This window comes from Xanthocytophaga flava, from assembly GCF_030068545.1.
GTDB classification, from domain to species: Bacteria; Bacteroidota; Bacteroidia; order Cytophagales; family 172606-1; genus Xanthocytophaga; species Xanthocytophaga flava.
In genome coordinates, this window is sequence record NZ_JASJOR010000003.1 from 115,344 (window position 1) to 230,686 (window position 115,343).

General features: G+C 37.9%; 89 protein-coding genes, 1 tRNA gene and 1 riboswitch (2 of these 91 cut by a window edge). Of the genes, 35 read left to right on the forward strand and 55 right to left on the reverse strand.

Features of this window, described 5'->3' with window-relative positions:
• The 4 genes from QNI15_RS05895 to QNI15_RS05910 form a co-directional block, all read left to right on the forward strand.
• Positions 1 to 1,458 carry the 3' portion of a RagB/SusD family nutrient uptake outer membrane protein gene (locus QNI15_RS05895; protein WP_314031011.1) on the forward strand. The gene continues 291 nt to the left of window position 1, outside the view, so only the last 1,458 of its 1,749 coding nucleotides appear in the window; the start codon falls outside the window, past its left edge; its stop codon occupies positions 1,456 to 1,458.
• A gap of 166 nt (positions 1,459 to 1,624) precedes the next feature.
• The gene (locus tag QNI15_RS05900; RefSeq protein ID WP_314031012.1) at positions 1,625 to 5,179 is read left to right on the forward strand and encodes a VCBS repeat-containing protein; all 3,555 of its coding nucleotides are present in this window, start codon (positions 1,625 to 1,627) and stop codon (positions 5,177 to 5,179) included.
• A gap of 265 nt (positions 5,180 to 5,444) precedes the next feature.
• Positions 5,445 to 8,057: a glycoside hydrolase family 31 protein gene (locus QNI15_RS05905; RefSeq protein WP_314031013.1), complete on the forward strand. Its 2,613-nt coding sequence runs from the start codon at positions 5,445 to 5,447 to the stop codon at positions 8,055 to 8,057.
• A gap of 35 nt (positions 8,058 to 8,092) precedes the next feature.
• Entirely contained in the window at positions 8,093 to 8,662 is a 570-nt protein-coding gene (locus QNI15_RS05910) for a pentapeptide repeat-containing protein (RefSeq protein ID WP_313998395.1), read from the forward strand.
• A gap of 37 nt (positions 8,663 to 8,699) precedes the next feature.
• Here QNI15_RS05910 and QNI15_RS05915 read toward each other — a convergent pair whose 3' ends face one another.
• The 5 genes from QNI15_RS05915 to msrB all read right to left on the reverse strand — a co-directional run bounded on the left by QNI15_RS05915 (position 8,700) and on the right by msrB (position 14,265).
• Positions 8,700 to 9,461, reverse strand: a complete 762-nt coding sequence (locus QNI15_RS05915; protein WP_313998397.1) for a sensor histidine kinase — start codon at positions 9,459 to 9,461, stop codon at positions 8,700 to 8,702.
• A 234-nt stretch (positions 9,462 to 9,695) separates the two neighbouring features.
• The gene (locus QNI15_RS05920; protein ID WP_313998399.1) at positions 9,696 to 10,013 is read right to left on the reverse strand and encodes a thioredoxin family protein; all 318 of its coding nucleotides are present in this window, start codon (positions 10,011 to 10,013) and stop codon (positions 9,696 to 9,698) included.
• A gap of 394 nt (positions 10,014 to 10,407) precedes the next feature.
• A complete protein-coding gene (locus tag QNI15_RS05925) occupies positions 10,408 to 12,267 on the reverse strand; it encodes a sigma 54-interacting transcriptional regulator (protein WP_314031014.1) in 1,860 nt (619 codons plus the stop codon).
• Positions 12,268 to 12,402: 135 nt separating this feature from the next.
• A complete protein-coding gene (locus QNI15_RS05930) occupies positions 12,403 to 13,578 on the reverse strand; it encodes an App1 family protein (RefSeq protein WP_313998403.1) in 1,176 nt (391 codons plus the stop codon).
• A 147-nt stretch (positions 13,579 to 13,725) separates the two neighbouring features.
• Positions 13,726 to 14,265, reverse strand: a complete 540-nt coding sequence (msrB, locus tag QNI15_RS05935; protein ID WP_313998405.1) for a peptide-methionine (R)-S-oxide reductase MsrB — start codon at positions 14,263 to 14,265, stop codon at positions 13,726 to 13,728.
• A gap of 187 nt (positions 14,266 to 14,452) precedes the next feature.
• On the opposite strand from msrB, the gene QNI15_RS05940 reads away from it, so the two are divergent.
• The gene (locus QNI15_RS05940; protein WP_313976608.1) at positions 14,453 to 14,884 is read left to right on the forward strand and encodes an energy transducer TonB; all 432 of its coding nucleotides are present in this window, start codon (positions 14,453 to 14,455) and stop codon (positions 14,882 to 14,884) included.
• Between the two features lie 74 nt (positions 14,885 to 14,958).
• Here QNI15_RS05940 and QNI15_RS05945 read toward each other — a convergent pair whose 3' ends face one another.
• The 3 genes from QNI15_RS05945 to QNI15_RS05955 all read right to left on the reverse strand — a co-directional run bounded on the left by QNI15_RS05945 (position 14,959) and on the right by QNI15_RS05955 (position 17,333).
• Positions 14,959 to 15,501, reverse strand: a complete 543-nt coding sequence (locus tag QNI15_RS05945) for an NUDIX hydrolase (protein WP_314031015.1) — start codon at positions 15,499 to 15,501, stop codon at positions 14,959 to 14,961.
• Between the two features lie 81 nt (positions 15,502 to 15,582).
• Positions 15,583 to 16,164, reverse strand: coding sequence for an acyl carrier protein phosphodiesterase (locus QNI15_RS05950; protein WP_314031016.1), 582 nt, complete (start codon positions 16,162 to 16,164; stop codon positions 15,583 to 15,585).
• Between the two features lie 137 nt (positions 16,165 to 16,301).
• Positions 16,302 to 17,333 carry an MBL fold metallo-hydrolase gene (locus QNI15_RS05955; RefSeq protein WP_313998411.1) on the reverse strand — a complete coding sequence of 344 codons (1,032 nt, stop codon included), beginning with the start codon at positions 17,331 to 17,333 and terminating at the stop codon, positions 16,302 to 16,304.
• Between the two features lie 310 nt (positions 17,334 to 17,643).
• Between QNI15_RS05955 and QNI15_RS05960 the strand changes: the two genes are divergently transcribed.
• Positions 17,644 to 18,303: a hypothetical protein gene (locus tag QNI15_RS05960; RefSeq protein ID WP_313998413.1), complete on the forward strand. Its 660-nt coding sequence runs from the start codon at positions 17,644 to 17,646 to the stop codon at positions 18,301 to 18,303.
• Between the two features lie 62 nt (positions 18,304 to 18,365).
• Here QNI15_RS05960 and QNI15_RS05965 read toward each other — a convergent pair whose 3' ends face one another.
• The 4 genes from QNI15_RS05965 to QNI15_RS05980 all read right to left on the reverse strand — a co-directional run bounded on the left by QNI15_RS05965 (position 18,366) and on the right by QNI15_RS05980 (position 24,341).
• A complete protein-coding gene (locus tag QNI15_RS05965) occupies positions 18,366 to 20,405 on the reverse strand; it encodes a glycoside hydrolase family 65 protein (RefSeq protein ID WP_314031017.1) in 2,040 nt (679 codons plus the stop codon).
• 432 nt (positions 20,406 to 20,837) lie between these two features.
• Positions 20,838 to 22,217, reverse strand: a complete 1,380-nt coding sequence (locus QNI15_RS05970) for an APC family permease (RefSeq protein WP_313998417.1) — start codon at positions 22,215 to 22,217, stop codon at positions 20,838 to 20,840.
• 392 nt (positions 22,218 to 22,609) lie between these two features.
• On the reverse strand, positions 22,610 to 23,785 hold the full coding sequence (locus tag QNI15_RS05975) for an NAD(P)/FAD-dependent oxidoreductase (protein ID WP_313998419.1): 1,176 nt from the start codon (positions 23,783 to 23,785) through the stop codon (positions 22,610 to 22,612).
• 184 nt (positions 23,786 to 23,969) lie between these two features.
• A complete protein-coding gene (locus QNI15_RS05980; RefSeq protein WP_313998423.1) occupies positions 23,970 to 24,341 on the reverse strand; it encodes a four-helix bundle copper-binding protein in 372 nt (123 codons plus the stop codon).
• A 410-nt stretch (positions 24,342 to 24,751) separates the two neighbouring features.
• Between QNI15_RS05980 and QNI15_RS05985 the strand changes: the two genes are divergently transcribed.
• Positions 24,752 to 25,984 carry a Gfo/Idh/MocA family protein gene (locus tag QNI15_RS05985; RefSeq protein ID WP_314031018.1) on the forward strand — a complete coding sequence of 411 codons (1,233 nt, stop codon included), beginning with the start codon at positions 24,752 to 24,754 and terminating at the stop codon, positions 25,982 to 25,984.
• Between the two features lie 87 nt (positions 25,985 to 26,071).
• The gene (locus QNI15_RS05990) at positions 26,072 to 27,877 is read left to right on the forward strand and encodes an alpha-amylase family protein (protein WP_314031019.1); all 1,806 of its coding nucleotides are present in this window, start codon (positions 26,072 to 26,074) and stop codon (positions 27,875 to 27,877) included.
• Between the two features lie 142 nt (positions 27,878 to 28,019).
• Here the strand turns inward: QNI15_RS05990 and QNI15_RS05995 are convergent, their stop codons facing one another.
• Positions 28,020 to 28,436, reverse strand: a complete 417-nt coding sequence (locus QNI15_RS05995; protein ID WP_314031020.1) for a hypothetical protein — start codon at positions 28,434 to 28,436, stop codon at positions 28,020 to 28,022.
• A 159-nt stretch (positions 28,437 to 28,595) separates the two neighbouring features.
• On the opposite strand from QNI15_RS05995, the gene QNI15_RS06000 reads away from it, so the two are divergent.
• The gene (locus QNI15_RS06000; RefSeq protein ID WP_313976619.1) at positions 28,596 to 29,414 is read left to right on the forward strand and encodes a DUF7873 family protein; all 819 of its coding nucleotides are present in this window, start codon (positions 28,596 to 28,598) and stop codon (positions 29,412 to 29,414) included.
• Positions 29,415 to 29,723: 309 nt separating this feature from the next.
• Positions 29,724 to 29,822 (forward strand) — tRNA-OTHER (locus tag QNI15_RS06005).
• A 21-nt stretch (positions 29,823 to 29,843) separates the two neighbouring features.
• Here QNI15_RS06005 and xrtN read toward each other — a convergent pair.
• The 14 genes from xrtN to QNI15_RS06075 all read right to left on the reverse strand — a co-directional run bounded on the left by xrtN (position 29,844) and on the right by QNI15_RS06075 (position 46,721).
• Positions 29,844 to 31,247, reverse strand: coding sequence for an exosortase N (gene xrtN / locus QNI15_RS06010; RefSeq protein ID WP_314031021.1), 1,404 nt, complete (start codon positions 31,245 to 31,247; stop codon positions 29,844 to 29,846).
• Between the two features lie 18 nt (positions 31,248 to 31,265).
• Complete coding sequence (locus QNI15_RS06015; RefSeq protein ID WP_314031022.1) at positions 31,266 to 32,351, reverse strand: DUF6688 domain-containing protein; 1,086 nt, start codon at positions 32,349 to 32,351, stop codon at positions 31,266 to 31,268.
• A 41-nt stretch (positions 32,352 to 32,392) separates the two neighbouring features.
• Entirely contained in the window at positions 32,393 to 32,794 is a 402-nt protein-coding gene (locus tag QNI15_RS06020) for a hypothetical protein (protein ID WP_314031023.1), read from the reverse strand.
• A gap of 12 nt (positions 32,795 to 32,806) precedes the next feature.
• A complete protein-coding gene (locus QNI15_RS06025; RefSeq protein WP_314031024.1) occupies positions 32,807 to 35,386 on the reverse strand; it encodes an XrtN system VIT domain-containing protein in 2,580 nt (859 codons plus the stop codon).
• 452 nt (positions 35,387 to 35,838) lie between these two features.
• Complete coding sequence (locus QNI15_RS06030) at positions 35,839 to 37,371, reverse strand: DUF4153 domain-containing protein (RefSeq protein ID WP_314031025.1); 1,533 nt, start codon at positions 37,369 to 37,371, stop codon at positions 35,839 to 35,841.
• A gap of 40 nt (positions 37,372 to 37,411) precedes the next feature.
• Positions 37,412 to 38,950, reverse strand: a complete 1,539-nt coding sequence (locus QNI15_RS06035; protein WP_313998443.1) for a DUF4153 domain-containing protein — start codon at positions 38,948 to 38,950, stop codon at positions 37,412 to 37,414.
• 63 nt (positions 38,951 to 39,013) lie between these two features.
• Entirely contained in the window at positions 39,014 to 39,817 is an 804-nt protein-coding gene (locus tag QNI15_RS06040) for a hypothetical protein (RefSeq protein WP_313998445.1), read from the reverse strand.
• A 7-nt stretch (positions 39,818 to 39,824) separates the two neighbouring features.
• Entirely contained in the window at positions 39,825 to 40,196 is a 372-nt protein-coding gene (locus QNI15_RS06045) for a hypothetical protein (RefSeq protein WP_313998447.1), read from the reverse strand.
• Positions 40,197 to 40,360: 164 nt separating this feature from the next.
• Complete coding sequence (locus QNI15_RS06050; RefSeq protein WP_314031177.1) at positions 40,361 to 40,600, reverse strand: winged helix-turn-helix domain-containing protein; 240 nt, start codon at positions 40,598 to 40,600, stop codon at positions 40,361 to 40,363.
• A 581-nt stretch (positions 40,601 to 41,181) separates the two neighbouring features.
• Entirely contained in the window at positions 41,182 to 41,805 is a 624-nt protein-coding gene (locus QNI15_RS06055) for a hypothetical protein (protein WP_313998449.1), read from the reverse strand.
• Positions 41,806 to 42,414: 609 nt separating this feature from the next.
• Entirely contained in the window at positions 42,415 to 43,128 is a 714-nt protein-coding gene (locus tag QNI15_RS06060; RefSeq protein WP_314004217.1) for a pyridoxine 5'-phosphate synthase, read from the reverse strand.
• A 136-nt stretch (positions 43,129 to 43,264) separates the two neighbouring features.
• Positions 43,265 to 43,540: a UBP-type zinc finger domain-containing protein gene (locus QNI15_RS06065; RefSeq protein WP_314004215.1), complete on the reverse strand. Its 276-nt coding sequence runs from the start codon at positions 43,538 to 43,540 to the stop codon at positions 43,265 to 43,267.
• Between the two features lie 40 nt (positions 43,541 to 43,580).
• Positions 43,581 to 45,242 carry an FAD-dependent oxidoreductase gene (locus QNI15_RS06070; protein WP_314031026.1) on the reverse strand — a complete coding sequence of 554 codons (1,662 nt, stop codon included), beginning with the start codon at positions 45,240 to 45,242 and terminating at the stop codon, positions 43,581 to 43,583.
• A gap of 93 nt (positions 45,243 to 45,335) precedes the next feature.
• Positions 45,336 to 46,721: an ATP-binding protein gene (locus QNI15_RS06075; protein WP_314031027.1), complete on the reverse strand. Its 1,386-nt coding sequence runs from the start codon at positions 46,719 to 46,721 to the stop codon at positions 45,336 to 45,338.
• Positions 46,722 to 47,250: 529 nt separating this feature from the next.
• Here QNI15_RS06075 and QNI15_RS06080 point away from each other — a divergent pair.
• The 7 genes from QNI15_RS06080 (at position 47,251) to QNI15_RS06110 (ending at position 60,537) form a co-directional block, all read left to right on the forward strand.
• Complete coding sequence (locus QNI15_RS06080; protein ID WP_314031028.1) at positions 47,251 to 50,430, forward strand: SusC/RagA family TonB-linked outer membrane protein; 3,180 nt, start codon at positions 47,251 to 47,253, stop codon at positions 50,428 to 50,430.
• A gap of 42 nt (positions 50,431 to 50,472) precedes the next feature.
• On the forward strand, positions 50,473 to 51,987 hold the full coding sequence (locus QNI15_RS06085) for a SusD/RagB family nutrient-binding outer membrane lipoprotein (protein ID WP_314031029.1): 1,515 nt from the start codon (positions 50,473 to 50,475) through the stop codon (positions 51,985 to 51,987).
• Positions 51,988 to 52,018: 31 nt separating this feature from the next.
• Positions 52,019 to 52,879: a BT_3987 domain-containing protein gene (locus QNI15_RS06090; RefSeq protein WP_313976636.1), complete on the forward strand. Its 861-nt coding sequence runs from the start codon at positions 52,019 to 52,021 to the stop codon at positions 52,877 to 52,879.
• Positions 52,880 to 54,044: 1,165 nt separating this feature from the next.
• Complete coding sequence (locus QNI15_RS06095; protein ID WP_314031030.1) at positions 54,045 to 57,236, forward strand: SusC/RagA family TonB-linked outer membrane protein; 3,192 nt, start codon at positions 54,045 to 54,047, stop codon at positions 57,234 to 57,236.
• Positions 57,237 to 57,307: 71 nt separating this feature from the next.
• Entirely contained in the window at positions 57,308 to 58,855 is a 1,548-nt protein-coding gene (locus QNI15_RS06100) for a SusD/RagB family nutrient-binding outer membrane lipoprotein (RefSeq protein ID WP_314031031.1), read from the forward strand.
• Between the two features lie 95 nt (positions 58,856 to 58,950).
• On the forward strand, positions 58,951 to 59,754 hold the full coding sequence (locus QNI15_RS06105) for a BT_3987 domain-containing protein (protein WP_314031032.1): 804 nt from the start codon (positions 58,951 to 58,953) through the stop codon (positions 59,752 to 59,754).
• A 51-nt stretch (positions 59,755 to 59,805) separates the two neighbouring features.
• Positions 59,806 to 60,537, forward strand: coding sequence for a hypothetical protein (locus QNI15_RS06110; protein WP_314031033.1), 732 nt, complete (start codon positions 59,806 to 59,808; stop codon positions 60,535 to 60,537).
• A gap of 66 nt (positions 60,538 to 60,603) precedes the next feature.
• Here QNI15_RS06110 and QNI15_RS06115 read toward each other — a convergent pair whose 3' ends face one another.
• Positions 60,604 to 63,447, reverse strand: coding sequence for a M16 family metallopeptidase (locus tag QNI15_RS06115; RefSeq protein ID WP_314031034.1), 2,844 nt, complete (start codon positions 63,445 to 63,447; stop codon positions 60,604 to 60,606).
• A 415-nt stretch (positions 63,448 to 63,862) separates the two neighbouring features.
• Here QNI15_RS06115 and QNI15_RS06120 point away from each other — a divergent pair, with 415 nt between their 5' ends.
• A complete protein-coding gene (locus QNI15_RS06120; protein ID WP_314031035.1) occupies positions 63,863 to 64,594 on the forward strand; it encodes a hypothetical protein in 732 nt (243 codons plus the stop codon).
• Between the two features lie 357 nt (positions 64,595 to 64,951).
• On the opposite strand, the gene QNI15_RS06125 is transcribed toward QNI15_RS06120, so the two are convergent.
• The 3 genes from QNI15_RS06125 to QNI15_RS06135 all read right to left on the reverse strand — a co-directional run bounded on the left by QNI15_RS06125 (position 64,952) and on the right by QNI15_RS06135 (position 68,097).
• Positions 64,952 to 67,015, reverse strand: a complete 2,064-nt coding sequence (locus QNI15_RS06125; RefSeq protein ID WP_314031036.1) for a thioredoxin domain-containing protein — start codon at positions 67,013 to 67,015, stop codon at positions 64,952 to 64,954.
• A 125-nt stretch (positions 67,016 to 67,140) separates the two neighbouring features.
• Complete coding sequence (locus QNI15_RS06130; protein WP_314031037.1) at positions 67,141 to 67,524, reverse strand: RidA family protein; 384 nt, start codon at positions 67,522 to 67,524, stop codon at positions 67,141 to 67,143.
• A gap of 75 nt (positions 67,525 to 67,599) precedes the next feature.
• On the reverse strand, positions 67,600 to 68,097 hold the full coding sequence (locus QNI15_RS06135; protein WP_314004178.1) for a methylated-DNA--[protein]-cysteine S-methyltransferase: 498 nt from the start codon (positions 68,095 to 68,097) through the stop codon (positions 67,600 to 67,602).
• 180 nt (positions 68,098 to 68,277) lie between these two features.
• On the opposite strand from QNI15_RS06135, the gene QNI15_RS06140 reads away from it, so the two are divergent.
• The 3 genes from QNI15_RS06140 to QNI15_RS06150 all read left to right on the forward strand — a co-directional run bounded on the left by QNI15_RS06140 (position 68,278) and on the right by QNI15_RS06150 (position 73,068).
• The gene (locus QNI15_RS06140) at positions 68,278 to 70,911 is read left to right on the forward strand and encodes a M14 family metallopeptidase (RefSeq protein ID WP_314031038.1); all 2,634 of its coding nucleotides are present in this window, start codon (positions 68,278 to 68,280) and stop codon (positions 70,909 to 70,911) included.
• 480 nt (positions 70,912 to 71,391) lie between these two features.
• Positions 71,392 to 72,780 carry an arginine decarboxylase gene (locus QNI15_RS06145; protein WP_313986248.1) on the forward strand — a complete coding sequence of 463 codons (1,389 nt, stop codon included), beginning with the start codon at positions 71,392 to 71,394 and terminating at the stop codon, positions 72,778 to 72,780.
• 141 nt (positions 72,781 to 72,921) lie between these two features.
• On the forward strand, positions 72,922 to 73,068 hold the full coding sequence (locus QNI15_RS06150; RefSeq protein WP_313985746.1) for a hypothetical protein: 147 nt from the start codon (positions 72,922 to 72,924) through the stop codon (positions 73,066 to 73,068).
• Positions 73,069 to 73,189: 121 nt separating this feature from the next.
• Here the strand turns inward: QNI15_RS06150 and QNI15_RS06155 are convergent, their stop codons facing one another.
• Entirely contained in the window at positions 73,190 to 73,717 is a 528-nt protein-coding gene (locus QNI15_RS06155) for a D-glycero-alpha-D-manno-heptose-1,7-bisphosphate 7-phosphatase (RefSeq protein ID WP_314031039.1), read from the reverse strand.
• 238 nt (positions 73,718 to 73,955) lie between these two features.
• On the opposite strand from QNI15_RS06155, the gene QNI15_RS06160 reads away from it, so the two are divergent.
• Complete coding sequence (locus QNI15_RS06160; protein WP_314031040.1) at positions 73,956 to 74,330, forward strand: DUF423 domain-containing protein; 375 nt, start codon at positions 73,956 to 73,958, stop codon at positions 74,328 to 74,330.
• Positions 74,331 to 74,386: 56 nt separating this feature from the next.
• Here the strand turns inward: QNI15_RS06160 and QNI15_RS06165 are convergent, their stop codons facing one another.
• The 3 genes from QNI15_RS06165 to QNI15_RS06175 form a co-directional block, all read right to left on the reverse strand.
• Positions 74,387 to 75,517 carry a glycoside hydrolase family 18 protein gene (locus tag QNI15_RS06165; protein WP_314031041.1) on the reverse strand — a complete coding sequence of 377 codons (1,131 nt, stop codon included), beginning with the start codon at positions 75,515 to 75,517 and terminating at the stop codon, positions 74,387 to 74,389.
• A 190-nt stretch (positions 75,518 to 75,707) separates the two neighbouring features.
• Positions 75,708 to 76,274 carry a DUF1573 domain-containing protein gene (locus tag QNI15_RS06170; protein WP_314004165.1) on the reverse strand — a complete coding sequence of 189 codons (567 nt, stop codon included), beginning with the start codon at positions 76,272 to 76,274 and terminating at the stop codon, positions 75,708 to 75,710.
• A gap of 68 nt (positions 76,275 to 76,342) precedes the next feature.
• Positions 76,343 to 77,764 carry an ATP-dependent DNA helicase gene (locus QNI15_RS06175; protein WP_314004163.1) on the reverse strand — a complete coding sequence of 474 codons (1,422 nt, stop codon included), beginning with the start codon at positions 77,762 to 77,764 and terminating at the stop codon, positions 76,343 to 76,345.
• Between the two features lie 186 nt (positions 77,765 to 77,950).
• Here QNI15_RS06175 and QNI15_RS06180 point away from each other — a divergent pair, with 186 nt between their 5' ends.
• Complete coding sequence (locus QNI15_RS06180; protein ID WP_314004160.1) at positions 77,951 to 78,433, forward strand: NUDIX hydrolase; 483 nt, start codon at positions 77,951 to 77,953, stop codon at positions 78,431 to 78,433.
• A gap of 67 nt (positions 78,434 to 78,500) precedes the next feature.
• On the opposite strand, the gene QNI15_RS06185 is transcribed toward QNI15_RS06180, so the two are convergent.
• Entirely contained in the window at positions 78,501 to 80,162 is a 1,662-nt protein-coding gene (locus QNI15_RS06185) for a beta-N-acetylhexosaminidase (RefSeq protein WP_314031042.1), read from the reverse strand.
• 136 nt (positions 80,163 to 80,298) lie between these two features.
• On the opposite strand from QNI15_RS06185, the gene QNI15_RS06190 reads away from it, so the two are divergent.
• The gene (locus QNI15_RS06190) at positions 80,299 to 80,880 is read left to right on the forward strand and encodes a hypothetical protein (RefSeq protein ID WP_314004154.1); all 582 of its coding nucleotides are present in this window, start codon (positions 80,299 to 80,301) and stop codon (positions 80,878 to 80,880) included.
• A 2-nt stretch (positions 80,881 to 80,882) separates the two neighbouring features.
• On the opposite strand, the gene QNI15_RS06195 is transcribed toward QNI15_RS06190, so the two are convergent.
• The 14 genes from QNI15_RS06195 to QNI15_RS06260 form a co-directional block, all read right to left on the reverse strand.
• The gene (locus QNI15_RS06195) at positions 80,883 to 81,977 is read right to left on the reverse strand and encodes a GNAT family N-acetyltransferase (protein WP_314004151.1); all 1,095 of its coding nucleotides are present in this window, start codon (positions 81,975 to 81,977) and stop codon (positions 80,883 to 80,885) included.
• A gap of 130 nt (positions 81,978 to 82,107) precedes the next feature.
• Positions 82,108 to 82,749 carry a hypothetical protein gene (locus QNI15_RS06200; RefSeq protein WP_314031043.1) on the reverse strand — a complete coding sequence of 214 codons (642 nt, stop codon included), beginning with the start codon at positions 82,747 to 82,749 and terminating at the stop codon, positions 82,108 to 82,110.
• A gap of 103 nt (positions 82,750 to 82,852) precedes the next feature.
• Entirely contained in the window at positions 82,853 to 83,947 is a 1,095-nt protein-coding gene (locus tag QNI15_RS06205) for a cobalt-precorrin-5B (C(1))-methyltransferase (protein ID WP_314031044.1), read from the reverse strand.
• Positions 83,944 to 84,702, reverse strand: coding sequence for a precorrin-6A reductase (gene cobK / locus QNI15_RS06210; RefSeq protein ID WP_314031045.1), 759 nt, complete (start codon positions 84,700 to 84,702; stop codon positions 83,944 to 83,946). The genes QNI15_RS06205 and cobK overlap by 4 nt, the downstream gene beginning before the upstream one ends.
• A 3-nt stretch (positions 84,703 to 84,705) precedes the next feature.
• Positions 84,706 to 86,541, reverse strand: a complete 1,836-nt coding sequence (gene cobM / locus QNI15_RS06215; RefSeq protein ID WP_314031046.1) for a precorrin-4 C(11)-methyltransferase — start codon at positions 86,539 to 86,541, stop codon at positions 84,706 to 84,708.
• A complete protein-coding gene (gene cbiE / locus QNI15_RS06220; protein WP_314031047.1) occupies positions 86,541 to 87,728 on the reverse strand; it encodes a precorrin-6y C5,15-methyltransferase (decarboxylating) subunit CbiE in 1,188 nt (395 codons plus the stop codon). The genes cobM and cbiE overlap by 1 nt, the downstream gene beginning before the upstream one ends.
• Before the next feature lie 6 nt (positions 87,729 to 87,734).
• Complete coding sequence (bluB, locus tag QNI15_RS06225; protein ID WP_314031048.1) at positions 87,735 to 88,382, reverse strand: 5,6-dimethylbenzimidazole synthase; 648 nt, start codon at positions 88,380 to 88,382, stop codon at positions 87,735 to 87,737.
• Entirely contained in the window at positions 88,379 to 89,755 is a 1,377-nt protein-coding gene (gene cobJ / locus QNI15_RS06230; RefSeq protein ID WP_314031049.1) for a precorrin-3B C(17)-methyltransferase, read from the reverse strand. The genes bluB and cobJ overlap by 4 nt, the downstream gene beginning before the upstream one ends.
• Positions 89,752 to 90,459 carry a precorrin-2 C(20)-methyltransferase gene (gene cobI, locus QNI15_RS06235; RefSeq protein ID WP_314031050.1) on the reverse strand — a complete coding sequence of 236 codons (708 nt, stop codon included), beginning with the start codon at positions 90,457 to 90,459 and terminating at the stop codon, positions 89,752 to 89,754. The genes cobJ and cobI overlap by 4 nt, the downstream gene beginning before the upstream one ends.
• 21 nt (positions 90,460 to 90,480) lie before the next feature.
• Positions 90,481 to 91,458, reverse strand: a complete 978-nt coding sequence (locus tag QNI15_RS06240) for a sirohydrochlorin chelatase (RefSeq protein ID WP_314031051.1) — start codon at positions 91,456 to 91,458, stop codon at positions 90,481 to 90,483.
• Positions 91,433 to 92,275 carry an NAD-dependent epimerase/dehydratase family protein gene (locus QNI15_RS06245; RefSeq protein ID WP_314031052.1) on the reverse strand — a complete coding sequence of 281 codons (843 nt, stop codon included), beginning with the start codon at positions 92,273 to 92,275 and terminating at the stop codon, positions 91,433 to 91,435. Before QNI15_RS06245 ends, QNI15_RS06240 begins: the two co-directional genes overlap by 26 nt.
• 9 nt (positions 92,276 to 92,284) lie before the next feature.
• The gene (locus QNI15_RS06250) at positions 92,285 to 93,094 is read right to left on the reverse strand and encodes a HoxN/HupN/NixA family nickel/cobalt transporter (protein ID WP_314031053.1); all 810 of its coding nucleotides are present in this window, start codon (positions 93,092 to 93,094) and stop codon (positions 92,285 to 92,287) included.
• Between the two features lie 123 nt (positions 93,095 to 93,217).
• A riboswitch (cobalamin riboswitch) is annotated at positions 93,218 to 93,413 on the reverse strand.
• A 19-nt stretch (positions 93,414 to 93,432) separates the two neighbouring features.
• The gene (cbiB, locus tag QNI15_RS06255) at positions 93,433 to 94,404 is read right to left on the reverse strand and encodes an adenosylcobinamide-phosphate synthase CbiB (RefSeq protein WP_314031054.1); all 972 of its coding nucleotides are present in this window, start codon (positions 94,402 to 94,404) and stop codon (positions 93,433 to 93,435) included.
• Between the two features lie 20 nt (positions 94,405 to 94,424).
• Positions 94,425 to 95,750, reverse strand: coding sequence for a cobyrinate a,c-diamide synthase (locus tag QNI15_RS06260; RefSeq protein WP_314031055.1), 1,326 nt, complete (start codon positions 95,748 to 95,750; stop codon positions 94,425 to 94,427).
• Between the two features lie 58 nt (positions 95,751 to 95,808).
• On the opposite strand from QNI15_RS06260, the gene QNI15_RS06265 reads away from it, so the two are divergent.
• The 9 genes from QNI15_RS06265 (at position 95,809) to QNI15_RS06305 (ending at position 108,233) form a co-directional block, all read left to right on the forward strand.
• The gene (locus QNI15_RS06265; protein WP_314031056.1) at positions 95,809 to 96,666 is read left to right on the forward strand and encodes a GHMP family kinase ATP-binding protein; all 858 of its coding nucleotides are present in this window, start codon (positions 95,809 to 95,811) and stop codon (positions 96,664 to 96,666) included.
• Positions 96,663 to 98,138, forward strand: a complete 1,476-nt coding sequence (locus QNI15_RS06270) for a cobyric acid synthase (protein WP_314031057.1) — start codon at positions 96,663 to 96,665, stop codon at positions 98,136 to 98,138. The genes QNI15_RS06265 and QNI15_RS06270 overlap by 4 nt, the downstream gene beginning before the upstream one ends.
• Before the next feature lie 3 nt (positions 98,139 to 98,141).
• The gene (locus tag QNI15_RS06275; RefSeq protein WP_314031058.1) at positions 98,142 to 99,170 is read left to right on the forward strand and encodes a pyridoxal phosphate-dependent aminotransferase; all 1,029 of its coding nucleotides are present in this window, start codon (positions 98,142 to 98,144) and stop codon (positions 99,168 to 99,170) included.
• A gap of 146 nt (positions 99,171 to 99,316) precedes the next feature.
• Positions 99,317 to 99,985 carry a lipoprotein signal peptidase gene (locus QNI15_RS06280; protein WP_313985817.1) on the forward strand — a complete coding sequence of 223 codons (669 nt, stop codon included), beginning with the start codon at positions 99,317 to 99,319 and terminating at the stop codon, positions 99,983 to 99,985.
• 87 nt (positions 99,986 to 100,072) lie between these two features.
• On the forward strand, positions 100,073 to 101,311 hold the full coding sequence (locus QNI15_RS06285) for an adenylate/guanylate cyclase domain-containing protein (protein ID WP_314031059.1): 1,239 nt from the start codon (positions 100,073 to 100,075) through the stop codon (positions 101,309 to 101,311).
• A 40-nt stretch (positions 101,312 to 101,351) separates the two neighbouring features.
• Positions 101,352 to 102,581: a Pycsar system effector family protein gene (locus tag QNI15_RS06290; protein ID WP_314004099.1), complete on the forward strand. Its 1,230-nt coding sequence runs from the start codon at positions 101,352 to 101,354 to the stop codon at positions 102,579 to 102,581.
• Positions 102,582 to 102,735: 154 nt separating this feature from the next.
• Positions 102,736 to 103,611 (forward strand): phosphatase PAP2 family protein, encoded by an 876-nt coding sequence (locus tag QNI15_RS06295; protein ID WP_314031060.1) that lies wholly within the window; start codon positions 102,736 to 102,738, stop codon positions 103,609 to 103,611.
• 32 nt (positions 103,612 to 103,643) lie between these two features.
• Entirely contained in the window at positions 103,644 to 104,528 is an 885-nt protein-coding gene (locus QNI15_RS06300; protein ID WP_314004093.1) for an SdiA-regulated domain-containing protein, read from the forward strand.
• Positions 104,529 to 104,597: 69 nt separating this feature from the next.
• Complete coding sequence (locus QNI15_RS06305; protein ID WP_314031061.1) at positions 104,598 to 108,233, forward strand: metallophosphoesterase; 3,636 nt, start codon at positions 104,598 to 104,600, stop codon at positions 108,231 to 108,233.
• 60 nt (positions 108,234 to 108,293) lie between these two features.
• On the opposite strand, the gene pdxR is transcribed toward QNI15_RS06305, so the two are convergent.
• A complete protein-coding gene (pdxR, locus tag QNI15_RS06310; RefSeq protein ID WP_314004087.1) occupies positions 108,294 to 109,757 on the reverse strand; it encodes a MocR-like pyridoxine biosynthesis transcription factor PdxR in 1,464 nt (487 codons plus the stop codon).
• Between the two features lie 163 nt (positions 109,758 to 109,920).
• Here pdxR and QNI15_RS06315 point away from each other — a divergent pair, with 163 nt between their 5' ends.
• Positions 109,921 to 110,598, forward strand: a complete 678-nt coding sequence (locus tag QNI15_RS06315; RefSeq protein ID WP_314004084.1) for a pyridoxamine 5'-phosphate oxidase family protein — start codon at positions 109,921 to 109,923, stop codon at positions 110,596 to 110,598.
• A 122-nt stretch (positions 110,599 to 110,720) separates the two neighbouring features.
• Entirely contained in the window at positions 110,721 to 111,752 is a 1,032-nt protein-coding gene (locus QNI15_RS06320) for a WD40/YVTN/BNR-like repeat-containing protein (RefSeq protein WP_314031062.1), read from the forward strand.
• An 87-nt stretch (positions 111,753 to 111,839) separates the two neighbouring features.
• Here QNI15_RS06320 and QNI15_RS06325 read toward each other — a convergent pair whose 3' ends face one another.
• From QNI15_RS06325 to QNI15_RS06340, 4 genes are all read right to left on the reverse strand, one after another.
• The gene (locus QNI15_RS06325) at positions 111,840 to 112,622 is read right to left on the reverse strand and encodes a TIGR00266 family protein (RefSeq protein ID WP_314004079.1); all 783 of its coding nucleotides are present in this window, start codon (positions 112,620 to 112,622) and stop codon (positions 111,840 to 111,842) included.
• A 40-nt stretch (positions 112,623 to 112,662) separates the two neighbouring features.
• Complete coding sequence (locus QNI15_RS06330) at positions 112,663 to 112,851, reverse strand: hypothetical protein (RefSeq protein WP_313985841.1); 189 nt, start codon at positions 112,849 to 112,851, stop codon at positions 112,663 to 112,665.
• A gap of 97 nt (positions 112,852 to 112,948) precedes the next feature.
• Positions 112,949 to 114,514, reverse strand: a complete 1,566-nt coding sequence (gltX, locus tag QNI15_RS06335) for a glutamate--tRNA ligase (RefSeq protein ID WP_314004076.1) — start codon at positions 114,512 to 114,514, stop codon at positions 112,949 to 112,951.
• A gap of 151 nt (positions 114,515 to 114,665) precedes the next feature.
• Positions 114,666 to 115,343: the 3' portion of an ATP-grasp domain-containing protein gene (locus QNI15_RS06340; RefSeq protein WP_314031063.1), read on the reverse strand. The gene runs 39 nt beyond the window's last position; only the last 678 of its 717 coding nucleotides appear in the window; its start codon lies beyond the right edge, outside the window; it ends in the stop codon at positions 114,666 to 114,668.

The following is a 115,343-nucleotide window of genomic DNA, read 5'->3' on the forward strand; positions in this document are numbered from 1 at the left end:
AATCCTGTGGAACGTTTTGAGACGGATCCTAATAATACTGAAGTACTTGGGAAATGGAGAGGTTGTTATGAAGGGATTGCACGTGCCAATCAGATATTATACATGATACCTAAAGCTACAGATGTATCTGAAAGTGCTCTTAAACGTATTGCTGCTGAAACGCGTTTCCTGAGAGGACATTACTATTTCGAATTGAAAAAGAACTTTAATATGGTTCCTTGGGTAGACGAAACAACTAATTATCCTTCAGAATTAGCAGATAAAGAAATTGCAGACAAAAAAAGCATTCCAAATAATACAGATATCTGGCCAAATATTCAGGCTGATTTTCAGTTTGCTTTTGACAATTTACCAGAAACCCAGTCACAAGTTGGTAGAGCAAATAAATGGGCAGCAGGTGCCTATTTAGGGAAATGTCTCCTTTTTCAAAAAAAATATGGTGAAGCTAAAACTATCTTCGATCAGGTAATAGCAAACGGACAAACTTCTGATGGAAAGAAATATGCCTTATATCCGAACTTTAATCAATTATTTCGCTTTGCAAACGAGAACTCAGCAGAATCTGTATTTGCTTATCAGGCAACAGGAAAAGCGCAAAACGTAAATAATTCAAATCAGGATATGGCAATGAACTATCCCTACAATGTTCTTCCTGGTAACTGTTGTGGCTTCTTTGCACCTAGTTTTGAGTTAGCTAGTTCTTATCGGACTAACGCTGCCGGGTTACCACTATTAGACGGTTCCTACAGATTGCCTGCCAATGAACTTAAGAATGATCAAGGTTTGAAGAGTGATGCTGCCTTTACCCCTGATGCTGGTCCGGTAGATCCTAGATTGGATATAACAATTGGACGTCGTGGTATTGATTTTCTGGATTGGGGTCCTCATGCCGGGTATTCCTGGATACGTGATCAATCTTATGCAGGTCCTTATACTCCTAAAAAGTATACATATGCAAAGGCGGAAACTTCAACACTTGATGGTAGTGGTTGGACTCCAGGATACCTGGCAGTTAACTTTATGATCATACGTTATGCCGATGTATTATTGATGGCAGCTGAATGTGAAGTAGAAGCAGGAGTACTGGAAAAAGCACGTGAATATGTGAATATGATTCGGGATAGAGCATCTAACCCTTCAGGATTTGTTGGTGCGGGAGTTACCTATAAAATTGAGCCTTATCCAGCTTCAGATTTTGATACTCAAGAAAAAGCACGTGCTCGAGTGCAGTTTGAACGTAAGTTAGAACTTGCTCTTGAAGGACATCGTTTCTATGATCTGGTAAGATGGGGGATTGCTGAGGAAACTCTCAATACATATTTGGAGTATGAAAGTGCGAAGATTCCTTCTCACTTTTTAGGCGCTGCCTTTGCTCCAAAGCATGAAATACTTCCTATTCCACAAAGAGAAATAGATTTGCATGGTAATAATACTTTAAAGCAAAACACTGGTTTTTAATTTATTTCATAAATACGTTAAAAAAGAGATGGTATTTAGCACCATCTCTTTTTTATTAAGATACACTACTTATATATCTTTCTAGCTCTTACTATATTAGTAAACAAAAGGTACTGTTTATTGCTCAGATAAAGTCTTTATTTTAATCTAAGTGCCACTAATTGTTATGAAACTAGTAATTCTTGTATTAGGGATGTTTTTGTTGTTTTTCTCCTGTAAGCAAAATCCTGATACACTTTTCCGGCTTATACCTGCTGATCAGTCAAATATTACCTTTGCCAACACGATTACAGAAAGCGACACCATGAACATTCTGGTGCAGGAATATATCTATAATGGTGGTGGAGTGGGAGCAGGAGACTTTAATGGAGATGGATTAGTGGATTTGTATTTCAGTGGAAATATGGTACCTAATAAACTTTACATTAATAAAGGAAATTTATCTTTTGAAGATGTAACAGATAAAGCAAAGGTTAGTGGAAATGGTAAATGGTGTTCAGGTGTAGTTGTGGTGGATATAAATCAGGATGGACGCCAGGATATTTATGTGGGAGCAACAATAAAAGCGGATTCTGCAAGTCGGGCTAATCTGCTTTATATCAATCAGGGAAATAATGCTGAAGGAGTGCCTACCTTTACAGAGGAGGCTGCCAAATATGGTATTGATGATAAAGGACATACGACTACTGCTGCTTTTTTTGATTATGATAAAGATGGCGATCTGGATTTGTATGTACTCGAAGATGTAATCAATAAAAATATTCCTACCAACTATCGGAAGAAAGTTACGGATGGTACCTTCGCTAATAATGACCAACTGTATCGGAACAATGGCAATGGCACATTTACCAATGTTACTAAACAGGCAGGCATTGTTTATGAAGGCTTTGGACTTGGATTAAATATCTCAGATATAAATTTGGATGGCTGGCCAGATATATATGTAACCAATGATTATATATCCAATGATTTGTTGTACATCAATAATCACGATGGCACATTTACCAATCAGGCTGATAAATATTTGAAACACACCTGTTATTCAGCAATGGGGAATGATGTGGTGGATATCAATAATGATGGACTGGTAGATATTGTAGCGCTGGATATGCTCCCGGAAGACAATCTGCGAAAAAAGCGAATGATTGGGGCAAATAAATATACAGACTACATCAATAATAAAGAATATGGCTATCAACACCAATATGTACGGAATGTATTACAGATTAATAATGGAGTGACTCCTGAAGGGCATCCTACATTCAGTGAAGTTGGCCAACTGGCAGGTATTTATCAAACCGACTGGAGCTGGACGCCCCTGGTAGCTGATTTTGATAATGATGGTAACCGGGATATTATCATTACCAATGGATTTCCCAGAGATGTAACCGACCGCGACTTTGCTATGTATCGTGCTGGTCCTGCAGGAGCCGTGGCAAGTCCGATGATGCTGGTCGATTCTATCCCAATTGCTCGGGTGGCTGATTATGCTTTTCGCAATAATGGCAATCTTCAGTTTGAAGATGTATCAGAGAAATGGGGATTGAAAGTACCTGCTTTCTCTAACGGTGCAGTCTATGCAGATCTGGATAATGATGGCGATCTGGATGTAGTAATTAATAATATCAATGACCCTGCGTTTGTCTACGAGAATCAGTTAAATAAACCCGAAAATAAAGATAAAGCACATTATCTGAGAGTAAAACTGGATGCCGCGCCTGGTCGTACTTCTGGTCTGGCTACAAAGATACGAATACTGTATGGAAAGGGTAAACAACAGTTTTACGAACATTCTCCGTATCGTGGGTATACATCTACAGTGGAAAGTGTAGCTCATTTTGGACTAGGGAATGTTACAACAATAGATTCACTAGAGGTATTCTGGCCAGATGGTAAGTATCAGTTGCTACAAAATGTGCCAGCAGATCAGGTGATTACTGTACACTACAAAGAAGCTGGAAAAGAACTGGCTTTTCAGTCTTACCCAAGTAATAGTACTATGCCTGTAATGAAGGATGTGACAACTGAATCTGGTATCGCATTTATTCATACAGAAAAAGATAAAATAGACTTTAATGTTCAAAGTACACTCCCACATAAATTCTCTCAGGATGGTCCCGGACTTGCAGTCGGAGACATAAACAATGATGGGCTGGATGATATATATATTGGTGGAGCGGCTTCTCAGGAGGGGATTGTATATCAGCAAACTTCGGACGGGAAGTTTAAACAGGTAAGTGCAATAACTGAAAAAGGGAAGCAGTCAGAAGATGAAGGCGCTTTGTTTTTTGATGCAGATCAGGATGGAGATCAGGATTTATATGTCGTAAGTGGTAGCTATGAGTTTGCTGCTGATACATTGTCATTAAGACATCGTTTTTACAGAAATGCAGGCAATGGTAAACTTATATCTGATCCGGAAGCCTTACCTGTCTTTTATTCAGCAGGCTCCTGTGTCAGAGCGGCAGATTATGATCGGGACGGAGACCTGGATTTGTTTGTAGGTGGACGTGTTGTTCCTGGACATTATCCGGTTACTCCTGATAGTTATTTATTGGTAAATGATGGGAAAGGCAAATTTACAGATCAGACAAAGCAAGTGGCTCCCGAATTGAAAAAAGCTGGCTTGATTACAGATGCCATCTGGTCTGATTATGATAATGATGGTTGGGTTGATCTAATTATAGCAGGAGAGTGGATGCCAGTTACATTCTTTAAAACACAGAATGGAAGACTGGTAAAACAGGACCAGACAGGTGTAGAAAAATCAATAGGTTGGTGGAATAGCCTGGCTGCTGCTGATATAGATAATGATGGAGATATGGACTACATAGCAGGTAATCTGGGACTAAACTCTAATTACAAATGTTCGCCCGAACTTCCTTTTAGTATGTATGCCAATGACTTTGATAACAATGGCAAAATGGACCCGATTCTGGTGTGTTATGGAAAAGATGAAACCGGAACAATACATCCATTTCCGATTCACTCCCGTGATGATTTGGTGACACTTCTCCTGCGGGTACGACGTGAGTTTCCTTATTATAATATTTATGGAAAAGCAGATATCAATAAGATTCTGAAAGAAGAAGAACAAAAAAATGCTATTGCTTATCATGCTACTCAGTTTGCTTCCAGTTACCTGGAGAATAAAGGAAATGGAAAGTTTGAGCCTCACGTCTTGCCGATTCAGGCTCAGGTAGCTCCTGTTTTTGGAATACAGGTACAGGATATAGATCAGGACGGAAATGCAGATCTGCTTTTGACTGGAAACAACTATGCAGGAGAAACATTTACGGGTCGGTATGATGCTTTTGTTGGATTATATCTGAAAGGAGATGGCAAAGGTGGATTTAAACCTCTTTCTATTCGTCAAAGTAACTTTTTCGTAGATGGAGATGCGAAAGCTTTGGCGCGAATATATACCAGTAAAGGGGATGAGCTATACCTGGCCTCCCAAAATCTGGATAGTCTGAAAGTATTTACCTCAGTTAGTAAACCAGTTCAACAGATTGTGCGGTTACAAGCAATGGATGCGTGGGCTGAAATGACGTTGAAAGATGGAAGAAAACGAAAGGTTGACTTACCTTATGGTGGCTCGTATCTATCACAATCAGCTCGGGTGCTGACAATTCCGGGAGGTGCATCTGCTGTAAAGATTTATTCCTTTGATGGGACGTCTCGTGAGATCAGTGAATCCAAAATTGCTGCTCGTAAGTAAGTTATAACTACTATCAAGTAAACGCTATCTGTGATCTGTATATCGCAGATAGCGTTTGTTTTTTCAATGGCTATACAATCCAATTAGTTCAAACATTCTGAAGATCCTGTCGTTGAAGGAGTATATTTATTCACTGACACAGACGTATAACTTTAGTTATGTATCTGTTAATGAATAAATACTTACATCCTGAAGTAGGTACATTCTTTGTGTGTATGCAAACAATAGATAACTTTATTCACTTTTGTCTAATTCCTTATCTGATATGATTTCGTCGACTTCTTTTGTTTCTGCTCATACTATAGATCCTGTAGCTAATCCTGATGCAATAATCATTCGTGGTGATGTGCGGTTTACTATACTGACACCACAGATGATTCGTATGGAGTGGGCTCCTGAAGCTACTTTTGAGGATTCTGCCTCTTTTGTCTTTATCAATCGCAATCTTCCAGTATGCCCCTATACAGTAGAAGAGAATGATGACTGGCTGATCATTCGTACAGAAAAGCTGTTATTAAAATATAAAATAGGTTCTGGAGAGTTTAAAGAGGATAATTTGTTTATTGAGTTAGAGTTGAATGGCAGACAGATCAGATGGCAGCCAGGTATGGAGGATACAGGTAATCTGAGAGGAACAAATCGGACATTGGATAGGGCAGAAGGTGCTGTGGAAATTGAGCCTGGCATCTTGTCAAGAGATGGGTGGACAATTGTGGATGATTCGGAACGGCCACTACTGGCTGAAGATGGAGATTGGGCATGGATAAAGGCACGTCCACAACGTAATCGTCAGGATTTATACTTCTTTGGGTATGGACATAATTATCGGCAGGCTTTGTATGATTATACATTGGTAGCTGGAAAGATTCCAATGCCTCCACGGTTTGTTTTTGGCTTCTGGTGGTCACGCTACTGGCCTTATACAGAAGAAGAGATGCGCAATCTGGTAAAGGAGTTTCAGATACATAATGTACCTGTGGATGTACTTGTAGTCGATATGGACTGGCATACTACCTTTTTAAAAGACTGGTGGAAGAAAGAGAAAGATCAGGCAGGAGAACGAAAAGGGTGGACAGGTTTTACCTGGAATAAGACGCTTTTTCCAAGCCCCAAAGCATTTCTGGACTGGACTAGAAAAAAAGATCTGAAAGTGACATTGAATCTGCATCCAGCCTCAGGGATTCAACCACACGAAGAAGCCTATCCGGCAGTAGCAAAAGCTATGGGGATAGATCCGGAGTCACAAAAGTATGTTCCCTTTGATATTGTTGATAAAAAATTTGCTCAAGCCTATCTGGATCTGGTATTACGGCCTCTGGAAGAAGAGGGTGTAGATTTTTGGTGGCTGGACTGGCAACAATGGAGTACTACAAACATACCTGGTATGAGTCCGACTATGTGGCTCAATTATGTGCATTATGCAGATATGGAGCGACAAGGGAAAGTTCGCCCGTTAATTTTCCATCGCTGGGGTGGATTGGGCAACCACAGATATCCGATCGGATTTTCTGGGGATTCAGTTTGTGTATGGAAGTCGCTTGATTTTCAACCCTACTTTACTGCTACTGCCGCCAATGTCGGCTGCGCTTACTGGAGCCATGATATAGGTGGACACATGCCTGGACCTATCTCGCCCGAATTGTTTCTGAGATGGCTGCAGTTTGGAGCATTTAGTCCTGTGTTACGTACCCACACTTCTAAAAATGCCAATGCCGAGCGACGTATCTGGGCTTATCCGCATGAATATTTCCTGATGATGCGTGACGTGATTCTTCTTCGTTATGCACTGATCCCATATATATACACAGAAGCTCGCAAAACGTATGAGACAGGGGTAGCTTTTATGCGTCCTATGTATTATGATTATCCGGAAGCAGAAGAAGCGTATACGTTTACTCAGCAATACATGTTTGGTGACAATATGATTGTGGCACCAGTGACAGAGTCGGTATCAGACTACAATAGGCTCGCCAAACAAAGAATATGGCTTCCGGAGGGAACATGGGTAGAGTGGCATAGCGGACAGTATTTTGTAGGATCAAAGGTGATTGAGCGTCATTTTGATTTGGATGAGATTCCATTATATGTAAAAGCGGGATCTATTCTTCCAATGATGAGTACACAAAAAATAACTCCGGTTGCTGAGAAGCCTTTGGAGCATCTGGTACTTACAGTGTTACCAGCACGTCATGGGGATACCCGTCTATATGAGGATGAATACAATACCAATGGCTATCTGGAAGGGAGATATACCTGGACCTCCATATCTCAGCATATGCCCGATGATGATACATTGATTATACGTATAAACCCAGTTGAAGGTAGATATACTTCCAGTCCTTCCGAAAGGAGTTATCAGATTCACGTACGTGGCATTTTACCTCCAAAGGCCATATATTGCAACCAAAATGAAGTGCCTTATGAATTTATGGAAGAAGATGTAGATTCTGTGGACTTTCATTGGCAGTATGAAGGCAATCAGATTGCTACAATTATTACACTGGATAAACTTTCTGTGCATGAGCCTGTAGAGGTTGTTTTAAAGCTTCAACCTATTGATAATCTGGATTTACTCAATGGGGTGCAAGGTAAGATTTCCCGTCTTAAGAAAGTAATGCATTTGCTTAATAAGCATGCTACCAAAACAAAAGACTGGTCTCCAGACTTTTTGGTAGAAGCTGCACAGGCAGGAAACCGGATGTCATTACGTCCTGAGACAGTCATGCAGGAACTACTAAAGATTGAGGATATTGTGCCTAAAGTAATTCAGGAAATTTATCCGGTAGAAGGAGATAGTGGAGTAGAAAAACTTGCTGTTTTACAACTTAAAACATTACTTAAATACGATTCTGGTCTGTTTGCTCCACGAAAAGGATAGATACCGGAATAAGTTTCATATTAGAACCGACATCCATGGAATTAACGCACCAGAACAAAACTTTTGAGAAAGTAATCTATTCAGGAAAGGATATTCGTAACAGAGAGTTTGAGAAATGTACCTTTCAATCCTGCGATTTTTCTGAAAGTCATTTTAGTTCAAGCCGCTTTAGCGATTGTGTTTTTATAAATTGCAATCTGGCAATGATGAAGCTAACCCGATGTACTATACATAATGCATCCTTTAAAGATTGTAAACTGATTGGGGTAAATTTTAGTACTTGTGAAGATTTTCTTTTTAGTGTTCGGTTTGAAAACTGTGTGCTGGACTATGCTTCATTTGTTCAGAAGAAGATGCCAAAGACGCATTTTGTGAACTCTTCACTCAAACATGTGGCATTTGGAAATACAGACCTGCACCATGCAGTATTTGCCAATACCGATCTGGAAAATGCTGAGTTTGATAAAACCAATCTGAAAGATGCTGATTTGGTAACAGCCTATAATTATATCATTGATCCGGAGAGGAATGTATTAAAAAATGCCCGAATCTCATTATATGGAGCTGCGGGCATTTTGGCAAAATATGGTATTAAGGTCGAGTAGCACTTAGAGACAGTACACTATGCTTTTTCTCCCTATCTTATGAAAAATGGTTAGGTACTGTAATTTTAACTGTAGTACCTTTGCCTGATTCTGATTTTAATGAGATCGTGCCATTCATCTGATGAACTGCCTTCTGTACAAGAAACAGCCCCAGACCAGAACCATTTGATGCATGTGTACCCCGATAAAACATTTCAAATACCTTTAATTGTTGCTCCTGAGGAATACCTATACCATTGTCTTTGATCAGAATCTGAAGATCTTTTGTACTACATTTAGCCTGAACCTTTACAGAAGGCTTTTTATTGATCAGATTGGCATAGTTGATACTATTGGATACAAGGCAATTAATAATAATGCGTAACCGGAACAAATCTGTTTTGATAGGGCAGTCGCCTAAAATCTGAGAAGTGATTTTGAGTTTGTGGTAGTTATTCAAGTCACTGAGTTCAAGGATCTCACGCTGAATAATTGTACTCAGGTCTGCATTTTCAATTACAGATGTCTGATTTTGCATTCGGGAAGAATATACCAGGTCCCGGATAATATCCCTCATACGATTGATGCGTCCACGCATCATATGAAGATATTGGCTGGCTATATCACCATGCTCCAGTTCTATCAGATCTATCAGACCCAGAATAGAGCTAAGAGGCGCATTGAAATCATGGCTTAGGCGATATGTCAGTGTATTCAATTCAAATGTTACTTTTTCCAGTTCTTTAGACAGGGATTCCCAGTTAATAAACTGTTGGTGGTTAGCAAGCTGCATCGCTTCTGGTTGATCTACCTCTTCCATAGCAGTTAAAAAAAAATAGGGTTGGAAAGTTTGGGTTTATAGTTTAGTTAGTACTGAATCCAATCTAGCTGCTCATCTAGGTACTCCTTGTTTAAAGATTGTCTAACACAAATGCGAAAGGCTTCAAAAGCAGATTTTAGTAACGTTCTTTAATTAGGTTATTCACTTACCTATTTTTCGGTTCGTTCTAAAGTCTGCTCTTTTACTTCCTTTATAATTATCTTAGACATCTTCTTAGTTACTCGGCAAAAGAGAGGTAAGTTTAGTTACCAGTGTATCTTTTGTAATCACGTCCTGTAATAGGTCCTGTAATACTCCATTTTCAAAAATCAATACACAGGGAAGAGATATCCCGTAGCGATCACAGAGTATTCCGCAATGCAGCAGATTGATTTTGAAAAAATTAACATCATTGTGGGTTTTGTACAATTCTTCCAGTATCGTGTCGGTGTCGTTTGAATGACTGGAATAAGGATTGTAGAAATGAACAATCTGAAGCCCGTCTGTCTGAATTACCTCATTGGAGAAGTCCAACTCTGATATCTTTTTCATGTCCTGACTGTTTTTAGTTTTGTATAGTTATGTCTTACTATATTATAAAAACCGTGCCATTTGTTGTAAGTCTTTATTGTACAGATAGTTGTGTGTATTGAATTCGGGTCTGGGTAGCTAGAAAATGCTTATGGAAAAGTTTTTGCTTTTATTTAAGCAATATCACTTAAAGAATAACTTCCAGTAGATGTTACAAAAATAAATAAGTAGTATGCTGAAAAAAAAATCCTTAAAAGATCCAGCGTCTATATTTGTTAATTACAATTATAGGTTTTATCTCTGTAAAAAATATTTTACCAGATGAAAGAAAGGCTCTAATCCGAATGGTAAAATATTTTTTTAAATAAAGGTAGAAGAAATAATTGCTTACATTTAAGCAAGATAAGAGAAAATATTATTTAAATTCATTTAAACGATTGATACCCAGCTTTCTCATACGGGATTGAAGTGTTTTGTCATTAATTCCTAATAATTTTCCTGCTCCTCTAGGACCTGTAACCCGTCCTTCTGTACGTTTAAGCGCTTCAAGTATATGCTTTCGTTCATGCTCTTCCAATGTGTCAAACACTATATCAGAAGATATATCTGGTGAAATTGTGTTTGCCGAGTTTTGAAACCATGCATCCATTTCCAGTTTGGTGCTGGTACTTAGAACTATAGCCCGTTCGATTGTATTTTTCAACTCCCTGATATTTCCTGGCCAGTTATAGCTTTCCAGTTGCTGCAATGTCTTTTTGGGAATAACAGTGATCTGTTTTTGTGTTTTGGCATTGTATTTATTTACAAAGTATTTTACCAACAGTGGTATATCTTCTTTTCTTTCACGCAATGGAGGATTAACAATAGGAAAGACATTGAGCCGATAGTAGAGATCTGCACGAAAGCTTCCCCTTTGTACAAGTTCTTCCAGATTACGATTGGTAGCAGCAATAATACGTACATCTACCTTGTGGGTACGATTGCCTCCCAACGGTTCAAATTCGCCTTCCTGTAAAACTCTCAACAGCTTGGCCTGCAGTTCCATTGGCAGATCTCCAATTTCATCAAGAAAAATGGTTCCTTTATCTGCTAGTTCAAATCGTCCGATTTTTTTTGTATAAGCACCTGTAAAGGCTCCCTTTTCATATCCAAACAATTCACTTTCGATCAGATTGGCGGGAAGTGCAGCACAGTTTACTTTTATCAGGGGTTGATTAACGCGTGGACTTAGACGGTGTATAGTGTTTGCTATCAGACTTTTTCCAGTACCAGTTTCACCTAATACCAGAACAGTTGCATCAGTAGGCGCTACCTGTTCTACCTGTCTAAGTACTTTTTTATAGGTATCACTTATTGAAATTATATCTTCATACCGAAAACTTTCCTGCAGCTCTTGTTTGAGTTGAAGGTTTTCTTCTACCAGTGATTCTTTTAGCTCTTCTACTTTAGCCAAAGCTTCCTGAAGATCTTGTTCAGTACGTTTTCGTAATGTGATATCTGATATAATACCTACAATTCTGACTGCTTTGTTCTGTACATCCCATTCAAAAACGTTAGCTTGCAGAAATAGCCAGATATAATTGCCATTTTTTGCTTTGAAACGAAGTTCGGTATAAAAGTCACATTTGGTGTGAAGACAATCTCTTACTTTGTTTTGGACTCTGGTTCGATCTTCCGGATGAATGAACTCCAGCCATTTTTCGTATGTATGGCTAAATTCATCATATGTATATCCCATAATGTCAAAGCATTCCTGGCTATAGTATACCTCATTGGTATGAGCATTCCAGTCCCAGAAGCCTATTTTAGCAGCTTTGGTAACCAAGGATAGTCGTTCCTGGTTAACCTGCATAATCCGCTGGCCTTGCACTTTATCTGTAAGGTCCGTACCAATGCACCAAAGGTGAAGGCCTTCAAGCACAAAATTATTTCGGACATGGTAGTTGACAGACAAATATCTTACAGAACCATCTTTGGCTTTGATTTCCCCTTCCCAGTAACGATAGGGAAGAGTGATATTCGGGTTGTCCCATGCTTCTGTTATACTTTTTAGTATAGGTGTATGGCCAAATAAGTTTTTAGTTAGTATTGTAGTATCCTGAATTTCCTTTGATGAATATCCCAATGTTCGTTCACATTCCTTATTCCAGCATGTAATGGTCTGATTGGGAGAGATCGCAAATACAACCACAGGAAGTTCTTGTATAAGTTCCTGAAGAAAAGTCTGGTTAACAAAAGATAACAAGTTGTTAGTCAATGTGGATGAGGCGCTCATCTGCTAATTGGAACATATTAAGATAGTGTTTAAGTTAGAAAGTTCTGATCAGAAAAACTAGACTTTTTTGGAAAAAGGGCAGGTTTGGCTGCCAGAGCCAAAGAACCAGATGTATGATTTTATAGAAAATTTGTTTTATCCTTCCTCTTCTGTCATATTGCCGGGCTGAAGGAAAGATGGAGATACATCTTTCTTTGTTTCGGATATCTCTTCCTTTACTTCTGCAATCTCCTCTCTGGCAATCCATCCATTAGCTGCTGCATGCTGAGCTGCTGCCTCTGTATCTGGAATCAAAAACATCGGAACACTGGAATTAGCTATACTGGAGATAATGGTTTCTACTTCAAGATCACGTTTGTCTTTACTAACATCCCGAATATAAATAGCCAGGATACGTCCCGGATAGTCCAACACTACCTGTCGATAAATTTCTGGATCATGCTGGCCACTATCTCCTATCAGTATAAATGGCAGATTGGGATACATAGACATGATGAGTTTGATTTGTGCCAGTTTATGGGTGTGGTGTGAGGCGCCACCTACCTGGGTTCTGCTTATGCCAATATCTTTGAGCATTAATGGCCCTTGTGGGATTTTCTGCCAGGTAAAAAACTCTGTCAACATATCAAACAGGTTCCAGGGACTGCTCGAAACATAAAAGATAGGATTAAATACACCTGCTGAAGTCCCTTTCTGCAATGCCTGATAAAAAGAAGCAACGCCTTCAAATGGCAATCGTGTCCGTGCATTGTAAAAAAAAGCTAGTTTGGCCATGCGAAGTTTGTGAGTGGCATTGGATACTAATACTGTATCATCAATGTCCGAGATTACGCCAAATTGTGCTGATGCTGGAGGAATCAGAATATCGGCAGCCGTTATAGCAGGTTCATCTGCTGTTTGTGTGACCAGGCGCAAGTCCAGTTTGCCCCATATCATGACAGAAGAGTTGGATTGGGGAAGATCTTCGAGCTGGAATGTAAAATATCCTTCTTCATCTGTTGTGGCAATATGAATGCTTTTATTCCACCGTAGTTCTACCTGTACGCCTGCCATTTCCTGGGTAGTAAACCGCCTATAGGTGTCTTTCAGGTTACGCCATCTGGATGCTTTATCTCTGGGAACGAAAATAAATGGATTGCGTATCACTCTACCCTTTAAAAAAAGAGAAGTTCCATTGCTGAAACCTTTGTAAGGAACAATCCGGATTCCTTTTATTTTTAATAAAGGTTTTTGAAAACGATTGCGTACTGCATCAAACCCTTCTTCTATTGCACCAAGCAATTTAAAAAAGGCATTTTTTACCGATGACATAGGTTGTTAAGTATATGTTCTGATACTATAAATATACATGTGTTTTTGATTTTGAGTACATTTATTGTGCCAGCCCCAAAAATGTATAAGAAAAATACCTGTCCTATTGGAGAGAACAGGTATAATAAAGCATATCAGATCTATAGGTTATTTCTTCTCCTCAAAGAGTAGAGCCGCAGAATTTATACAATAACGGAGGCCTGTTGGAATAGGGCCATCTTCAAAAACATGGCCGAGATGACCATCGCATCGGCTGCAGACTACCTCAGTTCGGTTCATACCATAACTCTCATCTTTTATTGATTTAACATTGCTCTGTGCAATTACATCATAGAAACTTGGCCATCCCGTGCCTGATTCAAACTTGGTAGCTGAAGAGAATAAGGGTTGATGACAAGCCGCACATAGATAAGTGCCCTCTCTTTTATTTTTGAGCAAAGAACCGCTGAAAGCAAACTCTGTCTTCTTCTCCCGTAAGACAGCGTAGGCTCCTGGTTTGAGTATTTTCTCCCATTGTTCCTCAGATAAATGCACTTTTCCATCTTTTCCAGGCTTGAGCAAAAGGGTATCGACGTAAGAAATCTCACTACCTTCCTGCTGACTATTATCAGATTGGCAATTTGTCAGCAGAATGCTTATAAAACTACAAATAAATAGGAAGAATAGAATAGACAGATGGATTCTCATAATATCTTGTTTATGTGCTATAATGCGTTGATAATAAGGTTTTATGCTAAAAAATGTACGAAGTATGACAGTGTCCGGATTTCATTTATTATGACATTTACTACATAGATAATGTATTGCAGTAAATGCAAAAGCAAGCTGATTTTCTATTTCGGATATTTGTATTGCATTATTATTTACTACAACTATGAAAGCTGATTTTCAGTTTAATGCCTGGGCAAAGATTTATGGCACTATGTGTCTGGCCGGATTAGGTATGGCATTGCCTGCAAACGCACAGACGGCTTCGGCTCCTAAAGCAGATCTTATCTTTGTAGATGAGGAAGCTCATCCAAAAAATGGACTAGATGCTTTTTACAAACATGTACGTGAAAACCTGAAATATCCGGAAGCAGCACTGGCCGCTGGTACACAGGGCAGAGTATTTGTACAGTTTGTGGTATTGGCTAATGGATCGATTGAGGATATAAAAGTGATTCGTGGTATTGGTAACGGATGCGATGAAGAAGCGATCCGCCTGGTAAAATCATCTCCAGAATGGTTACCAGCTAAATATCACGGTAAAGCTATTGCAACAGAGGTCTCTTTGCCCATTCGTTTTTCAACGACAAAAGAATAAAATTTTACTTTTATAGCGAAACCAAAGAAAAACAGAGTCTGAAAGGATTCTGTTTTTCTTTATGAAAATACTTATTATTGGATATTCAGAATGCGAGCTGCCTTCAATAGGCCTGCTATACTCAATGAATCTGTAATTTGATTCTGCATAACCATTTCTACTGCTTCACTCAAATGTACTCTACGTAGAATGAGATCTTCTGTTTCCTCTGGCTGGCTTTCTCCTGCTGTTAACTGCTGTGCCATATAAATAACTCCTTCTTCATTACAAACAGAGTTAGAGGTATGTATACGGCTGATCAATGTCCATTGTGAGGCAGTAAATCCTGTTTCTTCTTTTAATTCTCTCTTTGCGGATTCCAGTGGATCTTCATTTAACGGACCTCCACCTTCAGGAATCTCCCAGGAATATTCATTAAGTGGGTAACGATACTGACCTACCAGCCAGGTGTAACCTTCTTCATCTACTGGCACAATACCGATAGCTTTGTTTTTAAAGTGTACTACACCATAGATTCCATTGCCACCACCAGGGTTTACAACCTGGCTTTCTGTTACCTGTATCCAGGGATTAGTATAGATTTCTTTTGTAGAAAGTGTTTTCCAGGGATTTTCCATTATGGATTAATTTATCATTGCTAGGCCGCAAAGATATAACCATTTTTCTTTGTGCACTATACAATAGAAACACTGTCTGAATCAGGCTGCTTTAAGTCTCTCTACATGTTGTACAAGATCAGGGAAAAATTCACGAAAATTATCCTGATAAAAATCGTAGTCTTTTTGCAGATCTTTGACAGCATGTTCCATCCCTGAAGCAAACTTAGTACGCTTGGCTGTATTGATGAGAGTTCGGTTCATGCCATCCAGTGTACCATAATTGACCAGCCAGTTCTGCCGTTTCATCGCATGTAGTACTGGAAGCATATCTACAGGTAATAACTCTTCTTTCTCTGTGAGAAACTGATAGATTTTTTCGGCAAACTGCTCCAGTGGTTCAGGATGATATTGTTGCCAGTGAGTAGCCAGGAAATGATCATAGAATACATCTGTGATTACACTGGCATAATGCCTGTATACAGGGAAAAGGTGATGTTTAGCTTTTCTGACTACTGGATGAGAATCTGTAAAAGAGTCTATCTCTCTGTGTAATACTATACCTTCTCGTATCTTTTCAGGTATATCTTCCCTGATACGACCTGTAATGAAATCAGCCATCAGATTGCCAATCATTGCCTCATCAAAAGTACCCGATAAATACAAGTGTGCCAGAAAATTCATGCAATCAGATGCCGCAGTTATACTTGAAAAAGGAAAGATATACTTTTTTAGTCTCTTTTATCGAAAATTCTTTAGCAAAAGGCTTCTATATACCTGCGGCACCTTTTAGAGGTTGTCGTACTTTATTGAGTAGCATATTAAAATTGCCACCACATTTGATTTGGATACGCTTCTCCCAAATAAATAGGCTCACCAATTTTAGGAGTTGCCAGTGGCATATTTTCTTCTTTTGCTTTTTGCACTACTCGTTGGATAGGTTCATTCCAGGCATGATTTGCAAGTACAAATTTTCCCCAATGCACAGGTAATAATGTTTTGGCTTTCAGATCCTGTGCTGCTTTCACAGTTTCTTCCGGAAACATATGTATATAAGGCCAGTCTGATCCATATTGTCCTGACTCCAGCATAACCATATCAAACGGACCATACTTATCGCCGATGGCTTTGAAATGTGTATCATAGCCTGAATCACCACCTATATAAATGGTCTTATCATAAAGCTGCAATACAAAAGATGTCCACAATGTTTTATTTCGAACCAGTCCTCGTCCGGAAAAATGCCGGGCTGGGGTGGCTGTAAGGTGAATGCTATCTGAAATTTTCTGATGATCCCACCAGTCAAACTCAACGATTTTGTTAACAGGAATTCCCCAGAATTCCAGATGAGAGCCTACACCCAGTGCTGTATAAAATGATTTTACTTTTGGCGCAAACTGAGTTATGGTTTTATAATCCATGTGATCATAGTGATCATGGGTGATAATTAACATATCAATGTTTCCAAAATCAGAAACAGTATAAATATCTGAGCCTGGAAATGATTTTCCAAAATAGGATACCGGAGATGCATACCCACTAAATACCGGATCTACCAAAATACGAGTGCCCCGATATTGAATCAAATAGGAAGAGTGTCCAAACCAGACAATCGTAGGTTTGTCATCAGATAGTGTATGTAGATCTGTTTTGACTGACGGAATCAGAGTAGAGGGGGCTGTGTCTTTGGGCTTGTTGAAATAGTCCTTCAGCATCTTGGTCATGGATGCATTTTTGAGTGTAACCTCTGTCGGTGATAGATTCTGAAAGATTCCCTCTTTGTAGTTAGGTGATTTTTTGATTTGTTCAAGTCGTTTTCCTTCCGGATTTCTGCCAAATGTTTTTTGTCGCATAAATAGAAACACTGTAATACCTAAAATAGCACACAGAAGAAAGATAACCCTGAGTATTCTTCTGATGATTCGCATAGGAGATGAAATGAAAATTTAATGTGGTTAAGATAATGCAGGTAGACGACTACAGTACACCTAATATTGTATTGAATGAACTGTAGTAATGGTACAGTTAGGAAAAGTATTCTTTTTGATATCTAGATTAGGTATAGGAAAAATAAATAAGTAAATAAAAGGATGTTACTCGGTTATTTGTGAATATGGAAATGAAGTAGTTTTTTTGCAGTAGTTTTCACAAAACCGTCTTTACATGAAAAAAAATCTACACTATTCTCTAATTGCAGTTTTAGCTATTCTGTTTACCAGTTGTGCCTCATCGTATAAGCCTATTAAACCTCCTTCTGTAAGTTATATTAAAACAGTTGAGGATAGTACTATTACTTTCTCATATCAATACAGGGCTTTACGTATAGCAAGAAATGGAAAATATGCCAGAAAGGAAGAGAAAAAAGGGGTAAAGGTTGTTGCCATAAAGATAACCAACCATTCAGATCAGTTTGTTACTTTTAATAAAAATCTTAAGCTATATGCTGGAGGTCAGGAGATTAAGCCTCTAGACCCTCTTTTTGCGTATAAACAACTCAAACAAAAGAGTGCTATCTATCTGTTGTATGCACCCTTAACATTACTTCGACTATATTTTTACTCTACAGATCAATATGGTAATTCAACTGTCACCAATAGCTTTCCTATTGGTTATGCAATCGGTCCAGGCCTTGTGATTCGGAATATGGTAGTTGCGGGCAATGCTAATAAGCGGTTTTTGGAGGAGTTAGGTAAATATAGTCTGATCAATCGTGAGATAAAGCCTGGTGAAACAGTATATGGGTTAGTTTGTATACAGGATTTTAACTATGATCCACTATCCGTTAAGCTTAAACCTTATTCTCCGCTTGGTAATGGGTTTTAACTAATGCCATTTAGAAAGGCTGTTGTAATTTTTCAAAACAGCCTTTCTGCATAGGTGCCTTCTTATCGTACTACAAATGTCCTCTTTTCAATACCAACACCTTTGAGTGTTAGTGATTTCCATTGGGAAGGTATTTTGGTTTTCAGTTGAATGATACCCGCTTTGGTGATATCCAGTCCTCCAAATCCATTAAGAAGTGTCTGAAGGAACCCTCCTGCACCTGTGGCAAAATAAGGATTAGTGCCGCCCGCAGTCTCAGCAATTACTCCAAAGGGAGGTACTTCATTGGGTTTATAAGTTTGGCTAAACAATTGATAGGCTTTTTCTGTATTTCCTAAGCGCGCATTGAGCAGACATAAAATAGCAAAGCTCATTGCAGGACCATTTTTATCCATACGAGTCTCATAATAATCCAGATCTTTTTTGAGTTGAGTTATATCGGTAACTACTTTGAGAGGGTAGGCCAGTAAGTTTACATCTGCCTGTTTGATTGTTTCTCCATTATAGGTCGCATGTTCACGGGTTACCCCATTGTCCAGTTTGGGAATAATCAAGCCTGTTGCTACTTCTGTCCATTTGGGATTGGGTGTCACACCCAGCTCTCTGGCTGCCTCTGCTGCATAACCCAGCACTTCTTTCGCCATACCGTTGGTGAATGCATTGTCATCTACATTCTCAGCGTATTCATCGGCACAGACTACATTAATGATGTGGTATTTTCCATCATTTCCTTTCTCTGCACGGCTTGCCCAGAAGTCAGCAACCTCTTTTAGTAAAGGATATCCACGATCTCTTAACCATATTTTATCTTTTGTAACCTGATAGTATTTCCAGAATGCAAATCCTATATCTCCTGTAATATGGTGTTGGAAAGGGCCAGTAAGTGCCCATACGGGAGTAGATTCCTGTCCTTCATTATCCGATTCCCAGGGAAACATAGCACCTTCATACCCGTGACTGAATGCATTATTTTTCGCTTCTTCAAGTCGTTGGAAACGATACTCCAGAAGAGATTTGGCAATTTCAGGATGTAGTACCAGCAGAGGTGGATACATCCAGAGTTCGGTATCCCAGAATACATGTCCATTGTATCCTAGTCCGGACAAACCCATAGGAGAGAGGCTATAGGCTGTGCCTTCACGAGCAAAAGAGTAAAGATGATACAATGCAAAATGTACATCCCGTTGTACATTGGCATCTCCTTCAATCACTATATCACTTTCCCAAAGTTTGTTCCATGCCTCTGTATGTCGTTTTTTAAGACGTTCGGTACGTTCCAGCGCTGCAAAGATCGTGAGTCGTTCGGCTTCGTTGTGTGGATCTGCTACATGTTCACTGGATGTGGTAGAACCAACTACTGCAAAGCGATAGATTTGCCCTGCTTTTAGCTGAATGGTAAACTTAAGTCGATGTAATCCGTAATCCCATTCTTCATGAATAAGTGCAGGTTCTTTGCCGCGTTCTTCTTCAAAGATAAAACTGTTGGATGCTGCTACTGTATTTTTACCTGTAGGACTTTTGGCTACAGAGGTAATTAGTGGAATCAGAGAATGTGGACGATCGATAAGGTGGTAGAAGTTTTTGACATCCCGAAGCATGTCCGGTGCAGATAAAACGCTGTGAGGAGTGACTGATACATCTTTTTTAGCTGTAATCTCCACTTCCATCAAAGCAGTATGAGGTAAATGCCTCAGTGCAGAAATAGTTTGTTTAACAGAAATTTTATCGGCGTGATCAAATGTTGTAGTTAGGGATGCATGTTGCATATCCAGTGTCTGAGCATAATTCTGAATGCGTTTCCGGTCCAGACGCTGACCATCTACATCCATATCCATATTGGCGAAATCAAATGTCTTCATGATGTTTGATACCCGACCTCGTCCATATGTATCAAAGGCACCATTCAATACAATGTCTTTTACTTTGAGTGGCTCGGCAGACGAAACAATACCAATCATACCATTGGCAACCGTAACACCATAGTAGTTATTAGGGTCTATGTTCTTTGCCTGTACATGCCAGACAGAGTTTGAAACATCCTGAGCTATACCTGTAAGACTCTGTAGGAGAACTACACTCAGGAGAATTATTTTTTGGATCATAAGAAGAAAGAATTGAATGAAATCTGGTGATTAAAAATAGGTAAGAGAAGGAAGAATCCAAAAAGTCTCCAGCAAAAAGAAAGATATTTCTACGTATGCTTCAGGATATTTCCTGGAATTTGATTTGTGTTTGTTGTTTTGTCTGTAAGAGGTAGGGCTTTCAAACTGAACGTTAATATAAAAGGACTATGCATATAGTTTTGCTCATATGGTTGCTTGAGCTAAACTATATGTATGGGTTGTTTGGAGAGTTGGTTTGTGATGTCTCTGGATTAAAACAGTTTTTGCCTGGAGTTCACCGCAAAAATTCTCTCTGAGCGAAATTCAGGTCAATGATAAAAAATACATAGAACTATGTGTACAGAAAAACTATAGCAGGATGATGTAAAATATATCATCCTGCTATAGTTTCACATTCTCAGATTTTTTAATTTATTGTTCCGAAGAAACTTTGCTTCTGATTGGTTCTAACAGAGAGGAAGGCACAAACGGCCATTCCTGGTTGAGTCGGGCTTTGATAAAATATACTATTATACCTATTATTATAGCTGTAAGACCTCCTGCTACCATTTTAAATCCTGTAGATATCAAAATTCCTATCCACATAATAATTGCCAGCACAATAGGAAGTGGGAAGAAAGGCATCTTGTATGGGAATATTGTCTGTTTCTGTTTTCTAAGTAGATACAACCCTACCGCCTGACCTATAAATTGTATTAGTATACGCATAGACAGTATGGCGCTGATTACGTCACTTAGTTTAAAAAGAAGGCTGAATACAAATGCAATAGTTCCTAATACTAGTAACGATACATATGGAAAATGCCCTGTAGGATGTAACCGGGCAAAAACCTTAAAAAATGCTCCATCGGCTGCCGCTGCATACGGAATACGGCTATAACCTAATGTAGCTGAGAAAACAGAGGCAAATGATACCAGTAAAATAAGGCAGGTAATTACTGTAGCTGCCTTGGGACCTGCCAGCTGTTGCATAAACAAACTGATAACAAATTCACTGTCTTTGGCTACTTGCCAGGGAATTACACTGGCTACACTAATATTCATCAACAGGTATAACAAGGCAATACCAGCAATGGAAAGAAACATACTTCTGGGAATGTTTCTGGATGGATTGATAATTTCTCCTCCCAGATGGCATATGTTGTAATAACCCAGATAACTGTATACACTTTTGACAGAGGCAAAGCCTAATGCTGCCACAAAAGTCATATTGAATGTAAGCCCATCATTGATGTGTTTGACCGGTGCCAGAAAGTTCCCATGTGTGATTCCGCCTCCGATAATCCAGAGCATGGTAAAGAGTACGGCTCCCCAAAGCAAAACACTTATTTTGCCGATTGCTTCAATTTTGCGAAAGAGTAGGATGACAATACATATGACTACGCTTCCACTAATCAGTTTGGATTGAAGTGTCGTCAGAGGGACTAAATAAGAAAAATAACCAGCGAAACCGATAGCGGCAGAGGCGATTACCAGTGGAGCTTGAATCATGGTTTGCCAAACAAACAGGAAGCTCATTAACCGACCCATTCCGTTTTTTCCATACGTCTCTTTCAGGAAGTTATAGGAGCCCCCTGCTTTGGGAAAAGCTGTTCCCAATTCACTCCAGATCATTGCATCTACCATGGATAGCGCAGCTCCTGCCAGCCATGCATATAAAAAGTAGGGGCCATTCAGGATATGGATTACCATAGGTAATGTAATGAATGGTCCTATGCCTACCATATCGGTCATATTGATAGCAGTCGCCTGGAGAAGTCCGAGCCGCCTTTCTTCTTTTATTTCAGCCATGAGAATGCTACTGACTTATTTTAGGGTTGTTTGCGCGTTTTATATTGCCATCAACAATAGAAACAAGTAAATAAGTTGCATATAGAGTGGAATCTATCTGCCTCTCTATAGAATCGTTCTTACTGTATCCGGGAAGAAAGTAGGGTACCTGTAACTAATCTGAGTTCTGATTAGCTACAGAGTGATATTTATAGCATCACATGTGTAGACGTGTATAGAGTTTTATCAGAATTTCGATTATCGTGGATTATAATCGAAATTCTGATGAGCACTTCCAACTATCAGAATTTTGATAGGCTATACGAATTATTAGATTTCTGATAGGGAATGAAAACTATCGGAAATCTGATAAACGAATAGTTTAACGTGAATGTTGATTATAGATGTGAGTTTTAGCGAATCTTTCCTCGTAGGGTAATGGGATCTATCTTCTGTTGAGATACAACTAATTCACGAGCTGCCTCTACCTGACCCCATACATTCCATAACAAAACTCCTTTTACTAGATCTTCTTTCAGATAATAAATTACTCCCTGCTGAAATTCTTCTACCCAGTCTTCCACAATGTCCAATGAACTGTTGACATCACCAATCGCTTCATAGCCAAGATCAAACAGGTCAGAATAGAAAAACGGCAGATAGTCATAGGTTTCACTTGCTCCAGCCATATTTCTGCCTGCCAGTTTACCTGTGGCATTGGCATTGTCTTCATGTTCAAAGCGTACATTTCTTTTCAAGGCAGGGCTATAGAAATTAGCTACATCACCTGCTGCATAGATAGATTCATCTTCTGTACGAAGGTTAGGGTCTACAGCGATTCCGTTGTTGACAGTAAGTCCTGCTTCCTGAGCCATCGATGTATTGGGTTCAATACCCAGGCCAGCTATAACAACATCTGCTGTCAACTTTTGTCCTTTCTGAGTCTGAACTACCAAAGTGTCTCCTTCTTTGGTAACGGAGGTAACTGATTGATGAGTGAGTACAGTAACCCCTTTCTCTGCATAATAGCTGTTCAGGAACTGAGATAGATTGGCTGGATAAAGATTCGCACCAATACCTGCAGAGGGAAAAAGCATGGTAACTTTTTTGTTATTTAAAGCGAGGGCCGCAGTAATTTCCCAGGCTATAAATCCTCCTCCAATGACGATAAAGTTTGTTTTTGATTCTGCCAGTGATTTTAAGGTATGGTAATCATTGTAATTACGATAGTATAATATTTCGTCTGATCCTCCTGACAGATGGCGTGGCGTACCACCTGTAGCAAACAGTAGTTTTTCATAACTATACTGTGTGCCTAGCTGGTCTGTAACAATCCGGTTCGCACGATCAATCTTTGTTGCCTGAACTGAATAATGGATAGAAACCTGATAATTTTCTGTATGTCGCCATATTTTTTTCTCATCCTCTCCTTTCCATAGCGCTTTGGTTAATGGAGGCCTATCATAGGGAGAGTGAGTCTCTATGGTGAGTATACCTATACTTCCTGTAGTATCAAGTTCTCTGATTCCCTGAACGGCTGAATCAGCGGTAATACCGCCACCTATAATAAGATAGGTATATTTGTTCATGATGAGTTGTTTGTATGAAATGGTTTGTGATTATGCAATGGAATGTACATGATCTGTAGGAGAGATCAAAGAAATAGTAAAAGCAACTGGTGAAAATGGAGAAATATGTATTTTTGACGATATAACAGAGGTCTTTCAAAGACTAGTAGTCCCCAAAAACCTCTGTCGTATATAATTATTGTTTTTAAGCAGTAAACATCTGCCGACAAGCTTCTTCACATTGGCGACAAGCCTGCGCACATTGTCTGCAATGTTCGTGCATGGATGCATGTTTTTCACATTCTTCAGCACATGCCCGACAAATATCAGCACACAGCAAACAAACCTGATCAGTCCATGGGCGATTTCGGGTCATGTAATCTGCTGCAAGAGAACAAATACGGGAGCAGTCCTGATTCAGTTCAATGCATTCTCGTAGCATTTCCAAATTTTGTTCTCTAAGACATGCACTGCTGCATGCATCACATGCCAGGGCGCAGGTAGAACAAGCCTCAATACATTCCTGATAGGTTTCACCAATCAGTTGGTCTAGTTGGGCAATGGTTTGTAATTGCATAGGAGTAAGGATGTTTAAATGAATAAAAGGTGTATCTACTAAAGAATTATACCTTTGATATAGGTGAGATATGTGGTAGTCTATACAATGCATGATGTAGTGTATGGTCAAAATAAATCTGAGACACTGTACAAAATTCCTCTGAAACCTTCTTTTGTCCTGTCTTCTCTACATACAAAGTCTTGATTTCTACATCACAGGCAATATTTTATCTGTATATTTTTATATAATCCATTGAAAGCATATTTGGAATGATTTTTTATCTATTCTACCAGATACAAACTAAAGTACAAAGTGCTTTCAGTACCGTTTTCCTCTATACAAGCAAGTGTGTCTGATAATCAGAAGCATATTCTGAGGCCATCATTCTTTATTTTTTTCACCAATACAAGCCTAAATTTTTTTTCGGTATGAAAAATATCAATCAGCTATCTCTTCAGAATGAAATGTCTATGTACAATCGTCGGAGATTCTTGAAAAATCTTTCTTTTGGTTTCTGGTCTGGTGCTATGATGCTGCCTTATCTTTCAGCAATGGCAGGCGGTTCCGATTTATTTGATACAGGTGCAATTCCAGGTCCGGCAGATGCCATAACAGATGCCTTACAATCAGGCAAAAAACTGGGTGTTGCACTGGTAGGGTTGGGAAAATATAGTGAAGGTGAGTTGGGACCAGCGTTGGAAAAAACAAAACTCTGCAAACTGGCTGGCATTGTGACAGGTACTCCTGAAAAGGCTAATAAGTGGAAGAAGAAATACAATGTGCCAGACAAAAATGTATATAACTACCAGACTTTTGACCGAATTGCGGATAATCCGGATATAGATATTGTCTACATCGTTTTGCCTAATCCTATGCATGAAGAATATGTGATCCGGGCTGCAAAGGCAGGTAAGCATATAATCTGTGAGAAGCCTATGGCTATGACTGTACAGGAATGTCAGGCTATGATTGATGCCTGCAAAAAAGCTGATCGGAAATTATCCATTGGATATCGTCTGCATTTTGAACCACATCATCAGAATGTCATGCAGATTGGACAGAATAAAATCATAGGTGATATCAAAAAGATTATCTGTGATGATGGGCAAGTTCAAAGTGAAGAAAGTCCATGGCGGTTAGGTCGTGGAGTAGGAGGTGGCGGGCCAGTACGGGATTTGGGCGTATATTGTACTCAGGCTGCTATTTATACCAAAGGAGAGATTCCAGTATCAGTGATTGCTAAATACCATCCTAAAACAGATGTAGAGAAGTTTAAGTTGATTGAAGAAGGAATGAACTTCCAGTTTCAGTTTGCAGATGGTAGTACTGCTGATTGCAAAGTTAGCTTTAATGAAAAGTTCAATAAACTGCGTGCAGAAGGTACTAAGGGATGGTTGGAGCTCGATCCTGCCTATGAGTATAAGGGAATTGAAGGAAAGACAAGTAGTGGTAAAATGGACTTGCCTAATGTGCCTCAGCAAACCCTTCAGATGGATGACTTTGCCAATTGTATTATCAGCAATAAACCCACTCGTGTTCCAGGTGAAATGGGGATGCGTGATGTAGGTATTCTGCAATCCATCTTTGAAGCTGCTGAAACAGGTAATAAGGTGAAAATTAATGTAAACCATGTGATGGACCCTGTAGGGAACAAGAAGTAATCCTGGAACGGATTACTTCTTGTTTTTTATACCTCTATACTATTTTAACTATACTTATTCAGTGTATTCATTATTGCTACTTTGACCATGCAAAACATTCCTTTTCGCCTTGGCTGGCTGGTTCTGCCTTTGGTTTTACTGCAACTATTTTTTTCAGAGCCTCAGACATCTACTCTCTCAGTTAGGGTAACCAGGCCAACATCTGTTTTACATAAAAATTCTAGTCTGAGCCGTGCAGACTCCACTACAAAAACATGGTATAAGAACAGTGTGATTTATACATTGGATGTCGAAGTATTCTATGATTCGGATGGTGATGGGATAGGGGATTTTAGAGGCTTGACGCAAAAGTTAGATTATCTAAAATCACTAGATATTGACGCTATCTGGCTGGCTCCTTTTCAGCCTACTCCCAATAAGGATGATGGATACGATATTTCTGATTTCTATGGTATTGATAAACGGTTTGGTACATTCAATGATTTTTCAGAATTTATTTCAGAAGCTAAAAAGCGGGATATACGGATACTGATGGATCTGGTCATTAATCATACATCTGATGAGTATTCCTGGTTTAAGGCCTCCCGTAAAAGCAAAGATTCTCCTTATCGTGACTGGTATGTCTGGAAGTCAAAACAACCTGCCAATCAAAATAAGGGAATGGTATTTCCTGGTGTACAAAAAGAAATATGGACATTGGATTCTCTCACAAACGAATATTATCTGCATCGGTTCTATAATTTTGAACCAGATCTCAATGCTCAGAATCCTGAAGTAGTGGCAGAAGTAGAAAAAATTATAAAATATTGGCTCAAAAAAGGTGTTGCAGGGTTCCGGTTAGATGCTGTTCCGTTTTATATTGAAGTTCCTCAGACGAAAGGTGAAAATTTTGAGCATGAGTACGACAAACTGGTTCAGATGCGAAATTGGGTGAAGGAAGTACGTCCGGATGGTGTAATATTGGGAGAAGCGAATATAGAGCCAAAAGAAAATATGAACTACTTTGGAGATAAAGGACAGGCTATGAATATGATGTTCAATTTTTATGTCAATCAACATCTGTTTTATGCATTGGCTAGCGGAGAAATAAAATCACTTACAAAGGCACTAGAGGCTACAAAGGATATTCCACAACCGGTACAGTGGGCACAGTTTCTGCGTAATCATGATGAGGTGGATCTGGCTCGTTTGAGTAACAATCAACGGGAAAAGGTGTATAAAGAATTTGGGCCTGATAAGAATATGCAATTGTATGACAGGGGTATTCGTAGACGTATAGCGCCTATGCTTCATAATCAAAAACGATTAGCTTTGGCATACAGCCTTCTATTTTCTCTTCCCAGCACACCTGTAATACGTTATGGTGAAGAGATTGGTATGGGAGATGATCTGACATTGAAGGAAAGGGAGTCTGTACGAACTCCTATGCAATGGATTAATGCACCCAATGCAGGTTTTTCAACTGCATCCAAAACGGTACGGCCTGTAATTTCCCAAGGAGAATATGGGTACTCTCATGTCAATGTCAAATCGCAGGAAAAAGATCCATCCTCTATGCTAAACTGGGTCCGACAATTAATACATCTTCGAAAATCAAATCCGCAGATTAGACAGGGAGATTGGAAGATTCTGGATTCTGGCTCTCCGAATGTATTGGTTATGCAGTATGAATGGAATGGAAGTGGACTTGTACTAATCCATAATCTTGATGAAGAAACACAAAAAGTAGAGCTAAAGGCAAAAGATGCAGGAGGAGATATGCTTTTCGATTTAATCAGTAAAAAAAAGAATGAAGCAAATGAAAAAGGCTTGTATCAACTGACTATGCCTGGATATGGATATGCGTGGTATCGCATAGGAAATGAGTCTGTATTGCCTAATAAACAGGATTAAGTTTTCAAATGATATGCCAGAGGTGAAAGAGAAGGTATTTAAGTAATAGATCAGTATCTGAAAGCAAAAAAGCAAGGAGGCAGTAATAACTGCCTCCTTGCTTTTTTAGGAACATCACTAGTAAACTGTTTGTATAAGAAAGCTATAGAGAGCGCTGTTTCTTCTCCATTTGCTGGATTAGTGCCTCTATCTGGTCTAGCTGTATTTGTATCTGATCTCTGAGAAATTGTTTAGCAAGTAATTTCATTCCTGGTGTATTTTGCTGACGTTTCTGTATTTCTGCCAGTTTTATTTTGGTACGATTCCATTTATTTCGGGCCTGAGCAATTTGTTTCTGTATAGGTCGATCATACATATGTTCAGGGTCTGGATTTTCTGTAATCAGTTGTTCCAACTGTTTAATGTATATTTTCAGAAAGTCCAGATCTGCCAGGCAGAAGTGTTCTTCGTCTTCCAATTCTTTTACACGACCTTGAAGGCGATTAATTTGTAAATCCAGTTGTACAAGTTTATAGCGGAGAGCTAACGATTTTTGTGAGAGTTTATCCAACGTTTTCATAGGCGTAATCTCATAGCATAGTATAGTAAAAGTTAAGCTGCTATGAGGATTATCTATACAACTCCATTTAAGTATAATAAATTCCTGAGAATAACGCTGGGCTAAAATCAATCTTTTTGTAGCTTTGAAACAGTATATTTATTTTTTATTTGTAAGACTATGAGTACAAAAGACAAATCGACAACGAAACTGAATGTTTTATTAGCTAAAACAGACCATCTGCAATCTATTTTTAGAAAGTTGATCGAAGATTATGTGAAATTTTTTAAAACTAAACAGGGCGAGTTTAGAGGAGAACGTAAAACGTATCAGGCATTACCAGACACGGTAGATTTACCTAACGAACGTAAGAACGAACTGGTAGTGACAACTGTGACTGAGAAGTTGGATTGGCTGGTAGATAATTCTAAAGAATACCTGGATGCATTGTTCAGTCAGGAACTAACTAATGCGTATGGCATTGCCAAAGCAACATTGGTAGTAGAAGGGCAGGAGTGGGGGGAGTTTACTTCATTGGAATTGTTGCGTCTGAAGTCTTTTCTGGAAAACGGTACCTTAAAGGAATTATATGAAAATATTCCGGTTCGGAATGATGATGAGATCTGGGAAAACACAACAGAAGAAATGTATATTGGTCGGGATATATTTGAAAGCGCTTTGCTAAAAGGTGACCGTATGACTACTGTAAAGGAGACATACATTCTGGAAGATCCGAATCTGAGTAAAAACCTGGATCTGAAAAACTATACCCCTGTAACTGCTACCCGTGATAAACCTACCCGGCTGGGAGAGTTTACTTTTCAGAAATTTTCTGGTGAATGGTCGCATCGTCAGCGTGCCGAACTGCTACGTCGTCGTAGTGTATTGTTGACTGCCGTTATTGAGGCTCTTAAGGTTTGTAATGAGGTAGAAGTACAGAAAAGTCAGCTTACAGCAGATAAAATCTTCTCCTATCTTCACAAAGGAAAAGTCTCTTAAGACATAAAAATACCAACTTAGCCTTAGCATCAGCCTGAACCTGAGCGTTATAGCCCTCTATCGTTTAGTGTTGTGTTGGTAGCTTCAGGCTTAAGTTTATCGGCAGAAACAGTCAGGTGAATTAAAACAAAGGGTCGTTGGTTCAAATCCAACCTCTCACTCTATCCGGATGTATATTATCAGTGAGAGTAGCTCAGGGGCAGAGCACTTTGTTCAGTAAGCATCATAAACCTGAAAACTGTTTTTGCATAAAAGGCACTAAGGAAAGGAAATAGAACTTAGTGCCTATCTTTTGATTTTCCTTAATATGCCGGGTTTGCCAAACTGGTAAAGGCACTCATCCACAGGGGTGGATGAAGGTTTAGTGGATAGAGGCACTAATGTATGGTTCGAATCCTTCACCCGGCACTTTTGTAAGATGTCTATCTCTCATCTGAATAGTTTTTGTTTAACTATTTGTCTGACTGCATTGGCTAGCTCTTCTTGTTTATTTACATTGACGTTTACCAGACAGAATGCAGGTTCTCCCTGCGCCATACGCCAGCGCCAGTCCATCTGATCTGTTGTACGATATGAACCATTATCAAACCACCAGGCTGTGTAAATGCGATCTTGTCCTTTTTGCAGTATACCTGTATATACAAGAACATTATCGATGGTTTTCATTTCGACACGTTTAAATGTGTAGCCACTTCCCTGCCAGCAGATTAATGGGCTATGTTCTGCTACATAAAATGTTGGAATCGGCTTTATGTATACCAACATGGATGAGTTGGTAAATTGTGTGATATCGTCAGTAGATTGTTGTTTAGAAAATCCTGTCAGATGAGTAGTAACGAGTGCAGATGTGGTAACAGACTTAGGCTTGTTGAAAAATAGCTGGACACTCAATATTGCTAATACTACCAGAGATAAGCTTGCAGATATTAGTGTAGACTTATATGCTTCTCTTGCTTTCTTCTCTTGTAATGGACCTGATACAGACTTACTACGTTTTTTATACAACCATTGAGTAATGAATACCATTGGTAGAATGACATATACCAGCAAACAAACGAGTCCAACTACATCATGCATAGGATTGGATGGTAGTATATGAAATACAATCAATAGCAGAATACGAAACAGGTTGCTTAGGCTGTTGAGAAATAGTGTCACTATGCCTAATCCAATAACCCAAAGGTTGGTAACATAACGTTGTTGAGTACGTTCATTATAGGCTATCAGAAATATTGTCATCAGCAAGGATGTTTCCGTCATTTGCAGACCCATACACGCTACATCTACCAGAAATTCTGTTCCCTCAACCTGAATAGCATTACCGGAAATCGTATTCTCAAAACCTCCGGCAGACAAGATAGCTCCTGCCCATTTGCTCAATTGCAACCGGATAGGAAAACTGAAAATGATACTGGTATACCTGAAGAAAGGTGATAGTATCCCAATCAGTAGAAGTGGAAGCAATGTGGTTTTTCCTACTGTAAATTCAATGATAAATAGTATCCCAATAGTCAATAAACCAAATGGCAGCGTTCGGGCTGGCAACCATATCATACAAACCAGTATTGCCATAAGAAACCAACCATATCGTGAACTATAAATCCCGCTCTGACGAATAATCAAACTATATGGAAACAATACAATTCCTAGCCAGGAAAGAGCATCCAGTGTAAAATAAGTTTGTGAAACCAGGTATCCGAAAAATAATAAATACAATATGACTAAGGCAATGCCTATGCTTCTCCTATAATCCGAACGAATCCACTGTCCAATGCTAAAGTCATTAGATTGGATAGCATATTTTAGAAATGCGATGGCTACTTTGGGATTCATGTTATTACTCCTTAAGATTTAATGCTGATTGAGTTGTCTTCTGTGATCCTGACTTATGTATTGCTGAGCAATGCGGTTTTCAGGTTTGAGATCAAAACTATAGAGTATCACTACAAAGAACCATTCGAGAGGTTTCATCAGAATATAAATCGTATCTGCCACATAGCGATTGTTGAAAATGCCATAGTGCTTATGAACTACATCGCCCACCTTATTGTATCCGCGTCTGATTCGTCTGTGCGTAGCTGGCATTTTCTCCTGAATTAACTCTTCAAAGGCATTGGCAACCAGCAGCTGTCTGTTGCATAAGATGGGAGCATTCTGTCTGATTCCCAATCGCTGAGGTTTTACAACTTCAGGATGTCCTTTGGCTGCAACCGAACACAGAAAGTGTCCCCCACAGGTAACATTGTCACACATATAATCCAGTTGAGAGAATCCATGTTTATAGGTATCTGTGAAAGCTCGAATAAAAGAATCCGGTTTTTGTCCGAACAGTAACAGAATCGCAGAAAGAATAACCAGTAATGGTAGCGCTAAGACAAGTAAAACAGGTACTTTGGAGAGAGGAGGCAGAGAAAGAATCTTCCAGACTATTTTCGCGAAGCCATGTTTTGAATTACTCTCCATCGATTGAGCATAGTTTAGAAATAACTGGTGATTTTTGATGAGCATGTGTATATACAAAAGAATGACAGGCAGATTTCCGATAGGTCCCAACCAAGTTTCATTAATATGAAACAGCAAGAGAATGTTTAATACAATGGCTATGAGGAGTAGAATGTTGACTGTGATTTCCAGTATAGGAGGTGCAATATAAGTGCGATAACTTGAATAGAAATAGGCAATAAGGCATAGGGTAATCAGAAAGTAGATTGACACCCTATGATTTGGTGAGAAAGTTGCACTATCTCCACAACAATCATTTTCCAATTCAAAGTCCAGTACTGACACATACAATAATGGTATACCTATCATAGACAAGATTTCAAGTATCCGGATAAATAATGTTCCCAGAAGCCTTTTCTTCTTTGTCAGATACCATATAAAATCAATTATTAAAAGAAGGCTAGGTAAGCTTAGAAAAATGAAAAATCCAATCATAGAGTGAATAGTGTGGTTAAAAAAGTGATTGAGTGATGAAGTTAGCCACTACTGCCAATAATAGAAAAATTACCTGTTACCAGACTAAACAAATACAGTAGTAGAGTTGGTATCTGACTCAATATTGCGATGGCATATACTATGAAAGCTATCCCTTTATATGTATTCCAGTTCTGATATTTTGCATCATAATCTATGATGTAAATAAAAAGAACAAGTGAAAGAGAGAAATACAGGAGAAATCCATATTTCTCCTGTAGATGGTATTCCCTAAAAATATTCAGTAACCAATATTCCATTTCTTGTATTCCAAATATATCCTTCCAGATGATGAGCATAATCAGGGAGTTGATAGGGATCAGACTCATGCAAAGAAGAATGGCATTGCAGACAATGTATAGTGCCCGATCCCACATCTCAGAAACAGATTTAGTTGATTCCATATGCCATATATATTATATTCGTTGTCTCCAAAATAGATAACCTGCTATGCTAACTGCAGTAAGAATCAGAAGCCATTCGTGTGGCTCTGGTACAGATCCTGCACCATTCAAAGAAGCATTTTTCAAACTGTTTTTTGCTTCTTTAATTCCAAATCGCTCATAGTCCTTTTGTGTTTCTAATACTACCAGGCTGGAGATTGGAGAAACTACATAAGCTCGTTGTGCTTCGGCAATCAGATTATCGGATAAATAGTCTTTTGCAAAATATCGATGTCCTATTTCATGCATTAGATGATTATAGGTAAATAACCGGAGCAGATGGTCTGGAGCTACATTTGTATTTACTGCTTGAGTTGCTTCTTCTCGTAATTGTATCTCTGCCTGTGGAAGTGTAATAGTATGTTCATCCTCCAGATTTTTTACAAATCGCTTTTCTATGAATAATTGCTTCAGATAGGTGGTGCTTCCTCTATCATACTGGATTACTCGTAACTCAGCAAGAGTTTTCAGATAAGGTGATAATTCTGAACTTAATGAAAATAGTTTGACTTTGAGGTTTAGAGTCGCTTTTGATTCCAGATCTTTCGCAAACGGTGTATCTTTCAGATCATTCAGATTTGGAGAAGGATGATCACTTTTGGAAATAATCAGTGATTGTTCCGGGTTATCAATTTTATGAACAGGAAGCAAGCTAAACTGGTTTTTCCATAGCTTCTCATACATAGACAATAAATTGATATTCGTAAGCTGTATCCATTGTTCATCCCATACCCATACCTTTGAAGATTTGGTCATATCATATACATCTTCAAATTCTCGTAAAGTCCAGGCATTATTGAGATCAATATAGACTGATTTTGGTGCAAAGTATTCGTACTGCTTTTGATAAGGAAGTACTGAATAGCTTTTTCCCTGAAAAACAAAGGACTGTTTAGCCAGTGTTGGAGTACGAAACGAAAATGAGAAGTCTGGTTCATAAGATCCTTTTGTATAAAATAGGCTATTGGCTTCAGAAGAAAAGTCTTCCAGTCCCAGAATATCCAATGGTGCTGAGACAAAATCTACACTTGTATTCTCTTTGGTACGGGAATTAGTTGGCCCCTGAAAATAAATGTTGTCATAAAATAGTCGGTCTCCTTCTGCACGAAGTGGTGAGGTAATTCCGATTTTAAACTGCCGATCACCATTGGCAGGGCAAGGAAAGACTCTTACGGTGACTGTATTACCTTCCTGCCAGTGTACGACAGAAGGATCTCGTCTTTCAACTCCTACAATAGTTGTGTAAGCTGAATCAGCCTTGGCTTTAGTTGTCAGGCGTGCTTCTTCTTCAATGCCATTGATCCATAATGATAAAGAAGTAACTACAGAACCCTCAGGCAAATGAAATGTATAAATAGCTTCCTGATCTCTCCAACTCCAGCTGTTATGATTATGAATGGTGATTATCTTCTCTGTATAGGCTAACCGATAATCTGGATATACTTTAATGCTATTCTCAATATGTCGGGTAGCCAGATCATCACCAGACCAGAGACGTCGTTGTGCTTCGTGTCTGGCATCATGTAAGGATTCCAGGATCTGAATTTTTTCATTTCTGGAGAAGTCAGGACGACCCCAAAGTGTTGATGCAATTACCACCAGTGGATCATGCTCCTGTACTTCACTAAAAGATCGGCTTGGAAATATGTCAAAGCCATTTTCCCAAAACATAGGTGTATAAACCAGATCGGTTTTTAAGATTCGTTCAGTAACCCAATCACTACGAAGTTTTTGTGAAATCTGTATCCATTTAGGCAAAGATTTAGTATGTGAAATAACCTGACTCTCTACACGTTGGATTTTATCTAAGTTTGCCTGCCAGTGCCATGCAAAATAGGCTATAAATGCCAGTGGAAATGCCAGGCCGATCAGGATAGGTTTTTTGAATTGGAAAAAAGCTTCACGTAGTACACGAAATAGAATGAAAGAGAATATCAATGGGATGAATACATGTCCACCTATACCGATGGCAATCATACCTACTGCTCCAATCGGATAAATAGGTACGAGATAAATGGCTAGATATACAAATAGTACTACTGATGCTGCAAGAATAATAGAAAGACCTGATTGTAATATAGAAGACATTTGATCCTTCCAGATAAATGCTGTGCAGGCTATACTGCTGGTTACAATGTAAACACATAACCAGGGCGTTGCAGAATCAAAAACAGACATTTCTCTATTAAGAGCATAACAGCTGATTAGGCTCAGTACTAACCAAAGCATTACCTGTGGTGTAAAATCCTCCTGTTTAGATCGTCCGGAGAAGAACTTCCATCCCCACTTTATCAATAAAGAAAATCCATATACAAAAGCTATTACATAATGAATAAAGAAAAGGGTGAAGGTTTCTTTTTTGTTCGTAGCTAACCATTCAAAGCCTACAAACAGAATAGCAGAGAAAATAACAAATATAAGTCCTACTCCAAGGTATGTATCTTTCAGAGGCAGTGATAGCTTTTTCCGAAAAGACAGGCCTGTGATTTTTTCCTGCCCAGGCTTTTCCGATGCAGGTGTAATCTGAGAGGGCGAAGTGAGTTTAGTTTTCATATTGAGATAGGTTTACCAGATATTTAAAGGAAAAAAGGTTCCTAAACTTAGCCATACAAATAAAAAAACAGGGAGTTGCGTAATAAGTGTACATATGTAGAAACAATAAAATGCGCATAGGGACAAGAAGGTTAAATCGTTGTATGTACGTGCTTGCTTTATTGTGTGGTTAAGGCTAATTACTAATAAGACCACTTCTAATGGAAAATGCCATAGCATGCTTAGTAACCCAAGAATACTTATATGTAATATGGTAGTTGGTAACAGGAACTTTTGAAGCCAGACTTCAATGAACATACTAACTTGGTCTGATATGAAATATGCCAGAACAATGCACCAGTGAAGAAATGAGACGAGTATGTATACAAGTGAAAATGTATAGATATGGGTTTTATCAGGGTTGGTCAATGAATATGATTTCATGTTTCTACAGATAAAATAAAAATATCCTACTAATTCCTTGAGTTAAAATACTGATAGGCTTGATAGTCCGCGTAATTCCAAGACAACCATGAGTATCTAGGATATTCTTTCTTAAATTTTTCGATTCGGTAGTAGAGGTATTCATTCATTGAAATTTGATTCCTCTTGCTATCAAGTATTTTTCCTGTGCTAAGTAGGTCCTGAATTTTTGCACGGTTCTTAACAAGGATTGGTAATGCTTTATCTGAACGTGCCAGTTGATATTCCAGATCAATACCCGTTTGAAGCTTTGGATGCTTCAAATTATAGGAAACAATAAGTACATCCCAGTTAATGAGTGTCAATAGAATAAACATTGCGTATGCTGCCCAGCTATTGATTCGTAATAGATAAAAGAAAGATTTTTTCTGGCTTATTTTCTGGTATAAGGTATACAAGCCCACATAAGTAAGTATCAGAAAAATGACAACACCTATGCGTTTATAGGCTAGCCCATGTTCTTGAAAGTAATAATAACAACGTAAAAGAACTGAAAGCCCTAGTATCCCATTCTGAATAATCCATAGATAAGCAGCCTGTTTTAATAGTGTGTTTTTTGTGTAAAAATTAAGGTTCTTACGAAAGTAGAATAACAATATCCCCATTGATAACAGGATGCTTAAGATCAGCATATTTGCTCCTTCGTGGAGGAGAACAGAGAAATCAGCAATTGCTTTTGCATTGAAATTGAACCACAACCAATATATATCAGTACAGTTTTCTACAAACAATAAAGCGTTAACAGAAATAACCAGTATCAAAGCTGTTGTATATTCATTTTTTAAAGCCAGAGTTTTGAAATTAGGCAATGGTTTGTTTTTTATAATTTGTCGATAACGGATCACCCAGTTATGTTGTGTGCTTTCATGCTGTAATAAAGTATCAAAAGGTTTATAGTATAGAATTGAACCTAGCAAATAAAAACCGGAGAGAAAAAACGTAAACCAGGGTACTGAAAAATTGGTGAATAATGACTCCAGAAGAGTATAGAAAGAACGAAATAGTGTATCAGTTAAATCACTGAAAATGGGGTTGGCAGTCTTGAAAATAGCAAAGAATATCCCAAAAAATAGCAATGGGACAAATGAGAATCGCAATTGAGCCAGTGAACGTCCTACTTGAGTATGTGCTACCTTTGACTGAATTAGCCATGCTTGAGTGCCACTGAAATAATTAGGCATTACCTGAAAGAAATTGACTATATAGGCTGCAAATGCATTATAAGTAGTTCGATACCGATATTCATGTAGCAGTCCTGTCATAATCATAAATGAAGTAATAAACGCAAGTTTGCTGGTAAGCGAATTGTGCCATACTACCATAATTGCGGATAGAACTGTGAAAGCAATCGAGATTTTTACTGAAACGGTCTTGATGCTTTCCTGATAGAAATACATCAAGACAGAGATCAGTAGTATCGAAAATAACAATAGGTTTACTCCCAGTTTTTCATTCCAAAAGAAGACATTGAAGAGTAAGCCCAATGTTATCAAGCATAAAGCTTTTACTAAAATAGTTTTCATAGTGTAGGATATAACTTACCTCTTTGAGAGCACAATCTGATTACTTCTGCTTAGTCTTGAAATACTGATATGCCTGATAATCTGCATAATTCCAGGACAGCCATGTGTAGGTAGGATATTCAGTGATAAAATGCTGAATACGATCTTCCAGGTATTGCTTCTTAGTTGAATTATCAAATCGATAGGATTTGTCATCCATACGCTGACTTTCTAGTTCCTTGCTTATGCGATTTTTATATTGATCCAATAAAGGAAGCGTTTTATCTGCTCTGCTTAGCAAAAATTCCAGGTCAATACCCGTTTTAACATTGGGATGCTTCAAATTATAGGAAACAATAAGTACATCCCAGTTAATCAGTGTCAATAGAATAAACATTGCGTATGCTGCCCAGCTATTGATTCGTAATAGATAAAAGAAAGATTTTTTCTGGCTTATTTTCTGGTATAAGGTATACAAGCCCACATAAGTAAGTATCAGAAAAACAACTACTCCAATGCGTTTGTAGGCCAAGCCATACTCATGAATGTAATGATAACAACGCAACAGGACTGAGAACCCTAGAATACAGTTTTGAATAATCCATAGATAGGAGCTTAGGAGGAGCAGCTTATTATTTTTGTAGAAATTAAGACTACGACGAAAATAGAAGAGAAGAATACCCATAGAAAGCAGAATACTTAGAATCAGCATATACGTACCTTCATGAACCAGCTTGGCAAGATTCCCTGCTGTGCTGTAATCAAAGTTAAACCACAGCCAACGAATGTCGATGATATTAACTATTAACAATAAGACATTGACAGATATGATTAAGATCAGTGCAGTAGTGTATTCGTTTTTTAAACCTACAAGACTAAAGTTAATGTGTTGACTTTTTACAAATCGTCTTTGTCGTGTAATTATGTTTGTATGTTTTTGCTCACTTGCAAGAAGTTGTGGATAGTACATGTAGTATAAAAAAGATCCTATCAGGTATAATCCACTTACAATAAATAGAATGCGGACAAAAGAGATATTAGCAAATAATTGGTCAAAGAATGTTGCAATAGCATTAAAGAAACTGTCACTCAGGTCACTGAAAACAGGATTGGCAATTTTGAATATTGAAAAGAATATACTGAAAAATACCAGAGGAATAAGAGAGAATCGCAATTGATACAATGACTTACCTGTTTTCGTAGAACTTAGCTTAGACTGTTCAGACCACTGTTTCCACGCACTGATAAAGTTAGGGATTACTGCAAAGAAATTGAATACATAACTTGCCAGTGCATTGTAGACAGTTCTATATTCTCTGACATGGATAAAACCTGCCATTATCAGAAATGAAGTAATATGGGCTAGTTTACTGGTCAAAGAGTTATGCCAGACTACTATGATAAGAGATAGAATGGTAAATAAGGTAGAGATTCTGACATTAGTAGCTTTCCAGCTTTGTGGATAGAAATAGAATAAAGCTGCAATCAGAAGTGTAGAAAATAATAATAGATTAATCCCTAACTTTTCTTGCCAGAAAACATAATTATAGACCAATGTTAGCAGGCACAAAATGGTGAGTTTAAAAGAAGACGGTTTCATAGTTATGATATAGTTATGTGAGTGCATTGAATTGGTGCAGATGAACCAGATAGCAGGATGGTCTCAAAGACCTTCCCACTCATCAGCAAATGTTTCAGAAACTGAGGATACTCTTTTGTTGTTGAATGGATAGTATTTAGGATAAGGTTTTGAAGTCTGAGCCTGGGCATTAAAGGCGTAAAATTTAGCTATACCCCATAGAAAAAGTGCTTCTCCAATACAAAAGACCCACCAGGGATAATAGGTTGGCACATACACAGCTATCTCTGCAAATAAAGCAGCTTGTTTGCCCGGTGACCACAACGCAGATAATCCATGGTGTTGTTGGACAAATACCAGATAATCATAAATAAAGCTACCAATTACGATTACACAACCTGCTAGCCAAAGCCTAACTGTTTGTCGTGGCATCCGAATACTAAATTGGTTATTGCTTAACCAGACAACTACTCCTGTAAATACTATCATGGTCATAGCTACCAGGCAAGGGGCTAATACAGGGCCTACCCATGTTACCGGAATCAGAAACAATACATCCCAAGTAAAAAGAGATTCCGGCCAGCCTAATAACAGATAAAGAAATACATAATAGAAGATGTCCCACACGGCAAAGCTATACAAGAAGAATGCAAACCGTTGTACTGGTGTTTTTCCTGTAAGCCAACCTATTCCCCACAACATAATCATAGTCGCTGCTTCCCGTAAGAACTCAGTCAGTGCAACGTTTGGGTGAATAGGAGCTAATGGGAATTTAAACCCCTCTGGATAGTATATTACCCGAAGATAGACTACTACTGCTGTTTCCAGAAAGCCCATTGCAATGCTAAAAGCAGTGAGCCAGAAAATATGTTTTGCTGAAATTCTCATAAACAGATTAATTTGTTTGAGTTGAGTATAAAAGTTCTTTTTGTACTGACTTTAAATCATTAGGAAGTAATTGGCAGAAATCAATAGCACTTATATTGGTGGAAGTTCGATAGCCTCGTAAAATATCATTATAGAATACACACCATTGATCAGGCATTAGAATAAAACCAAGGCACACTGCAAATATTACAGAAAAGATTACCTGACCATTGCCTAGCATAAAACATTGCAGTTGAACTTCTCCTTCTGCTGTCATTTCATAATCAAGGAGAATATGTTTTGCATCATGAGACTCATAATGTGGTATTAGTGTGAAATTATATGTGTCCAGTACTTGGGCTATTTTATATCCAAAGCTTTCAGGAGGATATACTCTCATAGATTGCAAATCAGTATCCCATTTTAATGGTTTTGAAAATCGCCAGACAAAAGGTTTTGCGTATTCGATGATACTTACTAGTAGCCACGATCTGAACCGTCGGTAAATACTGTGCATTGTTCTTTTTAAAGTACTTTGAGTTTCAAAGTGTGTGAGCAAAAAAATTATAAATTGCTTTTAATCAGCGTTTCCAAAGCTTTTAAATGTTCATTGAAAGCTTTCTTACCTTCTTCTGTTGCCTGATATGTTGTATTAGGTTTCCGACCTACAAATTGTTTCTGGATAGCAATGTAACTTTGTTCTTCCAGAGCCCGCAAGTGACTGGCAAGATTACCGTCTGTCAGATTTAATAGCTCTTTCAGACTATTAAAATCCATTTGATCATTTACCATCAATACCGACATAATCCCTAACCGGGCCTTGCTTTCAAATGCTTTATTTAGATTTTCCAGTAATTCTTTCACTTTGCTTTGAATTTATCGTGATCTGCTCCTGCCATTGTAAAAGTATTGTTAAAAATGCAATTTTTATAGCTTTTCATAAGCAAGAACAGAAGCTGGTATACTTTCGGTTTCTAATTGCGTGTGTTCAGACCGATTATTTTTCACTTTCGATACTATTGCTTCCAGAAGTGGCAGCAGCATGTTATTTAATCCAGGTATTTTAATGATAAAGTTTCTCAGAGTTCAAACTTTTTCTATCTACCTGCATAGGTGAAATGTTTGATTTTATGTTTCAGGTTTTCGTATTGCTAACTATAAAACTCTCAGTAAGACCAATCATAGCCTGCTTTCAATTCTTCTACTGTTGGTTAATAGTTTTGTATACAACTTGGCGGATATGCTACCTATCTCATTTTTACTTGTTCTTTGCCCAACTTTTTCCATATCTACATACAATTTTGTTTCTGAATACGAAGTGAGAGACGAAAAAATAACTTTGACTTTCATACGGTATATATAGATAATAGGAAATGAGAAAGTCGCTACTTTTCATACTTCCGATACATGACTATGCCATAGATAATGTGTAAGACTCCAAAACCAATTGCCCAGAAAAGAAGACCATACCCAATAAAAAACGTGGCAATCAAACCAAGAATAATTTCACAGATTCCAAGATAGCGTATATCATGAAGTGTGTATTTGCTCCCATTTATTAAAGCCAGCCCATAAAAAACCAGCATGCTAGGAGCAATGATGCCAATATAACCCTGATAAAGAAACGCCAGACAAAACACTCCTCCTGTCACTAAAGGAATCATCATGTTGATAGTCAGTCGCTGAGCTGTTTTACTCCAGATTGCCTGCCCTTTCTTTCTGGCCTGGCGAACAGTGAAAATCATTGCTACAACAAAAGACAAAAACAATGTTATCACCGCATCCAATACAAGCAGCCATAATACCTGTGTATGATCCAGTGCCGCCCGATAATCGGTATAGAAAAAAGAATCAGACTGTAGGATAACAAAGGCTGCGGCTGCTCCAAACAACGCAAAAATACCTGCAGATACCCCTGATAAGCCGCTTAATGAGATAAATCGGGATGACTTTTCCATCAGGTCCCTGATTTCGTGTAGTGTGTCTAGATGATCTTTGGGTTGATTCATATAAAAGTACTTTGTAGTGCAAAGTAATGCGAATGAAAATTAATTTCCAACAGCCTTTTAAAATTTTTCGTCGAAAAACTAAATGTTTGTCTTTGGTCTAAATGCAAGGTCTATCTATACTGGATTTTAAGTTTCACTTCAACTGTATTAGTTAACCTTCTTAGCCATAAGAGTGACTAGTATTGCAGTTGATAGTGTTCCACGACTGAAAATCTGGTTATGCTGACAACTATTTGAACTATGATCAAAGTGGCAATCGAAAGCTGATTAACTAGAGAACTGTTGAGAAAGGCAAGTGATCATAGTTAGAATCACTTTTAGTTTTGAGTGGAAGTCTGTTCGCTTTTTGTTTTAACTAGAGTTCCGGTTGCTTTTTAGAAATATTTGAACTCTGTTCACTTTTACCTTTGACTGTAAGTATGGTCATTTTGCGGAATAACTGGAATTCAAGTCGCAATTAAAACATATTTGAATATCAGTCAGATTATTTACTGATGAGAGTTGCTAAAAGCAAAACAGCGTCCACGTTTTTTAGAAAAACATAGACGCTGTTCTTGTCAGCCTTTCAGATAAAATGGAATTATATCTGGAATTTGGGATGATTCATATTTAACGTAATTCTTTGAGATACATCTGAATGGTATTTTCTAAACCAAAATATAATGCATCACAAACAAGAGCGTGACCAATTGAGACTTCCTGTAAATTAGGAAGATGTTCCTTTAAATAATGTAAATTATTGAGATCAAGGTCATGACCTGCATTTAATCCCAACCCAACTTCTGCTGCAACCCGGGCAGCGTGTGCAAATGGTAATACTGCTTCTTCACGGTTGATCTGGTAGTGGGTTGCATAACTTTCCGTATAGAGTTCGATTCGATCTGTACCTGTGTGTGAAGCTCCTTCTACCATTTTTTCTATGGGATCTACAAAAATAGAGGTGCGAATACCATAGCTTTTTAATTCTGCTATAATATCCTGAAGCATACTTCTATGCTGGATAGTATCCCAACCAAAACTAGAAGTTATTGCCTCTGGAGGGTCTGGGACTAAAGTAGCTTGAGTAGGCCGTACTCGTTTAACCAACTCCATATATCTGGCATCTGGATAACCTTCAATATTAAACTCTGTCGTAACTATCTCTTTTAATTCAATGACGTCCTGATATCGTATATGACGTTCGTCCGGACGTGGATGTACTGTAATTCCTTCCGCTCCAAATCGTTCACAATCCTGTGCAACCCGAATTACATTGGGATTGCTTCCTCCCCGAGAATTACGCAGGGTAGCAATTTTATTGATATTAACAGATAACTTAGTCATTGGCTGTAAATGGTATTATAGTTTTGTTTCAATGAATGTTCCAAAGTAAAAGCTATTTGGTAATACTATCAATCAAAACTTTGGTATTCTGAGTCATAAAACTTTTAATCTCTTTTCTGATTACAAACTCCAATTCCTAATATTCTGCAAAGCTTGAGTCTGTATAACACCAAAACCATTGTTCTCCGGGTTCAGCAGAGATAACTACAGGATGGCCTGTTCGATGAAAGTGTTTGGTTGCATGTTTATTAGGAGATGAATCACAACATAAGGTAACACCACAGGTTTGACAAGTACGCAGATGCAGCCATGTACTGCCTGACTGGATACATTCTTCACATACATACTCTTTGGTGATTTTTAGTTCTTTAATATCCAGAATATGTTGACAGGCAATGGGTTCGGTAGACATATAGTAGAAAGCTTAGAGATCAAAAAAATGGGGTAATAATTTATATTTCTGCCAGGTATTTATGTACAAAGCTAATCGCCATAGCTCCTTCTCCCACAGCTGAGGCGACTCTGTTCATAGCTGTTGCCCGTACATCACCTGACGCAAAGATACCTGGAACACATGTTTCCAGAGGATATGGCTCCCTTTCCAGTTTCCAGGATTTCTTAAAATTGGAGTAAAGAAATAAATTACGGCCTGTCTCTATAAATCCGCGAGGATCTTTAAACAGATTAATAGGCATCCAGTCTGTAAAAGGTTTTGCTCCAATAAAGATAAATAAAGAATCGGCATGTAAAGTTTGGATATTACCGGAGTTCAGTTCTTTTATATCCAGTTCCTGAAGATGGCCATTACCTCGTGCTTCCACAATTTCAGAACAAGGTAGTAGCCGGATATTGGGTGTATCCTTAATTTGATCAATTAGATAATGAGACATAGTCTCAGTCAGATCAGGACGACGAATGACAAGATAAACAGTTTTGGCGTATTGAGACAAATACATAGCACCTTGTCCCGCAGAGTTGCCTCCACCTACAACAAAAACCTCCCGATCTCTGCATCCATTGGCTTCTGTAGTTGCTGCGCCATAGTATACCCCAGCGCCAGTAAAATCAGAAACACCTTTGGTATCAAGTTTACGATAATCGACTCCTGTAGCGATAATCAGACTTCTGGTATTGATTTTTGCTCCAGTTGAAAGAGTGAGTATTTTGTAATTATCCTGTAACTCAATATCGACTACTTCTGCTGGAGAGAGAAATTCTACACCAAAGCGTGTTGCCTGGGTTATTGCTCTTCGCGACAGGTCTGAACCACTAAGCCCTGAAGGAAATCCAAGGTAATTTTCAATGCGTGAACTTGTACCGGCCTGGCCTCCAGGTGCTCGTTTTTCAATAAGCAATGTTTTGAGTCCTTCAGACCCTCCATATACAGCCGCAGATAATCCGGCAGGTCCAGCTCCAATAATAACAACATCGTATAATTCGGCTGACGCATGAGGTTTTAAGCCCAGTCGTTCTGCTATTTCCGTTACAGAAGGGTCCTTTAAGTAAGTACCATCTTCAAGCAAAACAACCGGAAGGTCTTTCATATCAATAGAATAAGTTACCAGCAGTTCTTTAGCTTTGTCGCTGGTCTCAGCATCCATCCATTGATATGGGAATAAATTGCCCGAAAGAAAATCTTTTATATCATGAGATTTTGGAGAGAACTGGAACCCAATAACTCGTAATCCTTCATAGTCAGGAGTATAGTTATTTTGCCAGGCTTCTAGTAAATCATTTAATACTGGAAACATTTTTTCTTCGGGTGGGTCCCATGGCTTCATCAGATAGTAATCCAATTGCACATCATTGATCGCCTTAATAGCAGCATCTGTATCTGAATAGGCAGTCAGAAGGACTCTCTTGGCTTCGGGAAATTCTTTTTTTGCTTTACTCAGATAATCAACTCCCAGCATTTCAGGCATACGCTGGTCTGAGATTAACATAGCTACTGTCTCGTTTTTCTTTTTTAATTCTTTTAATGCATTAAGTGCTTCACTGGCAGATTCTGTACTCAGAATTTTATAGTCTTTTCTGTAAGTGCTTCGTAAATCGCGCGATAGGGCCCGTAACACCTGAGGGTCATCATCGACAGCTATTATAATAGGTTGTTTCATTTCTATATGCTAAGTGGGTGAATATGTGATGTATGGTTCTCTAAAAATTGTTTCGCAAAGGAACATAGAAACAGAAGGGATAAAGTTATACAATTAATCAATAGGAAGACAAACATTGAATTCTGTTTGTCCTGGTTTAGAGTTAACTTTTATTTTTCCATTGTGTTGTTTAATAATGCTTAGTACAATTTCCAGTCCGAGACCAGTTCCTTTTCCAACAGGTTTTGTTGTAAAAAACGGATCAAATATCATTCCCATGATTTCTTCGGGAATGCCAATGCCATTATCAATAATCTTGGTTATGATAAAGTTTCTGTCTTTAAATGCCTCAATCTGAAGCTTACCCTGATCTTCCATAGCATCAATTGCATTGTCTATCAGATTAGTCCATACCTGATTCATTTCCCCAATATTTATATTAATCTGAGGCAAATCAGTTGGAATATCAAGCTTTACTTCAATATTTTTTGTCTTCAGCTTATGCTGCAGGATAGTTAACGTGCTTTGTAAACCTTCGCGTAAATTTACTTTTTGTTTATCTGCCCCTCCATCCATATGAGAGTACTCTTTGATGGCCTTAACTAGCTTTGAGATTCTTGTTGATGCTTCTGCAATTTCACTTACCATTTTCTCGGTAGTCAGTACATTACAGAGCCATTCCAAAACAGAGGGGAGAGAGTTTGTTGAAACTTTCTGATGAATAAAATCCAGATCATTGGCTGTCAGGTCATAATCAACAAAACACTCTGCTATTTCATAGGCATTGTTTAATCCATGTTCTTCGAGCCAGTCTGTTAGCTCATCTTCCAGAGATGTTCTTTCCATGAGTGAAATATTGATTTTAGGACCAGCTTTGATCTTAGAAAATAATACTTCATTTACCTGATCTACTTGTTCTACTGTTAGTTGCATGGAAACTACTTTTTTGAGCTTTAGCGGAACAGAATTCAGATGTTTTTTTAGTGCATCTGAGCTTCTGATAACGGCAGCTGCAGGGTTGTTAAGTTCATGGGCAAGTCCGGCTGAAAGCTTTCCTAAAGAAATCATTTTTTCATTCTGTTGCTGAAACTTTGTGAAGTCTCTAACCCGATCAATCATCAAATGAACCAACATCTCTGTTAGTTCATATTGTGTTTGAATCATTTCCGGGAAATGATTTGTATGTAAAGCTAGTAATAGAGTAGGGTCTACTGCTACTCCGTTGCCATTGGCCTTCTGGAGACGAGAGTAGGGTAGACTTCCACCTATATGACCTTTTTCATTATACCCAAACTCTATTTGCTGGTTTCCCTGCATAAAAAAAATGCGCAAACGACCTTTCAATACAATAAAAAGTTTATCCACAAGGTCTCCTTTTCGGAATGCATAGTCTCCTATTTGTAAGCTCAACAGTTCACTATGATCCATTAACCATTGGATCTGATCTTTAGGAATAGAGGAGAAGTGCGTGTTTGACTCTAACTCTTGCTGTATGTTCATAAATCAATAGTAAATAAGAGATCAACATTATAGAGATTACATACCTGTAATAAAGCGAAACCGATTCAAAAAAAATATAGGTAAATGAAAATTGTATTTTACTTATGATGTGTATATGTCTTTTCTGATACATCTCTCATATTTAATGGAAATATGGTTTAAATCATACTACCTTCTATTTGTATAAATTTTAGAGAATTAAGGTCTGTTTTCATTTCTATTTATGTTAAACACAAAATTTATTTAGATCATAATATTGTTGTTTATTTTGTTTTTTACTTATTTAGCAGAATAATTTTAGGTGTAAAAATGCTATTTCAGTCTTTTTTCTTTTTATGTTGTTTTGCTGTTCGTTGTGAATAAGCCTTCTGTATATGTGAAAAACAGTGAAAATATATTACATGATACACAGAATAGTGATTTAATAGTATTAATTGAAGTTTACAAATATGTGATTTTTCTTATATGTATCGATAAGCTATGGATTAATTAAGTTTCTCTTTAAAAACCAAACTTTAAACCTTGATTTATGAAAAAAATTTTACTGGTTTGTTTAAAATTTCTACTTTGTGTAGGGTATTTAGTTGCACAGGATAGGGTAATTACTGGAAAGGTTACAGATTCTGGTGACGGTACTCCACTTCCCGGAGTAAATATCCTTATTAAAGGAACAAACAGAGGAACAAGTACAGATTCTAATGGAAAGTTCCAGTTGTCAGTACCTGGTGAGACTCAGACGTTAATAGTCTCCTTTATTGGCTTTGTTACAAAAGAGGTCTCTATTGGTAATAGTTCAGCAATTGATATTGCATTGAGCAGTGATGTTCACTCATTGCAAGAGGTGGTTATTGGAGCATTAGGGATTCAGCGCCAATCAAAAGAACTTGGCTATTCTGTTGGTAAAGTAAAGTCGGATGAGCTTAATCAGGCAAAAGCACTCAATGCCGCAACTGCACTTTCTGGAAAAGTAGCAGGTCTTCAGGTAAATACTATAAATAACGGTGTCAATCCTTCAACACGTATTGTATTAAGAGGTAACCGCTCTTTAGTTGGGGATAATCAGGCATTAGTTGTAATAGATGGGGTTCAGGTTCCTCAGGATGCCATCAATTATCTGAATCCAAATGATATAGAAAGTATAAATGTTCTTAAGGGAGCAAATGCTGCTGCTTTGTATGGGTCTTCTGCTTCAAATGGCGCTTTGATAATTACAACAAAAAGAGGAGCAAGTCCAGAACCACGAATTACTTTTACAAACACGTCAAGTTTGGAAAGTATAAGTTTTATGCCAAAGTTTAATGATAGATTTGGTGGCGGAACTGAGAATTATAGCCGTATTTTTGTTCCATTTGAAAATCAATCCTATGGCCCGGAATACACAACAGGGCCAGTAGAGTCTTCTGTTGATGGAGCTGTTGAAGGGACATTAATTCCTATAGGGCGAGAGTTGGAAGATGGTACACGTCAAAAAATACCCTATTTGCCATTAAAAGATGAAAGACGGAAAGCATTTGATGTTGGACGTACCACGCAAAATGACTTTTCAATCCAGGTTGGAGATAAGTCAGGAGGCTTTTTCTTTTCCTTACAGGATGTTGTTACAAAAGGTGTTCTACCTGGTGATGAATACAGAAGGACTGGTGGACGTTTTAATGCAGATCGTACTTATAAAGGTTTGAAAGCTGGATTTAACTTAGCCTATTCTCAGGTAGCTACCAATACTACTACTTCCAATTTTTACAACAATATACTGAATACTCCATCTTATATTCCTATATCAACATACAGAAACTGGCGTGATTATAAGAATGCGGATGGTTCTTTGAATTACGCTAACCCAAATAACTACTACAATGATTATTTTGATAATCCTTATTTTAGTAAGGACATTAACCGAAATTCAAATCGGGTAGGGTATTTGACTGGAGGCTTTGATCTTTCCTATCAGGCAACAAGTTGGCTTTCTTTTGCTTATCGTGCAGGTCTTACTTATAACACATATAGTGGAAAAAACTGGTCTGAAAAGTTTACATATACGGACTTTGCTAAAGCATCTGGTAAATACAATGCAAAAGATTTGGCTGGTAATGCTTCTGATTATAGTGCTTATGAAAGTCAGATAAATACTGATTTCTTAATTACTATGAAAAAGAATATAGGAGTATTTTCTGGTACCTTGATCTTAGGTAATAATATTCGTCAGAAAACCTCAAAGTATGTTAACGCAGGTGTTTCCTCTTTAGTTATATCCGGATTATATAATCTTAGCAACTTAACAGGGCAGGCTACTGTTGGTGAAAGTAACTATACTTCTCGTTTGCTGGGCTTTTATGGTGATTTCACTTTAGGATATAGAGACTTTGTTTTTGTGCATGCCTCTGCTCGTGAAGATGTGACTTCTGTGCTGGCACCACAAAATCGTAGTTATTTTTATCCTGGAGTAGATGTGTCTTTGGTTCTTTCTGATATGATTCCTGCAATTAAAAACAGCAATACAATCACCTATGCAAAACTAACTGCTGCTGCTACAAAAGTAGGTGGTGTTAATGTTGGGCCATATGAATTGCAAACTGTGTTTAATACAAGTGGTGGATTTCCTTATGGTAGCTTACCAGGGTTTACATATGGAAATACAATAAAAGATCCTTTGTTAAAGCCGGAATTTACAACATCTTATGAAGTAGGTGGAGAAGTGGGCTTGTTTAATAACAGAGTGAATCTGGAGTTGGCATATTATACTCAAAAGACTACTAATCAGACTGTAAGTATCGATATTTCTGGTACAACAGGTTTTTCAAGAGCCACTATCAATACAGGAGCCATGCTTAACAGGGGATACGAGGTTACGCTTAAAGGAACTCCTGTAAACACAAGTTATGGTTTAAAGTGGGATGTAAATTTTAATTATAGCTATGTAGATAATAAAATCTTGTCTCTATATGAAGGGTTAGACGAAATTAACTTAAGCTCTTATTATGGAGTTGTTAACTCAAGCCTTTATCAGGTATTTGCACGTGTAGGAGAACAATATCCTATTATGAAGGTTGTTGCTTACAAGAGAGATCCTCAGGGGCGTGTTATTGTAGATGCAAACACAGGGTATCCTGTTAAGGATCCAAATCTGAAGTCTATGGGGCAAACTAATCCAAAGCATAGATTAGGATTATCTACAACCATAAAATACAAAGGTCTAGCATTGAGTGCATTGGCTGAGTATAGAGGTGGAAACGTAGTGGCTCATGGTTTAGCTGAAACTATGTGGTTTACTGGTCTGGCTGGACCAACAACAAATTATGGTCGTGAGCGCTTTATTTTCCCTAATTCTGTATACCAATCCGGATCAAATGCAGATGGAACACCTGTCTATGTTGAGAACAAAGATGTCGCATTGAAAGATGGTGGTTTAGGTGCATGGGATAGTAATTTAAGAAATATAGGAGAGAACTTTGTGACTAGTGGAGCATTCTGGAAATTAAGAGAAGTTTCATTAAGTTATGATGTGCCTACATCTTTATTGTCTAAGACAAAAGTATTAAAAACTGCTAAAATTAGCCTCGTAGGTAGAAACTTGTTGACTCTACTTCCTAAGGCTAATGTGTATACTGATCCTGAGTTTAATAATACTACTACTAACGCAGTTGGAGTTAATGCCACATACATTACTCCTCCAACACGTACCTATGGTTTTTCTGTGTCTGTTGGTCTTTAATTAAGTAGTATTATAATAACAACCCTTAACGTAAGAAACTCAATGAAGAAATATATTTATACAATTGCATTGGCTATTTCGCTGATAGGATTGAGTAGTTGTGAAGGTTTTCTTGATGTAAATGATAATCCTAATCAAGCTGTTTCATCAACACCAGACTTAGTAATTGCCGCAGCTTTAAATAATACAGCTGCTCGTCTTGCTCACCATGAAATAGGTGCTTTCTGGGTTGGACAATGGTCTCCTACTGGTAGTGTTTCTGGCTTTAATGAACAGAAAACCTATGATATTACAACTAACTTTCTGAATGGAACTTGGATAGGCATATATGACAATTTGGAAGATTATCTATATGTAGAGCAAAATGCTGCCAATAGAAAAAGTTTAAGTGGTATAGCGAAAGTTATGAAAGCATACAACTATCAGTTACTAGTTGATATGTATAATAACGTTCCCTATTCAGATGCTTTGAAGGGAACTGCATCTATACGTCCACAATACGATGAAGGACAAGTGATTTATGATGACTTAATCACTGTGTTGGATGATGCAATTGTGGATTTGACAGTACCTGTTTCTGGAGATAACCCTTCCGCTGGTTCTGCTGATATTTATTTTGGTGGAAACATAACAAAATGGCGCAAGTTTGCTAATACATTAAAGTTACGTATACTTCTCCGTCAAATTAATGTTGCTGGAAAAGAAAATTACATTAAGGAGCAGATTGCCAAAATTGCTGCAGAAGGTTCTGGTTTTTTGGGTGCAGATGAGAATGTACTATCTAATCCAGGTTATACTAAATCTTCTGGTAAGATGAATCAGTTCTATGAAGCTTATGGCTTTACTGCAGCAGATAAAAAAGCTGGAAATAGAGATTTTTATTGTTACTCTAAGTTCTTTGTTGATAATATGAAGAGTACAAATGATATGGCTCGTTTGGCTCGTTTAGCAACTACCGCTACTGCTGCTCCTTATACTGGACAATACAGAGGACCTGAATTTGGAGAAGGAAATGATGACTATCTAGCAACGAAGGTTTCATTGTTTGGACCTGCTATTGCTGATCCTCCCAAGGCACTTGGTGGTACAAATGATAATGGATATGCAAGATCTATGGTCGTAATGACTTCTGCAGAAAGCTTTTTTCTACAAGCTGAAGCTGTACAAAGAGGGTATTTATCTGGAGATGCTAAAACTTTGTTTGAATCTGGAATAACTGAATCTTTTAAGCTTTTAGGTGTTACTGATGCTTCTACTGCTGCCTCAGATTATTACAATCAAAGTATTTCTAATGTTAGTTGGAATTCTTCGAGTGATAAGATTGAGGCAATTGTTTATCAAAAGTGGGTGGCTTTGACAAGTTATAATGGTTTTGAAGCTTGGTGTGAATACAGGAGAACAGGCGTACCTGATGTTCCTCTTTCAACACGGGCTATAGGTATTCAACAGCCAGTAAGAATTTTGTATCCTGCTTCTGAATATAGTACCAATGCGGCTAATGTAAAAGAACAGGGTGCAATCAGCCAATTTACAAGTAAAATATTCTGGATTAAATAAATTAACTATTCAAACGCATTGACGAATAATCATGAAAAGACCTTTATATGTTATTATATCTTTCTGTTGCCTTGTCTTGGGGCTTAGTTCATGCCTTGAAGATGTTGGATATACAGATATTGTAGAGTCAAAGAATGCACAAATGATTGCAAGCTTTTATGGCTCTCAGGGAGGTAATCTTTTGGTAGAGAAATTTGTAGTTGATTCTGCCAAAAAAGTAGAGTTGACTGTAACAGTAGCAGGTCAGTTTGCGCCTGATAAGGACTATGCTGTAACCGTTAGCGGCAATCAAGCTGCTTTAGATAAATATAATAGTATTTATCGTATACCTAATGGGGATGAAGCCTATACATTGTTACCTACTGAGGCGTATACAATAGAAGGTCCGATTGTAGTAAAAAAAGGAGAAAAGGATGCCTCGTTTAATGTAGTTGTGACTGTTCCATCTGGTTTAGACTTCAGTAAAGATTATGCATTAGCATTAGCCATTACCGATGCTTCTGGTGCAACAATTGCGAGTAATGTAGGATATACAGTTATCGCTATCACTGGTTTACCAAATGCATATGAAGGTAATTATCATTCTACTGGATTTTTTCAACATCCAACATCACCCAGAGATATAAATAGAGATAAGCATCTGAGTTCTATCGATAAATTTACAAGTGAAACCGAGTTTGCTGATTTAGCAGGAAATTACAAAATGTGGTTGAAGGTAAATAAAGATAATACTGTTACGATTACACCTAAAGAAACTGCTGCCAGTGTAAGTAGTTTTCAACAAACTGGTACTAATAAATATGATCCGGAAACCAAAACCTTTACATTAAATTATAAATATGTAGGAAGTAATGGAGATAGGATTATAAACGAAACTTTGGTAAAGAAATAGAATCGTATTATTTTGAATCTTTATCCTCACTTTTAAAATTTACAGAAATAAGAGTATGTAAATTATAGCGAGAATCTTAAAAGTATTTTTATTTAACAAGCGGGACAATCTTAAGATTGTCCCGCTTTTGCTTTTTGTACTATTTTATATTGTTTAATCTTTATATATAGTGTTTTAAGTCAATACTGAAAGGCTTTAGTTTAATACTTTTCTTATTTTTTATCTAGTATTTTTTTTGGATAGCTCCACGACCAGATTTATTGTTTTTTTGAGTTTAACTCATTTCTACTTCTATTACCTATCAACTAACTACCTCTCTTCACAGCTAATTACATTATTTGTTTTAATAGGAACAGCTAGTGTGTTATCCACTAATTTAACTTGGATATATGCCCGTTATCTGAGGGTGTTTGGTTTTCCTATACTTGGAATTTTACAGCTTGAAGTGATTTCATTTTGTATTTGTGTCTTTGATTAAAAGGTTTTATACAGCCTTTTAAATATTTACAGAATAAAATACTGATAGGAGGTGTATCAAAATAGTATAAGATTACAACTAGAAATATTAGAAGATGAGGTCAAGTTTACAATGAAAATGTGATTGGGTAATGTAGTTTATAAAAGACTCCTATACACATACATGATAGATGCTATCAGAGTAATTTTCAGGTACTTCTAAGCAAAAAGGTGTATAGGCAAATTTGTAATTTTTTGCCTTTTTTTGATGCAAGAAATTACTTGAGAATATATGTGGTGTAAAATGTTATTGATATCTATCCGACTAATTAGAACGCGAATTATCAAGATAGTGAAATTTATTTCTATGTATTGTTTGTTGATAATTTGGTTTTTTATTTATTTAGCGAAATAATTTTAGTTAATGATCGATATTCCTGTATTAATTTATTGATTATTCGTTGTCTGTAGTTTTTTTTTCTAATACTCATCAAGTGTAGTTTACACATTTGTATACCTTACTAAATGCCTTATGACGGAATAATATCTACAGACATATAAAAAGCAGCATAAAAGTTAATGATTATTATTAAAACCTCGAAATATGAATTGTAATATTTTAAGATTCCTCACCAATAAATAGAAAAGTGATGACCAGCTAGTGATTAAATTATATACTTCAAACTAATCAAACTTTAAACCTTAATTTATGAGAAAACTTTTACTGGTAGGTTTTACATACCTGCTATGTGTTGGGCTTGCCTTGGCTCAGGACAGAACGATAACCGGAAAGGTGACAGATGCAACAGATGGGACACCTCTGCCTGGAGTAAGTGTTAGTGTAAAAGGGACTACCAAAGGAACTACTTCAAGTTCAACGGGTACTTATTCTCTAACTGTTGGCGATGGAGATAAGGTGTTGGTTTTTTCCTTCATTGGATTTAAAGCTCAGGAGGTAGAGATCGGTAATCGTTCTTCTGTAGATATTAAGTTAGCACAGGATGCTACTGAACTAAGTGAAGTAGTTGTAACAACTGCGGGTGGTCTTCAGGCAAGAGTAAGAGAGTTAGGAACTTCTCAAACTATTCTGAAATCACAAGATATTACAGGTGGTAGAGCTGTTAACCTGGCTGGTGGTCTTCAAGGTAAAGTGGCTGGTGCTCAGATCAATGCGACAAGTAGCGGTGTTAACCCTGATTTTCGTATAGTATTACGTGGACAACGCTCTCTTACAGGTAATAACCAGGCGTTAGTTGTTATAGATAATGTTATCGTTCCTAGTTCTGTATTAGGTACACTTAATATGAACGATGTAGAGTCTGTTAACATTCTGCAAGGTGCTGGTGCTGCTGCTATCTATGGATCTCAAGCTTCCAATGGTGCTGTAATCATTACAACTAAAAAAGGAAAAGAAGGTAAGGTTGATATTACTGTTTCTCAAAACGTGCAGTGGTCACAGGTTGCTTTTCTTCCAAAGATTCAGGAAGGGTATGGTCCAGGAGGTTCTGCTTATGGAATAGGTCCTGATGGAAAGCCTGTATTCAACTACCTGGAAAATCAATCCTATGGCCCTCACTTTGATGGGACTTTGAGACCACTTGGTCCAAAACTGGAAGATGGCTCACAGTTATATTCTACATATGACTTTAAACCTGGTCATGATGATTTCTGGAAGATCGGCTTAATTAATCAGACAGATTTTTCTGTTTCATCTGGTGATGAGAAGTCAAGCTTCTATATTTCTGGTCAATATGTAAGTTCAAAAGGTACAACTCCTGGTGATAAATATTCTCGTGGTAATATTCGGGTAAATGGTACAAGAAAAGTAGGAAATACTGTAATGGTAACTTATTCTACTGCTTATGCTCCTGATCACTATGACGTTTCGTCGGCAACATCTAACATTTATTCTAATATGTTGAATATGCCTTCAAACGTGGATATTACTCAATTTAAAGATTGGAGAACTAACAAGTTCGCATCACCAAATGGTTTTTATAATCCATGGTATCAGAACCCTTATTTCCAGGCGGATAATTATAGAAGAGATGAGAGAAATAAGTATTTGACTGGAAATCTGGAAATTAAATTTACTCCTATAAGAGGTCTTGATCTAATTGCTCGTCAAGGTATTTCTTCTCGTTTTTTTACACAAAAGCAATTCAATGGTGCTTACAAGTATAGTAATTACGCAAAAAATACCGATCAAAGTTCAAAAACAGATATTCCAGCGAGTGTAACAGAAACTGCTAACAATTCTACTCAGTTGGTTACTGACTTACTTGGGCAATATGACAAACACTTTGGTGTAATTAATGCTAATTTAGTTGCAGGTACTCAGTTAATTGAAAATACAGGTAGATATCTGACAACAGGAATTGGTGGGTTGATTGTAGATGGTCTCTATAACCTGAGTAATGGTACAGGTACTCCTTTGTATGGAGAGGCTGAATATAAAACCCGTTTAGTTGGTGTATATGGAAAACTGACTTTAGGTTATAAAGATTATTTGTTCTTAACAGCCAGTGGTCGCAATGACTGGGATTCAAGATTGAATAAGGAAAATCGCTCATTCTTTTATCCATCTTTAGAAGCTTCTGCTATTCTGAGTGATATCTTCCCTGAAATGAAAGCAAGTGGATTGATTAACTATGTTAAATTAAGAGGAGGTATTGCGAAGACAGGTCAGGTTAACTTAGGTGGGCTGACTGGATTTCCTGGAAACTTTTCCAATTTTGGAGCTTATTATACTCTGCCTACTTTTAGTAGTAATGTGAGTTATGGCACCAACAATGGTTTTCCTTATGGTAGCCTAGCTGGATATTCTGTGAATAACTCTTTAGTAAGTACTGATCTGAAACCTGAGTTTACCCATACGTATGAAGTTGGTTTAGACTTCAATCTGTGGAATGATAAAATTACATCTGCTGTAACTTACTTCCATAGCCGTACAGATAATCAAACTGTTACTACAAGTGTTTCAAATAGTACAGGATATAATACTTTAACAACGAATGTAGGTGAGACAACCTCTAAAGGAGTTGAATTTCAATTACATGTAACTCCAATCAAAACTCCAGACTGGACTGTGACGGTTGGTGGTAACTACTCTTATCTTGATAACAAAGTAAATTCGATTTCCGAATTATTACCATCATTATCATTGGCAACTTCTGGAAATGCTAATTCTTCTGCTGTTGCAGGTCAATCATTCCCTGTTATTATGGGGCTGGATTATCAACGTGATCCACAAGGACGTGTAATCGTTAGCAAAACAACAGGACTTCCTTCTTCTACAACTTCTAATGTGATTTTGGGAAATGCTACTCCTAAAAATCGTTTAGGTATGGATGCAGTTGTAAACTATAAAAACTTCCGTTTCTCTATCTTATTTGAATATCGTAGTGGATACAAAGTATTCAATGGGATTGGTACTGAGTTAGATTGGTCTGGAACTGGTTACCGAACTGCTTTATATGGACGTGAGAGTTTTGTATTCCCTAATTCAGTTTATCAGGACGGAACAAATGCAGATGGTTCTCCTATCTATGTTGAAAATACAAACATTACCATTGCAAATGGAAATGGTAATAATGGCTTCTGGTCTGATGGGATTAACAGAAACGTTACCTCAAATTATATTTCATCTGGTAACTTCTTAAAATTAAGAGAGATTTCATTATCCTATGACCTGCCTAGTAAATTCACAGGTAAAGTTCTAAAAGGTGCTAATATCAGTGTACAAGGAAGAAACTTGTTTCTGTGGATGGCAAAAGACAATTACTACACTGATCCTGAATATAGTTCAGCAGGCGTGACAGGTAATGGATCTGGTTTGAACGACCTAGGACAAACACCTCCTACCCGTTATTATGGGGCTACATTGACTTTGAGACTGTAATTAGTTGAGAAGAAGCTTGTCAATGTTTCAGGAAGAAATTGATTTTAGACATTAATTTGAAAGAATTAAAAATGAGAAAATTATCGATAGTAATTTGTTTGTTTGTTGCAGTATTGTCATCCTGCAACAACTATCTCGATGTAAATAAGAACCCTAACGCACCAACTGCAGTAACACCAGAACTGGTATTACCACAGGCTCTTACTGCTACTGCCCTTGTATTGAATAACTATAATACATATGGGAGTCAATTGGGTGGTTATGCTGCCAACGCTGGCGGATATGGTGGTTTTAATGAAAACGTATCGTATGCATTTACTCCCAACAACTACAGTGGATTATGGGCTGTTACATATGATAATCTTGAAGATTATCAATATATAATCAACCAAACTGCCGATGTTGATGCAGATATCTATTTCAATGCTGCTGCAAGAATAATGCGTGTATACGATTTTCAATTGTTAGTAGATACATATAATAATGTACCTTATACAGATGCATTGAAAGGTGCTGATATGTTAACTCCAACGTATGATAAGGGCGAAGATATTTATGTAGGCCTTGCTAAAGAACTGGATGATGCTATCACTGCTATTAAAACCGGACAGGCTGCATCTGTGGCTCCAGCTGCTATTGACAATTATGATGTTTTATTTGGCGGAGATATGACTAGCTGGATTCAACTTGCTAATACCATCAAGTTACGGCTTATGGTCCGAGCTAATGGCAAGGTTACTTTTAGTAATACTAGTTTTGATCCAGCGGGTTTTCTGACTACAGATGCCCTGATAAATCCAGGTTATACTCGTGATAATAACAAGCAAAATCCTTTATGGAATACTTGGGGATTTGCCTATAATGGTTCTGCTGGTAATAAAGCATGGATTCCTTCCACTTTCATCCTGGCATTCTATGATGGTACAAAGCTAAAAGATCCAGGTAGAGGAGCTAAAATGTATTATCAATTTCCGTCTACTGGAACAAACCAACTTGGTTTTGAAAGTACGGGTATCCCTAAAAGTCCTGATGGCAGCTTCTGGTATCCAGGTACAGAAAGGACAGGAACCGTAGCCGGTGGATCTACAGGTGCATTGAAAGGGCCAGATGCCGGATACCCTCTTTTTACAGCTGCTGAAAGTTATTTTCTGCAAGCAGAAGGAGCTCTTAACAATATTCTTACCGGTGATGCAAAAGCTTTGTTTGAATCTGGCATTACTGCTTCATTTGAATATGTATATATGCTCCCTAATGGATCATACTCTGGTACTCCAGATGCTGATGCTGCAAGTTATATTGCTAGTAATTCTACTTCCAGACTTGTGAATTTTAATCTGGCAACTACCACAGAGCAAAAGAGGGAGGCTATTGTTACCCAAAAATATATTGCACTTAATATGGTAAACAGCCATGAAGGATGGAATGAGTACAGAAGAACAGGTTATCCTGTTGTATCTGGAACTGCTGCCACAACAACATTTGCCTCAACTGTATCTCAAAGTACCCGTCCTGATAGATTACCTTCCCGAATTCTATATCCAGCATCAGAGATACAATATAATCCAAGCAATGTTGAAACTGCTGATTCCTTTAACTCTCTAATCTTTTGGGCTAAATAACTTATTAAACAGACTATATGAGATTCAATATATTAAAATATCTGTGCTTGTTGGCATTTCCTGTAGTAGCAACCTCTTGTCTTGATGGTGACCCTATGAATATGCCTCCAGATGGAACATCACCAATTGTGATGATGACTTATAATCCTGATGGCGGTACTACTGTTAACTCCGGTCTTCAATACTTTGCTAACTCTGCTTTGCTTAATGATCCTGCGCATCCTACTTTTACCGCGACATATGCAGTGACTATTCAGGGTAAGGTTAACAAAGATGTAGCATTTACTATTGATACCCCAGAAGAGGCTTTAGATGATTATATTGCTACAGATAAGATCAATTATCAGATGATGCCTGATTCTGCTTATGAGTTTGTTAATACTACGGCTACTATTAAATCAGGTGAGACTTATGCGGAGTTCCAAGTAAAGTTCCATCTGGACAAAATTGATTTTACTAAAGATTATATGCTTCCTGTTACTGCTGTAAATGATGCAGGGCTTCCTACTAGTTCAAATCATGGATTTGTATACTTCCATGTTGTTGGTAATCCATATGCTGGTGCTTACAAATCTACTTATACCCTAGAAAGAGCAGAGTCTGCTTCTGCTAACTATGTTGAAGATCCTAAGGTTTTGGTTGCACAAGATAAGGAAGTATTGAAACAACAAGCTGGTAAGCAGCCGTTTAGCAATAATACTGGTATTACATTTTTATTCTACGTAAACGAAGATAATACGGTTACTATTGAAAGTGATCCAGAAGCTGCTGTACAAATAACTCCAAGCAGCAAAACTTCAACATATGATCCTGCTACAAAAACATTTCATCTTTACTATGAATATTTAAATACAGCAGGTAATTACAGAAGATTTAGTGAAACGCTTGTGAAGAAATGATAACAGGTAGTATAGAATTTAAGGTGACTTTAATTTTAATAAATAGCAATTATGTTTAAACAAATATATAATTACGTTCCACTTGTCATTGGTGCTTTATTAGCTTTATCTTCCTGTAAGGATGATGATGATGATAAAATAAAGACATATTCTTCATTGGTTGAGGTAACGAATAGCCCCTTACAGTTTGATAAATACAATATGAATTTATTGTTCTCAACTGATGGTGGGCAAACTTTTGTAGACTATCCACTTATTAAGCCAGGGCAAAAGTATCAGGTAAAAGTGCACAATTCCGGATCTGATTGGTTTTCTGCTGGTGAAGATCTTACTACCGAGGATCATTATAAATTTGATTGGTCTGGATCTGATCCTAAACCTGTAGGTACTGGTGATGGTGGTGTTGCTGAATTTGTTGCAGGCAAAAATAATAGTGTACTTTTGAATGTTACGGATGCTTGTCCTTTCAACGCAGCAGACTGGGCTGGTTCTTATGATGCAACAGAAGATTATGGCTCAACAAGTTCCGGGCCATATGATTTGACGCTTACAGCTGATCCTAGTGTTCCGAATCGATTTATTCTGGACAATTTTTATGATAGTGGATATGAACCCTATATGGATTTTGATGCAACAACTGGTACTGTTAAGTTTCCTAATCAGAATACAGGTGGAGAAGATATAACTGCTTCATCTGGTGTTTACAAAAACTGTACAGGTGAGATAATTATAAAGTTGCATTATGATGGAAGCGATTGGTTTTATAGATTAAAGAAAAAGTGATATTTCAAAATAAAAGAGGCTATTATATAATAGCCTCTTTTATTTTGAAATATCTTCAATAGAATGTCATGGTTTCTTATTTCCTGCCGCCTGTGCTGGTTTCTCTTCTTGTGGCATTCCCATCTTTTTCTTTGCTTTCTCAAAGTCCCCTGCTTTTACAATACTGATCTTGGCAGGATCTATATACTTTTTCATTATTGCATTGATTTGCTCTGGAGTAAGTGCTTTGACTTTATTCTCAAAGTCTTCGTCCCATTTAAAGGTTCTGTTATAAGTCAGGTTATCTTCCAGTTTGCCTGCTATGTAACTATCCTGAGCTCTGGATACCTGATTATTTTGTAACCAGCCTTTTTTTGCTTCCTCTATTTCCTGTTTGGTAAATCCTTCTGTCAGTACTTTCTGTAGTTCTTCCTGAAAGGCTACTTCCAGCTTACCTGCATTTTCTGGTGCATAGATTGCATAAGCTCCCCAACCCCCAATTTTATCTTCGGATTGATCTGCAAATGCATAAGAACCTACACCATAACTGATTCCATCTTTTTGACGAATTCTGGTTGCCAAACGTGAGTTCAAGAAGCCACCACCCAGGATTTCGTTACCTAATAAAAGCGCTGGATAGTCAGGGTCATTATCATTAATTGGAAGTTTTACCTGAGCAAAAAACATAGCATTCGCTTTATCAGGTGTTTCGAAAGATTTATTGATGGCTGCAATATCCTGATAGGTTCTGGTTAAACGACTATAAGGTTTGGGACTCTTCCAGTTTGCCAGAGATTGTGTTACAAGATCTTTTATCTCTTTCTCATCAAAGTCTCCAGAAATAGCCAGATTCGCATTAGATGCACCATAAAAGTCTTTATGGAACTGTTTAATCTGGTCTATTGTGAGTGCGTTAAGTTCAACTATTTGTTCATCAAAGGTGAAATTATATCGTGGATCACTTTTAGGGAAAGGATTTATATATCTATTAAGTTCTGAATAGGCTATACTTTGCGGATCAGACTTTTGTTCTTCAATCTGAGCCAGTTTTTCCTGCTTCAGTTTTTCCCACTCTTCGATAGGAAAGCTAGGTGTCTGAACAAACTCAGAAACTAATTTCAAAACAGCAGGCAGATTGTTACGTAATGTTTCAATATTGACCACACACTTATCGGCTCCTCCATATACATATACTCTTGCTTTCAATTTATCTAGTTCATCCTGTATTTGCTGGCGTGTGTGCTTTTCTGTCCCTCTCATTAACATAGAAACTACCTGAGATCCTACAATGCCTTTGTTTTGTAGACTATTTATATCACCAAATTTAAGTACTAATTGAGCATTCACAGCATCACCTCGTGTTTCCTTTGAAAGAAATGCCATTTTAACTCCGCCAACTGTTTCTCGTTTAGTCCGACTCTCGATATTGGAAGGAGACGGATCAAATACTTCTCCTTGAGCAATTGCCTCACCTCCTTTATAGTCTTTCAATAAAGAGGCAATATCTGGAGCAACTGGTATCTCTGCACGATCCGGATTTTTAGTAGGTATAAATTCACCAAGTGTCCGATTGGATGGTTTCAAATAATTCTGTGCTACTCTATGTACATCTTCCGGAGTCACTTTCTGAATCTGGTCCCGCGTATAGAAAAACAACCTCCAGTCTCCCTGAGCAATATATTCACTTAAATTGATTCCAAAGTCCTCAGGAGAATTGAGAGTGAGTTCGGCATTCTTTGACATTTTGTTTTTGATGCGATCTACCTCCTCCTGAGAAGGGGTATACTTTGCAAAGTCATTAAGGGTTTTTACAAAAATATTTTTAGCACTATCCAGAGAAGATTCCAGACGTATACCTGCATTGTATACAGCTACTCCAGGTTCACGTAAAGCAAAATTGTATCCATATACATAGCTGGCTTTCTTCGTTTCAACCAATGACTTATAGAGCTTTCCTGATGGCTCATCTGTGAGTAATTCTGTCATTACTTCACAAGCTGGAAAATCAGCATGTGCACCTGCTGGAATGTGATAAACTGCGCACAATGCCTGAACATCTCCTGTACGTTGAAGGGATACCAGTCGTTCGCCATCCTGGGTAGGCTCGTCTGTGTAGGTAGTTTGTAATTTACGGGTTGGTTTAGGAATTATACCAAATCTTTCGTTAATAAGCTTCAGTGTTTTCGCCTCATCAATTTTGCCAGCAACAAGTAAGATAGCATTATCTGGCTGGTAATAATTACGATAAAAAGCTTTTAATCTGTCAATAGGTACTTTCTCAATGTCAGCCCGAGCACCAATGGTTGAGTTACCATAGTTGTGCCACAGATAGGCTGATGACACAGTTCTTTGCATCAGTATGTTAGATGGATAGTTTTCTCCCATCTCAAATTCATTTCGAACTACGGTCATTTCGCTTTCCAGATCTTTTTTAGCAATAAAGCTATTAACCATTCTATCTGATTCCATGTCAAGAGCCCAGTGAAGATTCTCATCTGTTGCCTGGAATACTTCGAAATAATTGGTTCTGTCAAGCCAGGTTGTACCATTGGGATTACATCCGTGTGCGGTGAGCTCCTGAGCTACGTTGGGATGCTTAGTTGAGCCTTTAAACACAAGATGTTCCAATAAGTGAGCCATGCCTGTTTCTCCATAATTTTCGTTTCGTGAGCCTACCAGATATGTAATGTTAACAGTAATAGTTTGTTTGGACTGATCTGGAAACAGTAGAACCTTCATACCATTGGACAATACATATTCTGTAATTCCTTCGACAGAAGTAACCTTAACAGGAGCTGAAACCTTAGCCGATGTACCTGATATTGGTTTGGTTGTGGTTTTGGATGTTGTCTTGCTGGGAGTCTGTGCAAAGCTATTCATAGCAAGCAGCAACCCGGCAATTGTCAGAGAGATGGGTATTGAGTGTTTCATAATGACGTAAAAATGAACTAGTTGTAGATGGGAAAATGAAAGTTACATTTAAGATAGCGAAAAACCTTGTAAAAAATCAGGTTTTTATACACTACTGATAATATAATTGTTTGCTTACTAGTAGTACAATAGGGTAGGTGCTACAAGTTGAGATTCTTTAGAGGAGTTGGGAAAATATAAATTGGTTAATTCTGAAACAACTTTGGTGTAAGCTGAAATCTGAATTACTTACTATAGCTTTTTGTGCTTTGTGAGAAAAAAGTACTTTTGTAACGACCTGCAGATGAATAAACAAGAAATTAAATAAAGAATCTGTAAAATCGCAGCTTATAGTAAGTATATGCTTGTTTCGAAATGAAAGATCCCAAGTTTAGTTACTAAAACAATTGCTCAAAAGGTATTCTGTTCTATCTATATGTTACAAAAAATACTACTTTATTTTTTGGTGTTGTTTACTTGTACTTTTGGCGTTTTTGAAAGTATACAAGCCCAGTCATCTGTACAAGGTGCTCAAACAAAAGAACCTGATAAATCACCTTCAGATAAACATTCTCCGACACGTTTATTGGAAATTGGTATAGGGCCAACTGCTTATAAAGGAGACTTGGCTAGCAGTTATCGTAAATGGGCATCTGCTTTTTATATAGGTGTGAAATTTAATCGCAAGCATCGGGTCAATGGTCATTTGAATTTGGCAATAGGCTCTATAACAGGACAAAATCCAAGTTATGTATTTACTGGTGAGTCAGAAACAACTCCTACACCGAATCTGTATTTTAAGACAACATTTTTTTCATTGAATTATGATCTACAGATTAATCTGATAAAAACACCTCGTTGGATTGTATATGTGAGTCAAGGTATCGGATTTATGCGTTATAATCCTAAAGATGAGTATGGGAATAATTTTCAGGATCAACTGAATACTCGTGCTGCTAATGAAACATATGGAAGTATATCTGCCATTTTACCTACACAGGCTGGAGTAATATATCTATTGCCTAATGGATATGGTGCTGGAATACAGGGAGGATGGCTCAATACACAGACAGACTATCTGGATAATATATCACAATGGGGGAACCGTAGTAAAAAGGATAATGCCTTATGGTTGAAATTTCAGTTTATAGTACCTCTGACATTTTAGTAATCAAAAGCCTCTTTATACAAAGAGGCTTTTGATTTAGCAAATCACTGAATCCAGGCGATGTTTAAGCTGTTGTTTTCTGTAAAATTGAAGACATCGAATGATTTCTAATTGCCACTTAAATTCAAATTGTAGATCCACATTATGTTCAAGGGTTTCTTCAAATTGCGTTCGCTGTGAGATATTCAGGCGATTAAAAATATATTCTTCGATCAGATCTTCGTAGAACATTCCTTCTGGAGGCATGGTTAGAAAAATTATCAGTGTAGTAGTGGTTTTCAAGAATTAATACTCCATTTCCCCAAATAGTAAACACAAATGGTACCTAACAATTTTTTATATAGTCAGTAATAATTGTTATCTGCTATTTTGAATCAATTGTTGTAATGCTTCTTCTGTTGAGAATACAGGTAATTGACAACTTCTATTGTAACAGACATAAATAGTTGTCTGTCCATTGATTGCCTGCCGACTTTCCAAAAGAGGTGTAGTAGTATCTGGTTGTTCTGCTAAAACGCTAATTAAAATTTTATTAGGATAGTAAGTCTGTTCAATCTCCTTTCGGAAGACAGGTGCTTGGGGACCAACTACAATTATTTCTGCTGTAGGTTGCACAAAATACGTAAACAAACAAGCCCAGTTAGATAAATATTGCCCATCTGTAAGAATCAGATTCTTAACACGTGCTAGCATTCGGCTTGCTATTGTATGATAGTCTGAACAATCTAACAGAACACTAAGCAGATGAAGATTCTTGGCCATAGCAGAATTGGAGGCAGGAATAACATTGTCAAATAATTCCTTCTTTCTAACTATAAGTTTTTCGGCAGTTGCATCTGTAAAGAAAAACAGTTGTTCCTTTTCATCATAAAAATTATCAATAGTATAATCAAGCAGTTGTTGAGCCGAAGATAACCACGTTTCATCTGTTGTTATCTGATACAAAGCTGTGTATGCATCTATGACAAAGGCATAATCTTCGAGATATCCAGGCAATGTTGCTTTACTGTTTTTATAATTGTGCCATAATTGAGGCCCATTCTGCATTTTTTCTTTTAGAAAGGTTGCATTCTGTAATGCCAGATCGAGGAATCGTTTTTCTCCAAAAACAGCATATGCATCAATTAGCCCTTTAAGCATAAGTCCATTCCATGAGCAAAGTATTTTGTCATCCAGACCAGGGCGTATACGATGCTGACGTGCTTCAAGAAGTTTAGTTTTAGACTTGGCTAACACTTCTAAAAATTCTTCTACAGGAAGCTCATTTTCTTCGGCAAATAGTTCCGGTTTTTGTGTACTATGTAAAATATTATTTCCATGCTCCCAGTTGCCTTCTTCTGTAATTCCATAGTATGCACATATCCATTCAGCATCATGGCCAAGAATAGTTGAAATTTCCTTTTTTGTCCATACATAAAATTTCCCTTCTTCTCCTTCGCTGTCCGCATCCAGCGCTGAGTAGAATCCTCCCTCTGAAGATGTGAGTTCCCGTTCTAGAAACTCAATAGTTTGATAGACTACTTGTTTGTATAAAGTATCCTTGGTTGCAGCAAAGGCTTCACTGTAGAGACTGACCAATTGTCCGTTGTCATAAAGCATCTTCTCAAAATGAGGGGCAAACCATTCAGGATCTGTGGAATAACGAGCAAATCCCCCACCTGCCTGGTCATAAATACCTCCTGATGCCATTCGGTCTAAAGTAAGGCGAAGTTGTTTTAGAGCTGTAGAATTTTGTGTAATCTGCCAGTAACGAAGAAGAAAAAGATAAATACTTGGCATTGGGAATTTATTCCGTTCTTTACGCATACCCCCTCTTTCTGTATCAAACTGGCTGGATAGTTTGGTGTATATTTGCTCCAGATCAGAATGGGTGTATTGAGTTTCATTGCTCTGCAACCGATATTTCTGACTTTCTGTAATTCCCAGATGTTCTGTAAATGATTCTGCAGATTCCAGAATCTTATCTCGCTGCTGATGGTACGCAACTGATATTTGTTTGAGAATATCTACCCAATGCTGAGGAGGGAAATAGGTGCCGCCATAAAAAGGTTTAGCTTCTGAGGTTAGAAATACATTTAAAGGCCAGCCTCCTTGTAAGCCCATTGCATGAAGTGCATCCATATATATAGCATCTACATCCGGACGTTCCTCTCGGTCTACCTTGATGCATACATAATGCGTGTTCATAATCTCTGCAATAGCAGCTTTTTCGAAACATTCCCGCTCCATAACATGACACCAGTGGCATGCCGAATATCCAATACTAACAATAATGGGTTTGTCTTCTGCACGGGCTTTTTGTAAAGCTTCTTCACCCCATGGAAACCAGTCAACAGGATTGTAAGCATGTTGCAAAAGATAGGGACTGGTTTCCTGTGCCAATCGATTGGGTGTATGTGATATATGAGTAGGGTTTGTCATAAAGATGGGATTCTAGGTTGTATGTGTGAACTATAGAGGAAGGTAGAAAGTTCGTACTATAGTTTTATAAAAAATCCGTACCTGTATAGGTACGGATGAAAGATATAAAGTATGCTTTGGAATGTTTATTCTACAATCGCAGTGAACTCTATTTCAACCAGGTATTCAGGAGCAACCAGCTTACTTATCTCATAGAGACTTGTAGTTGGTTTAATGTCTTTAAAATAAGTTCCGTGAGCTTTAGCTATATTGTCAAACTGTGTGATATCTGTTGTAAATATACGGGTGCGTACTACATCTTTCATACTAGCACCCGCTTGCTCTAATACCTTTTCAATACGTTCAAGAATGTTTTGAGTTTGTGCATAGGCATCATCCGCTTTTACTTTTTCTCCATCCACAATAGCTACTGTTCCGGACACTTCTATGGTATTTCCAATACGAACAGCACGGCAGTAGCCCATTTTATCTTCCCATGGAGATCCAGTTAGAATATTTTGTCTTGGCATTTTAAATTAGGTTACGTGATTAGTAAAATTGTGAGATTAAATCCAAATTTGTTTTATAAACTGTATAGAAGGTCTCTAAAATAACTTTAATTGCTGATAACCGCCTCCATTGCTGGCTTCATGTTCAATCAGCCACTCTTTGCGCCAGATACCCCCTGCATACCCTACCATATTAGTATCACTACCCACTACGCGATGACAAGGTATGATCAAACATAGACGATTACGGCTATTGGCATTACCAATAGCCCGAATGGCGGCTGGCGTTTTTAATTTATATGCTAAGGCTTTGTATGTAGTTAACTTTCCATAAGGGATCTTGGCAAGTTCTTCCCAAACCTGTACTTGAAATTCGGTTCCTTTTACAATAAGTGGAAGATCAAAAGTAAGACGATGCCCTTTAAAATATTCGTCTAATTGTATCTGACAATCGAGGATAAATTTAGGAAGATGTTCAGATACTGCTTTGGTTTGATTTTCGACAAATAGTACAGATGAAATTCCTTCATGAGTAGCTGTGATTTCAATCCAGCCAATAGGAGAGGAGTAGTACGAAATAAAAGAAGTATCCATTTGTTTAATTCTCAGTTGTCTATAGACAATCTGTCAACTTTTGAAGCCTGAATAACACAGATTTAGATAATATTATTCCTTATTCTCGAAAGTTACCTCAAATATAGGTCTTTGTCAAAATCATTTTATTTCCGCATTTTGCAGTATCCGAATTTTAACAAACCATTTTATCGATTTTCTATGAAAAAAAGAGACTACCTGTTGTATAGTCAAAATAATATATTGAACTTATGGGAGAATACCTACCTATGCGTAGTGAAAAATAAACTATGTGGATTTTTTTTCTTCCAGTTGTGTGTTATTCTTCTGTCGTTTCATCCTGCAACTGCACAGAATGTACCTACTCCAGAGAAATTTCTTGGCTATAAGCTTGGAGACCAGTTTACCCCACATGACCGTCTGGTGCGCTACTTTGAAACTATTGCAAGTCAGGCTACAGACCGTTGTAAACTTGTTCCTTATGGTCAAACTTATGAAGGACGCCCATTGATGGTAATGGTGGTAGCAACTCCTGAAAATATAAACAGACTGGAAGAAATTCGTACCAATAACCTGAAGATAACGGGTTTGGTATCAGGAACACCTTCCTCAGTTCAGCCTGCAATTGTATGGTTGAGCTATAATGTCCATGGGAATGAGGCTGTTTCATCAGAAGCTGTCATGCAGGTCTTATATGATCTGGTAAACCCAGCAAATGCAGAGATGCAAGGATGGCTTAAAAATATGGTAGTGTTATTAGATCCTTGTTTAAATCCAGATGGACATGAGCGATATGTGCAATGGTACAAGCAAGTAGCTAATTTTCCTTATCAACCATTACCTTTCTCAAGAGAACATCAGGAACCTTGGCCAGGGGGGCGTTTCAATCATTACTTATTTGATTTGAACAGAGACTGGGCCTGGCAGACCCAACAGGAAACGCAGCAAAGAGTAGCTTTATATAATCAATGGATGCCTCATCTACATGCTGACTTTCATGAAATGGGACCTGAGTCTCCCTACTATTTTGCTCCGTCGGCTAAACCCTATCATGAAGCGCTTACACCTTGGCAGCGTCAGTTTCAGCAGCATATAGGTGAGGCGAATAGAAAGTATTTTGATAAGAACTATTGGTTGTATTTTACACGTGAAAAGTATGATCTGCTTTATCCAAGTTTTGGTGATACCTGGCCTTCTTTCAATGGAGCAATCGGAATGACCTATGAGCAAGGTGGAAGTGGACGGGCTGGATTAGGTTATTTAACCTCTGAAGGAGATACTTTAACTTTAACAAAGCGAATTGCCCATCATGTGGCCGCCAGTTATGCCAGCATCGAGGCCGTTGCTTCACGAGGTGATCAGGTATTAAAAGAATTCAAGACTTATTTTGACCAATCCCGCAATAATCCACAAGGTGCCTATAAAGGATATCTGATCAAAGCAAAAGGTGATGAATCCAAAATTCAGAGTATAGCACAACTTCTTGATAGAAATGGTATTCGGTACGGCTATGCAAATAAGGGAGGTTCAGTAAAAGGATTTAACTATGCTACAGGAAAAAGTGAAGCAGCTAAAATAGAAGAAAATGATCTGGTTATTAGTGCTTATCAGCCTAAGTCAGTGATGCTGCGTGCTTTATTTGATCCTAAGCCTATGCTCGAAGATTCTCTTACCTATGACCTGACATCCTGGGCGATACCTTATGCATTTGGAGTGAAAGCTTATGGATTGTCTGATGCAATAGCGAGTGGCAATACATCAGATAAACCTAAAAATACAACTTCTGCACAATCTCCAGTGGTGGTAAAACCTTATGCATATCTGGTTGAATGGAAAGATTTACGGGACGTTCAGTTTTTATCTGCATTGCTAAAGAAAAAAATTAAGATCCGAAATAGTGAAGTTGCCTTTGAGATGAATGGAAAAACATTTGCTCCTGGAACTTTGTTAATTACACGGACAGGTAATGAAGCTTTGGGAGAAGCATTTGATACTTTTATTACTGATCAGGCCAAGTTAGCAGGTATTATACCAACGCCTGTATCTACTGGATTTGTTGATAAAGGGTTTGACTTTGGTTCTGACTATAATCATTTTATTAAAGCTCCGCGTATTGGCCTTGTAACAGGAAGTGGTATTAGTACAGATGGCTTTAGTTCTACATGGCACTTCTTTGAGCAACAGATTCATTATCCAATCTCTGTAATAGATGTAAGCCGCCTTGGTTCTGTTCCTTTGCAACAACTGGATATCCTTATTTTACCTTCTGGATCTTATAGTGGTGTATGGAATGAACGAATGATAAACAAACTGAAAGAATGGATTCAGGATGGGGGGAAAGTAATTGCCATAGAAAATGCGGCTGAAATATTAGGTGAGAAAACTGATTTTGAATGGAAAAAGAAAGAGGAAGCTAAACCTGCACCCAAAAAAGTTAATTCACCTGCTGATACATTGAAGATCTATGGACACAGAGACCGGGAGTACATTGCAGAAGATATTCAAGGCAGCGTTTATCAGGTGACATTAGACAATACGCATCCCTTGGCTTTTGGATATGAGAAGAACATTGCCATACTTTTTAGAAACAATTCTCCTTATGAGTTAATGAAAAAGGGATGGAATGTAGGCTATCTGCAAACCACAAATTATACAGCTGGGCATGTTGGCTATAAAACCAAAGCCAAACTACAAAACTCTGCTATTTTTGGTGTACAGGAAATGGGCCGTGGACAAATAATTTATATGGCTGAAAATCCTATTTTCCGCGCGTTCTGGCATGGAGGAAAGTTGTTATTTGGTAATGCTGTTTTTATGGTTGGACAAGCTTATTAAACTGAGCAATTCTGGAGCTTGTCAACAACAGAGAATTAGGGCAGAAGTAGTGTATAATGAAATGGATCTGCCATAGTAAACAAACATGAGTTGTGTTCCTGTATTCGTATGTTGTTATTTCACGAAAGTCTGTAATCATTTACAGGCTTTTTTTTATGATTTTGAATCTGCTGGATTTTATTTTGCGTATACATGGCAAGTGTACATTTTTTTGCTAAAAACTGAACTTAAAACAGCATTGTAACGTATTTTTTTTAATAGTTTTGTAACCAGCTTTGTTTAGATATAATTGTACTAGAATAATTGTATTTTGCCAAGCCGATTTACGAGAAAAAGGTCTGTTAACTATAACAGAGAAATAGTAAACTTAATAATCTATTATTCGTATAAAATAACCATTTCTAACACCTTACACTGCCGATGAACACAGCCGCCATGCGTGCGAAGAAGAAGCCTGCACCGAAAATGAAAGCACCACCAATGAAGAGTTATATAGACCTGGTGGACCAGACATTTGAGTTTCCGGAAGAACTGAAGGTGAAGAACAATGAGTTGTTATTTAATGGTGTCCCTTTGATGGATATTATCCGCAAATATGGCACCCCATTAAAACTGACTTATCTACCAAAGATTAGCGAGCATATACAATATGCAAAGGAGATCTTTAATGATGCAATAAAAAAATTCAATTATGCAGGTTCTTATACCTATTGTTATTGTACAAAATCTTCGCATTTCCAGTTTGTGCTTGAAGAGGCATTAAAGAATGATATCCATATTGAAACCTCTTCTGCTTATGATATTCCTATTGTAAGGGCACTGGAGAAAGCAGGATCACTGGATAAGAACAGATATATTGTGTGTAATGGTTATAAAAGACCTCTCTATACTCAATATATCAGTGAATTGGTGAATGATGGTTTTGTCAATTGCATTCCTGTATTGGACAATCTGAAGGAATTGGATGCATATGATGCTGCTGTGAATGTACCTATGCAGCTTGGCATTCGTGTTGCTGCTGATGAGGAACCCAATTTTGAGTTTTATACTTCCCGTTTAGGCATTCGTTACAACGACATTACAGATTTCTATAAGAATCGCATTCAGGATAATCCGAAGTATACATTAAAAATGCTTCACTTCTTCATTAATACGGGTGTGAAAGACACTGCCTATTACTGGAGTGAATTAAGCCGTTTTGTCTATAAATATTGTGAGCTGAAAAAAGTTTGCCCTGAGCTGGATACTATTGATATAGGAGGTGGATTCCCTATTCAAACTTCTTTGCAGTTTGAGTATGATTATGAGTACATGGCTGAGCAGGTAATTGAAAATATTCAGTGGATCTGTGAGAAGAATAATGTGCCTGTACCAAATATCTTTACTGAGTTTGGAAGCTTTACTGTAGGGGAGAGTGGTGCAGTTATTTATTCTGTTTTGGATCAGAAGTTGCAAAACGATAAAGAATTATGGTATATGATTGATGGTTCATTCATCACTCAGCTACCTGATTCATGGGGAATGAATCAGAAATTCATCATGCTGGCCATCAATAACTGGGATAATCCTTACCATAAAGTAAATTTAGGTGGATTAACGTGTGATAGCTTAGATTATTATAATTCAGAAGCACATATTTCAGAAGTGTTCTTACCCCAGATTGAAACAGATGAGGAATTATATCTTGGATTCTTCCATACAGGAGCGTATCAGGAGTCGCTGGGAGGCTATGGAGGTATTCAACATTGCTTAATTCCTGCTCCGCAGCATGTTATTATCGATCGGGATGAAAAGGGCAATATTGTGACTAGTTTATTTGCTCCTGAGCAGACTAGTGAATCAATGTTAAAAATATTAGGTTACAAATAGGCATGCTTCTTGTACTAATATATAGAAACTTGTAAAATATTACATTAGACTTCAACCTAAGTCTAAAGAAATCAATGACTTATTTATTTGAAGTCAAAAAAGATCTGTATATTTGATTAACTAAAAAGAAAAAATCATTCCATGAAAAAGGTATTACTTATAGGATTGGTTGTTGTTGCCAGTCTATCTGCTTGTGCTAAAAAATACACATGCCCTACTTATTCTAAGGCTAATGGTGTAGAGAAACTACATGCAAGTGTAAAGCAAGCTGAAAAGGGTAATAATTAATTATTACCCTTTTTCCAATATCTCTTACATTATTTGATCTTTAGCAAAGAGCGGATAACTTCTGCTTTGCCTATTTATATTTTATCCACAAGGTTCTTGAAGTAACTTTGTGGATTTTTTATTAAGCCTCAGTAGAGGATTGAAGAATGAACCGACTAGCCTCTAACAGATTTTTTGCATTATAAATTGCCGTTAAAGGAGATGGTTCCTGAGTTGATATAAAAATTCCTTTGATCTGTTGCTTATTGCCTGCTTCGATATCCCGCTGTCTATCACCTACCATCCAGGATTGATTTCTATCAATATTAAATTTAGCAATGGCTTTTTCGATCATCAATGAATCTGGTTTTCTTGTAAGCGATGCTGTGTCATAATCTGGATGATGTGGACAATAATAGAGTGCATCTAATACATTCCCACAGGCTTCCTGTATTTTACTGTGACAATCAAGAACTTCCTTTCTGGTATATTTGCCCATAGCTATTCCTGCTTGATTGGTAATAACAATCAATAAATAACCTGCTTTTTTTAACTGTTGAAGTGCTTCGGGCATTCCCTCAGGAATAATAAGATCCTCACGTTTATAAACATAAGTGCCAATTTCTTCATTTAATACACCATCCCGATCTAAGAATATGCATTTATTCATAATAGTATCTGGTTGAATTTAGATTGCTGCTCTTTTAACTGACAAATAAGTCTTCAGGCTTTGAAGATATGATTTTTACATGTTATTTGTCGGGAAATATAAAGGGTAAGTATTTTGTATAGGTTTGAATAAAGAATATTAGTCCTGAAAGGATATTCAAGATCATTCACTTTATATACTTATCTCTTGTTTTTTTGACACTTTATACCAAAAATCTTTTCAAGTAACCTTTATTTATATGCAAAAATTTCTTCTACTGAGTGGAGCCATATTGGGGGGCTTAGGAGTAGGACTAGGCGCGTTTGGGGCACATGCTCTAAAACCTATGCTGGAAACATCACAGCGATTAGATACTTATGAAACAGCTGTTAAATACCAGTTTTACCATGCCTTTGCTTTGCTAATTACTGGATTGCTAGCCTATCGTATAGAGAGTCGCTTATTAACCTACGCTGGATATTCTTTTTTAGGAGGAACACTGATTTTTTCGGGATCACTCTATGTTCTATGTTTATCAGGAATCCGCTGGTTAGGAGCAATTACGCCAATTGGAGGTGTTTTAATGATTGTGGGGTGGGCGTTGGTTGCCTGGGTTGTTGCCAATGGAGAGTAATTGGAATACTAAACGAGAAAAGGCTTCTGTTAGAGTATGCAGAAGCCTTTTCTCATTTATTTTGTTTTAGTTGAACTATATTCTTTTACTGTTTTATCTATTGCGTCTAATAAGCCACCTGTGGGAACATCATTATTTAATTCCCAGAACATGATACCATTTAATTTCTTATCAAGAGCATATTTGGTTTTAATTTGAATAGATCGAGGATCATCATAGGTAAAGAAAAGCTTTTGTGTAGCATCATACATATAGGGAGACTGAGCTGTGGAATCCCAAAACGAATGAAAGTTTTTATTCTTTGCCAGAAATTCAGGTAGTCCTTTGTAATCAACGCCTTGCTTGAATTTAGTACTCTGATTCAGGCCATTGTTTTCAGGAGCTACATTCTCAAAAATTCTTCCATAAAAAGCTGCACCAATTACAAGCTTATTTTTGGGTACACCCAATGCTTCCAGATATTTAACTGCATTATCTGTTGATTCTTTTTGGACACTTGTAGAATAAAGAGGAGTATGGTGTCCTGTAGTGGTACTGTAACCATTTGTCAGATCATATGTCATAAGGTTTACTCTATCTACAAGAGGCATTACTTTCTTCCAGTCAATAGACTGTTCGAGATAAGTAGTAAATCCACCAGCTGCAAAGCTAATCTCATATTTGTTGCCCATAGTTGTGCGGAGGCGTTGTACAAGATCTGTGAAATTGTCTTTATCTGCGGGAAGATACTGATGTCCAGGAACGCCTTCTATCGCAGGATATTCCCAATCCAAATCAATACCATCCGTTTTGAAATAAATCATTACCGCTTTAACAGACTCCGCAAACTCTTGTCTGGCTGCTGGTGTAGAAAATACCTGTGAACATGTCTCACAGCCTCCCCAACCTCCTAAAGAAAGCTGAATCTTCAGATTGGGATTACGTTTCTTAAGTGCAACCAGATGTTGAATAGTCAACGTATCTTCTTTTTTATCTACAGTGAACTTATTTCCTTTCAGATGCAAAAAGCTGAAAATAATATGTGTTAATTTTTCAATAGGATACTGATCAATGTCTTTGGTACCACCTGCATAGTAGGCAATTACAGTAAAGTTGTTTTTAGGTGGATGACTTTGAATTGTTGCAGATGTAAATAATAAACCTGCTAGTACAAAGATTGTACTGAAGCGGATAAAAGAATAATGCATACTAAATGGTAAAATGAAGTGGTTGGGAAATAACAAACCAGCAGAAATACTATAAAGTATATTATTTCTGAGAGCTTGCGATCAAAGTTATGCTTTAGAGAGAAAAACAAAAAGTATTAAACAGGATAACCTGATAATTAGAGGTTCAGTTTTACAAATGCTTCAGTTTGTAAAATTAATATGTACCATACTACCGCTTTGGAAGAACGTTACCCTGGATATATAGACGTTCGTTACCGGTTGCCGCATTCGATACAACCGTGATGGTTTTATTTTGTTGGTTAAGAGAAGACTTACTGTCAAATGTAACCGTAATATCACCTGATTGCCCTGGAGGAATTGGAGTGCGGGTCCATTCTGTTACGGTACAACCACAAGTTGGCTGAACCACACTTATAATCAGAGGATCTTTGCCTGTGTTTTTGAATGGAAAAGTATGTGTAACTTTTTCACCTTGAATAACATCTCCGAAATCATACCAGCGACTAGTAAAAGAAAACGCCGCCTGACTACGTACTATGGTTGGGTTAGAGACGATAACGGAACTAACCAAATGGCTAGAGCGCGTAGGTTTACGATAGGCTGTTTTAGAACGATATTTGGAAGATGTTCTTGAACTATATATAACTTTGCTTTTAGGCTTTGCTTTCCCTTTGTACTTACTTTTCTGAGCTTCTGCTGAAAATACTATGCATACAATACCTGATAGTATAAGTAAAATAGTTTTTAGAGTGAGAATGCTTCGGTTCTTTTGCATGAGAATAACAGTAAGATATCAGATTAAGTACAAATTACATTCCATTTTTTTTAGAGACCAACTTTAAATCAACTATTAAAGAACTTTGTATGAAAATTCATGAAATATACCTCTTCCGTTGCCCGTGTGATGGCAGTATAGAGCCAGCGTAAAAACTCGGCATTAAGGTTTTCATCCGTTAAATAGCCCTGATCAACGAAAACAGCAGACCATTGTCCTCCCTGTGACTTGTGACAGGTAAGTGCATAAGCAAACTTTACCTGTAGTGCATTCAGGTAAGGATCTTTCCGAATTGCTTCAACTCGCTCTGTTTTTCGTGGAATATGTGTATAATCCTGTAAGACGCTATCATATAATTTTTTGTTGTCTTCAGAACTTAAACTTGCTGCTACTGTGTGTAGTGTATCCAGAAGGATCTTAGCCTCAAACGATGGGTATTCCGGATAGTCAATCAATGTTAGTTCTACATTGGCAAAGCGGAATCCATGCATTTCTTCAAAGCTTCTCACTTTTTTTATTTCAACAAAGTCGCCATTCGCAATAAACCCTGCCGGAGCATCTTCACCCAACACTGTGTAATTATTTCTGACCACCATTAATAAATCTCCCGCATCAATTTCACTTTCTGAAGAGTTGATCTGTCGACGTATATATTGGTTGTATTGTACAGCTGTTTTGTTTGATCGTGTGATGATAATAGTATTTTCACGGCCAAATTTATCATACGCATACCGCAAGCCATCTTCCAAACGTTCACCTGTCATTTTATAGCAGTCTCTAAACCCACGAGTTTGTAACTCTATTGTTAGTTTTAGATTAATGAGACTATTACGAATATAGGTAGCGTTGTGTAATATCCCTGATGTCTCTCCTTGGCGAGTTACTTCTGTAAGCTCTTTTTCGCGTACACTAATGTCATATGTTCTCTGTAAATAGCTGCTATCCAGAGCCGGACTTAAGGTTTTGCCTACAGGAGGTAACTGTGCGGCATCACCTACCAGCAACAATTTATTGGAGGGATGTTCAAATACATAATCAATCAATTCTGCAAGCAAACCTCTGCCGCCCATAAAGTCTGCTTCATCATCAATCATAGATGCCTCATCTATGATAAACAATGTACTGGTATTATAGTTAGGCTGGCGTTCAAATACCATATTGCCTGAATAAGCATCTGTTTTCTGCCAGAATATCTTTTTATGTATTGTCCAGGCTTTTTTACCAGAGTATTGGGCCATTACCTTTGCTGCACGTCCTGTTGGTGCCATAAGGATAGTTTTGTACCCAAACTTTTTGATAATCTTTACGAGTGTACTTAGAATCGTTGTTTTTCCTGTTCCTGCATATCCTCTTAGAAGAAAGACAGGAAGTAGTATTTCTTTGTCAGCAATAAATTCGTCCAGCATTTCAAACAATTCCGCTTGTCCTTGGGTAGGAGTATGAGGAAATTTCTGTTTTAATAGTTCTGCTAGTGAAGTAGTAACGGGCATTGGTTAAAATAAATAGTTAAGTGTTAAGCTGGGAGGATTTATATTTGCTGAGATCCTGTTTTCTTACGAAGAATTATCTATTATTTCTCATCTATACCATTAGTAATGGTTTGTGAAATAATGTAAAGGTACGAAAAACTTTGGAAAGTACTATTTTAATTATAGCATTCTCATTTTAATACTATTATGCAGTCAGAAGAAATATTGCAAAAATTTGGAAATCAACTGCGAGTCAGAGTATGCGGTATCTGTATTCAGGAGGATAAGGTATTGCTTGTCAATCTGCGTCATGTGACCCGGACAGGAGATTTATGGTGTCCACCCGGAGGTGGAATGCAGGTAGGAGAGACAGCACCTGAAACATTGATTCGAGAATTTGAGGAGGAAACAGGATTAAAGATTGAAGTAGGAGAGTTTATGTTTGTAAATGAATTTACAGGAAATTCATTGCATGCGGTTGAGCTTTTTTTTCGTGTAACTATTTTGGGTGGAGTCTTACGTAAAGGATATGATCCCGAATTAGCGCAACAAGTATTGGAAGATGTGGCGTTCCTGTCTTTTGAAGAAATTCATAGATTTCAACAAGAAGAACTACATAATCTATTTAGATATTGTTCTTCTTTAGACGAATTGCTAGCTATTCGGGGATATTATCAGTTAAAAATCTGACATATAGGGTTGAAAGGAAAGGTTTATAGAAAAGGCCTCATTTATCTAAAATGAGGCCTTTTCTTATTTACTTACCATCAAATGCCGTTTTAGCATAATTCACATTCAGATACTTATATCGTTCCAGTTGTTGAGGAATACGTTTGGCAAAATCATCCCAGTTTTTCTGCTCTTTAGGTGACCATACAACTTCAGCTAAAGCACTAGCCCTGGGAAATACCATATATTCTGCATGTGCAGGGGTTTCTATATATTCAGTCCATAGATTTGCCTGTGCTCCAAGAATGTACTTGCTTTCTTCGGCTGATAGTTCAGCAGGAACAGGCTCATAAGAGTATACTTTGGTTAATGGTAGGAAGCCTCCAATAGCCAGTGGTTCAGTTTTTTCTGGACCTTGATAATGGTCAAAATATACAAAGTCTCCTGGAGTCATGATGGCATTGTGGTGTGCTTTTGCTGCTGCAATGCCACCTTCTATACCTCTCCATGACATAATAGTTGCGTTCGGTGCAATACCTCCTTCCAAAATTTCATCCCAGCCTATTAGTTTTTTGCTTTTTGCATTTAAAAACTTCTCAATACGCTGAATAAAATAACTTTGTAATTCGTGTTCGTCTTTTAATTTAAGATCCTTGATTTTTTTCTGAATCACAGGTGATGTCTTCCAATAATCTTTAATCGCTTCGTCACCACCTACATGAATATATTCACTTGGGAATAGCGTAATAACTTCAGACAGCACATCTTCCAGAAAGGAGAATGTTTTATCTTCTGCATTAAAAATATCTGGAAATACCCCCCATTTCGTACCAACTTCAACGGGCTTTCCTGTTACACCAAGTTCAGGGTAAGCGGCGATAGCTGCCATTGCGTGTCCTGGCATCTCAATTTCTGGTACAACTGTGATATAATGCTCTTTTGCATATTGAACTACTTCTTTGATCTCTTCCTGTGTATAGAAACCTCCATACCGTTTGCCATCAAATCGTTCCACTTTTTCACCTGCATGCCCAATTAATGTTTCTTTACGCCAACCTCCAATTTCTGTCAGTTTAGGATACTTTTTGATTTCAATACGCCATCCCTGGTCATCTGTCAAGTGCCAATGGAAGGTATTTAACTTATGAAATGCCAGAAGATCAATGTATTTCTTGACAAACTCTTTCGGCATAAAGTGTCTGGAAACATCCAGATGAAGACCTCTCCATACAAATCGAGGTATGTCGGTAATTTCGACTACAGGGAGGCTCCAGGTAATACTATTCACGGTACCAGAGCTTTCAATGGCTGTAGGAAGCAACTGGCGAATAGTTTGATAACCATAGAAAATACCATTGGCTTGATTGGCTTTCAGAGTTACTCCTTTGTCTGTTACAGAAAGAGTATATCCCTCTTTACCAAGAGAATCCTGAGGTGTTTTCAGTGTAAACACGATGTTGTTATCTGTATTTCCTGTATTTTCCTCTACCTTGATGGTAAGATTACCCGCTTTCTGAAACTGATCGGCAAGTGTTTGTGCAATCTTCTTTAATTCTTCATTTCCTGCATCTACTAGTATTTTTGTATCATTGTTTATCAAAAAAGAGCCTTCTCCTTTTTGCAGTTTCACTGGCTTAGGAATAATAGAAATGACTGCTGATGTGGCTGTAGTTGCTTTTTCCTGCTTGGAGGTACAACTACTTAACATTCCGATTGCTATGAGGAATGAAAGTAAGTATGTAATTTTCATTTAGTAAGAAGATAGATATAACGTAGACGAGAAATACTTGCCTAAATATCAGAATAATTATTAATTATTTTTTCTTTTATAAGAAAAGAAAGGAAAAAATTTTAGAAACAAAATTTGGGTAAAATATAATTGATTTATGAGTAATCAACTTGCTATTCGATCATCTGGCTGGGAAACTGCAGATTCTGAATCAATAAAAGCAGCTTATCTAAAAATACAATCGGAAATAGGTATAAGTACTCCTCAGACTATAATACAGATAAATGACGTAAAGGCGCCAACTCATGCTGAACATTTTGGATTATATGTCAGAGAGTTATTTGCTTTTTACACTGCTACCCTGACTTCAATGCGCTTAAGTTCTCAGTGGATCGCTTTAAATGTTCATACTACCTATCATTCCCGAATGATAAAAACTGCAAGCAATATAGTTACCATCACAACCGAAGGAGATGAGGTAGATGTAACAGGATATTATTTTAATCCTGTTGCTTTCAACTTTGAGTGGATTGATAATACACTAGATCCAAACTGGAAGCCATGGGGATGGAAAATTCCTGTTTTATGTGATGATCCAGATGATACAAACTTCTTTTATGATATAATAACCCATAAAGGAATTATTCATCAGGGTTCTATACCTGATAGAATTTTCTTTTATGGGTTTTCACCCGCAGATTTTAGTGGACTACAATTTTTTGAAAGAGTATGTTTATAAACTTAAGAGAGAGCAGACATGTTTTCATTACTTATTTCATGGCTTACGGGCATTATACGGGCATTGAGGACACCTGCCAGTTCTAGTGGTGTTTCTGCTGAAAATATTTCGCTTTCTATCTTTAATAGATAGGCTGCATATATAGAAGGCATGATTTCCGGAATAGAATTTTTTCCCACAGCTCTGCAATGAAGCCAGTGATAGCGCTGATCTCTTATATCGTAAATAATGACAGGGATAATATTGGGATTTGAAGCCTCAAAACAATCCAGAAATAAAGGAAAATCAAAAAGCTGAAGTTCTGCAAAGTCCGGATATAGATTTGCATCAAAAAACTTGTATTGCCATATTTTTCCATCTATTCTCATTTCATTCAATGCTGTTCGTAGTAACTGTAACTGGAACTGCATTTGCTGATAAGGAGTAAGCTGGTGTTCAAATTCCTCAATGGGTGCCCATTGTTGTGTATGGACTTGTAAATATTGGAGGGACTTTTTGCCGACGTCCAGTTTATAATCAAACACAGAATATCCGGGAACAAAATATCCGGGATAAAAGTATTGCAAGCCAAGTTGCTGGCAGTAAATCATCTTTTGATAAATCAGAAATTTACCCAGACTATATTTTTTATAGGCAGGATCATAAAAAGAGTTGATACCTGCTGCACTTCTACCTCCTATATCGAAAAAACCTGCGGCTATTAATACATCTCCATCATACATAGTTATTTCGTATGTATTGTAAATAGATTTTGTATCACTGGAGTTACCATATAAGAGGTAATGAAGAGAAGAGGATGCTTCAAACGAAATACCTTGTTTATAACGAGCAAACAAGGATTCTTTTTCCTCTGTGAGAGAGGCTTTCTGGATAGAAACCTGAAATCTGGCGTTTTGTTTCAGCAGTTTCTGCTGTGTTTTGCTGGGCACAAAGTCTTGTAATTCTACTCGTAACCAAATTGCACTGAATATCTTGTTGTTGACATTCAGAAAGTTAGTGGTAAATATGGTTTGATCCATGCGAAACCAACCCTGTTCAAGATAATTATCTAATTCTTCCGGATCTATTTTTTCAGGGTACTTTGCTTCTGCAAACATAAATTAAGCGGTATTTTATCTAACTATCTGGTCATAGTTTCCAGATGTGCCTATCAATTTACAAATCTTTTCTTTCTTAACAATAAAGAAAAACAGTGTAAAACATACAATGAATATCAGCGTCTGTAAATCAGGCGAAAAATTCCTGCAGTGTGTTGAAAATCCATACACAGCCGATCCCTATTGAGAATAAACCCACAAGAGCATTAATTAGTTTAAAGACAAACTGGTTACGTTCAATGAATCTTGAAACAGAAAAAGCTAATACACAACTATAAATTGTCATAGAGAAGAGGATACCTATACTCTGCAATAGAATGACAAGCATAGCAACAGATGTATCTTTAGATGCCAGAACCAATGCTACAGTACAAGCTCCTCCTGTACCTGCAAGCCCATGTAACATACCTATCCAAAATGAACGACTCAAAGGATTCATGGCAATCTCATCACCTTGTTTTCCATGAATATGCAATGCATTGGTAATGTGTAGGTGATCTGGAATAGCTTTATGGCTAGCCATCATTTCTTTTAGCTGATGGTTTCGGCGAATGGCAGAAACGCCAAGCCAAATCATAACAGGACCAACCGCTATTTCAGCATAAGATGAAATATAAATAGGAAAGATGGCTTTCAGGAGTAAGGCAAAAAAACTAAAAAGAATTAGGGAGACAGAATGTCCAAGAGCCCATTGAGAAGATCTCCAGATAAGCTTTGCCAGACTCATTCTTTGGTTGGTTTTTTCGGATGCCAGCACTGAAATGGCTGCCATGTGGTCAGGTTCAAACGAATGTTGTATACCGAGTAGTATTGAATCAAAAAGCAATGGTGTAATCAACGTGATACTATAAATTAGAGAATGAAATGAGAATATATTAGTAGTGTAAATGATAAGAAATCATTTGGTCATTCGCATCAAATAATAAAAAAGAAAAGCTAACTTCTGGAATTACAGAGATACATTGCTGATAACAGTAGCTGCAAAGTGTTTGATAAAATGGTTCATTTTCTGTAAATGGAAATAGTTCCGTGAGCCTTCGTGCCATTGTTAGTTCCTGAATCTGTGAACAGATTGCCGATGGGTATCCACTCTCTGTGGCAACTCTGATGATAAAATCTTTATCCCAGGACGATTGATCACTATGTGTATTGAAATCTCCTTTGGCAAGCTTTACCGCTTTGCCTAGCATAATTCCCATGACAACTTTAGACACAGGAGTCATTTTTATTTTTTGGAGAGTTTCTCCAATCCAGTTACCATATTGAATGAATGCATAGCCAGGTAAATGTGGATAGCGTTTTTTCAGCTGCTTTTCTGTACGTCCACCAGAATTAATAATTAAGTCTGTACAGCCATTGGCAAGGGCTACATCTATTCCCTGTTCAATACTGGCAATATAAGCAGAGGCAGAGAATGGTTTGACAATACCCGTTGTACCAAGTATGGAAAGCCCCCCTATAATGCCCAGACGAGCATTTAACGTTTTTTTTGCCAGTTCTGAGCCATTAACGACAAAGACCTCCAGATTCACGCCCTTCACTATATTCTGACTTTGTAAAACCTGGCTCACTTCTCTGATCATCATCTGACGAGGAACAGGATTAATTGCTGGCTCTCCAATGTCAATAGCCAGACCTGGAAGTGTTACAATACCTACTCCTTCTCCCCGTAAGAATATAATCTCATTGTTATTGTTCCAGCTAACCTTGCAACCTATTTCTGCTCCATGTGTAACATCCGGGTCGTCACCTGCATCTTTAATTGTACTACAGCTAGCAGATAAGAGTGAATATTGACAAGAGTTCATTCGAAAAGAGGCTGTTTCTCCTATTGGTAGTTCTATATCTACTTGTTGCACTGATGTTTGTTTAATCAATGCGAGCAAAGCAGCTTTTGCACAGGCCGTTGCACAAGATCCAGTAGTATAGCCTGTTCGTAAAGGTCCAGAAGGAATGGGCTGCAAACTCATAAATACAATGTCTTTAACTGCTCTGCTAGTTCCTGTTCTGTGTATACAATTTGAAACGATTCAGGTACTGTCGGTCGTTCAACAATAATTAAATTGGTTTGGGTTTGAATTGCGGCTTCTATTTTACTCGACAAAAAACCGGATTCTCCACTATTCTTAGTAAGTATACAATCAACTCTCAGATTTTGTATCAACTGTATCTCCTGTGTTGTACCCTGTCCAGGCATTTCTGTCAGAATATTTTTCTCAGCCAGTCCTGTTTGTAGAGCTTGTTGAATAGAACTCTCTCTTGGTAAAATCCGAAACGTAACCTGTTTTTCAAACCAGTACGGTTTCAAAGGAACAATACTTTGAACACCTGTAAGTGCAAGTAAATGATAGCATTCCAGCTGACACAATTTTTCAATAGCAGCCTCAAAGGAGGATACATAATGAATTTTAGGATGAATGACTTTTTCAAAATATACCCGTTCAAAACGAATAACTGGAATGGAACGCTTGAATGCGACCTCTGCAATTGTCTGATGTAATTGGGATGCAAAAGGATGGCTGGCATCCAAAATTAGTTTCACAGTTTTTTCATCTATAAATGTAGCAAGGTCATCTTCTGTAAATGCTCCATATCTGTACTGGGCATTTGGATGTCCTTCAAACTCAATAGCTGTTTTTGTTGAATAGATGTAATCCAACTGAGCTGTATTCAGATAATGCGCAACTCGTTTGCCTTCGGTTGTTCCTCCAAATAACAGAATCATTTTTTACAGTTTTACAGGTTTTCCAGTCCTGAAAATATGCTTATGTTCAGGATGATATAATTGAGATCGGTTCTGGCGGGCTCCGATGGCTACACCTACAATGATCAGAACAGTTCGGGTAAGTTTGTGTTCCCGAATGATTGCTGCAAGTTCATTCAAGGTACCTGTGTACACTTCTTCATCCTTCCATGTAACCCGGTATAAAATGGCAATAGGAGTATCTTCCGAATAATGTTCAAGCAACTGAGCCTGGACAGTTTTAGCAATAGTTGCACTCAGGAAGATACACATGGTAGCTTTATGACGTGCCATTTCGTTGAGTTTTTCGTGTTCTGGTAAAGGTGTATTACCTTCACCCCGAGTTAATATAATGGTTTGAACTACTTCCGGAATCGTAAATTCTGATTTCAGGTAAGCTGCCGCTGCCTGAAAAGCTGAGATACCAGGGACAATAAAGTAATCCATGCCTCTTTCCTCAAATATACTGATCTGTTCCTGAATAGCTCCATAGATAGATGGGTCTCCCGAATGCAACCTTACAATCATTTTACCTTGGGAATAATAGGCTACCATCAATTCAATCTGTTCCTCAAGGTTCATACTGGCTGAATTTCGTATGATTGTATCAGGCTTGGCATAGGTAAGTAATTCTTCTGGTACCAGGCTACCTGCGTATAAGATTAAATCTGCTTGCTCCAGTAATTGTTTGCCTTTAACACTAATTAGTTCAGGATCTCCAGGACCTGCTCCAATGATGGCAATCATCGCTTTTCGTTGGGCTGTCTTATCCAGAGTCAGCGCAAGTGTATATTTTTTTCCAGAAGCTACTGTGATCTTTTGTTTTTCCAGCAACAGATCCTGATTCCTGGCTGATAACATGGCAGATGCTTCCGACACGCTGTCTACTCCCAGCTTTTCACGAACCGTTTCTGACGGATTTTTAATTTGTTGGGTATTGAGTTGATCTGCAGTCCAGGTAAAAAATGGAATCTCTAGTTTTTGTGCTAGTTGAATAAATGCTTCTTCATCATATTTAATATCAATAGATCCAAGTGATTTAATGGACTCGATGGCTATCTGATGTTGAAATAGTTGATCCCTGAAAGATTCTTCCACTAGATGAGTTTCAATACCTCTTGAACATCCCATTCCTACATGTAGAACCTGAGGATGATAGAGTAGGGTTGGCAGAGATGAATTATATACTTTGTAGGTTACTGCTATGAAAAGTTCGTATTGACTAAAGTCAATCTGCAGGTAGTCATAATAAAAGTCAACAAAATCGGGTTTGTTTTTTTCCAAATAGGTTGTGCCTGGGTCTTTAATATCCAGTAAGACTGCAGTTGGTTTATTATTGACAAACAATGAGATTAATGTAGTAAGGCTACTTGTTGTTCTTGCTTTCCACCTAAATTGATTGGCTAAGGTATCCAACTGCCAGATGTTCTGGATATCACTAGAGGTCGTAATCACAGGCTGAGCTCCCGTAATAGCTGCTATTTTATGGGTGAGTTCATTCGCTCCTCCTATATGTCCGGAAAGAACAGATTGGGCAAACTTTCCATGATCATCTATATTGACGATGGCCGGGTCTTCTTTCTTATCCTGAATATACGGAGCAATGCTACGAACACAAATTCCCAAAGCTCCAATAAAAATAAATGCATCAAAAGAGTGAAAAGAGGTTTGCAGAAAATCTGCAATAGAAGTGATTGACTGTACTTCAGTTCTTTCGGAAGGACGTGTAGATACCAGAGCAGATTTCTGAAACTCTTTTTGTACTATAAGTCCCAGAGTTACTCCCCGGTCTGTGCTGGCAATAATAGCTATTCGGTTCATTAGGGTTTTTCAGCGGCTAAAATGGTAATCGGATTATGTTCATCTACCTGAATGGTCATCTCTGGCAGCAACACATACTTGAGTTTTTGAATGCTTTGTATAAAACTTGTTTTACTTGCTTGTTGAACTACATTCATTACAAGACGTCCTTTGGGTTGCAGGCAGGTATCGACTTTTAGAATAAGTTCTTCTAATCTATTGCCATGTCCTCCTATGAACACTGCATCTGGTTGTTGAAGTATACTCAGATCTATCTCAAGAAAATCGCCCATTACTTTAGCAATTCCGGGTGTTGAATGTGTGCGGGTATTTACCTCAAATAATTGGTCACATTCTGGGCGCTTTTCGAAAGCAGTTATTTGCAGGTGAGGAAAACGACATCGTGCTTCAATGGCTACTGATCCTGTACAAAATCCAATGTCCCACAAAGAGTGGCGTATAGACAGGTCAAGTTGAGATAAACTTACCATACGCACAGGCATTTTTGTAATCATATTTGGACGGTTGTCCAGGTAGGCAAATGATGAATCCGGGATACCAAAAGATTTTGGTTTCGGTTTTGTTTGTTTAAGTAAAATACAATTTAATGGATGAGCTGTAGTATGAATAGCGTCTTCCAGAGTCAGAGTTCTAATCTGCTCATTAGTACTTTCCAAAGCTTCACCAAGTATCATTGTATAGTTATCAAACCGATAATCCAACATTCGTTGTGCAATAGACGCCGGTGCCTTCTGTGCATCGGTGAGTACTCCAATCTGTGGGAATCCATAAAGCAAGGCCGTATCCAATTCATCCCAGGACCTACCATGTACAGATACAGAAGTAACCTGATGGTAAGGAGTATGTGTCTTGTGACATAAAAGCTGAATGCTGTTAAACCAGGGATATACTTTTAGGGTTGCCTTGGGATCAAATTTTTGTATAGTGCTGGCGAATCCATAAAACAGAGGATCACCAGATGCAAAAACGACAATGGTCTGATCAATAGATTGAAACTCTTTGAACAAACCTTCCATATCCCCTTTAATATCAATCCATTGATGAATAGGAGGGAGCTTATCTTTGACCAATGCATAGTGTCGTTTGCCTCCTGAGAAAATAGTATGAGATGACAAACAGGACAGTATATCTTCCTGTAATCTAAACTCAGTAGAGTTTCCTAGTCCTATTACAATATAATCTGCCACCTGCTCTCAATAGGTATTGTAAAAAACTACTTTATCTTTTTCTTTGCGTTTTTCCCACTGTAGGGTTTCCAGTTCAGGCTGTGTGAAAAATCTGTCTACATACCCCAGGCACAAATATGCTATCAATTGATTGGATGCTGGGGCAGATAGGATTTGTTTTACTTTTTCTGCGTCAAGAATACTTACCCAACCTAATCCAATATTAAGTGCTCGTGCCATTAACCACATATTCTGAATCGCACAGACTACACTATACAGCCCCGCTTCCTTCATGCTGGTCTGACCCAGCACCACTTCTGCGGATGGTTTGTAGAAAATGGCAATGTTCACAGGCGCTTCCAGAATACCCTCCAATTTTAACTTGATATACTGTTTCTGTTTTTCATCCGAAAAGCACTGGACTGCCTTTTCATTTTCTTCTTCAAAGCTTTCCCGAATCTGCTTTTTAACAGTCTCATCTTTGATGATGACAAACTCCCAGGGTTGTGAGAATCCAACCGAAGGGGCATGCAGGGCTGCCATTAGGAGTTTGTCCAGAGTATCATCTCCCAATGGTTTATCCAGAAACCGATTTCCTCTTACATCCCGGCGGTTAAGAATAATCTCTTCCAGCAATTGTACATCTTCCGGACTAAATAGTTTTCCTTCTGTCATATACCTGTATCCGTTTGGTAAAATGAATCAAGTGTAAATGCTGCATTGACTATGCTTGCTGCTACATTACTTCCTCCTTTTTGCCCTTTTATCAGAACATAAGGAACAGTAGGAATAGCTTTTAGCTTTAATTTGGACTCTACTACATTAACAAAACCTACAGGAGCGGCAATAATGCCCGCAGGCTTAATCTTTTGGTCAATCAACTGATCACAAAGCTCAAACAAGGCAGTGGGAGCATTGCCTACTACAAATAAGGCAGTGGGATGTTCCTCTGTAGCAATTCGCATAGCAGCCTGACTGCGAGTTAGTTCTTCTTGGATGGATAACTCTTCAACACGAGGGTCATTCAGATAACAAATAACCTGGGTTTTGTATTGTTGTGTAAAGGCTTTGGTAATACCAGCTTGTACCATCGTAACATCTGTGACAATGGTTCCACCTTGTTTTAGATAGAGGTTCCATTGAGTCATAGCCTCCAAAGAAGATTCATACAGGTTTTCATATTCAAAGTCTGCCGTTGAGTGGATACAACGAATAACAGCCCATTGATCGGCTGGATGAAGATCTGTACGTTTTAACTGTTGTTGTATCTGACGGAAGCTTTCGTCTTGTATCTGTTGTCCTGTGTGTGGTTTGCGGGATAGATACCCTCGTGGAGTAACCAGAAAGTTTTGAAACGTGTATGTTTGAGAATTGCCTATCATCACCAGTGAAAACATATCTACTAAACTGGTATCCATTTTTTCCAGAGTAGTCAATGTAATCTGTTCATCTGGTCGTGTAACCTGTCGGATAATCGCGACAGGTGTATCCGGGTTTCTGTGTTGAAGAAATATCTCACGAAATCGCTCCAACTGCCAGAATCTTTTTTTGCTGCGGGGATTATAGATTGAGGTAACAAAATCACCCATTGCTGCTCCTAAAATACGTTTTTCAATGGTACTCCAGGGAGTCATCAGATCAGATAATGAAATACAACAGAAGTCATGACCCAGTGGAGCTCCCAGTTTACCTGCTGATGCAATAAAAGCACTGATACCTGGAATAGTTTGAAGTTCAATATCCTTATTTACAGACAAACGGGCATACTCATAGACAAGAGAGGCCATCGCATAAATGCCTGCATCTCCGGAACTGATAACCGCTACATGTTTGCCATCCTCACATCTTTCAACTGCCAGTTGAGCTCGGGCTTCTTCCTCGCTTAATTCTTTACCAATACATTCGCAGCCTGGTTTGAGTAAATGTTCAATAAACTGAAAGTAGTAACTATAACCAATCACAATATCCGCTTCTGATAGTACTTGCTGGGCTATAGGTAAAATATAATCTTTGTCACCCGGACCAATGCCTACAACACTTAACTTCATATTTTTTTTTTGAGAATGAGCAATGAAAAATAAGGAATCTCGCGTTTCAGAATTTCGTCCAGCGATGTACTGATAAATTGGCGTGTTGTTCCCAGATGTTCGCAATAGCAAAGGGTTACGGTTTGTTGTTGAATAACCAAAGCTATTTCCTGCAAAATACTTCTGACTTTAATCAAGACTACCGTTTCAAAATCAGAAAGATATTGTTGTAGTTGTAAGGTATTGCTCATGCGAGGCAGAATGATGATTTTTTCAGTGAGGAGTGCCAGTGGAACCTGATGTTCTGCTGCCCCTAATAGAAATGAAGGGACACCTGCGACGATTTCCACCTCCAACTGATGCTGTTGAATGTGGGTTAACAAATAAGAGAAGGTGCTGTAAAAGGAAATATCTCCTTCACTGACAAAGGCAACGTGCAGGCCATTCTGATAGTCAGCTAGCATTTGCTGAAAGGTGTTGGAATAAGTTTGTTGGGCATCCTTCCGGTTATCCGACATCTTCAAAAACATTCCTGTCAGTTTGTTTTCATCCAGATCATACGCTTTCAGAATAGGAAGAGAATAACTGGTTGTCGTACCTTCTTCGGTTACAGAGCCTGGATAGTAAATTCTATCCACTGTTTGTAACAATCGCAGCCCTTTTACTGTAATCAAATCCGGATCTCCTGGACCCAGTGAAACACCATATATCTTTCCTTTTTTCAATGAGTTAGTGTCGGTTTTTACTTAAATGCCCAGAATCTTTTTTACACCAGAGAGAATCCCTTTTTTCTCTGCAATTTTCTCATCCTCTTCAAAAAGGATTCCTTTTACTGCTAAGTGATGCCCAACCTGTTCTTTTCCTACCTCATTTTCAAAGCCAATAATCTGTGTACGGTATTTACACAACTGGCAGTTCATATTAGGACTTCCTTTTTCTGCTTCTGTAATGCGTTCACTTAAGGCTTCGAGCAACAGATCATCTGTTTCAAAGGAACTGGTATAGAGAAATTCTTTCTCTGAGGTGCTATTGAAGGTATCTATCTGTTCGTAAATTCGTTTTAAAAGTACTCCGGTAAAAAGAAAGATTGGAAGTACTACCACACGTTGGAAAGGCAAACGTTCCAGCAAAGGCAGGGTGTCTTTGAGCAAAGGTGTTGTTACACCAATATAGGCTGTAGTTCCAAATCCAAATCCCATCCCTTCCCATAACATACGCATAAGCTTTACCACATCTGAATTCGCATCTGGATCAGAGGTACCTCTTCCGACCACCAGCAGACAGGTTTCTTTGCGATCTGTTTGTGGATGCTGAGCTTCCAGAATTTCAATATTTTTCTTTGCCAGTTGGAGAATGGATGGAGTGATGCCTATATGACTGGCTAGCTTGATCGTTAAGCCTTCATATTGTTGTTGCAGGCTATTCATCTCATAAGGAATATCGTTCTTGGCATGCCCTCCGGCAAATAAAATGGCAGGCACAGCCGTAATTTCACGGACTCCTTCCAGATACATCCGCTCCACTGCCGCTGCATATACCGGATGAGAAAATTCCAGAAAGCCATAATCCACTATACGATCCGGATAACGGTGTTTAAGTAGTAACACCAGTTCCTTGAAGCCTTCAATGCCTTCTTTATCACGACTGCCGTGTCCACAAAGTAATATTCCTCTTTTCACTACTGACAGGTTAATAGATTTAGTATTTGTTGATGCTTTTTTCAATGGCTGAAATGGCCAGAATATCCGGATAGATAAATGTGTAATCTAACCTTTGTTTGATTTTGTCAGAACGGACGATTTTATAGCCTGTTGCTGTTTCGTCTGAAAATTCAGGCAAAGATAATCCATATACAGTTGCCTCTGTCATATAAAATTCTTTTCGTGTAGGATGGGTATCTGCACAGGCGTTCAATACCTCTCCCCATACATTTTTGTCAATAATTTTTTCAACTAGTTGGATACAATCATCTCGATGAATGAGATTCAATGGAGTGTGAGCATCTGTAACCAGCTTCTTTTTGTGTAGATAATGATGCGGCATTCTGTCATAGCCGATCAGCCCTCCAAACCGTAGACAGGTAGTTGAAAACTGACTTTGTAAAAGATCTTCTGACAGATGTAATGCTTTGCCACTTCCTCGTTCTGCTAATTGTGCTTCTCCCTCTGTCACTTCCCGATTGGTATCCCGATATACAGAAGTGGAACTAATAAATAAAATATGTTTCACAGATGATGTTTTCAAAACAGATACTAATTGCTGTATCTGAGCTGGATAATAGTGTTCAATGTCTTCTCTGCGAGATGGTGGAAAGCAGACAATCAAAATATCACAGGACAAAAATCCAGCAAGATCATCACATAAAATACGTTGATCTGTGATTTCAAGATGATAAGGAATAATATTTCGATGTTTTAATTTTTCTATATCAGCAGTTGTTGCGGTCGATCCTTTGATATGATAGCCTTTTTGTAAGAGATGTTCTGCCAGGGGTAATCCCAGCCAGCCACAACCAAGTATACTGATAGTCAATGAATTCATCTGATGAAATTAGTGGGCTGTTCTACTATGTATTTTGTATCGGATGTAAAGGTCGATATACAACAATGCGATCAAACCTATAAATATAAGTCCCACTACATTGTTTTGGAAATCATCAAGTTCCAGTGCAGGATTAACCATACAGCTTAATTTGTAGGCGGGAATTGCAAAACACATGAATGTAATCAATAGATTGAGTTTAAAGCGATGGTTGCGAATCCGTTTCTGATCAAACTTCTGGAGTAATTTGCTAAGATAAAGAGAGTCGAAAGTACCTGTAAGCATCAAACCTCCTGAAAATACACAACCTCCAATAACTGCATAAACCCATTGGTCAGAAGCAGAAACTGCATAGCCAAAAGCCGCTATCTGAGTAGAGGTATCAAAGATGAATCCGAATATAATTCCAGTCAAAATGATAGAGAATGGATTCAGATGGGAGGTAAGTGATGTAGGGAGTAACCATTTACGTAGACTAACTGTCTTTACCTCTTTTTTTTGAGTGAGATTAATGACATTGGAAATACCAATTATGACCAACATAATCAATGGAACCCATTCAATTAATAAGTTGAGAGATTCGGGTACTTCAAAACTGTTCCGCAGTAAGCTAAGGAATAAAGCAATTCCAGTAACCATAAGTCCATGACCGAATGTAAACAGAGTTCCTACCCAGCGAGCCCAACGGCTTTTGGTTTCATGAAGGCGGTAAGTAAATCCATCAATAACAGTAATGTGATCAGGGTCAAGTCCATGTCTCAAGCCTAATACGAAAAGTAAAAGTAATCCGGAAACATGATTCCCTGTAATTTCCAACATAAAGAGTAACAAATTTAGAGTGAACAGTAAGTCTGACTCCAAACCTGTAGGGATATAGAAACTAAGAGGGGATTGGGCACACAACGCCCATACATCTCTCTCTTCTGCTTTTTTCCCGAAGCAGGATGGATTGCACAAACGGCAGGTCTTCTGACTTGTTCAGCTTTTAACGCCTTCCCATGAAGATTTCACAGTGGCCAGAGATGTTAAAAACGAGTAAAATGAACTTACAGCAGCGGGTACTGTTCCGGACTTACACCGGATTCCCTTTTAATCTTTAGAAAATTATTCTGAAGAACCAGTTTGTGGTTGTAAAGATAGCTATCTGTTTTAGATTTTTACAAAAACCAGTGTATTTGTATATCCAATCTATTCAAAATATAATATGTAAGGCTAATAATAAGTAGAAATAGAAGTGTGGTTGCATGATTAATATAATAGATTCGATAGAATTCGTTATGGGTAATATCTCTGACAGTATGACCAATAAAAGGTTTTTCAACAAGTGTACCATGATAAACATTCGGGCCGCCAAATCTCGTATCCAAAATACCTGCTAATGCAGCTTCCGGATAGCCGGAGTTGGGACTGGCATGTTTATGACCATATTGGAAAATAAACTGAAGTCCACGTGTATTAAATGTCACCAGCACCATCAATAATGCAGTGAGTCGTGAAGGTATAAAGTTTACTATATCGTCCAGACGAGCTGCAACTTTTCCAAAGTAAAAATACTTGTCGTTTTTATAGCCAATCATAGAATCCAGTGTATTAATCATCTTGTATGTCATCATACCTGGAATTCCGGCTAATGCATAATAAAATAAAGGTGCAATTACACCATCGCTCAGATTTTCAGATAGTGTTTCGCAGACTGCAGTACGTATTTGGTTTGGATTCAGTTGACTTGTGTCTCTCCCCACAATCCACGACAAACGTTTACGACCTGCTTCCAACCCCTTTGTATTGAGTTGATCAAAAACTTCTTTTCCCTCCTGTAAAAGGCTTTTATTGGCAAGACCATAAAAAAGAAATACTGAAGAGAAGATGTAATAGAGTACAGGGTGTATAGAATAAAGGAGTTTTATCACCCAATAAAAAAACAAAAATGTGCTTACACATAGGGTAGTTGTTAGGAGTGTCCCTTTTACTAATCGAAAGGAGTTTGTATTGAGAAGTTTTTCTCCATGAGAAATCAGATTGCCAAAGAATCGAATAGGATGCGGAAGCCATCGTGGATCGCCAAGACATAAGTCAAGCAAATAGCCAATCCACAAAGGAATTAGAACTACTAAATAGAAGGGTGACATGTAAAATTATTCTGTATAAGTCAATGAGTATAAAGATTCTTGATGCCTACCAGATCATAGAGCAAACTACAATCCTCTCCCCAATAAAAATGAATATAGGAAGCAAGTACATTATTTTTTCTATATACAGGTACATCTATATCTCTCTGACGTGCTGTTTTGACCTGAACATCTGTTGTACTTTCATTGGCTGTAGTCATTATTGAGTAATGGAATTCATGTCCTTTGTATATATTATCATTATGGTATATAGATCGATATCCTAACGAAAGTTTTGCATGCTGCATAGATGTAGTAATATCCAGAAACCCAGTCATCGGATATTCTTTGCCTTCTGCATTACTAATAGCTTTGCCCAGATACATCATACCTCCACATTCTGCCAATACATAACCGTTATTTTGACAATAAGCCAATAAAGCATTTCTTAAAGATATGTTTTCTGATAGCTCTTTTAAATGTAGTTCCGGATAACCTCCAGGCAGATAGATCAAATCTGCTTCAGGTAGAATGGTATCACGTAATGGGCTAAAAAAAGTGACTTGTCCTAATCGCTTTAGGACTTCAAGATTTTCCGGATAGGTGAAATTAAAAGCTTCATCTTGTGCAACTGCTATTTTTAGAGAAGCTGTATTGGGAGTATGGGCAGGTGAAGTCTGAGTAGTTGAAATTGAACTAGTGCAAAGATCTACTAATCGATCTATTTGTACAGTTTTTGCAATATGTAGAGCTGCTTTTTCTATTATTTCCGAATAATTGTGTTCAGTAGAAACTGAAAGTCCCAGATGACGGGATGGTATACTTATTTCCGGATTGGCAGGAATATAACCCAAACTTTCAAGTCCTACGTCTTCACAAGCCTCTTTTAAAAACTGATAGTGACTTTCTGTAGTAACAAAGTTGAAAATCACTCCTGCAATTGTAAGCCGGGAATCAAATGTCTTAAATCCATGCAGTAAAGGTGCAACTGAGTAAGCCATGGCTTTGGCATTGACAACCAGAATAACTGGAAGATCCAATAATATTGCCATTTCTGCGCTACTGCCCTGCATTTTGTATGCACCATCAAAAAGCCCCATAACTCCTTCCACTACAGCTATATCTGCATTTTGCGTATTCCGTCTATATAGAGAGTGAATATGTTCCTGACTCATCATAAATGCATCCAGGTTGATACTTTGCTGACTGGCTGCCACTGTGTGATGTTTGGTATCCAGATAATCAGGACCACATTTGAAGGGTTGTACCTTATATCCTCTAAGACTTAATGCTTTTAATAATCCAAGTGTTAGTGTAGTTTTGCCGCTATTACTGGATGGAGCGGCAATCAGAAATTGAGGTTTCATACCTCAAAGATAGAAGTTTTATTCCAGTACCTGCTTTTTCATTTGCTATAACAATTGAATGTCTGTTAACACAAAAGTATATGCCAAACCGGGAGAACTTATTCAGGGGATGCTTCCGGATGGTACCCGGTTTCTGGTGAGTAATAAATCGTCGCAGCTGTTTTATACTAGTACAACGATTAGTAGTGATGGTAAAAATGCTGTACCTGATTCTCTTAAACCCAAAACTTGTCAGGCAATACATGTATTTTATGATTACCTGTCAAAAGATACGTATATATCTAAAGAGCAGATAGTTCATATTCAACAGTCATCCAATATCCCACAAGGAAAAGGGTTGTCCTCCAGTTCAGCAGATATTCTCGGGGTTTTGAGTGCATTGAATTTATTTTATCAAACTAACTATACAGCAGAGATTCTTTATCAACTGGCCGTTCAGGTTGATCCAACAGACCCTTGTTTACACGAAGGAAATATAGTATTTGACTCTTCTCAGGGAGCAGTGATGAAGAGTTTAAACGAACTTCCTTACTGTATTCTCTACTTTGATACAGATTTTGATTCAACTGTTGATACTATTAGCTTTGGCCGATCTGTTCACTATTCTGAAGTACAAATGCAGAAATACGAGGAAATAATACAGAATCTGCAAAGAGCTTTCAAAAATCAAGATTATACTCTTTTCTATGAATGTACACAACTAAGTGCTCAAATCAATAATCAGATCTTGCCTAAAACTGGTTTTGATCTACTGAATGAATTTGCTCAGACACATAATTGCGGAATTTTTATAGCCCATAGTGGTACCTACATGGGATTGATTATGGATTTAGTAATCTTTCAGCAAATTCATAAAAAGGCTATTGCCTGGATTAAAAAACATTGGAATACAACTATTTATTCTGAATATCTATGACTGTTCTTAAACCCATTATGTTTGTGGGCACGGCTTCTGATGTTGGAAAAAGCATTATTAATACTGGGTTTTGCCGGATCTTTAAACAAGACGGCTTTAACCCTGCACCGTTTAAGGCACAAAACATGTCTTTAAACAGCTATGCAACACCTGATGGATTAGAGATTGGACGAGCACAGGCAGTACAGGCAGAAGCCTGTGGCATTGACTGCCATACAGATATGAACCCAGTGCTCTTAAAACCATCCAGTGAAAAGAGTTCTCAGATAGTTCTTAACGGGAAGCCAGCAGGAAATCAATCCGCTTATGATTATTTCATGGGAAATAATAAACAGGAATTATTTAAAGAGGTAGTTGCTGCCTATGATAGGTTATCTCAGAAATACAATCCAGTTGTGATGGAAGGAGCTGGAAGTATTTCAGAACTTAATCTGAAACACAGAGACATTACAAACATGCGTATGGCTTTGTATGCCAATGCAGATACATACCTGATTGCTGATATTGATAGAGGAGGAGTATTTGCCAGCATTTATGGAACGATTGCTTTACTGCCTCCAGAGGAGAAAGCGTTGATCAAAGGAGTAATCATTAATAAATTCAGAGGCGACAGCCGATTGTTTGAGGATGGTCGTAAAAAAATAGAAGAGCTATGTGGAATTCCGGTTGTAGGAGTCGTTCCTTATTTAAAAGGCATGGATATTGAGCAGGAAGATTCGGTAGCATTACAACAAAAGCAATTCCGTCAGAAAGAAGGGAAAGTAAATGTGGTAGTGGTGTTATTGAAAAGACTATCTAACTATACCGATTTCAGTGCCTTGGAAAGAGATGATCGTGTACACCTGTTTTATAGTCATGATCCATTAGAAATAGCAAAGGCTGATATTATAATCCTTCCAGGTAGTAAGAATACTATTGCAGATCTGATTGATATTAAAAACAGCGGGGTGGCACAAGTCATTGTTAGTGCATTTTATCAGAATAAAACTGTAGTAGGAATTTGTGGTGGGTACCAGATGATGGGATTAACAGTCAATGACCCACTACATGTAGAAGGAGAAATAGAAACGATGCCAGGCTTAAGTTTATTACCTGTACATACAACACTAACTGCTGAAAAGATTACTAGACAATGTCAGTTCAGATATAAAGCCCGCCATGAACTATGTGAGGGCTATGAAATCCATATGGGTATTTCTGAAACAGAGAAGAGCAAGCCTCTGACCAGTTCGCTATCTGGACAAACGGATGGGTACTGGCTTTCAGATATATGTTGGGGGTCATATATACATGGCATACTGGATAATAAAATCGTCATAGACGATATACTTAGTAGGTATCTTACCCAAGATCATATTGTATCTGAATTCATTGATACAAAAGCCTATAAAGAACAACAATATGATCGACTGGCTCAACACTTACGTACTCATATAGACATTGCTTACATTTACCAACAGCTTCAATCCTGATATATGTTAAATGGTCACGGAGATGATGGATATTTATATCAAACTCCTATTGTTGCCAACTTCAGTTCCAATGTGTTTTATGATGGTTTTCCCGATTCCTTAAAAAATCATCTGGTTACTGTATTAACAAGTGTAAAAAGCTATCCGGAGGTAGATGCAAAGCGGCTGACTAACCTATTAGCTTCAACACATGCTGTAGTAACAGATCAGTTGATCGTCACCAATGGTGCTACAGAGGCTTTTTATCTTATTGCTCATGCATTTAGAAGGAAGTCTGCTACTATAGTTATTCCAGCGTTTGCCGAATATGAAGATGCCTGTAACGCCAATGACATACAACTGGAGTTTTTGCATTGGGATAATCTTCATTCCGTTTCACGCTTAACAACAGATTTGTTCTTCATCTGTAACCCCAATAATCCAACAGGAGCTGTAATGGAACAAGATTTGTTGCAAGAGTGGATTATAGCAAATCCTCAGACTACCTTCATGGTCGATGAGGCGTACATAGATTTTACGCATTCCATTCAATCCTGTCTGCGTTTTACTCAGACATATCGAAATGTAATTGTGGTTCGGTCTATGACAAAAGTCTACAGTATTCCTGGTTTGCGTTTGGGATATCTGGTTTCAGACTCCACATTAGTTAAACAGATTCTTTCAGTTAAAATGCCATGGTCTGTGAATAGTTTAGCTAGTGAGGCTGGTATATTTATCCTCAATCGTAAGGAGGACTTTATTCTCCCTTTGAGTGATATTTTGTCTGAAACCAAACAGTTACAAGATGAATTAGCCATATTACCTGGTATAGAGATAACTTCATCTCATACAAATTTCTTCCTGTGCCGAACCGGAAGGGAAACATCTGCTGTATTAAAAAACTATCTGATACAACAACATGGGCTTTTGATACGGGATGCTTCTAACTTCAGAAGTCTTACATCACAACATTTTCGTATTGCCAGTCAGGGCGAAAACAAAAATAAACTTTTGATTAATGCTTTAAAACAATGGTTGGATTCTGGAAAATAGAGAAATGATGTAATTGCTACTATTGATAGTTCCTTATTTTTGTGTTCTGTAAAGATATTGTTTTCAAATTGAAAGTCTAATCTGTACCTTTGCCCGAATTCTTATAATACAGGAAGATAATTATTTATTTAGTAGATCAGAAACAAGTGAAATATTACAAATACTTTCTGCTTAGTTTGGGTGTAATTATCCTTGATCAGGCTGTTAAAATGCTTGTACACCATACCATGTATCTTGGAGAAGAGTTTTCTGTGTTTGGTGATTGGTTTAAGATACACTATACCCGTAACCCGGGAATGGCCTTTGGAATTGTACTTGATCATCAGTATGGAAAGCTGGTTTTAAGTGTATTTCGTTTGTTTGCTATGGTTGGGATAGGCTACTATCTGTATTATCTGGCACAAAAAGGTGTAAATGAAGGTCTGCTATGGTGTACGTCTCTTATATTAGGTGGCGCTATTGGTAACGTGATTGATAGCACTATTTATGGTGTTCTTTTTGATTTGACTACTCCTAATGCTCCCACACCCTGGTTTCATGGAGAAGTAATTGATATGTTTTATTTTGATCTGTGGAGAGGAACAATTCCTTCATGGGTGCCACTATGGGGGGGAGTAGAGACCTCTCTCTGGCCTATCTTTAATATTGCCGATTCTTCTATTTTTGTAGGTGTTGCTATTATTCTTGTGATGCAGCGTACGTTTTTTGCACATCAACAGGAGACAGAAAATCCAAAAGAAAACTCGTTGGAAGTGACTTCAGAGAACGAAACAAACTCTAATACTGGCTCTACAGAATCCACAACGGCTGTTTGAGGACAGTATTATTTTCATTTAGTATACAAACCACTTAGCCATAGAACTAAATCGCGTCTATTTTACTTATAGATGTAATTTAGTTCTATGGCTAAAATTTTATACCCGATAGTAAGAGGTGTTGTTGCTATTTTTTACTTTTTGCAGATTGATGAGATGAGCTATACAAAACAATTAAGAAGGTTTGGTCAGGATGTTCCTGAGAATGTAGTAAAAGAATTATCAGGCTATACCTGGAGAGACTGGTTGAGAGTTCCCAAGAATAAACGGTTTGTTATTCGGGAAACTGTTTTTGTCTTTTTGATTTATGCGATATATTCAAAAGGATGGTCCTGGCAACCTATTATCAGTTCTCTGTTTGTGAGTTTGCCAGCTGGGTATATACTCGCTAATTTTGAAGCTCATGCTTCTGAATTTCGAATGATATTTCGCAGGAGGCGATTTTGGACTTATGTTATATTTAAGACATTACGTCTCACTTTGATTCTAACCGTTATATTTCATGTGATATTTTCCGTTGCCTATGTTTTGAAGATATCCTGGTTATTTCCATATTCCATCTTTGTCGATAACTTTGAAGATTTTTATACAAGACAATTTTTTGAATTTTTAATAGTTACATTAGTATTAGAGATGTTTGTAAATGTCTATTTAACATTAGACAGGAAGCTTGGAAAGAATTCGCTTATGAACCTGGTCACAGGTAAGTATCATCAGGCGCAACGTCAGGAAAGAGTATTTCTATTTCTGGATATTAAGAATTCAACAACAATTGCTGAATCAATGGGCGAACTGAAGTTTAGTGAGTTTTTACAGGATTTTTACTACGATATTAGTGATCCTATAGATCGTCAGGGAGGAGAGGTATACCAATATGTAGGAGATGAAGTAGTAGTTTCGTGGGAGGTATCAGAAGGTTTTAAAAATAATCACTGTGTAAGAGCATTTCTGGATGCGAAAACGAAAATTGAAAACTTCAGAGAGTATTATTATGATACCTATGGAATTGTTCCAGAATTCAAAGGTAGTTTACATTCAGGGTCTGTTATCGCTGCCGAGGTTGGAAAAATAAAATCAGAGATTGCATTCCATGGCGATGTATTGAATACTGCTTCACGAATGTTAGATTTGTGTAGAGAATTGCAGCAAGAGTTATTACTATCTGAACGGGTATTCTCACAATTACAACCAACAGAACTTTTCTACACAGTTGATCTTGGACATTATAACCTTCGTGGCAAGAATCAGTCTGTGGGATTATATGGTGTGAAATCTTTAAAAGACTCCTTTAAAAAAGAAAATAACAAAATAAAAGTAGAAGCATAGTATCTGACTTCTATTGCGAATGGGAAACAAGTGTTAGTATATGTTTAAAGAAACCGAACTCACTCAAAAAGCACAGCAACAGGCTGAGGGTTTACTGCAAGGTCTGGATAATAGTACATTTATTTATCATAATCTGGCACATACTCAAAGTGTTGTCAAAGCAGTTGTAGAGATTGGAGAAGCTAGTGGCGCATCTGAAAAAGAGATGGAAATATTGGTGATTGCTGCATGGTTTCATGATACTGGATTTTTGAAAGATCCTTCTCATCATGAAGAGCATAGCGTTAGTTTTGCTACCAATTTTTTAGGAGAAAATCATAAAGATGAACACTTTATCTCGCAGGTAGTTGGATGTATTCAGGCAACAAAAATGCCACAGAATCCGCATAATTTTCTAGAGCAGATTATCTGTGACGCAGATTTATATAAATTAGGGACAAAGGACTTTTTTGAAAATACAGAATGCCTGAAACAAGAACTTTCCTGTCGTTTTTCGAAGACCATAGCCTTAGACCATTGGAGTGAAGAGAACATTAAGTTTTTAAAGGATCATCAGTATTTTACTGTATACGCAAAAGAACATTTGCAACCCAGAAAAGATAAAAATATTAAGAAGCTAAAAAAGAAGCTTCAGGAATACCAGGAATCCAATAACCTGGAAAATCATTCTGAGCAAACAGAGCCAATTGAATTGAAGAAAGATAAAGAAAAGGATCAGGCAAAAGATAATAAGTTTGGCAGAGGTGTAGAAACCATGTTCCGCACTACTTCTTCCAATCACCTGCAGCTAAGTGGTATTGCCGATCAAAAGGCAAACATTATGATTTCAGTAAATGCTATCATTGTTTCTTTATTGATCTCTGTTCTTTTTCGAAAGTTTGAGCAATTTCCGAATCTTATCATACCTACCTCTATCTTGGTTAGTTGTTGTCTCACCGCTATTGTCTTTGCTATTCTGGCTACACTGCCTAATATAAACTCAGGAAGGTTTACTCAGGAAGATGTAATGAAGCAAAGAACAAATCTCCTGTTTTTTGGAAACTTTCACGGAATGGAACTGAGAGAGTATGAGTGGGGAATGAATCAACTCATTAAAGATCCTAACTTGCTGTATACCAGTATGATACATGATATCTATTTTTTAGGAAAAGTACTGGGCAGAAAATATAAATTAATTCGCATTTCCTATACCGTATTCATGTTTGGATTTGTGATTTCTGTAATCTCTTTTGCCATTGCCTTAATATTTTTTCCTGTAGAATCATTTTAAGGTCATAAATTGTAGCTTACCTGGTATATACTTGCAACCAATGATCATCTTTGCCCTATACAATAAGGCAGAATGGTTATCCTTTTATCAATTATTCATTTATAGTTATTATTTTAAAACCGTCTTTTAAGATAGGTAGTGACATTATTATTTTATGAGAACAATTTTACTGCTAAGTATTTTCCTGGGAATGTCAAGTATAGGATTTGCACAAAATCAATCGATCATGGATTCTGTACAAATCGTAGCCATTCTAAATGCTGCTGATACAAATGATAGCACGATTCATCCTGTAAAGTTAGACTGGAACTATGTCAAAAGTTATTGGTATGATACGAAAGCTGTTGTAACAAGGCCTTTTTCCTGGAATGAAAAGAATATTACTCAGTTTGCTCTTATTTCCTGGGTAGCGGGAGCTTCGTATTTACTAGCAGATCAGAAGATAAAGAACTGGTCTCAGGAAAATGTAACACATTTTACCAATACTGCCTCAGAGATTGTCGATCCGTTGGGAAATGGTCGGTATTTGTGGATTACTTCGGGCCTGGTATTTTTACATGGCCAGGTTTTCAAAAATCAGAAAAGTACACGGGTAGGCTTGCTTATCCTTGAGTCCCAATTGATTAATGGTGTATTAGGGCAAATTGTAAAGCTATCAGCAGGTCGCAAACGTCCTTGGGATGGTGCTACTGCTCATGACTGGGCTGGCCCTCAATACCCTCCTTATCATTCTTTCCCTTCAGGACATGCACAAACAGCTTTTGCATTAGCTACTGTAGTGGCAATGGAATTTAAACATATACGAGCTGTACCTATTATTGCTTATTCACTAGCTACTCTAACTGTAGTATCTAGAATCAATGCTAATGCACATTGGACATCTGACTTGATTGTTGGAGCTGCATTGGGCCATTTTATTAGTAAAACTATCGTCAGACAACATCCTGAATCAGGTGATGAGCATAGGAAGAAACTAGGTTGGCAATTACTTCCTACAGGTACAGGTTTTACTCTGGCAAAAAGCTTTTAAAATAATTTGGGCGCCAATACGTCTGGATAAAGATGATGAGTAGTAAAAATTACATATTGCTGGTATTGGCTTTTTTATCACTGGGATGTGATACTCGGAGTTTAAAAGAAATTCCGAAGGTTCCCAGTGGTAAGCTTCGTTATGATATCAAACATCCCAGTCAGAAGTTTTTTATGCCGGATGAACTGGAAGAGATTTCAGGGATTACCTATTACAAACCAGGTCAAATAATGTGTGTGCAGGATGAGGAGGGCAAAGTGTTCTTATATAACCTAAATGAGCGAAAAGTAAGTCGGCGAATACGTTTTGCAAAGGATGGAGATTATGAAGATTTAGTTTCTGTAGGTGAGGAGATATATGTGGCAAAGAGTAATGGCACCTTGCATCATTTTGTTGTTACAGATGATAAAATGGTGAATGATGATGAACTGGATACACCTTTAACAGAAGATAATGATGTTGAAGGCATTTGTCTTGACCCTGTAACACAACAACTATGGATCGCTTGTAAAGGGGATGCAGGAATTAAAACCGATTCTTTGAAAGGACGTGCGGTCTATGCATATGATTTACAATCCAATACACTGAATCCGAAGCCTGTTATCTTCTTGGCCAGTGAAGATCTGGAGTCGTTTGTAAAACCTAATCTCAAACAGACAAAAAAGAAAAAAGTATCATTTAAACCTTCTGCTATTGCTGTAAATCCATTGGATAAGAGAATTTATCTTCTGGCTGCTACTGGTAATTTATTAGTAGTTTTAAATAGAGATGGTTCCATTTATGAGGCTATTCCTTTATCTCCTAAAGTATTTCGACAGCCTGAAGGATTATGTTTTTCACCGGAAGGGGATATGTTTATTGCAAGTGAAGGTGATGGAGAAGTTGGATATATTGTACGTTTTGAATACCTGAAATAAAATACTTAGCTTCCACACTATGGACCCTTTAGAGATTTGTTGTTCTCCATTTATATATGAGAATTAATTATGAGGCATTTTTTTACCATTATTCTATTTGTTTTTTATTCTTCTTTCCTTTCAGCTCAATCTCCTAAATATACACTTTTCTTATTGGGTGATGCAGGAGCACCTGTGTTGAATGGTCAGGATCCAACCTTGCAGTTGCTGAAAACACAACTGGAAAAAACACCTAATAGTGCATTGATTATTTTAGGTGATAATATTTATCAGAATGGAATGCCAGATGTGGAATCTTCGGCTCGGGAAAATGCAGAAGCCCGAATAGTTGCTCAGTTAAAAATTTTGGAAAGTTATAAAGGCAATGCCTATGTAGTACCGGGAAACCATGATTGGAAGCGTGGTAAGGTGGGTGGCTGGAAATATCTGGAAAATCAGGAAAAGTTTGTTGAGAACTATCTTCAAAGAGGTAATGTGTTTTTACCAGACGAGGGTTGTCCCGGACCTGTTGAAATATCTTTAACCAATCAAGCAACCTTGGTGATCCTAGATACTCAGTGGTGGTTACAGCCAAAAGAAGATCGTCCAGGAGAAGACTCAGATTGTGAGTGTAAAAATGAAGCGCAGGTAGTAGAGCGGCTACAGGATATAATGGCTAGAAACCAAAATAAGCAAGTCATAGTGGCTGCTCACCATCCGATGTATACCTATGGAGAGCATAATGGCGCGGCAACCTGGAAGGATCATATATTTCCATTTACTCATCTGAGAAAGAATCTATATATACCATTACCTGTAGTAGGTTCTATCATGCCTCTTTATCGGGGGGGATTTGGCGATATTCAGGATATGAAACATGGGAAGAATCGTTTCATGCGAAAGTCTATTCTGGATGTTTTAACAGCCTATCCCAATACAATTTATGTAAATGGTCATGACCACAATCTGCAATATATCAAACGGGATAGTATGCATTTTGTGACAAGTGGGGCTGGATCTAAACGAACTGTTGTTAGAAATGGAAAATATGCTTTGTTTACAGACAGCCAAAAAGGATTTGCTCGTTTGGATTTTTATGAAGATGGTACTGTAGGGCTAGAATTTTGGGAAGCAGTTAAGCCTGAAAATGCTGTATTTAAGCAAACAATTATCACCAATAGAAAACCGGCTATTACAGCTCAACAAGATAGTATATCCCCTAAAGATGTTGTATTGCCCAAAAGTCAGATAGTATCTGCCAGTCAGCAATATGGTACGTCAAAATGGGGCGAAATGTGGCTAGGGAAAAATTATCGTGCAGAGTGGGAACAGCCTATTGAAGTACCCGTATTCGATATTGAAAAGGAGGGATTAAAAATTCTTCAGAAGGGCGGAGGGCAACAAACCAAATCACTTCGGTTGGAAGATGCGAATGGTAAGCAGTTTGTTTTGCGGTCTATTGAAAAAGATCCAGAAAGTGCTATTCCTGAATTCATTCGTAAGACTATTTTTGCTGATCTGGTACAGGATCAGATCTCTGCAGCACATCCCTATGGGGCCATTGCTGTGCCTGGACTGGCTGAAGCAGCGGGTGTGCCTCATGCAAATCCCAAAGTTGTTTTTATTCCGGATGATCCCCATTTTGGACAATATCAAAAGTTATTTGCCAATACACTGGCTATTTTTGAAGAAAGGAATCCAGGTAATGAAGAAGATGAGAATACTAAAAGCTATAGTACTATCAAGGTAGTGCAAAAGTTGGAGGATGATAATGACAATCGTGTAAACCAGCAGGCGGTAGTTCGGGCAAGATTATTTGATATGTTTATCTCAGACTGGGATCGCCATGATGATCAGTGGCGTTGGGTGGGACAGAAAACAGAAAAAGGAATAATTTTTAGCCCTGTGCCTCGTGATCGTGATCAGGCGTTTTTTATCAACGAGGGGTGGATTCCCAAGCTTGCCAGTCGCAAATGGGCCATGCCAAAGATTCAAGGATTTGGTTATACCATTCGGGATGTGCGAACACTGAATTTTAATGCCCGTTATTTTGATAGGTCTTTTTTAACGGAATTATCTTTAAATGACTGGCTTCAGGTTGCGAAAGATATACAACAGCGCATGACAGATGAGGTGATTGAAAGCTCGGTTCATCAACTGCCGGATAGCGTTTTTAAAATCAGAGGTCAGGAGATTATTAATAAGTTGAAATCTCGGAGAGAGATATTACCACAGGAGGCTGAAAAATTTTATCGCTTTCTGGCAAAGAAAGTAGATGTAGTAGGAAGTGATAAGAATGAGTACTTTTTGGTAAATCATCTGAATGATGCTCAGATTGAGATAAAAGTATATAAGACTAACAAAGATGGAGATTCTACAAAACTCTTATATCATAGAACGTTCACTTCACCAGAAACCAAAGAAATTAGTTTATACGGATTAGGTGGCAAGGATCTCTTTATGATTTCTGGTACTACTAACAAATCGATTAAAGTACGAATCATTGGTGGTGGTGGCAAGGATGTAATTGCTGACAACTCTAGAACTAGTGCCGGAAAGACAATTGTATATGATACCAAAGACAATACAGATATAAAAACATCTGCTCCTGTTCAAGACAAAACGTCAGATGATCCAAAAGTCAATGAGTACAATCGAAAAGCGTTTAAATATGATTTAGTACTACCCTTATTGTCTGCTCAGTATAATCCGGATGATGGGATTTTCTTTGGTGGAGGTGTTCTGATTCGCAAACAGGGCTTTAGAAAAGAGCCATTTGCTGCCCAACATAAAATTACTGTTAATCATGCCGCTGCTACGGAAGCATATAATTTTGACTATCAGGGGACATTTACAAACGTTTTCCCTAAAACAGATCTTCAAATCAATGCAGAGATAAAGGCACCCAATTTTGTAAATAACTTTTTTGGGTTAAGCAATGAGAGTGCATATAATAAAGAACAACGCATCAATTATTATCGGGTGCGATTTGAGAATCTGAGTTTGAATGCTTTATTTTTTAAGAAGGTCAGTTCTCAAACGAAATTCTTTCTGGGGCCACAGATTGAAAGTGTAGAAATAGAAAGTTCTGCGAGAAAGCGGTTCATCTATGAATATGCTTCTGAAAATAATTTACCGGAGAGTTTCTTTGACCGAAAAAGTTATGCTGGTTTGATGGCAGGTTTTCGAATTGATTCGCGGGATAATAAAGTATATCCTACCAACGGTGTTTTCTGGAATGCTGATCTGAAAGTGATGCGGACATTAAATGACAATATCACGCAGCCATACACGCAACTTTCTTCAGAGCTAGCCTTTTACTGGAGCATAAAGCTACCTGCCCGGGTGACTTTTGCAACCCGGTTTGGCGGAGGAGTTAACTTTACCAATTATGAATTTTTTCAGGCAAATAGTTTGGGTGGCCTGACAAACTTAAGAGGCTATCGTCGTACCCGGTTTTCTGGAAGGGATAGTTTTTATAACAACACAGAAGTTCGAGTTCGGTTATTTAGCTTTAGGACTTACCTTTTCCCTGCATTTGGTGGAATTGTTGGGTTTCATGATGTAGGTCGTGTTTGGGTAGACAATGAAAAATCCAATGTATGGCATACTGGTTATGGTGGAGGTATTTTTCTGGTCCCATTTCAACAGGTTGTCGTTACTGCCTTATATGGATTCTCCAAAGAAGATAGTTTACCCGTGATACGACTAGGCTTTTTCTTTTAGAACACTAACTGAATATATTTTTATCACAGGCTGATATACAGGAGTATGTCAGCCTGTTTTTTATGTCATAACTTTTTGTAAGAGATGGATAGAATGTTCAATTTCTCCCAGGTTAGAAGAGGCAAATCCCATACGGGTCATATTTTGCAGATCACAATCATAATTCTTTCCATTACCTAACAGTAAACCTTGTTTTTGAGCTTCTGTTGATAAAGTTTCCAGATTGTGCCGTTGATGAAATGTAGCCCATACTGCCATACCACCTTCTGGTACTTTAAACGAAATGGATTCAGGAAAGTGCTTTTCTAACAGATCACAGAAAAAATTCCGGCGTTCGTGATAAAGCTTCTGTGCTTTTTTGAGATGGCGTTTCAATTCCCCCTCTGCAATCAGTTCTGCCATCGCTTGTTCCAGAATAAGGTCTCCCTGTCTGTCAATTATTCTACGCAGATAACCTGCTTCTTCTATAAGGTTTTGTGGCGCAACAATGTATCCGACCCGAAAAGCAGGTGCAATTGCCTTGGTTAAAGAACCCACATACACCACCATGCCATGCGTATCTGCACTGGCTAATGGTAGAATTGGGCTACTGGTGTAATGGAAGTCATAATCATAGTCATCTTCCAGAATGGCAAAGCCATATTGTGCTGCCAATTGTAATAAACGAATTCGCCGTTCTGCACTCAGTGTAACTGTTGTTGGATAATGGTGGTGAGACGTAATATAGAGTAAACGTATAGATTGCCCTTTGCAAAGTGTTTCAATAGAATCTACACATATTCCTTGTTCATCAACCGGAACACGAAGCAACTGTACACCTAGTTGTTGGAATATCATATTCGCTGCCGGATAATTGGCTTCTGCTACGATTACTTTGTCACCTTGTTTACAGATAATTTTTGCTGCCAAATGAATTCCCATAACACTACCTCGGGTAATACAAATATTATTTGAGGAAATTGCCAGTCCTCGGCTCTGATGGAGATAATCTGCCAAAACTTCGCGTAGGTATGGGTTGCCCTGTGTTTCACCATATAAAAGAAGCTTCTTTTGGAAACTGCGTTGTAGAATAGTCCGGTAGGTACGTGAAAGTGCTTCTACTGGAGCCAGGCGTACATCGGGAAAACCATCATCAAAACCTATAAGATTGCCTGCTTTGATAACTGGCCTATGCAGAAGTATATTGGATTGAATCGTAAAACCGGTTTGTATAGGGTAAGCATGGGATAAGTTATTGGCCAAAGATATCTTCTCTGGTGTGACCTCAGGTAATTTTTTATTTACAAAGGTTCCTTTGGCAGGTATCTGTTCTATCCATCCTTGGGTTAAAAGTTCTTCATACGTTTTAATTATTGTTTTTCTATGCACTTGCAACTGTTCGGATAAAGCTCTGCTTCCCGGCAATTTAGTTCCCGCTCCGATGACCCCTTTCTTTATCTGTAAGATCATGTTATTGGTGATTTGCAGATAGATAGGAGTAGTGCTTTGTCTGTCAATAGATAATAAGGTAGAGTAAGGAAGCATAAACCGGACTACTTATTGTATGGAAACTGGATGCCTTTGGTAGTCCTGTAAATGTATACTTTTGAAAAGTAATCATCAAGTATACTATGGTATTCTCTCCTGATACTTCAGGATCAACTCAATAACAAATCCTTATATCCATCATTTCTAATGAATGCAAACTATGGAAAACACTTCTCAAACATTTGAGCAAACAGAACGTACTACTCTTACGAGATCTCTTAAAAGAGGGACCTACGACAAGCAGACCATTTATGATATCCTGGATGAATCATTGGTTTGTCATGTATCCTATGTACAAAATGAACAACCCTTTATGATTCCAATCAGCTATGGGCGAATTGATGACAAGCTATATATTCATGGTTCTGTGGGGAGTCATTTTTTCAGAGAGTTGGCCAAAGGAATAGATGTTTGTATTTGTATCACTCTGTTGGATGGACTGATCCTTGCGAGATCAACATTCCATCACTCTGTAAACTATCGGTCTGTGGTTATTTTTGGTAAGACAGAATTGGTTACTGATGAGGAAGAAAGATGGAAAGCTTTGGAATGTTTTACAGAACATATTATTCCTGGTCGTTGGAATGATGCCCGGCAACCCAATGCCAGTGAAATGAAAAAGACAATGGTAATCTGTATTCCTCTGGAAGAGGCTTCTGCAAAAGTACGTACAGGAGGTGTAAATGATGACGAAGAGGATATGAACTTGAATGTCTGGGCAGGTATACTACCATTAAAACTGGTTCCCCAACTACCTGAGCGTGATGCTGTTCTTGATCCCAGTATTGAATTACCCGACTACATTAAGAATTACAATAAGTCAGTGAAGAGAGTGTAAGGTAGTACATTATAGAGTTAATTGATAAAAACGCCTGAGTGAAATATATTTCACTCAGGCGTTTTCTCTTATTTGAGAAACAATCATTTTATACTATTTTGAAGGCTTAATCTATTTTACCAATGAAATATATCCTACTCTTTTTTGTTTGTCAGGTAACCTTTGCACAATGGATAGTACAGAACAGTAATACCCAGGCGAGTTTTCGAACGGTAAGTGCTATTGATAAAAACACATGTTGGGTTAGCGGCTCCGGGGGGACAGTACTCCGAACATTGGACGGTGGCACATCATGGCAAAAACTCACAGTTCCAAATACAGACCAACTTGATTTCAGAGATATTCATGCGTTTGATTCCCAAACCGCAATTATTATGAGTGCAGGCGATGGATCAGAAGGAAAGGCAAAATTATACAAGACTACAGATGGTGGAACTAACTGGAAGCTAGTCTATTCAACAGACCAGAAGGGTGTTTTCTTTGATTCCATAGATTTTTGGGATAGACAACATGGCATTGCTTTTAGTGATCCGATAGATGGTAAATTCTACATCATTGTTACTTCTGATGGGGGAGATACCTGGAAACGCATAAATTCTGAGAATATTCCTGCTGTTAAGGATGGTGAAGCTGCATTCGCTGCCAGTGGAACAGCCTTAGTTGTACAGGGAAATACAAACGCTTGGATTGGTACAGGTGGAGAAAATGGTGGAAGAGTTTTTTATTCTACAGATCAGGGACAAACCTGGCAAGTATCAGAGACGACTATAAAAGCAGGAAAGACTTCTGGTGTATTTGGTGTACGGTTTTTAGATGCTAAAACGGGTGTTGCCATTGGAGGAAATTATGAAAATGTGAAAGAGGCTTTCCTGAATGTTAATGTAACGAAAGATGGTGGAAAGACCTGGACAGCTGCTTCACAAACTGTTCCTGCTGGTTTAAAGGAAGGAGTTGCTATCTACAATAAAAATACATTGGTTGCTGTAGGCCCTTCAGGTACTTGTTATTCAACGAATTGGGGGAAGACCTGGACTAAGATAGATGAATCAGCTTTACACGCTGTTAGTTTCGTTGGAAAATCTGGCTGGGCTGTAGGAGGGAAGGGGCAAATTGTAAAGTTCAATGATGCTATTCTGAATCAGGGAGCAAAATAGAGGAAACTGTATGTCAAGAGAGATTTTCAAAATAACAAAAGCCTCATGATAGAGGCTTTTGTCTTATAAATAGTGTTTTGCAAACAACTAATCTCCATCCAGCAGATTACCCAGGCCACCTAAAATAGAACCACCTTCTTTGTTGCTGTTACGTCCATAAGGAGCAAGAGCCTCCACTAGTTTGGATATAGGCATAGATTGTAGCCATACACGACCTGTACCACGTAAGGTTGCCAGAAAGAGACCTTCTCCACCAAACATCATAGAACGTAAACCTCCTGCCTGCTGAATATCAAACTGGATACTAGGTTCAAATGCTACCACACAACCTGTATCAACACGTAAACTTTCGTTGTTAAGATATTTTTCAATCACCACACCTCCTGCATGAATAAAGGCTAGTCCATCACCTTGTAATTTTTCAAGAATAAAACCTTCTCCACCAAAAATACCGGAACCAAGTTTTCTGTTAAAGTGAATGGAAATTTTGGTTCCTAGTGCTGCACATAGAAAGCTATCCTTCTGCGCGATCAGTGTATTGCCTTGCATCTGTGCCAGATCAATAGGTAGAATGGTTCCAGGGTAAGGTGCTGCAAAAGCAACTTTGCTACGCGGATAACCCCGGTTAGTGAAGTGGGTCATGAAAAGAGATTCACCTGTGAGTAAGCGGGAGCCAACCTGTTTAAGCATACCCATAAATCCACTATTGGCTTGCGACCCATCTCCCATCTTAGTTTCAAACTGAATACCATCGTGCATATAAACCATTGCACCTGCCTCTGCTATGACAGTTTCATTTTGATCCAGTTCAATTTCTACAATCTGAATGTCTTCCCCAATGATTTTGTAGTCAATTTCGTGTGATTGCATGAGGTTAGATAGTTGTTTTTATAAAAAGATTAAGGTTGCTTTAACTGCTTTTTTTGTCTTTGCGATTTCTTAGTTTTTTATCATCTACCTTTCTATTGAGAAACTCATTGATTTTATCAATGTCGTAGTTGGCTGTAATCTCACCAAATGTATTGACCGTAAGTTCCAATCCATCTAGTTCGGGATGAACTTTGGGTTTATTTTCGGAATTTTCTTTCTTTTTTGCCATGACTGTAAAGGATTAGAAAACGTATAAAGAACTTTGATAAAAGCCTGTGCCTTGACTTTTACGACAGGCACAGGAAATGAATATACAAATTTCTTGTTTAACCTATTATAACTAATTTATCAATAGCCTTTTCAATCCTGTTACTGGTTTCTTCTTTTCCCAGAATGTCCATGATTTGCATAAGATCAGGTCCGTGTCCAGCTCCTGTCAATGCTAATCGAAGAGCTGGCATAACTTTTCCAATTTTAACTCCTGCCTTTTCCAGGACTGTATGCAGCGTTGCTTTGGCTGTTTCTGCATTGAACTCAGTTATAGTAACCAATTCATCTTTAAACGTTGTTAATAAAGTCACAGCTTCCTGATTCCACTTGGTTTGTACAACAGCTTCTTCATACACTGCTGGTTCCTGGAAGAGGAATTCTGTTTGTTCATAAATTTCCTGAGGAAAGGTAACCCGTTCTTTCATCAGATGAACAATTTTATTCGCTTTCTCCTGAGAACAAGCGATATTTTTTTGCTGTAAGGCGTTAACTAGCCCATCTGCTAATTCTGAATCAGGCTTTTGACGCAGATAGTGCTGATTAAACCATTTGGCTTTCCGAATATCAAACTTAGATCCTGTTTTATGTATTCTTCCCAATGTGAAGCTGTCAATCAATTCATCCAATGAAAATAACTCTTTATCTGTACCATCATTCCAGCCAAGTAAAGCAAGGAAATTGATTAGTGCTTCTTTATAATATCCTGCTTCCCGATACCCAACAGATGTAATATCTTCACCATCGGCATTTGTTCCATTCCATGTTAATGGGAAGATTGGGAATCCCATCTCATCGGCATCCCGTTTGCTAAGTTTTCCATGTCGTTCTTCAATAATTTTACCTTTTTCATCCAATAAATCAGGCTTCAGAATCAACGGCAAATGGGCAAATTGAGGGGCTTCCCATCCAAGGAATTTATATAATAATATATGCAAAGGAGCAGATGGAAGCCATTCGTCACCCCGAATCACATGGGTAATCTGCATCAAATGATCATCTACAATATTGGCCAGGTGATAGGTAGGCAGTCCATCTGACTTCATCAACACTTTATCATCCAATGTATTGGCATGTACAACCACCCAGTCACGAATTAAATCTTTGAAGCGAATTTCTTCCTTCATTGGAACCTTAATACGAATTACATAAGGAGTGCCTGCATCAATTAATTGCTTTGTCTGATCTTCATTTAATGTCAGAGAGTTACGCATTTGTGTACGTGTCAATGCATTATAGGAAGTATTGGCGGCACCTGCAGCTTTTAAGCGCTGACGCATAGCCTCAAGTTCTACATCTGTATCAAACGCATAATAGGCTTTTCCTTCATCCAGTAATTGCTGAACATATTTCTGATAAATTTCTTTTCGTTCAGACTGGCGGTATGGTGCATGTGGACCTCCCACGCCCTGTCCTTCGTCAATATGAATTCCTACCCACTTAAGTGATTCTATAATATATTCTTCCGCTCCGGGTACAAAACGCTTTTGATCAGTATCTTCAATGCGGAGTAACATTTTTCCGCCCATTTTCTTTGCAAACAGATAGTTAAACAGGGCTGTACGAACCCCGCCAATGTGTAAAGCCCCCGTTGGGCTAGGTGCAAAACGAACTCTTACTTCCATGTAGTCGATAAATAAATAAATCTGGAAATGATATATAGCTACAGAGTTAGCAACTCTGGGTTTTCTAAATCGGTGGCAAAGCTACAAAATAGACAAGAGGAATAGAGCGAAAATCTGATAGAATCTCTGTATCAATAAAAAATATGTCTTCTTATGGATTTATAGTAGCAGCTATAATACATTCAATCACTTTTTCAGGAGCACAACCATTTAATCCTGCTCCCCAACTGGCATTAAACTCCAGAATGAACCATCCCTTAATTGAGGAGTATCCCAGATCAACCACAAATGTTTGTGGTAAGTCAGGAACGTTATCTAAAAAGTCCTGAATAAACTCTTTGCCCGTTTCCAAAGATGTGGTGCCTTCATAGATGGCGATGTCTTTCAGCGTATACTGTAACACAAAACATCGTGCTTCTGCTTCTATAGCTACAATTTCAGAAACCAGCAGTTGTGTATTATGGGCAAGTCCTTCTGTTTCTACAAGAAGGTCTGTTTTTGTTTGATAAACGGCTGCTTTAAATTGTTTAGGGACAACCGATTTAATAAAGATTGGAAAGAGACTATCTGTAATAGAGTCTAATGATTGGGTATGTATTTGTCTTTTAGTCCAGATTGGAGCAAGCTTTGTGAGTAGTAGATCGTCAGGAGAGATAAGTTGAATAGCAAATAGTTGGGCTGAAACTAGTGAAAAAGTATCATTTCCGTAAATGGCGAATTTTTGTGTAAGAAGGTTGGCAGGCTTTTCCCAGAAACGATCTAATCGTATGACTTGGCCTCCCATATTTTGCCAGACTGCAGCAACAGAAAGTCTTTCTGTATCTGATTT

Excerpts from the sequence above, each read along its gene's own strand:
- QNI15_RS05900 (WP_314031012.1), top strand. The coding sequence starts at position 1,625 with ATGAAACTAGTAATTCTTGTATTAGGGATGTTTTTGTTGTTTTTCTCC.
- QNI15_RS05905 (WP_314031013.1), top strand. The coding sequence starts at position 5,445 with ATGATTTCGTCGACTTCTTTTGTTTCTGCTCATACTATAGATCCTGTA.
- QNI15_RS05910 (WP_313998395.1), top strand. The coding sequence starts at position 8,093 with ATGGAATTAACGCACCAGAACAAAACTTTTGAGAAAGTAATCTATTCA.
- QNI15_RS05915 (WP_313998397.1), bottom strand. The coding sequence starts at position 9,461 with ATGGAAGAGGTAGATCAACCAGAAGCGATGCAGCTTGCTAACCACCAA.
- QNI15_RS05920 (WP_313998399.1), bottom strand. The coding sequence starts at position 10,013 with ATGAAAAAGATATCAGAGTTGGACTTCTCCAATGAGGTAATTCAGACA.
- QNI15_RS05925 (WP_314031014.1), bottom strand. The coding sequence starts at position 12,267 with ATGAGCGCCTCATCCACATTGACTAACAACTTGTTATCTTTTGTTAAC.
- QNI15_RS05930 (WP_313998403.1), bottom strand. The coding sequence starts at position 13,578 with ATGTCATCGGTAAAAAATGCCTTTTTTAAATTGCTTGGTGCAATAGAA.
- msrB (WP_313998405.1), bottom strand. The coding sequence starts at position 14,265 with ATGAGAATCCATCTGTCTATTCTATTCTTCCTATTTATTTGTAGTTTT.
- QNI15_RS05940 (WP_313976608.1), top strand. The coding sequence starts at position 14,453 with ATGAAAGCTGATTTTCAGTTTAATGCCTGGGCAAAGATTTATGGCACT.
- QNI15_RS05945 (WP_314031015.1), bottom strand. The coding sequence starts at position 15,501 with ATGGAAAATCCCTGGAAAACACTTTCTACAAAAGAAATCTATACTAAT.
- QNI15_RS05950 (WP_314031016.1), bottom strand. The coding sequence starts at position 16,164 with ATGAATTTTCTGGCACACTTGTATTTATCGGGTACTTTTGATGAGGCA.
- QNI15_RS05955 (WP_313998411.1), bottom strand. The coding sequence starts at position 17,333 with ATGCGACAAAAAACATTTGGCAGAAATCCGGAAGGAAAACGACTTGAA.
- QNI15_RS05960 (WP_313998413.1), top strand. The coding sequence starts at position 17,644 with ATGAAAAAAAATCTACACTATTCTCTAATTGCAGTTTTAGCTATTCTG.
- QNI15_RS05965 (WP_314031017.1), bottom strand. The coding sequence starts at position 20,405 with ATGATCCAAAAAATAATTCTCCTGAGTGTAGTTCTCCTACAGAGTCTT.
- QNI15_RS05970 (WP_313998417.1), bottom strand. The coding sequence starts at position 22,217 with ATGGCTGAAATAAAAGAAGAAAGGCGGCTCGGACTTCTCCAGGCGACT.
- QNI15_RS05975 (WP_313998419.1), bottom strand. The coding sequence starts at position 23,785 with ATGAACAAATATACCTATCTTATTATAGGTGGCGGTATTACCGCTGAT.
- QNI15_RS05980 (WP_313998423.1), bottom strand. The coding sequence starts at position 24,341 with ATGCAATTACAAACCATTGCCCAACTAGACCAACTGATTGGTGAAACC.
- QNI15_RS05985 (WP_314031018.1), top strand. The coding sequence starts at position 24,752 with ATGAAAAATATCAATCAGCTATCTCTTCAGAATGAAATGTCTATGTAC.
- QNI15_RS05990 (WP_314031019.1), top strand. The coding sequence starts at position 26,072 with ATGCAAAACATTCCTTTTCGCCTTGGCTGGCTGGTTCTGCCTTTGGTT.
- QNI15_RS05995 (WP_314031020.1), bottom strand. The coding sequence starts at position 28,436 with ATGAAAACGTTGGATAAACTCTCACAAAAATCGTTAGCTCTCCGCTAT.
- QNI15_RS06000 (WP_313976619.1), top strand. The coding sequence starts at position 28,596 with ATGAGTACAAAAGACAAATCGACAACGAAACTGAATGTTTTATTAGCT.
- xrtN (WP_314031021.1), bottom strand. The coding sequence starts at position 31,247 with ATGAATCCCAAAGTAGCCATCGCATTTCTAAAATATGCTATCCAATCT.
- QNI15_RS06015 (WP_314031022.1), bottom strand. The coding sequence starts at position 32,351 with ATGATTGGATTTTTCATTTTTCTAAGCTTACCTAGCCTTCTTTTAATA.
- QNI15_RS06020 (WP_314031023.1), bottom strand. The coding sequence starts at position 32,794 with ATGGAATCAACTAAATCTGTTTCTGAGATGTGGGATCGGGCACTATAC.
- QNI15_RS06025 (WP_314031024.1), bottom strand. The coding sequence starts at position 35,386 with ATGAAAACTAAACTCACTTCGCCCTCTCAGATTACACCTGCATCGGAA.
- QNI15_RS06030 (WP_314031025.1), bottom strand. The coding sequence starts at position 37,371 with ATGAAAACTATTTTAGTAAAAGCTTTATGCTTGATAACATTGGGCTTA.
- QNI15_RS06035 (WP_313998443.1), bottom strand. The coding sequence starts at position 38,950 with ATGAAACCGTCTTCTTTTAAACTCACCATTTTGTGCCTGCTAACATTG.
- QNI15_RS06040 (WP_313998445.1), bottom strand. The coding sequence starts at position 39,817 with ATGAGAATTTCAGCAAAACATATTTTCTGGCTCACTGCTTTTAGCATT.
- QNI15_RS06045 (WP_313998447.1), bottom strand. The coding sequence starts at position 40,196 with ATGAGAGTATATCCTCCTGAAAGCTTTGGATATAAAATAGCCCAAGTA.
- QNI15_RS06050 (WP_314031177.1), bottom strand. The coding sequence starts at position 40,600 with ATGTCGGTATTGATGGTAAATGATCAAATGGATTTTAATAGTCTGAAA.
- QNI15_RS06055 (WP_313998449.1), bottom strand. The coding sequence starts at position 41,805 with ATGAATCAACCCAAAGATCATCTAGACACACTACACGAAATCAGGGAC.
- QNI15_RS06060 (WP_314004217.1), bottom strand. The coding sequence starts at position 43,128 with ATGACTAAGTTATCTGTTAATATCAATAAAATTGCTACCCTGCGTAAT.
- QNI15_RS06065 (WP_314004215.1), bottom strand. The coding sequence starts at position 43,540 with ATGTCTACCGAACCCATTGCCTGTCAACATATTCTGGATATTAAAGAA.
- QNI15_RS06070 (WP_314031026.1), bottom strand. The coding sequence starts at position 45,242 with ATGAAACAACCTATTATAATAGCTGTCGATGATGACCCTCAGGTGTTA.
- QNI15_RS06075 (WP_314031027.1), bottom strand. The coding sequence starts at position 46,721 with ATGAACATACAGCAAGAGTTAGAGTCAAACACGCACTTCTCCTCTATT.
- QNI15_RS06080 (WP_314031028.1), top strand. The coding sequence starts at position 47,251 with ATGAAAAAAATTTTACTGGTTTGTTTAAAATTTCTACTTTGTGTAGGG.
- QNI15_RS06085 (WP_314031029.1), top strand. The coding sequence starts at position 50,473 with ATGAAGAAATATATTTATACAATTGCATTGGCTATTTCGCTGATAGGA.
- QNI15_RS06090 (WP_313976636.1), top strand. The coding sequence starts at position 52,019 with ATGAAAAGACCTTTATATGTTATTATATCTTTCTGTTGCCTTGTCTTG.
- QNI15_RS06095 (WP_314031030.1), top strand. The coding sequence starts at position 54,045 with ATGAGAAAACTTTTACTGGTAGGTTTTACATACCTGCTATGTGTTGGG.
- QNI15_RS06100 (WP_314031031.1), top strand. The coding sequence starts at position 57,308 with ATGAGAAAATTATCGATAGTAATTTGTTTGTTTGTTGCAGTATTGTCA.
- QNI15_RS06105 (WP_314031032.1), top strand. The coding sequence starts at position 58,951 with ATGAATATGCCTCCAGATGGAACATCACCAATTGTGATGATGACTTAT.
- QNI15_RS06110 (WP_314031033.1), top strand. The coding sequence starts at position 59,806 with ATGTTTAAACAAATATATAATTACGTTCCACTTGTCATTGGTGCTTTA.
- QNI15_RS06115 (WP_314031034.1), bottom strand. The coding sequence starts at position 63,447 with ATGAAACACTCAATACCCATCTCTCTGACAATTGCCGGGTTGCTGCTT.
- QNI15_RS06120 (WP_314031035.1), top strand. The coding sequence starts at position 63,863 with ATGTTACAAAAAATACTACTTTATTTTTTGGTGTTGTTTACTTGTACT.
- QNI15_RS06125 (WP_314031036.1), bottom strand. The coding sequence starts at position 67,015 with ATGACAAACCCTACTCATATATCACATACACCCAATCGATTGGCACAG.
- QNI15_RS06130 (WP_314031037.1), bottom strand. The coding sequence starts at position 67,524 with ATGCCAAGACAAAATATTCTAACTGGATCTCCATGGGAAGATAAAATG.
- QNI15_RS06135 (WP_314004178.1), bottom strand. The coding sequence starts at position 68,097 with ATGGATACTTCTTTTATTTCGTACTACTCCTCTCCTATTGGCTGGATT.
- QNI15_RS06140 (WP_314031038.1), top strand. The coding sequence starts at position 68,278 with ATGAAAAAAAGAGACTACCTGTTGTATAGTCAAAATAATATATTGAAC.
- QNI15_RS06145 (WP_313986248.1), top strand. The coding sequence starts at position 71,392 with ATGAAGAGTTATATAGACCTGGTGGACCAGACATTTGAGTTTCCGGAA.
- QNI15_RS06150 (WP_313985746.1), top strand. The coding sequence starts at position 72,922 with ATGAAAAAGGTATTACTTATAGGATTGGTTGTTGTTGCCAGTCTATCT.
- QNI15_RS06155 (WP_314031039.1), bottom strand. The coding sequence starts at position 73,717 with ATGAATAAATGCATATTCTTAGATCGGGATGGTGTATTAAATGAAGAA.
- QNI15_RS06160 (WP_314031040.1), top strand. The coding sequence starts at position 73,956 with ATGCAAAAATTTCTTCTACTGAGTGGAGCCATATTGGGGGGCTTAGGA.
- QNI15_RS06165 (WP_314031041.1), bottom strand. The coding sequence starts at position 75,517 with ATGCATTATTCTTTTATCCGCTTCAGTACAATCTTTGTACTAGCAGGT.
- QNI15_RS06170 (WP_314004165.1), bottom strand. The coding sequence starts at position 76,274 with ATGCAAAAGAACCGAAGCATTCTCACTCTAAAAACTATTTTACTTATA.
- QNI15_RS06175 (WP_314004163.1), bottom strand. The coding sequence starts at position 77,764 with ATGCCCGTTACTACTTCACTAGCAGAACTATTAAAACAGAAATTTCCT.
- QNI15_RS06180 (WP_314004160.1), top strand. The coding sequence starts at position 77,951 with ATGCAGTCAGAAGAAATATTGCAAAAATTTGGAAATCAACTGCGAGTC.
- QNI15_RS06185 (WP_314031042.1), bottom strand. The coding sequence starts at position 80,162 with ATGAAAATTACATACTTACTTTCATTCCTCATAGCAATCGGAATGTTA.
- QNI15_RS06190 (WP_314004154.1), top strand. The coding sequence starts at position 80,299 with ATGAGTAATCAACTTGCTATTCGATCATCTGGCTGGGAAACTGCAGAT.
- QNI15_RS06195 (WP_314004151.1), bottom strand. The coding sequence starts at position 81,977 with ATGTTTGCAGAAGCAAAGTACCCTGAAAAAATAGATCCGGAAGAATTA.
- QNI15_RS06200 (WP_314031043.1), bottom strand. The coding sequence starts at position 82,749 with ATGGCAGCCATTTCAGTGCTGGCATCCGAAAAAACCAACCAAAGAATG.
- QNI15_RS06205 (WP_314031044.1), bottom strand. The coding sequence starts at position 83,947 with ATGAGTTTGCAGCCCATTCCTTCTGGACCTTTACGAACAGGCTATACT.
- cobK (WP_314031045.1), bottom strand. The coding sequence starts at position 84,702 with ATGATTCTGTTATTTGGAGGAACAACCGAAGGCAAACGAGTTGCGCAT.
- cobM (WP_314031046.1), bottom strand. The coding sequence starts at position 86,541 with ATGAACCGAATAGCTATTATTGCCAGCACAGACCGGGGAGTAACTCTG.
- bluB (WP_314031048.1), bottom strand. The coding sequence starts at position 88,382 with ATGACAGAAGGAAAACTATTTAGTCCGGAAGATGTACAATTGCTGGAA.
- cobJ (WP_314031049.1), bottom strand. The coding sequence starts at position 89,755 with ATGAAGTTAAGTGTTGTAGGCATTGGTCCGGGTGACAAAGATTATATT.
- QNI15_RS06245 (WP_314031052.1), bottom strand. The coding sequence starts at position 92,275 with ATGAATTCATTGACTATCAGTATACTTGGTTGTGGCTGGCTGGGATTA.
- QNI15_RS06250 (WP_314031053.1), bottom strand. The coding sequence starts at position 93,094 with ATGTTGGAAATTACAGGGAATCATGTTTCCGGATTACTTTTACTTTTC.
- cbiB (WP_314031054.1), bottom strand. The coding sequence starts at position 94,404 with ATGTCACCCTTCTATTTAGTAGTTCTAATTCCTTTGTGGATTGGCTAT.
- QNI15_RS06260 (WP_314031055.1), bottom strand. The coding sequence starts at position 95,750 with ATGAAACCTCAATTTCTGATTGCCGCTCCATCCAGTAATAGCGGCAAA.
- QNI15_RS06265 (WP_314031056.1), top strand. The coding sequence starts at position 95,809 with ATGTCTGTTAACACAAAAGTATATGCCAAACCGGGAGAACTTATTCAG.
- QNI15_RS06270 (WP_314031057.1), top strand. The coding sequence starts at position 96,663 with ATGACTGTTCTTAAACCCATTATGTTTGTGGGCACGGCTTCTGATGTT.
- QNI15_RS06275 (WP_314031058.1), top strand. The coding sequence starts at position 98,142 with ATGTTAAATGGTCACGGAGATGATGGATATTTATATCAAACTCCTATT.
- QNI15_RS06285 (WP_314031059.1), top strand. The coding sequence starts at position 100,073 with ATGGCTAAAATTTTATACCCGATAGTAAGAGGTGTTGTTGCTATTTTT.
- QNI15_RS06290 (WP_314004099.1), top strand. The coding sequence starts at position 101,352 with ATGTTTAAAGAAACCGAACTCACTCAAAAAGCACAGCAACAGGCTGAG.
- QNI15_RS06295 (WP_314031060.1), top strand. The coding sequence starts at position 102,736 with ATGAGAACAATTTTACTGCTAAGTATTTTCCTGGGAATGTCAAGTATA.
- QNI15_RS06300 (WP_314004093.1), top strand. The coding sequence starts at position 103,644 with ATGATGAGTAGTAAAAATTACATATTGCTGGTATTGGCTTTTTTATCA.
- QNI15_RS06305 (WP_314031061.1), top strand. The coding sequence starts at position 104,598 with ATGAGGCATTTTTTTACCATTATTCTATTTGTTTTTTATTCTTCTTTC.
- pdxR (WP_314004087.1), bottom strand. The coding sequence starts at position 109,757 with ATGCTTCCTTACTCTACCTTATTATCTATTGACAGACAAAGCACTACT.
- QNI15_RS06315 (WP_314004084.1), top strand. The coding sequence starts at position 109,921 with ATGGAAAACACTTCTCAAACATTTGAGCAAACAGAACGTACTACTCTT.
- QNI15_RS06320 (WP_314031062.1), top strand. The coding sequence starts at position 110,721 with ATGAAATATATCCTACTCTTTTTTGTTTGTCAGGTAACCTTTGCACAA.
- QNI15_RS06325 (WP_314004079.1), bottom strand. The coding sequence starts at position 112,622 with ATGCAATCACACGAAATTGACTACAAAATCATTGGGGAAGACATTCAG.
- QNI15_RS06330 (WP_313985841.1), bottom strand. The coding sequence starts at position 112,851 with ATGGCAAAAAAGAAAGAAAATTCCGAAAATAAACCCAAAGTTCATCCC.
- gltX (WP_314004076.1), bottom strand. The coding sequence starts at position 114,514 with ATGGAAGTAAGAGTTCGTTTTGCACCTAGCCCAACGGGGGCTTTACAC.